Source organism: Aurantibacter aestuarii (assembly GCF_003008425.1).
GTDB classification, from domain to species: domain Bacteria; phylum Bacteroidota; class Bacteroidia; order Flavobacteriales; family Flavobacteriaceae; genus Aurantibacter; species Aurantibacter aestuarii.
On sequence record NZ_PXOQ01000007.1, the window covers coordinates 115,343 to 230,685 of the forward strand.

Genomic DNA, 115,343 nt, shown 5'->3' on the forward strand with positions numbered 1-115,343 from the left:
AATGTAAGTATCCAGCAGACCAACCTTCGTAATTTAATAAAGCTTCAAGAGCACCGAAACTATCAAATTTCACTTGCATTTCTAAAGTAAATTCTGATATATCTGATGGAAAACCAGACGCTAATCGTAAACGATCGTTCACCCCATCAAAATGTAAAGAAGTAGAAGTATCGCCACCTAAATTTACTGTTGGTGCAGTTAGGTTTACTGGTGTAGCACAGTCAAAATTGTCTAACTCTTGAGTTACATCGCCACCACAAGCTATAGAAATTGGCACAAAACCATTTACGGTAACAGTTGCAGTACAAGTAGCTGTATTTCCTTCGGCATCGCTAACGGTTAAGATTACCGTATTATCGCCAATATTTGCAGTTGTAAAAGTGTCATTATCTAATGTTAAACTATCTACTCCACAATCGTCGGTTGAACCATTATTAATATCAGATGCAGTAATAGTAGCTGTACCTGTTGCATCTAAATCGATGCTTATGTTTTGGCATTGCGCCACAGGATTTACCGTATCAGTTCCTAAAACGACTTGGTAATCTCCTAAATCTATAGGACAATCATCATTACCCCAACGTACCCAAAGTGGATAGGTCCCTATGGCTAGATCTGTAAAAGTGTAAGATCCTGAATTATCACCAACTTGGGTATAATTTACACCATCATTAATACTAAACTCAATACCAGTACGTGCTGGGTTATCTGGAAAAGTAAATGTAATAGCTCCTAGAGAAGCACAACCCGCATCGGTAACGGTTACTGTGACATCTGGGTTTTCATAAACGGTTAAGGTAGCCTCGTTTGAGGTACTGCTTGTTGGGCAAGTATTACTTACTTGACAACGGTATTTATTAGTGTTTAAGGCAAAGTTTGCATTAGTAATGGTTAAAGTATTTGTAGTTGCGCCAGAATAGGTAGCATTATTAGCAATGTTTACCCAAGCACCTGCACCACCAATTTGCTCTTGCCATTGGAAACCTGTAGCATCTGTAGCGGTAACGCTAAAAGTAGTGTTAGAACCTTCGCATATAATTCTGTTTCCTGGTTGTGCTGTGATACTCGGTCCAGAAGTTATGTTTAAAGTTGCTGAACTTGAATTTGCCTCATTTGCACAATCATCACTAACCACGCATCTAAATTCAGCATTAGTTGCGCCTGTAACATTTACAGTTAAAGTAGCTGTGTTTACACCACTATACGTAGTATTATTAGATAGATTGGTATAGGTACCACTATTGTTGATTTGCCATTGGTAGTTGGTTGCTCCTGTAGCTGTAACAGAGAATGTATGGTTACCAGTATTACAGCTCGTTACGTTGCTAGGTTGGCTTGTAATCACTACAGATTCTGTTCTTGAAATACCAACTAAACCACAACCTGGTGAGCTTTCAAAATAATCCATTAAATAATTAGCGCCATTTTCATCTTGAGTAGATAAGGCATAATTATTTACACCAGCACCTATACCATAATGCATTACTTTATTAGCGTCTATTACGTGCCCAAGTTGGTGTGCATGACCAAGTTCATGAAGTATCACACTTTTCATATCGTGCTGTATAGCACTAGGGTTACCTGTGCCTTTATACCAATTGGTACCAGAATCCCAAGTAATGTCTAACTCATTAACTGCTGCATAAGCTGTACCACAAGTTCCAAATGCTCGTGTAGTAACTTGTCCTAAAACACCTGCTCCTAAAGGATCGGTTGCATTGTCGTAACGCACGATATTTATACCATCGCTTGAACTTGTATTTGCAGTTGTTGTTCCTCCCCAAACAAAATTTAATCCTGAAGCACAATTCCATAAATCATAAGATTCTTCAAAACGTGCTTTCGCAGAAGCATCGTTATTAAAAGTATTTTCATACAAAAATGTATAACCTCCTGCTCCATTATCTTGCTGAAGAAAAGATTTTAATTGATTTCCTCCTGCATTAAAATTAATATGAGAATAATTTACTGTTAAATTTGCAGCACTCTGCCCTATTTCGTTAGTTGCATTTACTACACGAATACGTCCATTTCCTGCTAAACTTGGTACTCGAGTAACAATTTGTGTATTTGTCCAAGTTATAATCTCGTTTGCTACAGTTGACGTATAACTGCCTCCACCTGTATTTGCATTAAAAAACTGTACACTTCCTTTAGTAGTACCAAAGTTGGTACCATTAATAGTTAATGTTTCGTAGGTTCCCGCATTTACTGCTGCTGGAGTAAATGTAATATTTGTAGGCGTAGCCATTACAAAATTATTAGTACTTGCAGCCAATTTCTGGTTAGCATTTACCGTTGTTTTTGTTTGGTTAGTTACACGTTCAACTGCTTTATATAAATCGGTTATACTATTGAATTTACTAAATGGTGCGTAAGCTGTTTTATCGAAGATATCGTATTTATAAACTCCTTGTACTACACCATAAATTTGGTAACGTCCTGTATTAATATTCTTTTTTAAGAAGAATAACCCTACATCTCCAACGCGTAAATCTGGTTGGTCCGACATGGTATGGGTTTCCTCTCCTACTGTACCTCCTTGAGTTTCTATGGTGACTGTACTAGTATTAAACCCTTTGAACAATTCACTTACTGCCAATTTATGACTCGTGTGAATGTTGGTTCGTTTACTATTCCAAAAGCTTTGGGAAGAAAGTACTTCTGCCTCTACAATAAGATTTGCATTGCTAACCTTTTCTTGTAAACTTAAAGGACTTAATAAATACTCGCATTGTGCTTGTATTTTTCCCAAAACAAGTAAAGCAAAGCAAAAAAGTAAAGTAATTTTTGTTTTCATATTTATTTTATTGTTTGTGTTATTCATAATTAATTTGTTGCTATCCAATTTACTGTTACGCTATCTACTGGATCTCCCGGAGAATCTGCTCTAAACACATGTATCTCGAAAGATGTGGTGGATTTAAATTTTACGTTAGCTATGTAAAACTCACCATAGTTACCCGATTCTACAGTTATATGTACTTGAGGTGCCGTGGTGTAAGCTCCTGTAAAATTTATTATTTCTATTGCTGTACCAGTTGGACTATTGGTAATGTTAACACTACCTTTTTCTAAAATCTCGCTAGTTGGTGTTTGCCATGTTGCGGTACCACTCGCATCACTAGTTAGCACTTTTCCTGTAGCTTGATTGCCGTCTACCATACGTAGATTGCCATTAATGTGAAGTTTTTCTTGAGGATTAGTTTCTGATACACCTATGTTTCCGCTAGGCATGATGCGAAAAGCTTCAGTTGCATTTGGCTCAAATAAAATCGCATTATTTTGATTGGTTCTAATTCTTAACTCGGCATTTCCTGGGTAATAACCTATGGCAGAAGAAAAATTATTTGCAAATTTTCTGAATTCTAATCGAGATTCGTTAGAAGTAGATTTTGCATTTAATAATAATTTTGCATCGCCAGAAGAACGTTCTATATGCAGTGCAGTTTCTGGAGTATTTGTTCCTATACCTATATCACCAACACTATTAATGAGCATTTTTTGATTACCAGCTGTATCGAAACGGATGATATCTTCATCTATGGTTTCTTCAACTTGAATCTTAGTATCATTATCTCCATCTGAAAGTAATACATCTGTTGTAGGAGTTTCCCATAATGCTGATCCAGAACCATTCGAAGTTAATATTTGTCCAGAACTACCATCGGAAACTGGTAAGCTATATGCATTACTAATTTTTACAACACCTCCATTTATTGAGAACTTTTCTTGGTCGTTTTCTTCTATTGTAAAATTTCCAGAACCGTCTAAACCTACATCGTAAAAATCTGAACCTGTATTATAAAAACGCGTTTGAGGATTTGCAGCATCACCTATATGCACTTGTGTTATTATTTTTCCACCTCCGGCAGACCAATTTGGAAAATAAGATGTAGCATTACTCATTTTTACATATAATCTTCCATTATTAGAAACACCACCTATACTTACATTACCAAAGGAATTTATACGCATTCTCTCAGATAATGTCTGATTATTTGTTGTAAAAAATCTTAAATCGCCATCGTTAACCGATCCATCATTATGAGAACGGATACTTGCACCAGTATAAATGGTACCTTGGTCGTTATTTCTTAAATCTATTTTTGCATAAGGATAGTTTGGTCCTGGATATTGACCTTGTATAGAAATAATTTGAGAACTGTTACTTGTGCCATCTGGCACTAAAGCTAAACCTGTATTTTGTAAAGTAAATTGTGCGTTAGATTGTGTATAACCTCCTACAATATCTAAATTTGTAGTTGCCTCTTCTAACACAATACGTTCTGTACCAGAAACGTCAAAACGAATTTTGTCTTCGTCTGTGTTTTCTTCTACTTGTATTTTAGTGTCTTTATCGGTATCCTCTATTAAAGTTTTTACAGAACTATTACTAGTTTCTAGTTGTACCCAAGTTGTAGAAGCATTATCCCAAAAATAGAATCCAGGAGTATTTGTACCTACTGTTGTGGTTAAATAAACCAACATACTATTTTGATCTGCTGTTGGATTTGTTGCCGGAAATGCATTTACTCGAGGTATTAAAATACCATCGGTTACGTTAGGTGTAGTAGCATTACTTGCAACGATATCTAATTGTGCATTTGGTGTGGTAGTGTTTATACCTACTTGCGCATTTAAATTTTGACTTAGGAAGAAAAACAGCGTAAGCTTAAAAAGTAAATTATTATTAAAAACTTTTAATTGGTATAATTTCATAAGTTATAACTATTTATTTTTTTATTACTCGTAGTAGTTGTTTTAAATTGCTTTCAATCTCATTTAGACTATTTAAATACTCTTTATCATTTTCTTGCTCTTTTGTAACAGATATAGATTTAGAATACTTATTCTTGATAGAATTAAAAAGAATAGACAATTTTAACATTATTTTAGTTTTTATTTAACAATGCAAACTTAAATATGATTTTGAATAATTTTTATAAAATTGACGGGACAAAAAAGGGTAAGACAGGGAACAAAACAGGGAACAAAACCTATAAACATCAGTTATACAAAGGTTTAAAGCTTAGATATAAAATCATCTAAACTATCTTCTTTCTTTAAATTAAATTTAGATTTTAGCCTCCTACGTGACATTTTAACAGCATCTATAGATGTGTTTCTAAGATTAGAAATTTCACTTCTTGATAATCCAGACTTTATTAAAATAGCAATTTCTAATTCTGTTTTTGTTAGATTAGAATAATGTGTTACTAGTTTATTTTTAAAATTTTCATTTAATTTTACTAAACTTTGTTTAATGACTAAGTTTTTAGAATCATCTGCACTACCTAACTTAATTTCTTTTAAAAGTTTTTCGAGATTTTCAACTTTTTCTTCTTTACTAATTGACTGAAGTGTTTCGGTAAGTTTTGCTTTATCTTTTAAATGATTAATAGATTCATTCATTAATTTCACAATCTCTTTTTGCTTTGCAATAATAGATTCATTTTTAGACAAGTTGTCGCTCTCTAATTTTAATTTTTCACTTTGTAATAAATTATAACGATGGGCTAAAGCAAACGACAGCAATAAACATTCTAATACAGAACCTAGCATATAAGCATTTGCAGTTACTGCATTAATTGGAATAATATTTAATAAAGTAAATACATATAATACAATAGTTATACTGTATAAACTCCATGCCGCTATAAAGTAAATGGCATATTTATTCCCTTTCAAGTAAGTAATAATTCCAGATGATAATGCTATAAACCCAAAAAGCAAAGCCCCTACAGCAACAGTAATATTAGTAGTTTTAATACCAAATATATAATAGGATATAATTTGATAAGCAATAGATATTATTTGATAAAAGATTAAAAACTTAAGCAAATTATAGGCTAGTTTACTATAAGATTTTGTGTTTAAAAACTTTATACAGAAATTTGCTAAAACGATTACACCTGAACCAATAATTATAACAGGTAACCATTGATGAAGGAAAAAATGTTCATCATTTATTATAAATAATTTAGCAAAACCTCTGACTAAAAGTTGAGTTAATAGAGACAAAACAACACCTATACTATACCAGACGTAAAGTGTGTCCTTCAAGCCAAAAGCAAGAAAAAGATTATAAATGGCAATTATAAGAAGTGCACCTATTAAAAGACTTATGGTTATAATCTCTTTTAACTCAACATTAGCTTTATTTTTATTATCTATAACGTCAATATCAAACGAAATACCATATTTACTGCTGGCTTTAAAATAAAGTGTTTGAAATTCATTTTTATTAAGTTTAATAGGAAAATAAATTGAAGACCCTTTTATTACTTTATCTGATTCTTTTACCATAAACCCAGATTCCAGAACTGAGTTTTCGGTATACAGTATAATAGAGTCTTGTAAAGACTTTTTTATTCTAAAAAACTTTTCAACTTCTTTATTACTATTATTTCTTACATTTAATTTTAACCAAATAGGAAAGTTTTTAAATCCAAAGTTTAAAATGTTTTCTTCAGATTTTTTAAACGGTATATTTCTTGCATATCTTATATTGTATTCATGCTCTTCATCCTCATAATAACTAAAATATTTTCCAATTTCCTTAGATAAAGATGAACTATCAATATTTAAGGTGTCATTTGAAGCCTTTTGTGAAAAAATAACAATAGGAAATAGCAGGAGAATTTGAAAAATATTTAATTTACGTGTTAACATAAATTAAATATTAAACAATTTATGAAGTCGCTAAAATATTTATTGTTTTTTCTTTGGGACAAAAACGGGACATTATTTTTAGCTATTGGTTTTTAAACTTTTATATGTTTCTAAGACAAAGTCTTTTAAGTTTGCCGTCTTGTTTAAATTTAATTTTTTAGAAATTCTATATCTAGATTTTCTTACTGATTCTGGTGTCGTATTTCTTAATTGAGCTATTTCTTTATCTTTTAAATCTTGAGCTAAATAAATTAAAATTTCAACATCTGTTACAGTTAAATCATTGTACTTATTCCTTAAAAATTTTGAAAAATCTGAATAAATTTTAAAATTGTCGCTTTTAATATTTTGATAAGTTTTGCTTTGTTTATCTTCAGCTTTAAGGTTAGTTATTAAAGATTTAACATTCTTATTGCTAGATAACTCATCTGTGTTTTTTATAGTTTCTATCAAAGTTTCTTTCTGCGTAATTTGTGAAAGTGTTTCTGCTAATAACTCACTCACTTTAATAGTTTTATTATTAAGATCCTCCTTTAACTTACTGTTTTCAATTATTTTTTTTTGTGCTATATTTTTAGATTTCAACTCTTTTTGTCTAAAAATGAAGTAAGATAAAATTAATAAGAAGAAGGAAATAAGTATTGTAAGCCACGTATATAGTCTTGTCTTTGATTTGGAGTCTAAAATTTCCAAGTTTAAATCGTTTTCTAACCGAATTTTTTCTTGTGCTAACTTATTTTCAAACTCTAATCTTGCAGACAAGTCCGCCATATTTTGATAATTTTCTTTAGCAACAATATCGTCGTTAAGTCTTTTATATTTTATGTAATATTCATAGGCATTTTTATAATTTTTTTGAGCTTCTGCTAAATGAACTTGAGACAGATAACGCATTTTTAACTTTGTGCTATCACCTAAAAGCTTTACAAAGTTTATACTTTCATCTAAAAAGATTTTAGATTGTTTATATTGCCCAAGTTTTCTATACAGTTTAGAATATGCATATTGAACTTTTTCTAAACCAATCAAATTAGAATCTAAAGCATAATATTGTTTTGCTTTTTTAAGATAGCTCTCAGATTGTTTAAGATTTTTAAAATATCTATAAACTCTAGCCAACTCATCATAAGCTGAAGCTGCGATAGAATATAATTTATGGTTTAAAGCTTCTTCTACTACATCTTCATATATTGAAATAGATACTTTGTTAATAGAATCTATTTTGGTCTCATCCTTTAATTTTAATATTCTGTTACTTTCTTGATACATTTTAAAAGATTTTAACTTTAAAAGTTCTTCTATATTTTTTTGTGAATTAGCATTTTCCGCAGCCAATTTGAAAAAAAAATCTGCCTTATCAAAAGCATCTTGACTAAACCAAATTCCTGATATACTCCTGTAAGTTCTACTTAACCAAAATTCATCACTTATTTCTTGTTGAATCTTGATAGATTCGTTTAATTTCTCGAGTGACTCTTGATAATTTATCGATTTTCTATTTAGGTATGCGGAAAAATCTAATAATTCAGGCTTAGATTTTTTTAATCTAGAATTTGGACTAAATTTTAAGCTATCGTTTACTAAATTTAGAACACTATCTACAGTATTTTTAAAATATAATGGGTTTGTGTGGTATTTTCTTAAAGCCTTAGTATATGCCTCAACATTATTATATCTATCCTGTGAATAAGAAATTTTAAAGAAAAATAAAAAAATAAAAAATAAGTATCTAAAAATCATTATTATTCGATTATTTCACGACCTGTATTCTTTAAAAGATTGAACACAAAATTCTATTAGTAAATTACTTTAAAAAACAACAATGTTAATATTTCAACATAATTAATACATCTTACAGTTCTTTATAAAAAATAAATCTGAAACATTAGCGTAAAATCAAGTTATCCAAATGTAGCAAATTTGAAAGATAAAGAAAGTAATCTGCCTTAATTTTACACTATTTAATTGATCTGTTAGTTGCAACGTTGGTTGCAATGTTGGCAGTATTGGTTTTAAAGTGATTTGTTGTGAATTTTCTGGTTTAATTGGTTGTTCTACTGGTTGCAACGTTGGTTGTTCTGGTTGCTGTGTTGGTTGCAATGTTGGTTGTTCTGGTTGCATCGTTGTTTGCGGTGTAAATTTTTGGTGTTGAAAATTCTTTCTTCAAAGTTAAATCGTATGCACTTTTGTATGCATTTGTGTATGTAGTCTGTATTAAAGCTATAAAATTAAGCATAAAAAAACGGTTTGACAACATCAAACCGTTTATATACAATACTTTGCACTTAGTAGCGAGAACTGGACTCAAACCAGTAACCTTCGGGATATGAGACCACTTATTAATTCTTTTATTTCTCTTTAAACTTAAAATATCATATTGCTAGACTTTAATATTATATATAGAATTAAGATGAAGGTAAAGAGAAATAAAATTGACAAAATCTGGTCTGTTTACACTAATAAAACTGAAATTTTCATAATGATTACAATATTTGCTACTATATTATTTTTATTTGGTTTATTTTGAACGATTATAAAATCGTTCTAAAATAATCAATTCATGCAAACATTATCTAGTTTATAATTAAAAGAAAAATTCAAACTTAAATTTTAATTTTCGGGATATACTCGGGATTACTCACTAAACAAATAATATATTACCTTGTTTTTTAGCATATTATAGCTTTTTAATGTATTCCCGCCTTGAGTACAACAAAAAACCTCAACTATTTTTGAATAGATTGAGGTTTTTTTATGCTGGTTAAACGTAATTACATTCTTAAGGTGCTTCAAAACGCATGTCATCTATATAATAAATATCCATAGCAGTTCCGTTTACTTGTCCTGCATTAAAAAACAATACTAATTTATCATTTCCTGCTCCCATAGCTGATGCAAAATTAAAGCTTAGCTCAACCCAATCTCCCGCTACAGTAATGTCTGCAAAAACTTCTGCTGGTGTTCCTCCTTCTAGTTTTGCTAATACCGGAGCAACATTTGCTGCTAAAACTTTCATTCTAAACGTACTGTTTACACTTAAATCGATAGGTGTGTTTAAATTAATAAATAGATTGTCGAAAGGCATCGTCCCGTCATCTACATATCTTCCTACGTTTGAACTGCGATTTTGACAGCTTACGTTAGGGTTTTGCACCGTTGGTGCATCGTTTATCGTTGGATCGTTACCAAGATTATAGTTTTGTTGACAATCAAAATCATTTACAATACTTAAATCTGGAGTGACTCCTGTGCAATCTTCAATTATGGCAGAGCAGTCATCTGATTCGAAACGAATATCATCTAAATAATAAATATCGGCATTAGTTCCATCGGTCTCTCCTGCATTAAAAAACAGAACCAACCTATCGTTTCCGCTATTTGCTGCTAGTGAAAAATCAAACGTATAGTCTACCCATTGATTAAGAACTGTAATATTAGCAAACACTTCTATTGGTGTTCCGCCTTCTAGTTTTGCTAATAAAGGACCCGATGTTGTTGCATATACTTTTAATTTTAATAAACTATTGTCTGTTAAGTCTATTGGCGCATCAAACACTACTTGGAAATTATCGAAAGGAGCTGTTCCGTCGTCTTCATATCTTCCCACATGAGCACTTTGATTAATACCTTGAATAAACGGATTATCAATTCTTGGCACATCTGTTTGTGCCGGGTTATCGCCTAAAAAATAGTTTTGCTGACAATCGAAATCGTTAATTACCGATAAATCTTCAACAACACCTTCACATGGATCTACAGCGACATCAAACTTTAAATCGTCTATTAAATACACGTCCTCTCCATTTGTTGTAATTCCGCTATTAAAAATTAAATCAATTTGAATAAAATCTTCATTTTGAACTTCTGTTAAATCAAAATCATATTGTGTCCAAATATCATTTCCTGTAACTACAATAGTATAAGACATTATTTGACCTAAAGTATTTGTCAACTGAATTTCTAATGTGCCTGTTGTTCTAGTTTTTACTTTTAAATTAAATACGGCATTGGTAGATAAATCGATTGCACTATCAAAATTAATGCTTAATCCATCTGTTGCGCTTGTTCCATCAATATATTCACCTACAAAGCTTGACAGATTAATGCCTGTCTCACTTGGATTTCTAATAACAGAAACACCACTAATTTCGACATTAGACTGACATTCAAAATCTGTAATTATAAACGGATTTACAACCACATTATCTGAAACACATCTCTCTGTTCTAATAAAGTCGTATTCCTGTAATTCTCTTTCACATGAATGAAAAAGGCTACAAACAATTAGTAAAATAGATACTCTATATAGAAGTGTTTTCATTATTAAAATATTTAATTATTAGTGTTTTACAAACTTAATTACTTGACTTGAAGTGCTTGTATTAAGTTTTAAAAAGTAAATACCTGACTTTAAATAATCTATAAAAATGGTATTTGTTATTGTTTTAGAAGAAGTTTTTACAGTTTTACCTAAGACATTATATATCTCGTAGTTTTCAATGCCTTTAATACTTGATAGGTTAAGTTCATGACTAGCTGGGTTTGGATAAACTTTTATAGGTGAATCTTTAGAGAAATCTGCTATTGAAAGTGTTGAATTATCGAATCTTAAATCGTCTATAAGATAGGTGTCTGTTCCTGTTCCTCCTGTAAAACCTGGATTAAAAAACAACACAACTCTTGTATTACCATCTGTAGCTTCTGCTGTAAAATCGAACGTAAATTCTTGCCATGTATTAACCGCACTAAATGGTGAATATTTATCTGGAGTATTTGTACCACCTTCTAATTTTGCTAAAATTTGCACAGATATTGGCGAGTAGAATTTAATTTTTAAAAGGCTGTTTGTAGATAAATCTATTGCAGTTGGATATTGTACGGTTAAAGCATCAAACCCGTCAGTGTTATTGTCTGTATATTGTCCAACATTTAAACTGGTGTTTATACCAGTTTGCGCAGGGTTTGGAATAGTTACTAACGCACCTGTTATAGGATGAGATGGCGCACTACATTCAAAATTTGTAATTACTGGATCTACACAAGGAGCTGGTGGTGCATCAAAACGCAAATCGTCTATATAAAATATATCTGTTCCTGTTCCTGCATTGAAACCCGGATTAAAAAACAAAACCACTCTTGTGTTACCATCTGCAGCTTCTGCACTAAAGTCGAAAGTGAATTCCTGCCAAGTATTTACAGCACTAAATGGTGAATATTTATCTGGAGTATTTGTGCCACCTTCTAATTTTGCTAAAATTTGAACCGAGATTGGTGAATAGAATTTAATTTTTAATAAATAATTAGTCGATAAGTCTATAGCCGTACCATATTCTACCGTTAAATTATCAAATCCCATCATGTTATTGTCTGTATATTCTCCCACGTTACTACTTGGGTTTATACCTCCTGGCACTGGATTTGCAATGCTAACTAGAGCACCAGTTATTGGATGAGATGGTGTACCACACTCAAAATTTGTAATAATTGGATCTGCACACTGCGCTTGTCCAAAATAAGTTATTAAACCAAATGTAAAAAGTAATAATTTTTTCATGTCTTTATTTTTTAAGGTTAATTAATTTTTAAATGTAAAACTGTTTGTAAAATCGCTACCCGAACTTCCAGCAACAAATAAATCGTAATCGCCAGCTTCGTTTGTAAACAGTAAACTTTGGTTATAAAACTTTAGAGTTTCAGCTGTAATTTTAAATTCAACTTGTTTAGATTCTCCTTTTTTCAGTTTAATTTTTTGAAATCCTTTTAATTCTTTAACAGGACGGGTAACACTTCCGAACCGATCTCTGATATAAAGCTGTACAACTTCTTCACCCTCAAATTGACCTGTATTAGTAACTTTCACGTTTACGCTTATAGAGCTGTTTTTGGTTAAATTTGTTGAAGACAATACTGGTTTATCGTATTTAAAAGTGGTGTAACTTAATCCATAACCAAAAGGAAATAAAGGCGAGTTTGCGACATCTATATATTTAGATACATATCGAGAATGTGCACCAACAGCATCTTCTGGTCTTCCAGTATTTTTCATGTTATAAAAAATAGGTACCTGACCTACGTTTCTAGGAAAAGTCACAGTTAATTTACCTGCGGGATTATACCTTCCATAAAGTACATCGGTAACAGCATGACCACCACTAGTTCCTGGAAACCAAGCTTCTACAATAGCATCTACGGTTTCATTCTCGTAAGTTAAATTTAAAGGTCTCCCGTTATAAAGCACTAAAACTATAGGTGTGCCTGTTTTTTTTATTTCTGAAATTAGTTGTTGTTGTATGCCTGGTAATTTTAAATGAGTTCTACTTGCAGCTTCACCACTCATTCTTTCTGATTCTCCCATTACCATAACAACAACATCCGATGCTTTTGCAATAGCGATAGCGTTTTCAAAATCTGACCTATTATCACTTTCAATATCACAACCTTTGGTATAGGTAAAGGTCTTGTTCTGTGCTTCAAATCCTTCTTTTACACTTACTGCAATACCGTCTCTATCACCTTTAGCTGCCCAGTTTCCTATAATATGAAATTGATCGTCTGCTAAGGGTCCAATTAAAGCGACTTTTTTAGAATTATTTAAAGGTAAAATATAGTTTTCATTTTTTAATAAAACCATAGACTTTCGAGCAGCATCTCTGGCTAACTCTAAATGGTCTTTATGTAAAATTATTTTAGCTTCATCTGCTTCATTACAATATTTATAAGGATTGTCGAAAAGACCTAATTTAAATTTTAGTCTTAAAATATCTCTTACCGCTTTATCTAAACGAGTCATTTTAATTTTTTTCTGGTCTATGGAGGTTTTCATATGATTTTTATAAACCCCACCTTGCATGTCCATATCTACGCCTGCATTCATGGCAAGTTCTCCTGCATGCTGTAAGTTTTCTGCAAAACCATGCGGAACCATTTCGTTTATAGAAGTATAATCGGTTACTACAAAACCATTAAATTTCCATTCGTCTCTTAAAATATCTTTTAAAAGAAAGCTATTTCCTGTTGCTGGTACGCCATTCAACTCGTTAAAAGAGGTCATAAAAGTCGCCACATCTGCCTCAATAGCGGCTTTAAAAGGTGGCAAGTAGACTTCCCTTAGCGTATTTATAGACATGTCTACAGTATGATAATCCCTACCAGCCTGAGCAGCACCATAAGCTGCATAGTGTTTTGCACACGCCAAAACGGTACTTTTATCGGCAAGACTTTTTCCTTGAAACCCATTTATTCTAGCTTTAGCAATAAGACTTCCTAAATAGGTATCTTCTCCTGCTCCTTCTGCAATACGTCCCCATCTTGGATCTCTAGCAATATCTACCATTGGTGCAAACGTCCAATGTAAACCTTCTGCAGCAGCTTCTTTAGCAGCAATTTGTGCACTTTTTTCCATAAGATCCAAATCCCAGCTTGATGCTTCTCCCATAGGAATTGGAAATATAGTTTTGTACCCATGAATAACATCGTAACCAAAAATTAATGGAATACCAAGTCGAGTTTCTTCTACTGCAATTTTTTGTAGTTTTCTGGTAAACGCAGAGCCTGTAGCATTAAAAATGGCACCAATTTGGCCATTTTTAAGATAGGTTGTGTAATTTGTATCTAAAGTTGGACCTGTAATATCTTCAATACTAGTATATAATACTGTTTGTCCAATCTTTTCTTCAACCGTCATAAGAGCTAACAGAGAGTCTATTTTACGCTCTATAATGTCATCTTCTTTATTTTCGGTTGATTTGTAGTCTATTGTTTTCCACCCCATAGCAATGGTACCAAAAAGAATACATAGGATGTAGATATAACTTTTTTTCATGATATTAATAAGTAAATTCTAAAAGATTTAAGCCGTTTATAACATCTTGATCCTGCATGAATAAATTCCATAGCATCTGGCTTCTGTAATTTTCTATCATGGCAACAATTGGACCTTGGTCTATCGCCAAATACCCATCATCAAACCAATTAAATTCTTCCGAAAAGGCATCGTAAAAACCATATTCTCCCCATAACCTATCGTTTAAGTTATAGTAGAAGTATTCTAAAGCTTTTCTAGATTCTTCAGGTGTGTAAGGAAAAGATGATAGTGCTGCTGTTGGAGTTATTACCCCAATATCGTTTAAAGGATCATGAACAGCGTAACCATTATAATCATTACTTGCTGTAAGACCCCAACTATCTCCGCCATAGCCGATATAATTATTAGGATTGTTTTTACAATATTCATAATTAATTAAAGAATGAGCCACATTTTGGTTAAAATAATTAGCGTATTGGTCGCTTAAGTTTGTAGGGTCTAAACCAATAAATGAATAGTGGGAATAAAATAATGGGCCACCAAAGTCCACACCTAAAGGTAATACGGTGCCAACATATGTGTTATTATTTATAATCTGTCCGTTTCTTGCCCAACCATTATCGTAAGTTAATTTTGTAATGGGAAATGTTGGAGAGCCTGCCGCTAAGACATACACCATTAAAGATTCGTTCCATCCTTGAATTTTTAAATCTATAGCAAAACCATTGTCTGGAGACCAATGCCAAGTCATTTCATTTTGACCTCTTTCAAACCAAGACCATTCTACATTTTCGTAAATAGTTGAAATTCTATTAATTATAACAGCTTCTTCCGGAACTGTATTAGATAAATATTGTCTATTTATTAAAAGACCTTGCAGTAAAAAAGCGGTTTCTACTAAATCTGCACCATTATCTAACGGGCTAAAATCTCTTGTCTGACCTGTATCTCCTATATACCAATGTGAGAAAACACCATGGTAAGTTTCACAACTTTCTAAGAAATTTAAAATTTTGTTTAAACGCTCTATCGCTTCTGCTCTAGTAATCCAGCCACGTTCTACAGCCGCAGGAAAACAAGCAATTCCAAAACCAGATCCACCAGTAGTTACTACTCTATCACCATCACCTCCAAGTGCATCGTCTTGAGAAGTCTCTCTTGCCAGACCACTGACAGGTTCTGCAAAATCCCAGAAGTAATTAAAGGTACGTTGTTGTACTAAATCTAATAATTCTTCAAAAGGAATAACTTCTACTGTGGGCTGATCCACAAAACCGACGTCTGCTGGTGGAGGATCTATTTCTTTGTTTGTACAATTAGAACCTAAAAGAAGGGCAACGCCTACTAAAGTAAATTTTACTAAACTCATCATATTTGAATTATTAATCATCTTTAAGTTTCTTTATCAATTAGTAATTAGGGTTTTGCACAAGTGCTCCTGCACTAATATCAATCTGCTCTTGTGGTATTGGAAAAACTTCATGCTTACCCTCCATAAAAGGAATTCCTTTAGAATTAAGAACCATAGATGCTCTTCCTTGTCTTACAAGATCGAAATAACGATCATGCTCAAATGCTAGTTCTAAGCGTCTTTCCTCCCATATAGCCAGTGTGCTTAAGTCTGTTGCTGCAGTTAATCCTGCTCTAAGTCTTACTTTATTAAGTGGCGTTGCAACATCTCCACCAATTATAGATTTTGCTTCTGCATTCATTAACAACACTTCGGCAAATCGAAAAAGTCTTACGTTTTTTCCTGTTTGTTCCGACTCGGTAAGAATACTTGAATAAGCCTTTTGGTTATATCGTGGATTAGGAGCATTTATATTGATAACTCGCCCATCAAATAAGGTCTCTCCAGCATACATTATAGTAGCTTCTCTTCTAAGATCGTTAGCAGTGTAAGCATCATTTAAATCTTGTGAAGGCGTATTAAAACCCCAACCCCAGCCTCCTTCGCCACGAGCTCCTTGGATGGTACTATACTTATCTACTCCTGCGGCTGGTTCATTACCTCTAGCCTGAATTTCAAAAATAGATTCTATATTGTTTTCGGAAGTTTCTTTCCAGATGTCTTCATAGTTTGGAGTTAAATCATATTCTAAAGAAAGTATGACAGCATCTGTATAAGCTACTACTTCCGGCCATTTGGATTGATACATACTCACTTTAGCCATTAGGGTTTGTGCTGCCCCTTTGGTTGCTCTTCCTAATTCTGAAGCTGGATATTCACTTTTAAGAGGCAAAGCGTCAATTGCAAATAATAAATCCTGCTCTATGAAAGCAAAACACTCTTCTTTTGATTTTTTTGCTAAAATCCCTGAATTAATATCATCAACAGAAGTAATATTTGAAATTAACGGTACGCCTCCAAAAGATTGGACTAATCTAAAATAAAATAAAGCTCTCAAAAATCTGGCTTCGCCTAGTAATCTGGTTTGTAAAGCAACATCCATATCGAATTCTGAAATTCTAGAGATGGCTTGATTTGCCCTTTGGATTCCATTATAATGTCCCTGCCATACCTCACTAACAGAAATAATTGTTGGCGTAATTTGTAATCCATCTAACAGATTTTTATCTGCTCCTGTATCACTTGGAATACTACCTTTATCTGCATCATCGGACGCAATACTGGTTAAACCAGTCCACCCAAACGAACTCATTTCCCATTTTAAAAGACTATTATAGACTGCATTAACAAGTTCTGGAGCACGGTCTGGAGTTAGGGCATCTTCGGTTTCTTGGTTTGCATCTACGTCTATAAAATCTTCTGAACATGATTGTACCAAAACAAATGCCAGCAGGGTTACTAAAGCGTAAGTTTTAAAAAAATTAATTTCAGTTTTCATAATTTTTAATATTAAAATGAAGTGTTTAGGCCTACATAAAATGATTTTAAGGTTGGATAAGCGTCCAGCTCTATTCCTGCATTGCCTAAAGGAGCACCTGGTAATTCTGGAGTAAATCCTGTAAACTTTTGAAATATAAATGGGTTTTTAGCAGTTGCATAAACTCGAATGGAGTTAAAAAAACTTTTTTCTGTACTTGGAATAGTATATCCAACTGTAATATTATTAACTCTAAAAAAATCTCCGTCTTCTAGATAATATGTTGACGATAATGGAACATCATTAAAAGCTCTCGGAGTAGTATTACTTGGTCGACCAGTGGTATAACGGCTATTAAATTCTACTAATTCTATATTTTCATTACCAAAGCGTTGTGCTTTTTTCCCGTTATAGACTTTATTTCCAAAATTAGCGAAGGTATCTACGCTAAAATCAAACTTTCTGTATTGAACTCCTAAGTTAATACCTCCATATACTTTGGGAAGATATGATCCAAAAAATGCTCTATCACTTTCATCTACAACGCCATCTTCGTTTAAATCTTTATATACCAAATCTCCATTATCGTCTATTCCTTCTACATCATATAAGTAAAAACTGCCCAATGGTTGACCAACAGCTATTTTTTTTGTGTATTGTCCGTTATTAATAAAACCACCAATTTGTTCATTGAAAAAAGGATTTGTGACTTTAGCAATCTCATTTTTATTATAAGACACATTGAAGCCGATGTTGTATTTTAAATGATCATTAATATTATCTTTCCAGTTTAATGCTAGCTCTATACCTTTATTTTCAATTTCACCTACATGAGAATTAAATGGATCAAAACCAATAATATCTGGCAACTCCAGTTGTAAAGTTGCGTTTCTATTTAATCTCCTATAGGCATCTATTTCTCCTGAGAGTCTGTAATCTAAGAGTGTAAACTCCAAACCAACATTAAATTCTTCTGTAGTTTCCCATGTAAGATCTTCTTCTATTGTACTGGTAATAGTGATACCTTGCTGAAGATTTTGATTTTGTCCAAATGCATAAAACCCACCACTTCCCGTTGTTGCTGCTAAAACATTTAATGGTACATTTTGATTTCCTAATTCTCCATAACTGGCTCTTAACTTTAAAATATCAAAAACACTGTTTTCCATAAAGGTTTCTTCGGTAAGAACCCAACCTGTACTTAAAGCAAAAAAATTTCCAAATTGTTGGCCTTTTTTGAACTTACTAGAACCATCTCTTCTAAACGAAGCACCAAATAAATATTTGTCTTTATAGTCATAATTTATTCTTGCTATGTAAGAATATAATCTATCAACTACGCCTAAGGCACCTGAATTTAATTGAGTTTCATCTTCATCTCCTGTACTTAAATTAAAATTAAGATTTGAGTCTAAGGGCACATTATTTCGTGTTGCCGACAAAAACTCACCTCTATTTTCTTCTGCAGTTATTCCTAATGTTGCATTAAAGGTATGCGCATCGTTATAGGTTTTTTTATACGTGAAATAATTATCTAAAAACCACCTGTAAGTATTAGTATGGGTAACTGTAAGTCTCGTATTAGCAGGGTTTTCTGAATCTCCTTCAAAACTACTCTCTGTGTTAAAAGGGTTTTGAGCTAAAAAATTCCCTAATCTGTTTCTAAATGCGTAAAATCTACCATACTCTGTTTCTATTGAAAAGCGAGAGGTAAAGGTTAAATCTTGTAAGATTTCATAATCCAATTTAAAAGCGCTCTGAATTTTAAAAAATTTATTTTTATCTCTTTTAAAATCGTTACTTGCATCTATAGCTGGATTTGCAACATTATTAATATTTACAGATGAGCCATAGGCGTCATTTTCGTCTCTAACAGGTATTATTGGCGCTTGTTTATACGCTGCTGTAAAAAGTCCATAGTTTTGAGGTGTTCCTGATGCAAGTTGCACACCTACATTGTGTGAAAAATTTAGTTTTTTACTAATTTCATAATCGACATTACTTCTTAGGGTTAGTCTGTTAAATTCATCGTTTAATAAAACCCCACGCTCCCTATTAAAGCCTGCACTAAAAAAAGCCTTTATCCTTTCTGAACCACCAGAAACGGACATATTATAATTAGAAACTAAACCCGTTTGTGTTATAACATCCAACCAATTAGTGTCGTAAGGTTGATTTGTAGGAATAAAACCAATAGTGCTATCGTCGTTTGTAGGATTATTGTCTGTTAAATAATCACGTCTAGCAGCTTCATTACTATAAGTAACATACTGCGAGGCATTTGCCAATTCTACGCGAGTTAAAATATCTCTAACACCAGTGTAGGTATCAAAGTTTATAATCATTTTTCCCGCCTTTCCTTTTTTTGTAGTTACTATAATTACTCCATTTGCGCCTCGGTTTCCATAAATGGCTAAAGAGGCAGCGTCTTTTAATACATTTATAGATTCTATATCGGAAGAATTTATATTATTGATATTGTCGGTTAGTATACCGTCAACCACATAAAGTGGATCTCTTCCTCCTTGAACTGTTCCCAGTCCTCTAATTATAACTGTAGAGGCTTGACCAGGAGCATCCGAAGCTACAACTTGTACTCCAGAAGCTTTTCCTTGAAGAGCTTGAGTGGCATTTAAAACAGGCTCTTTAGATAATTCTTCGCCTTTAATTTGAGCAACAGAACTGGTTAAAATAGCTTTTTTTTGAGTTCCATAGCCCACAATAAGTACTTCATCTAAAGCACTAACATCCTCTTTAAGTATGATATTATAGGACTTATTGCTGGCAACTGTAATATTTTGTTCAATAAAACCCAAATAGCTAAATGTAATGATATCTCCATTCGATGCCTCTATACTAAAATTTCCATCAAAGTCTGTTTGAGTTCCTTTTTGTTTTGCCTTTATAATAACATTTGCTCCTGGAAGTGGTACATTATTTTGATCAACAATGGTTCCCGTAATAATATTTTGAGTATATCCAAACGAAACACTTAGTACCAATAGAAGTAAAACAAGAATTTTAATTTTAGATTTCATGTAAACTATTATAATTTAAAAAGGTTTAAATCTCACCTCTTACAAATTTAAAGGAATCATTAATGTCTACTCTCAATGAGTAAAGATGTATAGGCCTATTTTCAAATAGGTCTTGTAAATCAAACAGTTACATCATTTAATAAACTTAATTTTAACAAAGCGATGTGGTAATGATGAGGTAAAATAAGAGCTGTATTGAGAAATACGCATTAAAACTGGTCTAAAAATTCGATAAAAGTAATTTGAGCATCTAGATTTAGCTTTTTTCTTAATCGATAACGTTGTAGCTCTACACTTCTTGTAGTAATACCCAATAATGGGGCTATTTCTTTAGAGGTTAAACCAACTTTTATATAAGCACAAAGCTTACGATCTTTAGTAGTAAGTTTTGGAAATGCCATAGAAAGGCTTTTAAAAAAATCTTCATTTAATTCATTAAACTTTGTCTCGAAAAGAGTCCAATCATTTTTACTATCTAATTGCTCACCCGACCTATGCAAAATATTTTTTGTTCTAGTCAAGTTTGGAGATGACTTTTCTAAACGTTTTAACTCATTTCTCAACAATATAATTGTTTCGTTTTTTTGAACAATTGAAGCCGTCCTATTTGTTAGTTCTTTTTTTCTTGTCTTTATCTCATTAATAAGATTATTTTTTTCAACCTGCTCAAGTTTTTTCCTTGCTTCCTCCTTTAGATGCATCTGGACTTTTAAATGATCTTTTTTAGCTTGATGTTTTTGGTATCTAGCAACAAAATAAATTACAAAAAGGAGTAATATAACATAAACTATCTTCATTAAGAGACTTAAATACCAAGGCGGTAGCACCTTAATTTGAAGAGTAGTTTTTAAAAAAGGACTTCCTTTATCGTAAACTTCTAAATTATAATTTCCTGCAGGTAAATTTTGAAACGTAAATCGTCCATTTTGTATATCTTCATTTAAATTAACTTCTCCATTTAAATTATAAGCTAATATATTTTCATAAGCACCAGGCGTAAACACTTCTAAAGTTAACAATCGAGCATCTTTATGCTTAAGCTCTAAATTATTAGGCAAAGAATTATCTATTAATTCACGATTAACGAAAACCTTATGGATTATCGGTTTAGATTTAAGTGTGATTGCTTTGTTGTTCAGACTCAAAACTGAGAAACCATCTTTAAGATTAAATACTACAGTAGAGTCATTTTTATATATAAGCTTTTCGTAACCTCTTACAAATCTTGAAAAAAGAAATTTGTTAGAAAAATCATCTTCAAGTTCTAATTTGTAATTAAAACATGAGATAATTGACTTAGTATTATCAAACAACCAAAACTTTGATGATTTTTTACCTAATAACTTTTTACCATAAAATTTACCAACCGGCTGAAATCTATCATTTATTTTTGAATATGTATACCAATTTCCATTTACCAAAAAATAAGGTTTACCATTTAGCTCTTCTAATTCAACTTTATGGTCTTTAATCATAGGATGCCCTGAAAAGCGGTTTATTTTATTTACTATTGAATTTCTCTTATCATAAAGCACCTTGTATAGACCTTTATAATTATCGGTTGCCCAAAGCGTGGAATCATTTTCAAAAACAAGTTTGTCTATTGGAACATCTAGTCCGTCCAATTTAGAAATAACATATTCATTTTGAATAGTTTTCAAAACACCTATTCCAGAATAGGTCGACAAAAACAAATCGTTGGAATCCGATCTTGAAAAATAGTTATAAACACCACTAAAAGATCCTTTTATAGGTACTAGTTTTTTATCACGAATAATAAACGCTCCATTATTATGCGCACAAAACAATTTGTTTTCAAACTTAAATAAGTTCCAGGAATGACCCTCAGAATCATTTATAAGCTTAAGCAGATTGTCTTCAAATGTATAAACACCTGTATTACTTGCTAAATAATACTTATTTTGAAAAAATGCAACGTCATAAACAGTCCCTAAAACCCCTGTTAAATCTGTAAAATACAAGAAGTTACTTTTTATATCAATTTTACTAATTCCATTATCTAAAGCCAGCCATAAATAATTGTTATCTATTTTAAGGTCTAAAATGGTGTTATTTCTTAATCCGGACTGTTTGTTTAAAATTTTAAATGTTTGGTTTTGTATATTATAAATTATAATTCCGTTTTTAACCGTGCCAAATACAATCTGATTTTTATTACCAAAGGAGATCTTATTTAATGTAAAATTCTTAAGCGCTTTATTTAAATTAACAGGTAATTTCTGAATTACTATTCCGTTATACAAAAACGCTCCTAATTGTCTAGTGTTGAGAAATATAAGGTCATCAAATGAAACAACATGTGTTACCTCATTAAAAGATGCTATTTTTTCATTTCCTTCATAAGGAACTACAAGTGTATTATTAATTTCATTTAAACCAGTATCTAAGCTACTAAATAGTAATTTATCTTTATAAACACACAATCCAGATATATTAGAACTGGTTGCAATTCTATTAATTTTAGACCCGTTAAAAGCATATATTGCGCCAAAAGACCTAAAAAAAATAGTGTCATTAAACTTTACGATTTGCCAAAACTCTTCGCCTTGTAAAGGCTTATCTTTTCCGAAATTTTCTTTTAATGAAAAATATACATGTTCACCTAATAAATTTTCTTCCCAATACCCAAACTCCTCATAAGACCCTGTAAAAATTCGATTACCATCAGAAAATACAGAACGCACAATCATTTTATTTGGTAATTCGTATAAAGTCCAGAATTGACCATTGTAAATTGATAGCCCAGAATTATTAGCCACAGCAACTCTTCCATCTGAAGTAATATCTACACCCCAATTTTGACTACTACCAAATGCATAATTAGTTATTTCTGGACTTAAAGATTGTGCTTGTAATGAAGAGGCTAAACATAAATAAACCATAATGATATGACCTATTATGAAACATCGATATTGTAGAATATAGTTCTTAAGCAATTCCAAAAATATTTCCTTATAAAGATTAGTACAACATTCAATTGTGTCATAGTTAAGTCTTCTATTTCATATTGAATGCTATAAATTTAATGGTTTTAAAATTAAGCCTGACAAGAAAAAGAAAAGTTCATAAATAAAAGAAAACCAAAAACTATCTTTCAAAAGAACAAATCTCATTTTGTTAATTAAATTTAAACAATGCTTTATTACGAGGTGTAATTATTAATTTTACAAAAGAAAAAAATAAAATGCAGAACAAGAAAAAGCCTGACAATGTCGTTTTTAATACAGAAACACAACAATACGATGCTGCATTAAAACCCTATGCCACTAATGTTGGTGCTCCAGCCATTTCCGTGACAGATAATATCTCTTGGAAAAATAAAAACATAAGTATTGCAAATAAAACACTTAAAGCAAAATATTTAGAATTAAAAGCGGAGTACGATAAAATGCTAGAAGAACTAGATTACAACAATCTTATTTACAATGCAAAATTCAACTTCCAACCTATAGTTGGTGAAACTTATCACTTATATAATGATAAAAATGGTAATCCGTTTTTATCTATTATACATCCAGAAGAATGTAACTTCGAGTTTTTAGATAGCTTTTATCTAAACTCAGAACAATTATGGGTTAAATCGACTGAAAAATCTTAAACCTTTAAGTAATTGTCTCCTCTTGTATTTTCTTATATTTGGAAAAAAAATTAAATCCGTTATTTTATGTTTGACACGTTTTGGATGAATGTTAAGTTTGGTATTAACCACGTACTAGACATTAATGCGTATGATCACGTATTGTTTCTGATTGTATTAACTGTGCCCTATTTGTTTAAAGACTGGAAACGTGTCTTTTTGTTAGTAACCATGTTTACTTTGGGCCATACAGTATCTTTATTATTAGCTGTTTATGGCGCTATAAATATAAAAGCCTCAATTATAGAGTTTTTAATACCTATAACTATTTTAATTATCGCAATATTTAATGTATTTACTGCTGGAAAGGGTGCTCAAAAGGAAAAAGTAGGCATTCTGTTTTTTTCTACCTTATTTTTTGGACTCGTGCATGGTTTAGGTTTTGCCAGAGAGTTTAAAATGTACGTTGGTAAAGCTTCCTCGAAATTAATACCTCTTTTAGAATTTGCTTTAGGTATTGAAATTGCACAAATTATTGTAGTCTTTATTGTTTTGTTGTTAGGTTATATTTTCCAAACCATTTTTAGATTTTCTAAAAGAGATTGGGTAATGGTTATTTCTGCAGTTGTAGTAGGGCTAGTTATTCCAATGTTAATTAACAACTATCCATTTTAAAAACTCTTAAACTTCTAATACTTACATCCATTAATAGCCGTTAACTCTATAGATTTACATCGTGCTTAGCTCTTATGACCATGCCTAAAAAAAAACAATTAAAATACGATAAAGCTTATTTAAGAATGGCTCAGGAATGGGGTAAACTTTCTTATTGTAAACGTAAGCAGGTGGGCGCAATTATTGTAAAAGATAAGATGATTATTTCAGATGGCTATAATGGTACTCCTTCCGGTTTTGAAAACTATTGTGAAGATGATGAAGGCTACACCAAGTGGTATGTATTACACGCAGAAGCCAATGCTATTTTAAAGGTTGCAGCTTCTACGCAATCTTGTAAAGATGCGACTTTGTATATCACATTGTCCCCATGCAAAGAATGTAGTAAGCTTATTCATCAGGCTGGCATTATTCGTGTAGTATATAATCAGGCTTATAAAGATGATTCAGGCTTAAAATTTTTAGAAAAAGCCGGTATTGAACTAGAACATATAGAAGACGTTACAAACAAATGAAAAACTCCACAAAATATATTCCTTTACTTCTTGGTATTGCTGCTGCAATTGGAATTTTTATTGGTGGAAAATTAAATTTTACAGACAACTCAGATCGTATTTTTTCAACAAATAGTAAAAAAGATAAACTTAACCGTCTCATCGACTATATTGATTATGAATATGTGGAAGACGTTAATACCGATAGTATTGTAGACGTAACTGTTAACGGCATTTTAAGTAACCTAGACCCGCATTCCGTTTATATTCCTAAAGAGAATGCTCAGAAAGTTAGAGAAAACATGAAAGGTGACTTTGTTGGTGTTGGAATTAGCTTTTATACCTATCGAGACACCGTAACGGTTATACGAAGTTTAAAAAATGGACCTAGTGCAAAAGCAGGAATAAAAGGTGGAGATCGAATTATTACAGTAAATAGTGATACAATAATTAACAAAGGTTTAAATAACGATGCCTTAGTTAATAAAATTAAAGGTCCAATAGATTCTTATGTAACACTTGGTGTATTTAGAAAATCGACTAATCAGTTTCTTAACTTTAAGCTAAAGAGAAGTACAATTCCTTTAAAAAGCGTTGACGCTAGTTATATGTTATCTCAAGATTTGGGCTATATCAAACTAAATCGGTTTGCAGAATCTTCTTATAAAGAATTTATTACCGCTTTAAGAAGCTTAAAATCAAGTGGTGCACAAAAACTTGTTTTAGATTTAAGAGACAACCCAGGTGGTTTTGTTGGTATTGCCAATGAAATTGTAGATGAATTTCTTGAAGAAGACAAGCTTATTTTATACACAAAAAATAAAAAAAACAATATCGAGAAAAGCTTTGCAACCGACAAAGGGATTTTTGAGAACGGACATGTTTACGTTCTAATTAATGAAAACTCGGCATCTGCAAGCGAGATTTTAGCAGGAGCTCTACAAGATAACGATAAAGGTACAATTGTAGGAAGACGATCTTACGGTAAAGGTTTAGTGCAACGCGAAATGCAATTAGGAGACGGCAGCGCTGTAAGACTAACCGTATCAAAATATTATACACCTACCGGTCGCTCTATTCAGCGTGCTTACGAGAAAGGTAACACCGATTATTTTGACGATTATTATAACCGTCGAAATAGTGGGGAACTTACCGACGAAACAAAAATTGAAGTTGCCGATTCTCTAAAATTTACCACACCTAAAGGAAAAGTAGTTTATGGTGGTGGCGGTATTATTCCCGATGTGTTTGTTCCTATAGATAAAGGTATGAATAATCAAACACTTGAGTTTATAGAAAAGCGAGGACTTACCAGTAATTTCGTATTCGAACTTTTAGAAGAAAATCGTGAAGCTTTCTCTAACTACACTCAGAAAGATTTTGTTTTAAATTATAGTGTTGAAGATAATATCGTTAAAAAATTTGAACGTTTTCTTCAGGAAAAAACACAATCTAATATTGTTTTTGTGGCCTATAGAGAAGAAGTCAAGCATTATATAAAAGCAAATATTGCAGAACAGCTTTTTGGAGATGAAGCTTACAATAAGGTCTTATCAAAATATGATAATATGATTGAAAAAGTCCTTTTAATTGAAAATCCTCCAGAAATTATTGAAGAACAAGAATAGGATTAAACCTTATCGTGTACTTTGGTATGCTTACCATTATTCCATAGAGTCAAAATATCGGTTGCTACTTGTGCTCCGCTACCTGAAGCAATTGCAAACTGACTTCTCCAACCTGCCAAAGTTCCTGCTACATAAAGGTTTTCGTCAACTAAATGATTTTCATTTCTTAACCAAATTCGGTCTTTTTCAATTGCTGCGCGCGGGTGCGGCTCCACATAATGCTCCAAACCTTTAATAGTTAATAAACTGGTATAACCCACTGCAATAACCACAGATTTAGAACTATAAATCCCTTTATTCGTTTTTACTTCAAATAAGGATTCATTTAGCATTATAGAGCTTACTTTTTCCTTTTCATAAATACCTACTTCAGGATATTGTGTTCTTAATTGGTTAAGTCCTTGGACCAAAATATCACTTCCCAGTGTACCTTGCTGCAAGCCCAATACATTATTAAACAATGCATTTTGTAGGTGAGATGTTTTTTGATGCGCTATAATAGCAACCTTTTTATCTTTTGCAAAATCCTTAGACAATCCAGAACCCAATACCAAAGCACAAGACATTCCTGCTGCTCCACCACCAATAATTAAAGTATCTAACACAGGCATTTAAGATCTTGTTTTATCTTCAATTTTTTTACTTATCCTAAGTGTTTGTAATAATACTAATGCACAAAGTGAAGCTAAAATAGTTATTAAAGCCACCGTGCTTTCACCTTCAAATAAATTATTAAAATTAAGTAAGGTAACATTATAAGCTATTAATGCTATGGCAATTATGGAGAAAATTAAAATGATGTATTTCATATAACTTTTATTTTAATGGGAAATTAGGCAAAAAGTATTTTAATATTATCTGCAAACAGTTTTACAGCAATTGCTAATAAAATAACCCCAAATACCTTACGTATAATACTTATACCGTTAACGCCTAAAAAACGCTCTATACGTTTAGAAGTTTTAAGTACAATATAAATAACCACGACGTTCATAATAACTGCAACAATTATATTTTCTAAGCTAAACTCCGCTCTTAAAGATAATAAGGTTGTTAAACTACCTGGACCTGCAATTAGCGGGAAAGCTAAAGGAAATACCGATGCTGTTAGCGGATTGGTATCTTCCTCCTTATATAAGGTTACCCCTAAAATCATTTCTAAAGCTATAAAAAATAAAATAAAAGATCCTGCAACCGCAAAAGAGTTTACATCTAAACCAATTAAACTTAAAATACTTTGCCCTAGAAATAAAAACACTGTTAAAATTACCCCAGCAATTATTGAGGCTTTCTCACTTTGGATATGACCAACTTTTTTTCGTAGATCAATAATGATAGGAATATTACCTATAATATCAATAACTGCAAATAATACCATAAATGCAGTAAAAATTTCTTTAAAGTTAAAATCAAAATTCATCGCTCTAAGTTTTTAAATTTTCGGCAAAAGTAGTCTATTTATAGACCTAATCTGTTAAACAAATGTAAAGATTCTTTATTTTTGCCGCCAAACAGTAATTAATTATGTTTCAATTAGGTAAAACCATTATTTCTGAAGAAATTATTAATAAAGACTTTGTCTGTAATTTATCTGCATGTAAAGGTGCTTGTTGCATAGATGGTGACGCTGGTGCTCCACTTACTGTTGAAGAGGCTGATACTTTAAACGATATATATCCAAAAATTAAACCTTATTTAAGACCGGAAGGCATTGCTGCTATTGAAAAGCAAGGAACGTCTGTTGTAAATTTTGGAGAATTAGAAACACCTCTTATTAATGATGCCGATTGTGCTTATGTTATTTTTGACGAAAAAAACACAGCTCTTTGTGCCATAGAAGAAGCTTACAATCAGGGAGATATTAAGTGGAAAAAACCTGTTTCTTGTCACCTTTACCCAATTCGTGTTAAGGATTACACAGAATTTTCTGCTGTAAATTATGACAAATGGGATATTTGCGATGACGCATGTTCGTTAGGTAAAGAGTTACAGGTTCCTGTTTACAAATTTGTAAAAGAAGCACTCATTAGAAAATTTGGTAAAGAATGGTATACAGAACTTGAGCTTATGGCTGCTAAAATAAATACAAAAAAATAAGGTCTGCCAGAAGACTTAAAATGCTTCACTTTTATCTACACAAATTTAAAAATCGTGTTTTTTAAAAATCCTATATTTAATCGCTAGCGAGCGCATTTTTAATCTTATAAACATCTAATTTTCAGCAAAATAGACTAATTTATAAAATCGTCTATTTGTAGGAAAAATACGACTTCTTGTTAAAAAGTCATAAGCTTTGTTAATTAAAATAGCTTTCATAAATGAACAGATTTTTAAATCTTTGTTAAGCCGAAAATGACTAACGTTTCGGTATAACAAATACCCTTAAAATTATGTCGCAAGCAGTAGAGCCTATTTTACAAGAAAACAAAGATCGATTTGTCATTTTTCCAATTCAACATCATGATATTTGGGAATGGTATAAAAAGTCTGAGGCTAGTTTCTGGACTGCTGAAGAAATTGATCTACATCAAGATATTACCGATTGGAATACAAAGCTTACGGCAGACGAGAAATATTTTATTAAACACATATTAGCATTCTTTGCTGCTAGTGATGGTATTGTTAATGAAAATCTTGCAGAGAATTTTGTAAGTGAAGTACAATATAGTGAAGCTAAGTTTTTCTATGGGTTCCAAATTATGATGGAAAACATTCATAGTGAAACCTATTCGTTATTAATTGACACTTACGTTAAAGACGAAAAAGAAAAACACCAGCTATTTAACGCGATTGAAACCTTTCCTGCTATTAAGAAAAAAGCAGATTGGGCTTTAAAATGGATAGAATCGCCAAGCTTTGCAGAGCGTCTTATTGCTTTTGCTGCTGTAGAAGGTATTTTCTTTTCAGGTGCATTTTGTTCTATTTTCTGGTTAAAAAAACGTGGTTTAATGCCAGGATTAACCTTCTCAAACGAGTTAATCTCTAGAGATGAAGGTGTACATTGTGACTTTGCAGTACACTTACACGAAAAACACTTAATTAATAAAGTTCCTAAAGAGCGTATTCGTGAAATTTTAATTGACGCTTTAAATATAGAGCGTGAATTTATTACAGAATCCCTTCCGGCAAGTTTAATTGGTATGAATGCTAATTTAATGTCGCAATACTTAGAATTTGTTACCGACAGATTATTAGGTGAATTAGGTTGTGAAAAAGAATACAACACAGCCAATCCTTTCGATTTCATGGACATGATTTCACTTCAAGGAAAAACAAATTTCTTTGAAAAACGTGTTTCTGAATACCAAAAAGCTGGTGTGATGAATAAAGAGGAAGAAAGCGATAAGTTTAGCTTCGACGCAGACTTTTAGTCAGTAAATTTTCAAATAAAACCCAAATTTCTGCGTTTATTTTTTAAACGCACTTAACCTAAAATTTAAATGGTTTATCTAAAAGTATATTCACTTTTAGATACTGTAATAACCAACTAACCCTTATTCTGAAACTATGGTGTGTTCAGAACAACTAAAAAAAGTGTAAAATATGTTTGTATTAAAAAGAGACGGAAGAAAAGAGCCTATCATGTTCGACAAGATTACGGCTAGAGTTCGTAAATTATGTTACGGATTAAACGAATTGGTAGATCCTGTAAAAGTAGCCATGAGAGTTATTGAAGGTTTGTATGATGGTGTAACCACTAGCGAATTGGACAACTTAGCAGCAGAACAAGCCGCTACAATGACTACTGCTCATCCAGATTATGCGCGTTTAGCAGCACGTATTTCGGTTTCAAACTTACATAAAAACACTAAAAAATCTTTTAGTGAGGTTATGCACGACTTATACACGTATGTAAATCCGCGTACAGGTAAAAAAGCACCATTATTAAGTGATGAGGTGTATAACGTTATCATAGAAAACAAAGAGAAATTAGACTCTTCAATTATTTATAATCGTGATTTTGGTTATGATTATTTCGGTTTTAAAACTTTAGAGCGTTCTTATTTATTAAAATTGAATGGTGAAATAGCTGAAAGACCTCAACACATGTTAATGCGTGTTTCTATTGGAATTCATTTAAATGACCTAGATGCGGCATTAGAAACTTACGAGTTAATGTCTAAAAAATATTTTACACACGCCACACCAACACTTTTTAATTCTGGAACACCAAAACCACAAATGTCATCTTGTTTCTTATTAACTATGAAGGAAGATAGTATTGATGGTATTTACGATACACTTAAACAAACCGCTAAAATTTCACAGTCTGCTGGTGGAATTGGTCTAGCTATGCACAATATACGTGCAACAGGAAGTTACATTGCAGGAACTAATGGTACCTCTAACGGTATTGTACCTATGTTAAAAGTATTTAACGATACAGCACGTTATGTAGATCAAGGTGGCGGGAAACGTAAAGGTAGTTTCGCTATGTATCTTGAAACGTGGCATGCCGATATTTTTGACTTCCTAGATCTTAAAAAGAATCATGGTAAAGAAGAAATGCGTGCAAGAGATTTATTCTATGCGATGTGGATTTCAGATTTATTTATGAAACGTGTACAGGAAGATGGTGTTTGGACTTTAATGTGTCCTAACGAATGTCCTGGTTTACCAGAAACACATAGTGAAGAGTTTGAAGCATTATATTTAAAATATGAAGCGGAAGGAAAAGGTCGCAAAACCATAAAGGCTCGTGAACTTTGGGAGAAAATTTTAGAATCTCAAATCGAGACTGGAACCCCTTACATGCTTTATAAAGATGCTGCAAACCGTAAATCGAATCAGCAAAATTTAGGAACTATACGTAGCTCTAATTTATGTACAGAAATTATGGAGTATACTTCTCCAGATGAAGTTGCTGTATGTAATTTAGCGTCAATAGCTTTACCAATGTTTATAAAGAATGGTGAGTTTGACCATAAAGAGTTATTTAAAATCACCAAGCGCGTTACTAAAAACTTAAATAAAGTTATAGACCGTAATTATTACCCGGTAAAAGAGGCAGAAAACTCTAATTTTAGACACAGACCAATTGGTTTAGGTGTTCAAGGTTTAGCAGATACGTTTATCCAGTTACGTTTACCTTTTACAAGTGATGAAGCTAAAGCTTTAAACCAAGATATATTTGAAACCCTTTACTATGCAGCAGTTACCGCTAGTATGGAAATGGCAAAAGAAGAAGGTCCATACCAAACTTATGAAGGTTCTCCAATTAGTAAAGGACAGTTCCAACATAACTTATGGAATATCCAAGAAGACACCTTGTCTGGTCGTTGGGACTGGGAAGCATTACGTAAAAAAGTACTTAAAAACGGTGTACGTAACTCACTTTTAGTTGCACCAATGCCAACTGCAAGTACGTCTCAAATTTTAGGTAATAATGAGTGTTTTGAGCCTTACACGTCTAATATTTATACCAGAAGAGTACTATCTGGAGAGTTTATTGTAGTGAACAAACACTTATTAGAAGATTTAGTAGAGTTAGGTCTTTGGAATGATAGTTTAAAGCAAGATATTATGAGAGCTAATGGTTCTATCCAGCATATAGACATTATCCCTCAAAATATTAAAGACTTATATAAAACAGTTTGGGAACTTTCTATGAAAGATATTATAGATATGTCTCGCCAACGTGGTTACTTTATAGATCAGTCACAATCACTTAACTTATTTTTAGAAGGTGCAACTATGGCTAAATTAACCTCTATGCACTTTTACGCATGGAAGAGCGGTTTAAAAACAGGAATGTACTATTTACGAACTAAGAGTGCAGTAGACGCTATTAAATTTACTTTAGATACTAAGAAAAAAGAAGCACCAATTGCTGAAGTTGTAGAAATAGATGATGCTTTAGTGGCTAAGCAACAAAAGGCAGCACAAACAGCTCAAAAATTTTCTGCTCAGACTGAAGAATCTCAGCCTATAGCTGCAGATGAATATAAAAAAATGATTGAATTAGCAAAAGCAGCAAATGGTAATGCACCAGATGATTGCGAAATGTGTGGTTCTTAAAATAAACCCAACCGTGTTAATCCAGAAAAGCTTCAATAGACTATTGAAGCTTTTTTTGTGCTGTAAATTGCCAACGTAGAATTTAAGTTTTGTAGTCGCTCTAAAATTTTATAGCTTATAAAAATCTACAGTCAAAATATAAATATTAAATTTGCACTTCAAAATTACCAATATGTACAGAAGTCACAGTTGTGGTGAATTAAGAGCATCACATATCAATACAGAAGTTACCCTTTCAGGTTGGGTTCAAAAATCAAGAGATAAAGGTTTTATGATTTGGGTCGATTTAAGAGATCGATACGGCATTACACAACTTATTTTTGATGAAGAACGTACGCCTAAAACTATGATGGAGCAGGCTCAAAAATTAGGGCGTGAATTCGTAATTCAGGTTAAAGGAACTGTAATTGAACGTGAATCTAAAAACAAAAATATTCCAACAGGAGAGGTTGAGGTTTTGGTTAAGGAATTAACCATTTTAAATAACGCCAAATTACCGCCATTTACTATTGAAGATGATACTGATGGTGGTGAAGAATTACGTATGAAATACCGTTATTTGGATATTCGTCGTAATCCTGTAAAAAACAATTTAATCTTTCGTTCTAAAGTTACTCAAGAAGTACGTAACTTTTTATCGGGAGAAGGGTTTATAGAAGTAGAAACACCATATTTAATTAAGTCTACGCCAGAAGGTGCACGTGATTTTGTCGTGCCAAGTAGAATGAACGAAGGTGAATTTTATGCCTTACCACAAAGTCCACAAACCTTTAAGCAATTACTTATGGTTGGTGGAATGGATAAATATTTCCAAATAGTAAAATGCTTTAGAGATGAAGATTTGCGTGCCGACAGACAGCCAGAATTTACACAAATAGACTGTGAAATGGCGTTTGTAGAGCAAGAAGATATTTTAAATGTATTCGAAAATTTAACGCGTCACTTACTTAAAGAAGTTAATGGTGTAGAGATTGAAAAGTTTCCACGCATGTTATATGACGACGCTATGCGTTTATATGGAAATGATAAACCAGATATTCGTTTTGGAATGCAGTTTGGCGAATTAAATGAGGTAGCCCAACATAAAGATTTTAAAGTATTTAACGATGCCGAGCTTGTGGTAGGTATTGCTGTTCCAGGTGGAAATGAATATACTAGAAAAGAAATAGATAAACTTATAGACTGGGTGAAGCGTCCACAAATTGGTGCTTTAGGAATGGTTTATGTAAAATGTAATGACGACGGAACTTATAAGTCTTCTGTAGATAAATTTTACGACCAAGACGATTTAGCTAAATGGGCAGAAAAAACCGGTGCTAAAGCAGGCGATTTAATTGCAATTCTTTCTGGAGACACTAATAAAGTCCGTGCACAATTAAGCGCATTACGTATGGAATTAGCAGAGCGTTTAGGCTTAAGAAACCCTAAAGTATTTGCACCTTTATGGGTTATAGATTTCCCGTTATTGGAGTTAGATGAAGAAACTGGACATTATCACGCGATGCACCATCCATTTACATCGCCAAAACCAGGACAAATAGAGTTGTTAGACTCTAAACCTGGAGAGGTTAAAGCCAATGCTTACGATTTGGTTTTAAATGGAAATGAAATAGGCGGCGGTTCTATTCGTATTCACGATAAAGCCACTCAAGCTATTATGTTAAAACATTTAGGTTTTAGTGATGAAGAAGCTAAGGCGCAGTTTGGATTTTTAATGGATGCGTTTGAATATGGCGCGCCACCACATGGTGGACTAGCATTTGGTTTAGACCGATTAGTCTCTATTTTAGGCGGACAGGAAACCATTAGAGATTTTATTGCATTTCCAAAAAATAATTCTGGACGTGATGTGATGATAGATGCACCAGCAAAATTAGATAATGAACAATTAAAAGAATTAAGCTTAAAATTAGATTTACAAGAATCATAAGATAACTTAACAAAGTTCAAGTAAAAAATCCTGCGCAAGCGGGATTTTTTGGATACATTTATAATATGCCAAAAACACAAACACGGCTTAAACAGTTTTTAATATGGAGATATAAACATGTCTCTCAAAAAAACTTTACTTTTATTTTAAGTGCTTTGGTTGGTTTTTTAGCTGGTTTAGCTGCTGTAACGCTAAGAAATATTACGTTTTATATTGAGGCTGTACTCGAAAATTTAAGAGCATTAACCTCTAACCAATGGTATTTTGTATTGCCCTTTATAGGATTAATGTTGGTGTACTGGTTTGTAAAATATGTAACTAAAAAACCTATTTCCCACGCCATACCTTCAATCTTGCATAAATTATCCAGACGAAGTGGTATTATAGAACGTTCAAAAATATACATACCTTTAATTGCTGCACCACTAACTGTTGGTTTTGGAGGTTCGGTTGGACTCTTAGGTCCAGCAATTGCTTCAGGTTCTGCAATAAGCTCCAATATTGGGCGGCTGTTTCATGTTAACCAAAAAACAAGAACTCTACTTATTGGTTGTGCAGCTGCAGGAGCAATTTCATCCATATTCAAATCGCCTATTGCAGCCATTATTTTTGCTATAGAAGTGTTTAGTTTAGATTTAACCTTTGCATCCTTATTACCTTTATTGATAGCATCAGTTTCTTCAGTACTAACCTCTTACTTTTTTTTGGGGGACGATTTACTATTCAATTTTAAATCTTCAGACAAATTTATTATTAACGACACGTTATTTTATGTAGCGTTAGGGATTGGTACAGGAATCGCTTCCATTTATTTCACCAAAATGTATTTTTTCATTTTAAAAGGTTTTGAAATATTTAAAACTGCCTTCCAAAAACTTTTAGTGGGCGGGCTAGCTATTGGAGTTATGCTCTATTTTATTCCGCCACTATATGGTGAAGGTTTTGGTTTTATAAACAACTTACTCGCAGGAAATCATTTAAAAGCATTAGGCACCACACCATTTGATGCCTATACAGACCAAATCTGGGTAGTTATTGCCTTACTCATAGGAATTACGGTATTTAAAGCAATCGCCATGACCACTACATTTGCAGCTGGTGGTGTTGGTGGTATTTTCATCCCAACTATGGTTATGGGGAGCGCATTAGGTAATGTGGTCGCCAAAATTATAAATCAGCTAGGATTTAATGTATCCGAAACCAACTTCACCTTAATTGGTATGGCTGGATTAATTGCTGGCGTACTGCATGCACCATTAACAGCCATGTTTTTAATTGCCGAAATTTCTGGTGGTTATGAACTCTTTATTCCGCTAATGATAAGTGTTGGTATTTCTTTCGCTATTAAAAAAAATGCAATTGACTTTACCATTTACACCAAAGAGCTGGCTCAAAAAGGACAACTTCTTACCCACGATAAAGACCAAAGCGTCCTGACTTTAATGAGTTTAGGAAGCATTATAGAAACTAATTTTGTCACATTACATCCAGAAATGACTTTAGGCGAAATGCTCCATAAAGGCGTTTCTAAATCTACCCGAAATATTTTCCCTGTGGTAAACACAAACGAAGAGTTTGCTGGCGTCATTTTACTAGACGATGTAAGAAGTATAATGTTCGACCGAAGCTTGTACGACACCACACTTGTTAAACATCTTATGCATAATCCTCCAGATATTATTAACTTTGATGCGGACAATATGAAAGTAGTTATGGAAAAGTTTCAAAATTCTAGTGCATGGAATTTACCCGTAATTAAAAATGGAAAATATGCAGGTTTCGTATCGAAATCTAAACTTCTTACCGCTTACAGACGTCAATTAATAAACTTTACAAAATAATAATGAAATATATACTTTGGATTGTATTTTTAGCCGTGTTAACCAGTATTCTCTCAGGTTTCTTTTTAGAGGTATCATATTCCGAAAAACTTATTGGTTTCGGGACTTGCGGTTTATTTTTTATATGGATTCCACTTTTTATTTATCACCATTGGAAAGGCAAAAACCCAAAAGATTATATGTTAACTAACGAGAATCTGGATAAAATGCGAAACTCTCAAAAAAGAAAATAATTTGGGCGTTACCTTGCAGGTCGCGCTTTTCGCAGTCGCTTTTATTTTTTTTTCTAAAAAATAAAGAGCTCCAACAATGCTTCAATCGCTAACGCAAAATCAAACTTTAATTCAAATTCCGTTTTTCAATAAAAAAACGCTTCATTAAATCGGCAGATTCTTCAGCTAAAACACCACCAACTATTTTAGTTTTTGGGTGTAGTTTGGTTCCCAAAGCGCCGCAACCACGCTCAACATCTGTAGCACCAAATACAATTTTAGAAATCTGACTCCAATACAATGCACCAGCGCACATCTGGCACGGCTCTAACGTAACATAAAGCGTACAATCCAATAAATATTTACCACCAATAAAAGAGGCTGCCGCAGTTATAGCTTGCATCTCGGCATGAGCCGTAACATCTGCTAACTGCTCGGTTAAATTATGAGCACGAGCAATAATTTGATTATTTGCCACTATTATAGCACCTACAGGTATTTCACCTTTACTAAAAGCTGTTTCAGCTTCTTGTAAAGCCTTTTTCATAAAATAGGCATCATCAAAAACTTGTATCATATCATTTAACTCTTAAAATTAAAAATACTTAAAATTTTAAATACAAAGTTTAATTATTGCTTCTTTTGTATTTTTGATTAAAATTTAAGTAATGCATTATACATTTCTTCAGCATATAAATACTCCGGCAGACTTAAAACAGTTATCGGAAAAAGACTTAGAAGTACTTGCTGCAGAAATTCGTCATTTCATCATTAATATCGTCTCTGTAAAAGCCGGTCATTTAGGGGCAAATTTAGGCGTTGTAGAATTAACTATTGCTATACATCGTATTTTTGATTGTGCTGTTAATCCCTTAATTTGGGATGTCGGGCATCAAGCCTATACCCATAAAATACTAACAGGACGACGAGATCAATTTTCTACCAACAGACAATTAGGTGGTATAAGTGGTTTTCCAAAGCGCGAAGAATCTCTATACGATCATTTTGGAGTAGGGCACTCTTCCACTTCAATATCTGCCATTTTAGGAATGGCAATTGCTTCAAAATTAAAAAAAGAAGACTCAAAACAACACATTGCAGTTATTGGAGATGCCTCCATAGCTAGCGGGATGGCTTTTGAAGGTTTAAACCATGCAGGCGTAACCAAAGCCAACCTATTAATTATTTTAAATGATAATGCTATTGGCATAGACCCGAGTATTGGTGCATTAAAAAATTATTTTACCAATGTAAAAAAGGGGAAAAAGCAGCAAGACAATATTTTTGAAGCCTTAGATTTTAAATATTTTGGCCCCATAGATGGACACGATTTACCATTACTTTTAAAGACTTTAGAAGAGCTTAAATCTATTAAAGGCCCAAAGTTATTACATATTATTACCACGAAAGGAAAAGGCTTAAAACAAGCCGAAGAGAACCAAGTAACATACCATGCTCCAGGGAAATTTGATGCGCTTACAGGAGAATTAGTCCCAAAAGATACCAAAGATGTATTTAGCAAGTTTCAGGATGTCTTTGGATTAACCCTACTTGAATTAGCTAAGCTAAATCCTAAAATAGTCGGTATTACTCCTGCTATGCCAACAGGAAGCTCTTTAAAATATATGATGGACGTATTACCCGATCGTGCTTTTGATGTGGGCATTGCCGAACAGCATGCGGTTACTTTTGCTGCTGGATTAGCCACTCAAGGTTTTATCCCTTATTGCACCATATACTCTACCTTTTTACAAAGGGCATACGACCAAATTATACATGATGTGGCTTTACAAAATCTACCCGTTATTTTTTGTGTAGATCGCGCAGGTTTGGTTGGAGAAGACGGTGCAACACATCACGGTGCTTTTGATATAAGTTATTTAAGCTGTATCCCGAACCTTATTATTTTCTCACCTAGGAATGAGATTGAATTAAGAAATATGCTCTACACAGCTCAACTTAATTTAAAACAACCACTTGCTATAAGATACCCTAGAGGTAAAGGTGAAATTATAGATTGGAAACAACCTTTTGAAGCTATAACAATAGGTAAAAATATAGAGTTAAAAAAAGGAACTGAAATTGCTATAATAACAACTGGAACAGCTGCAACAGACGTTTCAAAAGTAATTTTAGAATTACAAGAGAATGACCGTATTGGACATTACGATTTTAGGTTTATTAAGCCTTTAGATGAACATTTACTTTTTGAAATTTCACGTAACTATAATCAAATAATAGTTGTTGAAAACAATAGTCAGATTGGTGGATTAGCTTCTTTAATTTCGAGTTTTTTACATGAGCATAATTTTTCTATAAAATTAGAGTCTTTAGGTATACCAGATCGATTTATAGAACACGGAACTGTGGAAGAACTTCATAGTATTGTTGGTATTTCTGCAAATAAAATTAAATCTTTATTAATAGAATTACTAAACTAATTTTTAAAAAAAATGTAATTAAAAAAGCCGCAAATAAATTTGCGGCTTTTGCTTTATAATTAATTAGTTATTTATTTTTTAATAACCTTCTTAACAGTACTAAAATCGTTGCTATCTAAAGTAATAAAGTAAGTACCAGAAGACAATTTACTCATATCAATCTTAACCTCTTTATTTGAAGTTGTAATATCAACTTGATTTAATAAAACTCTTCCAGTAATATCAATAATACCAACTTTTAAGTCATTAGTAGATTTCATTCCTTTAATCGTTATACTATTTTTAGTAGGGTTAGGGAATAAAACTAATTCTTCTAAATTAAATTCATTAGTACTTAATAATGGATCTATATTTACAGTAAAGTTCATATTTTGAGGTGCCAATGGTGCCGCACAGTCATTAGTAAACGAAACATCTAATGTCCAGTTACCCTCTACAGAGTTATTACCATCTACTACATTTGTAAAACTTACTGTATTTGTAGTATAAGTAGTACCATTAGGACTAGTCCATAATAAAGTTCCATTAAATGCTGAAGCTGGAAGACGTAAGTCTAAATCAACGCCAGGAGCAATATTTATGGTCTGATTATTAGAAAAAGATGTATATGTTGAATTGTCTGTAGAAAATTCAGTATCACCATCTAATACATTTGGATTTGTAGGATTTATAATTAAATCTACACTTCTTGCTTTTGAAGCATCTCCTCCTGGAACAACTGTTATAGGAAAACTCCCAGAAGTTCCTGCTGGAATTCCAGTAACAGTCATGGTAAATAAGCCTGTATCTTGCATAGTTGCAGGAGAAAATGTAGCCGAAGCACCTGCTGGTAAACCATTAGCAACAAATCCTGTTGGCGTATCATAGGCATTTTGCTCGTAAAATACAAAATCAAAACTCGCAGAAGATTGTGTTCCCTGACAAAATTCTTCAATTTCATCATCTCCATTATCAATTAAAAAATCTGGTGTACAACCTAGAGCTGGAGGCAAATCGTACGCATGTGCTCCGTCTGAGGTAGAGTTATTACTTCCTTGATTTGCACTAAAACCTACACCTCTACGTGCAAAAGCACTCCATATTATACATTGGTTAGGCCCTGTTTGAGAACCTGCAACTCCATTACCATATAAAACATCATCTGCTCTTAAAATAGCGTCTCTTCCATCTACAAATCCAGGATCACAAGCTGTTAGTTTCATTGCCTCAACTACAAGACTAAGTGCAATAGTATTTCCAAAAGTTCCATTAGAATCATAAATATCATCAGTAAATCCATGTACAACAATTAAATCCCATGCTAAATCCATTAAAATTCCTGCCCAAACAGACCCAACACCATGTGGTATTGTAAATGTAGCATTTGTGGTATCTTGACGTAATAACTCATAAGTCATTGGGTTATTAGCTATATCACCAGAATAAGGAGCCGGACGAATACCTTGTCCGTCTGGAGCTTGTCCAACTACAAAAGTTCCTGTCCCATTTAGTTGAATTCCATTATCTAAGTTTCTAAGTTGTATGATTTTACCAATAAAATCTGCCCAACCTTCACCCATAGACTCTACAGCATTAACACATCCAGAATTAAAACGACCACCAACTAATCGAATATTAATACCATGTCCATACTCATGGCCAACAACACCATTATCGTAATCTCCATCCAATTCCACAAAAGGTGGAGGTGATGGATTAAAAGTAGCATTTACAGTTGAAGATGACATTTGGGCAATTAACGCATCTCCATCAGCTTGATTTAAAGAATATGCAGGTATTGTAATTGTACCATCTCCACCACCCATGATAATATTTCCTGCAACGTTATTGATAATTAATATAGCAACAGCTCCAGCGTTCTGAGCCTCTGTTGCTTTTAAAGTAAAGTTACAAGCACCACGTCTAGCTACGGCAATTTTTCCATTCAAAGCAGCAGCATTTGTAATCGCTCCACAACCATCATTTATGTCTGTTGAATTTGTCCCTCCTGTATTATTATCTTCAACTAATACTAAATCTGCAGTAATAGGTGCAGTTACTGGAACATTTCCTGGATTAAAATTATTATCTAACGCTGCGTAATCGCCAGCCAAAGGTGTGTTATTTATGGTTAATAACTCATTAGGGTTATAGGCTCCTTGGTTCCATAAAAACATTTGCATTCTTCCATTATTTCCGTCTGTTGGAGTTGAAAAGTTTGCATTATTTACACCACTCCCATCTTGTGCATCTGCATCTACAGGATCACCTGCCGTTCCTCCATTACCAAGATTATTTTCTTGGAAATTCCCAGAGGCTTCGTCAAAACCATATCTGTAATAAATATCGTGTGTTACGTTACTCATATAAAACAATTGAGTTCTAGATGAATTTATATAAGTATCTGCAGCAACACTAGTACCTCCATAAGGATAATCAAATACTAATCCAGGTCCACTTTGATTTGTAACAGGATTTGCATTACTATTATTTCCGTTGGAATCATATCTAGAAATTACATTGTTTCCTCTAGTTGACGTAAAAGCATTTCCATTATTATGCCAACCTAGCGCAGAAGCAGTTGGGTCGTCAGGATTTGAAACTAACTCAAAAACTCCATGATTTGGACTTTCCACATAGTATGGCAACACTCTATAAGCCCCTGCCATTAAAGCTGACTCAGAATTATTTTTTGAATAAACCGAATTGATAAAATCAATCTGTTTTTTTTCTTTTAAATTATTACTTTTAGCTGTATGCTTGTGTGCAACATGATTTTTAACATCTCCCCAAGAACAAGAAGTTACCCAGTCATTAACACTTACGAAAGATCCGTTTGAGGCATCAATTCTTGTATTCCACCAATGTGATCCTTTTTTGTAATCTAAGTTTACATTCCAAGTTAGTACAATTTCATTTTCAGAAACAACTTCATAAACTAGATTCACTTTAATATCAGAATACAAATCTTCTGTTTTCTCAAAAACATAGATTTTCTTTTCCTTGTCAAAATCAATTTGTTTAACGTTTTGAACTTTTAAGTCATGATACGCTAAGGCTTTTTTTACAGCTTCCGAAGCTGAAATAGATGGAGACTGTATATTTATTTTAGATTCTAGATTCTTTACAAAACGAGAATTTACCACAGTAGCTACATTATTATTTACATAAATGTTTGCCACCGTATTTCTAACAACAATATCATTATGAGTTTGAACGACATAATAATACCAAGAATTCTGGTTTCTAGATGAAGCATCACTTTGAATAAGCCAACTATCTATATCTGTAGTAGTGTAACCCGTTCTTTTTTCATTGTCTAATGCTTGCTGAAGTATAGATAAATCTATAGGTTCTATTGATTTATCGTAGTATTGGGCTTGAGATATAAAACCAACACATAACATAAAAATCAAAAAGTAATTTCTTTTCATAGTTAAATAATTCGTTAAAAAAAAGTTAATATCGGGCAACAAGATATTGTATATAATAGATATTTCCAAAAAAAACCGAATTATTATTCGGAATTTAACTTTTTTAACCTTTTAACTTATTAAATTGCAGTTTTGCATTGGAGTCAGACATAAGTGAAATGTAATGGCAAACAGACAACAATCTATCATACGTAGTTACTGAATTTTCAATTAAGTCTTTTGGAAAATCGTTTAAAATCAAATCGTCTAAAAATGTTGATGTATTATTAGCTTTACTAATTACTGCCTTAGTATATACCTCAAGAAGTTTGGTTAAAATTGCAAAACCTGCTATTTCCTTATCAATAACCTCTTTAGAACGATATACTTTTTCCACACTTAATTTTATAATATCATTAACTTGAGCCTGATATTTACATTTATCTAGCAAAGCGTGATTGTAGGTTCCGTTTAAAATTTCAGTTTCATTTTCTATAAAAATCGAAGCTGCCTCTTTAATTAAGTTGTTAATAGCTAAAGCTCTTAAATAACTTAATCTGTCTTCTGTATTATTTAATAAATTGTATTTATTTGTATTTATCGAGTCCCTGACTAAATTTAAAAGGTATTCTAACGCAAATTCCTCAGGGATTAAACCCAGGTTAATACCATCTTCAAAGTCAATAATTGTGTAACAAATATCATCTGCTGCCTCAACCAAAAACGCCAAAGGATGTCTTGAAAAACTCATAGATTCCTGACTACCTCGTTTTAAAAGACCTAGTTCTTCAGCAACTTCTGTAAACTGATTTTTATTTTCTTGAAATACGCCATACTTTTTATCGGCAATATGAGACGTTGGTTTAACTGGTAAAACTTCTTTAGGATATTTCATAAACGCTCCTAAAGTCGCATAACTTAACCTTAAGCCTCCTTCACGCCCAGGTCTGTTTTGAGTAAGAATTTTAAAACCATTAGCATTGCCTTCAAACAAACATAAATCTTTATATTCTTGCTCACTTAAATCGCCGCGAAATTGCTTTCCTAATCCTGTCTTAAAAAATTCACCAATAGCTTTTTCACCACTATGCCCAAAAGGCGGATTACCAATATCGTGAGCCAAAGCTGCAGAAGCAACAATAGCTCCAAAATCGTTTGCTTGGTAACCTAAGCTTGTATTTAAATGAGGATGTTTCTTCAACAATTGTTTGCCTACAATACGTCCTAAAGATCTTCCTACTACACTAACCTCTAAACTATGCGTAAGTCTAGTGTGAACAAAATCGGTTTGAGACATAGGGATTACCTGGGTTTTGTCTTGTAAACTTCTAAATTCTGAAGAAAAAATAATGCGATCATAATCCACCTCAAAACCTAGACGTGTATCGTCTTGTTCTTTACGTAAGCGTTTGTTTGTATCGCCAAATCGTTTTAAAGACAGTAATTTTTCCCATTTCATCATAATAACTAAACTATTTCCAGGTGATGGTTTCTATTATTTTTTTTATATCCTTTTTTAAGTAATGCGCTGCTGGCAAAATAGAATCGTAATTGGGCTTAGCATAAAAATACAATGATCCTGTTAGAAAGTGGTTTGTACTATCTGTAACATAAAATTGTGATTGCGATGCAGCATTACCGCCTACCTCATAAAACATTCCATAAACCCTACGTTCTTTATTATCATATAACTGTTCTGCAATCTCATCTGCCTTTCGGGTATGCTCCTGAGTGAAATTTTGAGCATCTATAAAGTAACGTTTTAAAATTGAGTCGTTGCCTACAGGTTTGTAGGTTAAGTAAATAGTTCCTTTTAATTTGGGATAAACAATATTAATACCATAACTGGTTGAGTCATTACGCAGTGTTGTTATTTCTAATGAGTCGCTAAACGTATTCATCTCGAACTGAAAAGGCAGATTACTTTTTGTAGTTTTGTAAACCGCTTCAGGATAGCTTAACCTTAAATGAGCTTTAGGTTTTGGCACTGCATCTTCCTGACAAGACATAAAAAAAAGAATAACTAATAGAATTGATATCTTAGGTAACTTAAACATTAAGGTAAGGTAATTTTTAGTCGTTTAATTCGTTTTTTATCTAAAGCTTCAATAGTAAACATATAGTCTTCGAATTTTATTTTACTGTTTCTTTTTGGAAACTTTCCTGAAATTTCTAAAACAAAACCCGCTAATGTTTCTGCTTCCCCTTTTTGGTCTTCAAACAAAGACTGATCTTCTAACTTAATTACTTTATAAAAATCTTTTAAAGCTGTTTTAGCTTCAAAAACAAAGTTTTTATCGTCCAGTTTTGAATACACCAAATCTTCGTCATCAAACTCATCGCTTATGTCTCCAACAATTTCTTCAATAACATCTTCTAAAGAGATTAATCCAGAGGTACCACCATACTCATCTACAACAACTGCTAAGTGAACTTTTCTTTCTTGAAACTCGGACATTAAATCGTCCAACTTTTTGTTTTCTGGCACAAAAAACGGCTCTCTTAAAAGTTCTAACCAATTAAAGGTAGATTTATTAGTATATGGTAATAAGTCCTTAACGTATAAGATACCTTGAATATTATCTATGTTTTCGTTAAATACAGGTATTCTAGAATAACCCTTTTCTATTATTTTAGGTATAATTTCTTCGAATGTATCTTGAGTAGATAGTGCAAAAATGTCTATTCTAGGCTTCATGACCTGTTTAGTATCTGTATTACCAAACGATACAATCCCTTGGAGTATTTTTTGCTCCTCTGCTGATGTATCCTGATGACTCGTTAATTCTAAAGCTTGAGATAATTGGTCTACACTTATACTACTTTTTTGTTTTCCTAACTTGTTATGAATCCCTAAGGTGATTGCTCTCATAGGCAAACTTAATGGAGAAAATACGACATCTAAAAATTTTATGGGATAAGCCATTAGTTTAGCAAATTTTACCCGATTTCTACTAGCATAGATTTTAGGTAGAATCTCCCCAAATAATAAGATTAAAAAAGTGATAACAACTACTTCTAATACAAATTTAACTAGTTGAGATGCAATTCCACCAAATAAAACATCACCTAAATAAGCAAACAGTATTACAACAGCTATATTTATAAAGTTATTAGCTACTAAAATGGTTGCTAATAATTTTTTTGGCCGCTCTAATAAAATAGAAACAACTTCTATACGCTTATCAGCAGCTTCATCTTCAATATCTAATTTAGTTAGTGAGAAAATAGCTACTTCTGCTCCTGAAATTAAAGCAGAGCAAAACAATAAAATAAAAAGCAATAAAAAACTTAATATGGTTGAGATATTAATAGCAGATAAAAAGATTAGCTGTAAACTCTTGAGTTCGGGATCCAATGTTATGATTTTTAGTGTTTAAAAAGGTAAATCGTCTGATTCGTTACTTGAATTATGATTTGTTTCTGGCGCTGATTTTGAATTGTTTTCAGTATCACCATCTTTTTTTGTGGTTAAAAATGTAAAGTCATTAACTTGAATTTCGGTAGAATAACGGTCATTTCCTGCATCATCTTGCCACTTACGAGACTTAATGCGACCTTCAACATAAATTTTATCGCCTTTAGACAAATATTTTTCACAAATTTCGGCAGCTTTATTTCTTAATACAATATTATGCCACTCCGTATTTGTTATGCGTTCATTGGTTTGCTTACTCACATAACTTTCGTTAGTTGCTAATGGAAAACGGGCTATACAGCCTCCACCTTCAAAATAGTGCATTTTCACATCGTCCCCTAAGTGACCAATTAACATAACTTTATTTAAAGTTCCAGACATATATGTTTAATTTAAATAGGCTAATCTACCAATTCATTTTAATAAAATTACAAAAAAAAAGATGAAGCTTAAATTAAAAATTAAAGTCATTAATAAAATTCTGAATTAGAACTGGTACTGGGTAATTGTTAAGGTCTTTAATCTTTGTTGTATTTGCAGTTAAATTTGAAGTTGAAACTACCCAAAATTTAGTTTTTAAGTGTTGATGAGACAATTTATGTGTTATAACATCTTTATTAAACAAACGTATTTCTAATTGACTAAGCTCAAATTGCACTTTCACTCTTTTTGTTATCTCCATAAGGGTTAATTCCTTTTTAGATTCAATTAAAGGAAACTGATATAGATTTTGCCAAATACCTTTTTTTGTCCTCTTTTCTATAAGTGTTAAATCTCCATCAACTAAAAACACAATAAAATTAAAATACTTTTCAGTTATTTTAGTCTTGTTAAGCTTAACCGGTAAAGCAGATACTTTGTTTAAGTTAAAGGCTAAACAAGTAGAATTAAATATACAGGTTTCACAGAGTGGTTGTTTTGGTTTACAAACTTGAGATCCAAAATCCATTATAGCCTGATTAAATGTAGCCGGCTGTTTTACATCTACAAGTTTTTGAGCTAGAGTTTTAAACTCTTTTATACCTAAAGTAGAGTTAATAGGTGTTTCAATTCCAAATACGCGAGACAGTACTCTATAAACGTTACCATCTACTACGGCAGTTGGCTCATTAAAACATATACTTGCAATGGCACTTGCTGTATAATCTCCAACGCCTTTTAATTTTTTAATCTCTTTATAAGTATTAGGAAAAATACCATCAAGTTCGTTGACTATATATTTGGCAGATGCATGTAAATTTCTTGCTCTAGAATAATAACCTAAACCTTGCCATAAGTTTAAAACATCTTCTTCTTTAGCTGCTGCTAAGTCAAAAACCGTAGGGTAATTTGCTGTAAATTTACTGTAATATGGCCAGCCTTGTTTAACTTGTGTTTGTTGTAATATGATTTCGGATAACCAGATAAAATACGGATTTTGTGTTTTCCGCCAAGGCAAATCCCTCTTATTTACTGAATACCAATTAATTAACTTTTTTGAGAAGTTCATTTTAATTTTTAGAAATAGATTACAAAACTAAAGCTTTATCATATTAAATTTTAATTAATTAGGTTTGAAATATTGAATATTAAATGCCTATATTTGCAAGCCTTATAATTTTAGTAACCCAAATAATATAAAAGTAAAATGACTAAAGCAGATTTAGTATCTATAATTTCTGAAAAACTTGGAATTGAAAAAGGAGATGTACAAGCTACGGTTGAAACATTTATGGAAGAAGTAAAAACTTCTTTAGAATCTGGTGATAATGTTTACCTTAGAGGTTTTGGAAGTTTTATTATTAAAACAAGAGCGGAGAAGACAGGACGTAACATTTCAAAAAATACTACGATTAAAATACCTGCTCACAATATTCCTGCATTTAAGCCTGCAAAAGTATTTGTAGAAGGCGTAAAAACAAATGTAGACGTAAAATAAAAACGAATTATTAATCTTAAAAACTTATTGATCTATGCCAAGTGGTAAAAAACGTAAAAGACACAAGGTTGCAACGCACAAGCGTAAGAAAAGAAGACGCGCTAACCGTCACAAAAAGAAGAAATAATTCAAAAAAGTAGTTTCCATAACTACTTTTTTGGTTTTATTAAAAAAATGTTCTTTGAAATAGAGTTCTACACCTTATACAACCTTATAGGACTGTAGAAACTTATCGGATTTAACTATAAATCCTGTGAAAGAAATAATGTATAATCCATCTATACATAATTGTATGGATATAAATTAACACTATGGAAAAAGAATTGATTATTCGATCTAATCCTGAACATGTTGATTTTGCCTTATTAAAAGATGGAAAACTTATTGAATTGCACAAAGATGAAGACGATAATAACTTTGCGGTTGGCGATATTTTTATTGCCAAAGTACGTAAGGCTATTCCCGGTTTAAATGCTGCTTTTGTAAATGTAGGCTATGAAAAAGATGGCTTTTTACATTATCATGATTTAGGCCCAAAAATCGCTTCGCTTATCAAATTCACTAAGGCTGTAAGCACAGGTAAACTTAAAGATTTTTCTTTAAAAAATTTCCCATTTGATGAAGACATTACTAAAGACGGAAAAATTAGTGATGTTGTAAAATCTAACCAATCTATATTGGTACAGGTTGTAAAAGAACCTATCTCTACAAAAGGTCCAAGAATAAGCTCTGAACTTTCTATTGCTGGAAGATATATTGTTTTAGTCCCTTTTTCTAATCGAATTTCAATTTCTCAAAAAATTGAAGACAAAGAAGAAAAAGACCGCTTAAAACGTTTAGTCAAAAGCATCACACCACAAGGATTTGGTGTTATTGTAAGAACAGTTGCTGAAGGAAAAAAAGTAGCAGATATCGATCAAGACCTACAAAATCTTTTAGGAAGATGGAATGCGATGTGTAAGAAATTACACAAAGCTAATCATCCATCAAAAGTATTAGGAGAGCTTAGCAAAGCATCGTCTATACTTAGAGATATATTTAACGATTCCTTTACAGGAGTTCATATTGATGACGAATCCCTTGCGATTCAAATTAAAGAATATGTCCAAAAAATTGCGCCAAAAAAAGAGTCTATAGTAAAACACTATAATTCTAACGTTCCTATTTTTGAAAAGTATGGGATTGAGCGACAAATTAAAACTGCTTTTGGAAGAACTGTATCTATGTCCAGAGGAGCTTATCTTGTTATTGAACACACAGAAGCACTTCACGTTATAGATGTAAATAGTGGTAACCGATCTAATAAATCGAATTCGCAAGAAGACACCGCATTAGAGGTTAATCTTATCTCTGCAACAGAAGTTGCCAGACAATTAAGGTTACGAGATATGGGTGGCATAATTGTAATAGACTTTATAGACTTACACACTGCAGAACACAGAAAGCAGCTGTATGATCATTTAAGAGATGAGATGAAAGATGACAGAGCAAAACACAAAATATTACCGCCAAGTAAATTTGGCTTAGTACAAATTACTAGACAACGTGTAAGACCAGAAATGAATATTAAAACTCGAGAAGCCAACCCTAATGGCGATATTGAGGGAGAAGTAGAAGCTCCAATTATTCTGGTACAAAAAATAACACATGAGCTAGAACAACTCTTTAAAAAAGGACATAAGAAGATTACGTTAAATACGCATCCTTTTATTGCTGCTTTTTTAACAAAAGGATTTCCGTCTATCCGTTCAAAGTGGTTTATTGAACACAAAAAATGGGTAAAAATTTTACCAAGAGATGCTTACACCTATCTGGAATATCATTTTCATGATAAAAATGGCAAGCTCATTAAATAACAAAAACGCCTTACTATGTATTTAGTAAGGCGTTTTTTTTAGGATTAAATTTTAAATTTATTTAAACTGTGTAGGGATTGTTCCCTTTTTATTAGTTTTTTCGTAAGTTTTAGTTTCAATTTTAATTGGGTTAAAAATTCCTTTTTCTTTTGGTTGTTTCCAAGCATCATAATCTAAGTACTTGCCACGCTCATCATCAGTTTTAATAACTTCTGTTTCTCTTTGCTCAGGAAATGTTTGTAAATACATATCATTCCTCTCTGCATAAACAGTCCATGATACTTTTTTATTAGCTTTTCCTCCAGAGACCGAAAACGAATTTCCGCTAACCTCTTTACTGACATATAAATCACTCATACTAGCTCCAATAGGAGTTAATTGATAAGAAAAATTAATATTTATTGCTTCAAAATAAGCTGGTAATTCTATTTGAGCTTCTCCATTAGCATCTAACTCTATTGTTCCTCTGTATACATTTAAAACCTCATCAGATTCAATTGAAAAATGCTTCAACTTTTTATTTTCAGGATCTAATGGATGATCAATAATAAAGGTTTTAACACCAGTAGCGCCAGAATTTCCAATTGCAAATACTGCTGATGTGCCAGTTGCATTAGTTCTACCAATTAGACCATAGCCTCCTGCCGTATCATTGAAACCAACAGCACCAATAAAATTACCTGAAATTACAGCACCTTCATCTCCTCCAAAAGAAACCAAACCAGAGCCATTAACTTGAGCTAAGATTCCAACTCCTCTAGCAATAGTACTCTCTATAAATGCACCAGTACCTGCCCCACTAAAAGAACCCCCAGAACCTAGTACAAATGATGGAATCCCTCCACTTGCACTACCAACAACACCAACACCTGTATTTGAAGCAACGCCTTCTACACCAAAACCATTTGATGCATCCGAGCCATAAACACCAACACCACTATCTGAATATCCGTTAACAGCATGATCATCTACAAAATAAGCATAAGATTGAAAAGTGTCAATGGTATTAAAAAATGGCGTGCGGTTTCCTATAGAAACTAAGTTGTCATTACCGTCTACAAAAAATACATCATCAAAATCGTCGCTTTCAATTCTAAAATCTAAATCTAATTGTTGTTCGTTTAAAACCGATTCTCCGTTACCATGAAATCTATGATTAACCCCATTATTTTGGTAAATATCTATTACTCCATCATCTGCAGAATCGTAAATTCTAACTAAAACATCACCACTATCTGTACTTCCATCTCTTGTTTGAATTTCATCGGTAAATGTTGTGGTGCTATTTTCTAGTCTTACGCGACGGTTACCATTACGCTGTAAAGAAACATCAGTGTTATCTGTTGTACCTAAAAAATTAGTGCCGTAAGTTGTACCCGTGTTTCCGTTTAAAGACCAATCATTATTAGTGCCATTTGCTGGAACTCTTATCCATTGAGCGCCAGACCAATAATAAACTCCAGGAGATACACCATTGACGCCTCCAGTTGTATTGGTGTTATATACCATTGTACCATCTGGTATCACTCCAGTTTGTGGATTTATTGCGGTTTGTACGTTTGTCGCAGTTAAGCTTAACGTTGGCAATATCAATCCTGATGTTGTAGATGCAATATCTAAAGCACCTCGTGGCGTTACAGTACCAACACCAACTTGAGCTATTAAAAAAACAGGAATTACAAATCCTAAAACAAAAAGTACTTTTCTTACCATAATATTAAGTATTTGGGTTATATTCAATATTAATAATACTTTTTTAATAAAAAAAATACGTTTATCGCAATTTTGCTTTTTTCGCTCGATTTTTGATTAATTTGATTACTTAATTCTATTAACTCCTTATTTTTTCGTTTAAATCCATAAAAAAAACCTTTAACAAATGTTAAAGGTTTTTATAAATTTTTAATACTCTATTTCCTTATTTTATTATAACTAGGATTTTCATATTTTATTGGTTCAGGTCCAACAGGAAGTCTAACACCAACATTTTTAGATTCTAAAACTCCATCTTTATAAACATCAGCTCTACTTGCAACAATTTGCCATGAAAATGGTGTATTTGATTTTCCATTCTGCAATTCTTTAACTTTAAAACCATTTTTAGTTTTTTCCGTTACAAAAACACCATTACAATCACCTTCCAATTGAATAAAAACTTTCAGTGGATGAGACTCATCTACATGAATATTTTCTTTTAAAACCTCATCAATATTTATATACACTTCTCCATTAACTAATTTACCAACACCATAATCTTGAAATAAAATTTCTGGTGCTTCAGGAGAGAATAATACTCTTCTTTCATTTTTATAATTAACCATTGTTGAGTTTGTACCACCACCAATAATTTTATAATCTGTACCTCCAAATCTAACACCTACAAAAGCAAAATCACCTGTAGATTGATTTCCATCAAAAAAACCGCCATAATATGCTCCTCCACCACCATTTTCACGACCTGCAATACTAGCGATAGATTGAACTGTGTTAGCAGTATTTGTAACACTAAAGTAACCTCCTTGTCGACCTGTATTATTAGATGGAGGATTTGTTGATGAACCTAAAATTCCAGCTTGAATTCCAGTCCCAACAACTCCTGTATTCCATCCTGGTTGAGTTGTAAAGCCAGCTCCAGAACCATCAAATGCACCTGCAGCATTCATATTTGTACCAGTAGCTATTGTAGTATGTTGGCCATAAATCGCTGCATTACTTTGACCATTAGCGTAACCATTAATAGGATAATCGTTTACAGCTCCGACAGAAGTAAACATGTCTATAGTAGGAAATGGAGACGCCGCTCTAATATGTACGTGATTAGTACTAGCATCTACAAAAAACATTTCTTGCTCTCCAGTACCTTCAACTCTAAAATCATAATTCTGAGCATCTTCGTTAATAACTGTTTCTGCCGTTCCCATTCTAATACGCTCAGTATTATTTACTTTAATTACTAAAGGTTCAGGATCTGTTGTTCCTAAAAAGTCAGTACCATTATTTGTACCACTGTTTCCTTTTAAAGACCAGTCAAATCCTCCTGGAGACCCAGCAAACGCAACCCATCTAACCCCATTCCAATAATATAAACCAGGCGCTACATTATTAGGAGATACTCCTGCAGTAGCAGTATTCCATACAAATGTTCCTGCAACTATAGCTCCACCTGCAGGATTTGTTACTGGAGCAGCAACATTAACTGCTGTTAAAGCGACTCTTGGAGGCACAATTCCTTGTGATGCAGAGTTAACATCTAAAGCTCCTCTTGGGGCAGTTATACCAATACCTACAGCTCCAGAATTTTTAACACGCATACGCTCTGTACCATTTGTACGGGTTACAAAATCCACATTATCCGTAGTTCCAATAAAATTTAACGCTGGAGTTGTTGTAGCATTTCCTAAAATGCTCCAATCTACGCCTGTTGCTGCAGTACCAGTCGCTAATCTAACCCACATCGTACCATTCCAATAATAATACCCAGGGGTTACTTGGGTAGCACCTATACCAGAAGTAGCTGTATTATATACCAACTCCGAAACTGTCGGTGTGACTACAGTTGCTATATTTGTTGCCACAAGTGCAATTCGAGGAATTAATAATCCGTTATTTGTAGACGTAACATCTAGAGCCCCATTAGGAGCTGTATTTCCAATTCCAACCTGTGCTGAAACTGAAATTGTCGTAAACAAAATTGTTAGACAAAATATTTTCTTTAACATAACATTAGTATTTTAACTGCACAAAAATAATCCTTATTTTAGTATATAAAAAACATATTTTTCAAAAAAATTGTAGTTGTATTCGGTTTTTAAACAAAAAAAAACATTTTACCGATTAATTACCTATATTATCGCTTAAAAGTTTGATGAATTGTTAATTTTAACATGACACAATAAAGTTTTTATTATGAATACAGTAAAAAATCTGACAAAAATTAGACTATTAAAAAATAATCTCTTAAAAAACACCGAATTATTTATAAAAAGAGAAGATTTACTACATAAATATATATCCGGAAACAAGTTTAGAAAACTAAAATATAATTTTGAATATGTAAAAAACAACAGGTTTAAAGAAGTCATAACTTTTGGAGGTGCTTATTCTAACCATATTAGCGCAACTGCTTACGCTGGTAAATTACAGAATATTCAAACCTTTGGTATTATAAGAGGCGAAGAGTTAGAAAATCAAACAACACTTAACTATACTTTAAATTTTGCAAAAGATTGTGGAATGAATCTTATTTTTGTTTCTCGAGAAGATTATAAGAAAAAAGATGCATCTAATAAAGTAAGACAACTTATAAACACTTTACAACGCCCCTATATTATTCCTGAAGGTGGCACAAATAATTTAGCAATTAAAGGTTGTGAAGAAATCTTAGGTAATGATACTAAACCATTCGATTACATTTGTACTAGTGTAGGTACTGGCGGCACAATTAGTGGTTTAATAAATGCTAGCGAGTCTCATCAAGAAATATTAGGTTTTTCTGCTCTAAAAGGTGATTTTTTGTCTGAAGATATTAGTAAATTTGTAAGCAAAACCAATTGGAAATTAAATACTGATTATCATTTTGGTGGTTATGGTAAGATTTCAGAAGAACTTATTCATTTTATGAATGATTTTAAAAAAACATACGATATACCACTTGATCCTATTTATACAGGAAAAATGATGTTTGGCATAATAGATTTAATAAAAAAAGGTTATTTTAAACAGAATGCCAAAATATTAGCCATCCATACAGGTGGCTTACAAGGTATAGAAGGCATGAATGAAACACTTAAATTAAAAAAGCTCCCACTAATTCAATGAAAAAATTAATTCTAATCCTGATACTTATAACAGCTTTTAGCTGCGGAAGCAATAAAAAAGTAATTACAAAAAAAAGACAAAAAACAACGGTTCGAACAAAACCACCAGTAATTTCCACACCTAAACCGGTACCAACTACTCAGCCTAAACCTGAGACACCTACAACAAACACAACGCCATCACGAAATCCAGACAAAGTTGAAGCTTATATAGAAGATTATAGCGCTATTGCTATGGATGAAATGAAAAACTATGGTGTTCCAGCAAGTATTACTTTGGCACAAGGTATTTTAGAGTCTGGCTCTGGTAAAGGGCGATTATCTGTTGAAGCAAATAATCACTTTGGTATTAAATGTCATGGCTGGACTGGTGATAAAATATATCATGATGATGATGCTTCTCAAGAATGCTTTAGAAAATATAAAGATGCTAAATATTCTTTTAGAGACCATTCCTTATTCTTAAAAGATAGAAAGCGTTATTATAAATTATTTCAGCTAGACCCAGATGATTATGAAGGTTGGGCCAAAGAGCTTAGACAAGCAGGATACGCAACAGACAGAAAATATCCTGAAAAATTAATAAGCCTAATAGAGCGTTACGAATTATTTAAGTATGATAAAATGGTTTTAGGAGCAACTTACAGCCCAAAACCTAAACCTACAAATATTAATAATACAACTGTAGATACACACATTGTTGTTAAAGGAGATACATTATACTCATTATCTAAAAAATACAACACTACAGTAGAATTATTAAAAGAAATGAATAAATTGACTAACAATGAACTTAAAATTGGACAGTCATTAATTGTAAAATTATAATATGTTATACCAAAGAAGTAGCGCTTTATTTAAAGAAGCAGAAAAAGTAATTCCCGGAGGTGTAAATTCTCCCGTAAGAGCATTTAATGCTGTTGGTGGCACTCCAGTTTTTGTAAAAGAAGCTAAAGGCGCTTATTTATTTGATGAAGACCAAAACAAGTTAATAGATTATATCGCTTCATGGGGTCCAATGATTTTAGGCCACGCGTTTGATCCTGTGGTGGAAGCTATAATAAATAAAGCAAAACAAGGCACTTCTTTTGGAATGCCAACAGAAATTGAAACGAAAATTGCCGAGTTAACCATTAAAATGGTGCCAAATATTGACAAAATTAGGTTTGTTAATTCGGGCACTGAAGCCTGTATGAGTGCTGTAAGACTTGCTCGTGGCTATACAAAAAAAGAAAAAATTATAAAGTTTGCAGGTTGTTATCATGGACATAGTGATTCATTTTTAATTCAAGCCGGAAGTGGTGCTGTTACATTTGGTACGCCTAATAGTCCTGGAGTAACTCAAGGTACTGCCAAAGACACTTTACTTGCTAAATTTAATGACCTTGAAAGTGTAAAAGCTTTAATTAATGCAAATAAAGATGAAATAGCTTGTATTATTATTGAACCTGTGGCGGGAAATATGGGTTGTATTTTACCGCAAAACAACTTTCTCCATGAGTTAAGAACTCTTTGTGATGCCAACAATATTTTACTGGTTTTTGATGAAGTAATGACGGGTTTTAGGTTAGCAAAAGGTGGTGTACAAGAACTTTATAACATTAAGGCTGATATTGTTTGCTTTGGAAAAGTTATTGGTGGTGGATTACCTGTTGGCGCTTTTGCTGCTAAAAATGAAATTATGAATTACCTAGCTCCTAATGGCCCAGTATATCAAGCAGGAACTTTAAGCGGTAACCCATTAGCTATGGCTGCAGGATATGCAATGCTTTCAGAATTAGATGCCAATCCAGAAATTTATACTGAGTTAGAGCAAAAAACAGAGTATTTACATAAAGGTTTAAGTAAAGTTTTAAATAAACATAACGTCGAACATACTATAAATAGAATTGGAAGTATGATTTCTGTTCACTTTGCAAAAGATTCAGTTATTGATTTTGATACTGCTGCCAAAGGAAACAATCAAACTTTTAAAGACTTCTTTCACGGTATGTTAGATCAAGGCATCTATATTGCTCCAAGTGCATTTGAAAGCTGGTTTCTTAATAACGCGCTTTCATATAAGGATTTAGACGAAACCATTTCGGCTTGTGACCATCATTTTAGTAAAAAATAAAAAAAAGGGTTTTGAAGTTTCAAAACCCTTTTTTTTTATTTAGTGATATAAATTAGTTTAATTTTTCTTTCTTTAAAAACACTTTAAACTCTTCAGCGTTTAAAACTGGCTCCATATCGTTTTTAAATTTCTCGTCTAATTTAGCTTTAGCTTCCATGTAAGCCATAGTTGTTTTATCGATATGCTTATCGATAGATTCTAACTTACGGTTATAGGCAACATAGGCTTCATAAACAGGCTTAAATTTATCCATTTCAAATTTAGCCATTTCTTGTAGTTCTTTAGTTTGTACCATTGCATCTTCTTTTGCGGTACTTTGAGCTGTACTAACCGTTGTAAACAAAGCAAACGTTACTGTTAATAAAGCTATTTTAAGAATATTTTTCATATAAATATATTTTTATGATTTAAATGTAAGAAAAAAATTAAACTTTTTCGACTTTATTACAACATGCTGCTTTACAATCCTCAGAACATTTTTTTGTAGTATCTTCTTTTTTAGCAGAACAACAAGACTCTAATTGATTTCCTTCTAATGTTTTATTGGCTTTATCTTTAGTAAAAACATCTACCTTATTAATATCACCAACTTTATAAGTTTCCGACACAGAATTCACTGTAGTTACAAAGTCTGAATTTGATATTTTTTTATCATCAAATTCTACCATAGCTAATTCATTCTTAAAATCTACATATACAAAGTGAACACCGTCAATTTTAGATATTTTTTTCTCAATTGCCTTAGCACAACCCATAGCACATGTCATCCCTTTAATCTCAAACTCTGCTTTTGCATAATCCTTGTATGGGTTTTCAATTATCTTAGTATCTCCTCCAACCGTTTTTAATTCTGGCTCATTTTTTTTACATGCTATAAGAAGTAAAAGCGATAGCATGACATACATTAATTTGAAAAGTTTCATAGTTATATTTTTTTACAAAATTAAAGATTATTGTGTTTTAATCAACTTATTATATCGAATTTAGCCACAAATTTTTAAAACCAATGACTAACGATACAAAAAAGTGGTTATTTCTAGTAATACTTTCTCTTATTTGGGGGACATCTTTTATCTTAATTAAAAAAAGTCTTATAGGTTTAACACCATACCAGTTAGGAGCGCTTAGAACCATAGTTACAGGGTTTATTTTATTTTGTTTTGGTTTTAAAAGTCTAAAACACATTGAAACAAAACATTGGAAATGGATAGGCTTATCTGGACTATTAGGATCATTCTTTCCTTCCTTTTTATTTAGTATCGCAGAAACCGAAATAGATAGTGCAGTTGCCAGCATATTAAATTCATTAGTTCCATTAAATACGATACTTGTTGGCTTAGCATTATTTAAAATTACCACTAATTTAAGGCAAATAATTGGTGTAATTATTGGTTTTCTTGGCACTGCCTTTTTAATTTTAGAAGGTGCAGATTTAAACCCTAAACAAAATTATTTATTTGCAGGCTATGTTATTATCGCTACTTTAATGTATGCAACTAATGTTAACATCATAAAAAAGTATTTACAGGATGTAAAGGCATTAAGTATAGCTACTGGAAATTACGTTTGTATATACATTCCTGCACTAATAGTATTATTGTTTACCAATTTTTTTTCTGAAGAAACTTTTACGCACCCAAAATTTAATGAATCTATTTTTTATGTAGTGTTTCTATCCTTGTTTGGTACTGCAATAGCAAAAGTGCTTTTTAACCGATTAGTTCAAATTTCTACACCAATTTTTGCCTCTTCTGTTACTTATATAATGCCTATTGTAGCATTGTTATGGGGTTTGGGAGATGGTGAATCTTTTAGCTTAACACAAGGCATTGCCACGTGTGTAATTTTATTTGGCGTGTATATTGCCAATAGAAAGCCAAAGAAAGTTATTTCATAAAAAAACCAGAGATATTAAATCTCTGGTTTTTAAATTCTATAATCGTTAAACGATTTATAGTATTAATTAAAGTCTGCATCAATAACGTCTTCGTTTACTTTTACAGTGGTAGAATTTATTACCAAATTTTGAGGACCAACTTTAATTTTAGTCACAAATGGTAATTTTACTCCATTAACTTCTTGATAATTAGAATAGGTCACTACATTAGTAACTTCTTGACCCTGCATATCTTCTTTAGATTCAGTTTGAGTTAACAATCCTGTTTCTGTACTGTAAAAATTATAAACTGCATCATCACCTTTCATCGTCTTCACTTTATAATGATCTACTCCATCTATACTCACAACACTTTCAAGTGAACTATTTTCTTGCGTAAAATCTAATTCTGGAAAAATAGAGCGTTCTGCTTTTTTATCTGCAATTTCTTCAGCAGTTAAATCTTTACGCATTCCTTGTTGCTCACTGTAACCTGTTGTCCCATTAAATTTCTGAGCCATTAATTTACCCATTCCCGGAGCTGTCATTTCCATAGATTCTTTATTTGGAACCATTGTTTTTATAGAAGCGCTTAAAGGAAAAGGAACACCATCTACAGTAACATTAGCTGTAGCACTAACCGTTTTAACGGTTTTAGCTTTATCCTTACCTCCAATAGCTTTAAAATAATCATCTATAACAGTAGTTACAGTTACTCCATTTGGAATTGGCTTTGAAAATACTGGCTTTTCCACAGGGTTTGCATACTCATCATAATACTTAATAGGAATTCCTGTTTTTTCTAAATTAGGAATTACTTCACTTCCTTTTCCTACAATTACAATTCTACCTTGATCTGCTTTAAAATATTTATTAGCAACACGCATAATATCATCTGCAGTTACTGCATTTATTTTATTTAAGTAGTTTTTGTAGAAATCTGCAGGTAAATCATTTATTTCAACGTTTAGAGCATATCTAGCAATGGTTTCTGGACTTTCTAATGCTAACACGAAGCTTCCAACATATTTTGCTTTTGCATCTCTTAATCGCTCTGCTGTAACTTTTTCAGTTCTTATTCTTTTTATTTCGCTTAACATTGCCACAACAGAACTATCTGTAACGGCATTTCTAACAGATGCTGTAGCTGAAAAATTTCCAACATATTTATTAGGTGAAATACTTGAGTAAGATCCATACGTATAGCCTTTATCTTCACGAAGGTTTAAAAATAAATAACCTTCTCCGCCACCACCTAAAATGTAATTAGCTAGTAATACCGCGTGATAGTCTGCATCACTCATTTTTAAATTTACATTATTTGTAAATTCAATACTTGATTGAACAGCATTTGGCATATCCACAAAGTTAATTTGTGTGGTTGGTAGATTTGGTGTAGAAGCCGTAATATTGGTAGTAAGATCTAATCCTTTTTCCCAATTTTTAAAATACTTATTTACGGTTTTTTTAACTTCAGAAATACTCACATCACCAACAACAACTAAATAAGCGTTAGTTGGGTTGAAATACTTTTGATAATAAGATCTTACATTATCTAAAGTAATGTTATTTAAAGTTTCTTCAGTTGTAAATTCTCCATAAGGATGTTTTTTACCGTAAGATAATGCATTACTTACGCGAGACGCCACAGCATCTACACTTTTTTTATTTGACTTTAAACCTTCTAATGCCTTTTCCTTTTCCTTTTGAAACTCTTCTTCAACAAACAAAGGATTAATTGCCGCATCTGCCATCAATTCCAATATGCGCTCAGAATATTTGGTTAAAGAACTTGCAAATGCACTATTAGAACCAAAATTCATTTGAGCACCTAAAAAGTCCACTTCTTCATTAAAGGCATCTTTAGAAATTGTAGTTGTTCCATTTCCAAGCATAGCTGCTAGTATTCCTGAAATCCCTGCTTTATCACCATCATAAATTGGAGCATTATCTATACGTAAAGAATAACTTACTTTAGGTAACTTATGATTTTCAACCACTAATACTTTCATGCCATTTTTAAGCTGAAATGTATAAGGTACTTCTAAGCTAATAGTTGGCGAAGGACCTGGTTTAGGTTGTTGTGTTCTGTCAATCTGTGCTTGTAATGTAATTACAAATAAAAACAAACTAGCAAATACTATATATTTTAATTTCATGTGATTTGTTTTAATAAATTATTTATCGTCTTTTTTAGGTAAATACTCTAAAATTAAACGTTGATTTGGATTTAAGTACTTATTTGCAACCGCTTTAATATCTTCTCGAGTTATAGATCTAATAATATCTATTTCTGTATTAATTAAATTAGTATTACCATATAACATATAATATCTCGCTAGAGAGTTTGCAACACCTGAAATACTAGAATTAGAGCTAACAAAATTATTTTCGGCAATATTTTGTAGTTTTTGGTAATCTTTCTCTGAAATTAAATCACTCTTAAGTTTTACAATCTCTTCGTCCATCTCAGCTACTAAAGTTTCTAAAGACACTTCTCCTAATGGTAATGCAAAAAGTGCATAAATACCGTAATCTTCTTGACTAATATTAACTGCTTGAACAGCTAATGCTTGTTTTTGTTCATCGACTAATTTTTTGTAAAGCACTGAAGATTTTCCACCACTTAAGTAGGTAGAAATCATATCTAACACATAAGCATCTCTACTTTTAAATGAAGGTGTTCTATAGGCTGCAATCACAGCAGGAATTTGAATGTTACTATCATAAGCTGTTCCTGTTAATGGTTGAGTAATAGGATCTTCTTGAGGTAAGTTTCTAACAATTGGTTCTCCTTTTTGAATAGGCCCAAAATAGTCCTTAATCATTTTTTTAGTTGAAGCAATATCAATATCACCAGCAACTACTAATACAGCATTGTTTGGAATGTAGTATTTTTTATTGAAAGCCTTAAACTCTTCTAAAGTTGCTGCATCTAAATGTTCTAATTTTCCAATAGTAGTTCCTTTGTATGGGTGTTTAATAAATAGACGCTCTTTTACTTCTGCTAATAAATTACCATAAGGCTGATTATCTACTCTTAAACGTTTTTCTTCTTTAACTACCTCGTTTTGAGTATCTACACCTATTTGGTTAATTACAGGATGCATTAAACGCTCTGACTCTAACCATAATCCTAGCTCTAAATTATTTGAAGGAAATACTTCGTAATAATACGTTCTATCGTCGGTTGTGTTTGCATTATTTTGACCACCATTTGCAGCTACAATTTTAAACCAATCACCTCTTTGAATATTTTTTGTTCCTTCAAATAATAAATGCTCAAAAAAGTGAGCAAAACCTGTACGCTCAGGGTTTTCATCTTTAGCACCTACATGGTACATCACAGAAGTCGTGACAACTGGAGCAGAATTATCTTTGTGCAAGATTACATGCATACCGTTGTCTAATTTGTACTCTTCAAACTTAACCTCTTGAGCTGTTGATGTTAAAACACCAAAAGTCAAACTGGCTAATACGAATAATTGTTTTTTCATTCTTAAAAATATTAGTTTAATGTATTTGTATTCTTTTTTCTGCTTTTGTTACAGTTTGGAGCCATAAATTTACAATATATAATTAAGGCTAAGTATTAATACCAAATTTAAATTAACAAGAATTTAAAATATTTTTAATTTATAATGTAGAACTTTATATATCTAACTGTAAAACTTTATTCCATGAAAAATATATCATTACCAATTAGATTTGGCCTAGTCACAACCGCATGTTTAATAGCCTATTTTTTAATTTTAGGCATATTCAATCTGCACACCAATCCGTTATTTAGCATTTTCAATGGTGTAATCACTGGATTTGGTATTTATGAAACCATTAACTACACCAAGTTAAGAGACGATGAACATTTCAATTATACCATTGGTTTTCAAAATGGACTTATAACAGGGTTTATTGCAAGTATACTTTTTACTCTATTTTTTGTAATATATGCTACAGAAATTGATCCTAAATTTATAAGTAAATTACTAACAGTTTTTAGCTCAGATTATAATGTTCACATAGGATTAGTAGCTTTTGTAGTGGCCATTATGGGTGTAACAACTACCATAGTTATGACACTAACCTGTATGCAATTCTTAAAAAAGTCAAATAACATCACACAAAAAGCTTAAAACATTTGTGTTTTAAACAATTAGACGTATATTTGCACACATTTTTTAATAAACTAATTAATAAAACGTTACGCTATGTACGCAATTGTAGAAATAGCAGGGCATCAATTTAAAGTTGAAAAAGACCAAAAAGTTTTTGTTAATCGTTTAGCAACAGAAGAAGGTAAATCAGTGTCTTTTGACAATGTACTTTTAATTGCAGACGGTGACAATATCACAGTAGGCGCCCCAGCTATAGACGGAGCACAAGTAAGTGCTAAAGTCTCAAAACACCTTAAAGGTGACAAAGTTATTGTTTTCAAAAAGAAAAGACGTAAAGGTTACCGTGTAAAAAACGGTCACAGACAGTATTTAACTGAAATCGTTATTGGAGACATTTTAACTTCAGGTGCTAAAAAAACTGAGAAATCAGAAAAGGCAGCACCAAAAAAAGAAACTAAAGCAGCAGCACCAAAAGCCAAAACAACTAAAAAAGCATCTTCTAAAGGAGACGACTTAAAAAAAGTTGAAGGTATTGGACCAAAAATTGCTGAAACTTTAGCTGAAGCAGGAATTACAACATTTGCTCAATTAGCAAAAACTGATGCTGCTAAAATCGCTGAAATTATCTCTGATGTTCGTGGAAATCACGTAACAGATACTTGGCCAGCTCAAGCTCAATTAGCTGCAGATGGTAAGTGGGATGAGTTAAAGAAATGGCAAGACGAATTAGATGGTGGTAAAGCTTAATTGCTTTAGTACTTTTGTATAACAATATAAAACCTTAAGAAAATGGCTCACAAAAAAGGAGTTGGTAGTTCTAAGAATGGTAGAGAATCAGAATCGAAACGTTTAGGTGTTAAGATTTTTGGTGGTCAAGCTGCTATTGCTGGAAACATTATCATAAGACAAAGAGGTAATACACACCATCCAGGTGAAAATGTATACCAAGGAAAAGATCATACTTTACACGCTAAAGTTGACGGTCTTGTAAAATTCACTAAGAAAAGAGATAATAAATCTTACGTTTCTATTGAGCCTTTTGAAGCTTAATTAAAACATCTTATAGAATTAAAAAATCCCTTTCATTTAATTGAAAGGGATTTTTGTTTTAATTATCGCTTTCCCACTGTAAGCAATTCATCCCATTGTGTTGTAAACCTTGGACTTCTATGCGCTTTTACCAAAGCCCACTCCTTCTCTCTATTACCAACAGTAGCTAGTTTTACTTTATTTTTACCATATTTACTATTCAATACATCAACAACCTTACTTAATGATGCATTTTCTATTTTAGATGGTATATCAAATAACCCTAACTGAATTTGACTTTCTGGAATAATACCCAAAAGATTCACGCCTACTTTTTTATAGCGGTAACCAGGCTTATAAATTTTTCTTAAACCTATTAAAGCTTCTTGTGTTAACTTAAAGGTGTTATTGGTAGGTTGATTTAATGTTATTATAATTTTTTGACGATATTGCTTATCTAGCTCACTAAAAAAATTAGTAGTTAAGTAGATTTCTAACTGCGATGCAGCACTGCTTTGCTGACGCAATAAATCGGCCACCTCAGAAACGTAGTAACTACAAGCTTCTTCTATTAAGCCATAATCTGTTAATTTAGCTCCAAAAGATTTTGCGGTACCTATGCCTTTTTTTATTTCTGGAGTGGTTACCATTGTTAAGCAAGGTTTATTATTTAATTCCCGCCACAAGCGCTCTCCTATTACCGTCATTTCCTTTCTTACCCATGCCACTTCCATATTAGCAAAATCTAATGCGGTTTTTTGTCCTGTGTTTTCAATTCGTTCAGCGTGTTTTTTTCCAACACCCCAAATGTCTTTCACCTTACATCTACTTAATAAGTATTGGCGTTTTTCTTCAGAATCCACAATGTACACATTGTTATTTGCTATATGTTTTTTTGCAAATTTATTAGCTACTTTGGCTAAAGATTTGGTTTTTGCGACACCTATACCTACAGGGATCCCTGTGTTTTTAAGAATAGTCTCTTTTATATTTTCTACAATTTTGGGTAAATCGTTTATATTATAACCCGATAAGTCTATAAAGCTTTCATCTATACTATACTCTTCTACTACGGGAGAAAAAGATTTTAAGGTATCCATAACACGACGTGATATATCGCTGTAAAGCGTGTAATTAGAAGAAAAACAGGTAACGTTATTAGCCTTTAAAAGTTCTTTAATTTTAAAAACAGGCTGAAACATAGGTATGTGTGCCAATGCTTTTGCCTCTTTATTAGCAGCAATAACACAACCATCATTATTACTTAAGACTACAACAGGTTTATTTTGCAAGTCTGGTCTAAAAACCTGCTCGCAAGAGGCATAAAAACTATTACAATCTATAAGTGCAATCATATTAAAATACCGATTTTATTATATATGTAATAACACCCCAAACCTGTAATTCTTCTTCCGAGTGTTCTGGTATTCTAGCCACTGTAAAACTACTCTCCTGAATAACTAGAGCTAACTGTCCGGTTTTTGGAGTTACAGATTTATCTATAATTAGAACATCCTGTTCTATAATATCAAACTCCAGAAAAGAATTATCGACTACACGAACATAAAAGGTGGCCGATGGATTTTTAACTAAAACATCGTTTAGATCTATACGTGGTTCATTATAATGTGTTGCCGGACTTGAAAAACCGGTTTGTGTTGAAGGCTTGACTCTATGACTTTTAGTCGTTTTTTTTATAAGATGTGCCCCGTCCTTTTTCATTGAAATAAAATTAATGAAATTTTTAATGCAGCACTAACATTTTCAAATTAGTAATTAACAGAATTGATTTTTGTAGGAATAAAAAAGCTAATTAGAGTTTTTAAGGCAAACTCATAATAAAGTCATCTATTTTTGGGGGATTAGATAGGAGTGTCCATTTTTTATCTAAAGGATAATGCGTTTTGACAAATTCTTTAGGCTCTGTTTGATACCAGTATAAGTCTGGTTGATTTAAATTACTTTCATTTTGAGACCATGTAATGTCTAAAACATTCCATTTATTATAAAGTTTAACCACATTCCAAGAATGGTTTGGCTTAGTAAAATCTTTTGTAGCATCTGTATAGCCATGTACAGTTTCTGCTTCTACTCCTATTGCAAAACAAAGCCGCTCAAACAAAAAAGCTACACCACCACAAAGTGCTTTTTTTCGCTCTAAAACCTTTTCTACAACATGTTCTTCGCTAATATAAAATGCTTTCTGCAAACTTCTGTTTGACCGCAATTCATAATCGTAAGCTATATGTTTTACCAGCCATAAATAAATAGCTTTTACTTTATGCTCCTTAGTCGATTCTTGAGCCGTTATTTTTAAAGCTAAATGATGAATATCTTTATACAGTTTTTTATGAGAATAATCAAACTCATGTTCGTAGTTTACCCCAGGTCTTGCTTTAATTTGACTAAAGCCATAGATTGTAGTACCCAAAAAAAGTAAAATAACTAAGTGAATTTTCATTAACAAATAATTAACATTTAAAAATTAAACGTGAATTATTTAAAAATATTGTAAAAAAAAAGCCAAGCTTTACGCTTGGCTTTTTAAAGTATGAAAATACAGATTAGTATCTGTAATGTTCTGGTTTGTAAGGACCTTCAACAGTAACTCCAATGTATTCTGCCTGATAGTCTTTTAATTCTGTAAGCTCTACACCTATTTTCTCTAAGTGTAATTTAGCTACTTTTTCATCTAAATGTTTTGGAAGCATGTAAACATCATTTTCATACTTATCACTGTTTTTCCAAAGCTCAATTTGTGCTAAAGTTTGGTTAGTAAAAGAATTACTCATTACAAAACTTGGGTGACCCGTAGCACAACCTAAATTAACTAAACGACCTTCAGCTAAAACAATAATTTCTTTACCGTTAACCGTATATTTATCTACCTGAGGCTTAATAGTATCTTTAGTATCTCCAAAGTTTTTATTTAACCATGCCATTTGTATTTCATTATCGAAGTGACCGATATTACAAACAATTGTTTTATCCTTCATCGCTTCAAAATGTTCTGCACGAACAATATCTTTGTTACCTGTAGTTGTTATTACAATATCAGAATTTCCTACAACAGTTTCTAGCTTTTTCACTTCAAAACCGTCCATTGCTGCTTGTAACGCACAAATAGGATCAATTTCAGTAACAGTAACAATACTTCCTGCTCCTTTAAAAGATGCTGCAGTACCTTTACCTACATCTCCATATCCACAAACAGTAACACGCTTACCTGCCAACATAACATCTGTTGCACGACGTATAGCGTCTACTGCAGATTCTTTACAACCGTATTTATTGTCAAATTTAGATTTAGTAACACTATCGTTAACATTTATAGCAGGCATTGGTAATGTCCCCTTTTTCACTCTTTCATAAAGTCTGTGTACACCAGTAGTGGTTTCTTCAGACAATCCTTTAATTCCAGCTGCTAATTCTGGGTACTTATCTAAAACCATGTTTGTTAAATCTCCACCATCATCTAAGATCATGTTTAATGGTTTACGGTCTTCTCCAAAAAACAAAGTTTGCTCAATACACCAGTCAAACTCCTCATCGGTCATGTTCTTCCATGCATAAACTGCTGTTCCTGCTTCTGCAACTGCTGCTGCTGCTTGGTCTTGTGTAGAAAATATATTACAAGAACTCCAAGTAACCTCTGCTCCTAAAGCTTGTAAAGTTTCAATTAAAACAGCAGTTTGGATAGTCATGTGAAGACATCCTGCAATTCTAGCACCTTTTAAAGGTTGCTCGTTTTTATATTCTTCGCGTAAACTCATTAAGCCTGGCATCTCTGCTTCGGCTAAATTTATTTCTTTTCTTCCCCAGTCGGCTAGCGACATGTCCTTAACCTTATTTGGTACGTAAGCAATCGTTTTTGTACTCATTGTAATATATATTTTTTAATAAATGAAAGCCCTTTGCCAATCTTACTAATTTGGTTAAATTCGCTTAATCCAATTTTAAAATTTGCTAAAAGCGGTACAAAGATAATCAATAAGATTAAGAATACTAAATGCCTCTATATAAAACCATTGCCGTAAACTCACAAACTACTGTTAAAATCTGGAAGATTGAGGAATCATTTCACGATTTAATGGATGGAACATCTTTAAAATCAGAGAGTTTATCACGAGTTAAAGGCATGAAAAGTGAATTGCATCAACGAGGGTTTTTAAGTGTAAGACATTTATTAGCCAGCTTTGGGTATAGTGATTTTGATTTGTATTATGATGAAAATGGAAAACCACACTTAAAAGACGGAAAAGAAATTTCTATTACACACTCATTTACATTTTCTGGAATAATAATTAGCGATAAAAAAGCTGGTATAGATATAGAAAAACAAAGAGATAAGATTGCTAAAATTGCTTCTAAATTTATCTCTTATGAATTTAAATATTTAGACAACACTAAAGCTGATTATGTAAGAAAACTTACTGTAATTTGGGGCATAAAAGAATCTCTATACAAACTATTTGCAACACCAGGTATGCTTTTTAAATCTCACTTTTTGGTTATTCCATTTATGCTGGAAGATTTACAAACCAAAGCATGGATAGATTACAACAAAAGAAGAATTGGTTACAAATGTGAGTTTTTAGAATTTGAAGGTTTTACCTGTGCTTACACCATAGAAGAATGAAGCATATCCTAAAAGACATAGAAGCTGCAAAAGCAAATGGAACTCCACTTTTAGCTGTCTTAATAGACCCCGATAAATTTAAACTTGAACACTTAGAGCTGTTTGTTACTAAAGCACACCAAACTATAATTACTCATTTTTTTGTGGGAGGTAGCACAGTTGAAGCTCAAGTTACTCAAAAATTAGTTAATGCCTTAAAGCGAAAAACTTCTTTACCTATTGTCTTATTTCCTGGCGATGTAACACAAATTTCAGATCAGGCAGATGCTATTCTTTTTTTATCTTTATTATCTGGTAGAAATCCAGACTATTTAATTTCTAAACATATCCAAAGTGTTTCTTTATTAGAAAAAACACGTTTAGAAGTTATTCCAACGGGCTATCTGTTAATTGAAAGTGGTGCGGAAACAGCCGTACAACGCGTTACAAAAACAACACCTATAAGCAGTGAGCTTTTAGTTGCACAAACAGCTAAAGCAGGAGAATATCTAGGTATGAAATTAATATATTTAGAAGCAGGAAGCGGTGCAAATTACCCTGTTAGCACATCTATAATTTCTTTAACTAAAAGCAAGCTAGGCATTCCTATAATTGTTGGCGGAGGTATTAGATCTAAAAAACAACTAGAAAAAGCGTACAAGGCTGGAGCAGATCTGGTTGTTATAGGCACCGCTTTTGAAAAAGACCTTGATTTTTTCGATGAAATTACACATTAAATGTGTAGTTTTAAAATGTATTTTAGACTAAAGTAAACCAACTTATATTTTGAATTTCAGCAAAGAAGATCTTTTATTAATAGAAAAAAAAGGTATTAAAACCTCAGATATTATAAACCAGCTTCAGGTATTTAAAAAAGGCTTACCTTTTATTAATCTTCATGAAGCTGCGACTCTTGACAATGGGATATTACAGATAGAAAATGCAGAAAAAGAAGCTTTAATTTCTTTTTATAACAAGCAAATTGATCAATTAAATGTGGTTAAATTTATTCCTGCTTCTGGTGCCGCCACAAGAATGTTTAAGTTTTTATTTCAATTTTTAGAAAGCTATAATAAAGATCATGAAAGCATTAATGCTTATATAAATAAACATAACGCCTCTCAACTTTCTGTTTTTTTGGTAGGGTTGGAAAAGTTTCCGTTTTATAAAACCTTGTTACAAACTGCTCTTCAGAAAGATAAAAACTTTGAACATAAATCTATAAATGATAAAGTTGTCTTCTTAATTCAGTTAATACTTGCAGAACAAGAATTAAATTATAGCAACTACCCAAAAGGTTTACTACCATTTCACAAATATAAAGACCACATTGCAACTGCTTTTGAAGAGCATTTATTTGAAGCAGCAAAATATGCTGCATCTAATGGCGTTGCAAACTTACATTTTACTATTAGCGAAAAACATAAATATCAGTTTGATAAGGAGTTTGAACATATAAAAACAATTGTAGAACAAAAGACGCATACCAAATTTAATATCTCATTTTCTTACCAAGAAGAAAGCACCGACACTATTGCTGTAAACTCTAAACTACAGCCATTTAGAGACCAAGAAAATAATTTACATTTTAGACCTTCGGGACATGGTGCATTACTGAAAAATTTAAATGCATTAAGTGCAGACTTAATCTTTATAAAAAACATAGACAACGTTGTTATTTTTAAATATGAAGATGAGATTGCAACTTATAAAAAATTATTAGCTGGTCTACTTCTAAAAAAACAGCATAAAATATTTAATTATTTAAAAATATTAGAAAAATCAGAAATTAAGGAACAACTAGTAATCGAAATTAAAGGTTTTTTAAGTACCGAATTAAATGTTGAGATTAATAAAGACTTTAATAAATTTTCTAAAAAATATCAAATTGACTATTTAACAAACAAGTTGAATAGGCCAATACGCGTTTGCGGTATGGTTAAAAATGAAGGAGAACCCGGTGGCGGACCTTTTTGGGTAATAAACACGGATGGCTCTAAAAGCCTACAAATAGTAGAAACTGCACAAGTTGATATATCAAACAAAAAACAATTGGCCATATTAAACAGTGCCACTCATTTTAATCCTGTAGATATTGTTTGTAGTACAAAAGACTATAAAGGAAACTCTTTTGACTTAAATGATTTTATAGATGAAAACGCTGCTTTTATAACTCAAAAAACAAGATTTGGCAAAGTAGTATATGCTTTAGAGTTACCCGGCTTATGGAATGGCAGTATGGCAAAATGGAATACTATTTTTGTCGAAGTCCCACTTATAACATTTAATCCTGTTAAAACAGTAAACGATTTACTGAAACCTGCACATCAAGTTTAATGCTTAACTATAATGACATCTATAACGAATGTGTTTTTAAAGCTGTTAGAAGTTCGGGCTCTGGTGGCCAACATGTAAATAAAGTTGCTACAAAAATAGAGGTTTACTTTAACGTAAAAGACTCTCTTGTTTTAAGCGATAATCAAAAAGAAAAAATTTTAGACAAGCTAGAAAACAAACTCTCAAAACTGTCTGAACTTATAATAACCGCTCAAGACACTAGGAGTCAATTTAAAAACAAACAATTGGCGTTTGCCAAACTTTTAGATCTCCTAAATAGTGCTTTAGCAAAAGTTAAAAAAAGAAAACCAACCCAAGTTCCAATAGCAGTAAAAATAAAGCGTTTAAAATTAAAACGCTCAAAGTCTGATATTAAGAAATCCCGACAGAAGCCCAGATTAGATTCATAAAAAAGGCTTACAATAAATATGCAAGCCTTTTTTTAAAGTTTAAAATACAAATTCTTATTTTTTATTTTCTTTATCTATATACTTCATTAAAGCCATAGACATACTTGGCGTTTCTGGGGTTGGCGCTGCAATATCCACACGCAAACCTTTTTCCTCAACCGCTTTAATTGTAGTATTTCCAAACACAGCAATCTTAGTGTCATTCTGCTTAAAGTCTGGGAAATTATGAAATAAAGACTCTATACCACTTGGACTAAAAAATACTAATATATCGTAAAACACATTTTCTAAATCAGACAAATCACTAATAACGGTTCTATAAAAAGTGGCTTGTTTCCAGTCTATTTTTAAATCATTTAAAATTTCTGGTATCTCATCTTTTACTTTATCTGTAGTTGGCAGTAAAAACTTTTCGTCTTTATACTTTTTAATAAGTGGTACCAATTCAGAAAAAGTACGTTTACCCACATAAATTTTACGCTTTCTGTAAACCACATATTTTTGCAAATAATAAGCAACCGCTTCAGACTGACAAAAATAACGCATGGTATCTGGCACCTTAAACCTCATCTCGTCCGCAACTCTAAAAAAATGATCTACTGCATTTCGACTTGTTAAGATAATGCCCGTAAACTTGGTTAAATCTATTTTTTCCTGTCTAATCTCTTTTGCAGGGACACCTTCTACGTGTATAAAAGGTCTGAAATCTATTTTAACTTTATGCTTTTCACTCAAATCAAAATATGGAGAGTTTTCAACTTTCGGTTCTGGCTGAGAGACTAGTATTGTTTTAACTTTCATAAATGCCTACTTTTTTAAATTTCGTTATTTTTATATAATAAGCTTATACAAAATAACATAAGGTGAAATTTCAAGTGCGCAAAGGTACAAAATAAAATAAAACATATTTTGCTTAATCTTTTCAAAAAAAGGTTTTATTAAAATAATGTAGCTAATCAGGTATAATAAACCTAAGCCATATAATATCCAAAGTGCATAAACTTTAGAAAAACCGTTATGATAACTTAAGTAAGCCAAAAATGGTAAACTAAAAATCCCAAAAAAATGTCTATAACTTATTTTTCTAAAAAAATAGGGTTTAAAGAAAAAATCTAATTGTAAAATCTTAGAAAGCGTCAATTCTAAAACTAATTTCATCCCATAAAACAGAAAAACTGCTAAAAATATAATAGTAAATAGTTTAAAATCTGAATTTGTATTAGAGTCTGCTTTTACAAACTGAAAAATAATTGCAGAAGACACGAGATTAAATACTAAAAATATAAGACTATTAAAATAGTCAAAAATCTTTAAGTCTTTACTATATCTGTTAACATATTGAGAATTAACTAAAATACCAAAGTAAGTATATAATCTTTTTGTGTTGGTGTATTTTGCCAAGGTGATTAGTACTAAACATATTAAAAGCACTATGGTTATTGTGTCGTTAGATAAAGGTGTTCTTAGCATGCTATAAAATTAGCATTTATTAAAAGTAATATTATTGAAATTTTAGACTTTTTTTCAAAAAAAAATGGTTTTAAAAACAGTACATTTGTACAAATTTTTTGATTTTTTTCATGAGTAACAGTATAGTTATAATACCAACTTATAACGAAATAGAAAATATTTCGGCTATAATTCATGCTGTTTTTAATTTGGACAAATCTTTTCACGTTTTAGTGGTAGATGACAATTCTCCAGATTTAACTCACAAAAAAGTAGAAGAATTACAACAAGAATTTCCTAATGAGCTTTTTCTGGAAGTCAGAAAGAAAAAGTCCGGTCTTGGCACTGCTTATATTCATGGTTTTAAATGGAGCTTAGAAAAAAACTACGACTATATATTTCAAATGGATGCCGATTTTTCACACAATCCAAAAGACCTTTTAAAATTATATAACACCTGCGCCAACCACAACGCAGATTTAGCGATAGGTTCTAGATATGTCACTGGAGTAAATGTGGTAAACTGGCCTTTAAGCAGAGTAATATTATCCTATTTCGCATCGGTATATGTTAGGCTTATTACAGGGATGAAAATACACGATACCACTGCTGGTTTTGTATGTTATAAAAGAAAAGTTCTTGAAAGATTAAATTTAGATAAGATTGAATTTATTGGCTATGCATTTCAAATTGAAATGAAATTTAAGACATATTTGCAAAACTTTATCATAACAGAAATTCCGGTTATCTTTACAGATCGTGTTAAAGGTGTCTCAAAATTAAGTTCTGGCATTATTTCTGAAGCTATATTTGGTGTTATTACCATGAAACTAAAAAGTATTTTTAAAACCTCTCAAAATAAAGAAAATGACCTATAAAACTACCTTAATTAAAAACGCAAGAATTGTTACCGATGGACGTGTGTTTGAAGGTGATGTTTTAATTCAAGACGAACGTATTGTAAAAATAGATGATTCAATTAGTGTTAAATCTGCAGACGTATTTGTTTTAGATGCAGAAGGCAAATATTTACTACCTGGACTTATAGATGATCAGGTACATTTTCGTGAGCCAGGATTAACTCATAAAGCAAATATTGCTTCAGAATCTCGAGCTGCAGTTGCTGGAGGAATTACTTCTTTTATAGAAATGCCTAACACTAACCCACAGACAACAACTATTGAAGCTTTTGACCAGAAATTACAAATTGCTTCAGAAAGTGCATTTGCTAATTACGGATTTATGTTTGGGGGAACAAACGATAATCTTGAGGAAATAAAAAAATTAGACAAACGCAAGGTTGCGGGATTAAAATTATTTCTTGGCTCTTCTACAGGTAATATGCTGGTAGATAATCCAGATGTTTTAGAGAAAATTTTTAAAAGTACCGATTTAGTCATTTCAGTACATTGTGAAGATGAAGAAACTATAAAGGCAAACACTTCAAAATACATTGCAGAATATGGTGAAGATATCCCTGTTAAATATCATCCAATCATAAGAAGTGAAGATGCTTGCTATATTTCATCTTCAAAAGCTATAGAACTAGCAAAAAAAACAGGTGCTAGATTACATGTTTTTCACTTGTCTACAGGAAAAGAAACAGAATTATTTTCTAATAAAACACTTCTAAAAGATAAAAAAATCACAGCCGAGGTTTGTATCCATCATTTATGGTTTAATGATAAGGATTATGATACAAAAGGCACCTTAATAAAATGGAACCCTGCGGTTAAGACAGAAAAAGATCAACAACAACTTTTAAAAGCATTATTAGCCGATAAAATTGATGTGATTGCTACAGACCATGCGCCTCATACTTTAGAAGAAAAAAATAACGTTTATACCAAAGCACCTTCTGGTGGGCCATTAGTACAGCACGCTTTACCTGCATTATTAGAAATGCATCATCGAGGATTAATTTCTATCGAGAAAATTGTTGAAAAAGCTTGCCACAATCCTGCTATATTATTTAATGTTAAAGATAGAGGTTATATAAAAGAAGGCTATTATGCCGATTTGGTTTTAGTAGATTTAAATCAACCTTGGACTGTTAAAAAAGACAACTTACTTTATAAATGTGGATGGTCTCCTTTTGAAGGCACTACATTTAAATCTAGAATTTCTCATACTTTTGTAAATGGTCACTTAGCTTATAACAACTTTAAAGTTAACGAAAACCGTTTTGCAAAAGCTTTAACTTTTAACCGATAAATTTGAAACTAAACTGCTTGCTCTTAAGTATTACTTTTCTGTTTTTTACATCTTGTTATGATGTACAAAAACCAGAAAAACCTGATCATTTTTTAGATGAAAATGAAATGACTCATGTTCTGGTAGATCTAGCCATAATATCTGCTGCAAAGGGTATTGACAAGCGTAAACTTGAAGAATTAAATATTCTACCTAAAGAATATGTGTTTCAAAAACATCAAATTGACTCAGTAATATTAGCACAGAACAATACTTACTATTCGTATCATTTAGAAAAATATAACTCAATTTATAAAAGAGTGAACGATAGTTTAAATACACTTAAAAAAATAGCTCAGGATAAAACGTTGATTAAATTAGAGAAATCATCTGTTCTTAAACAAAAAAATCTTAAAAGTTTAAAAGACTCTATTCCTAAAAAACCAAGAGCTTTTGGCACTAATTAAAATTACTTAGAAATATATATTTCACAAGTCTGTTCTATTACCTCATTGATGGTTTGAAAACTATAGTTTAAAGTGTTTTTTATTTTATGAGCGCTATAACTGTCTTTTTTTAAGGCTGTCTTAGCCATACTTTTTGTGAATTTTCTTTTACTATTAAACAAAGTATGTTTTAACCAGTCTATTCTCCACGCTATTTCAAGAAGTAACCGAGAAGCCTTTTGCTTTGGTGCAGATTTTTTTAGGCTTTTAGCAATAGCATTAAAAAATTCTTTGTAGCTCCAATTCTCGCTTACTAAAACAAAACGTTCATTAATTATACTACTTTTCATAAGTTTTAACATGGCATCTACAACATCATTTACTCCAACAAAACCAGTTATCCCAGTAGTGAAATAATTTAAACCTTTATCTACTTTTCTAATAAGTGAGCCACTACCTTTATACCAAAACCCAGGCCCAATAATTACTCCTGGGTTGACAATTACAGCATTTAATCCTTCTTGTGTGCCACGCCAAACTTCTAACTCGGCACCATACTTGGAAATTGCATATACCGAATTTTTAGCCTCATTGTTCCAGTGCGTGTCTTCCGTAATCTTGTCATCGTTTAGAGTTGCACCTAAAGTTGCAATACTGCTTACATAACAAAGTTTTGAAACGCCATAGGACAAACACAAGTTTACTATATTGGCAGTACCTTCAATATTAGTTTTTTTTAAGGCATCAAAATCGGATGGAGTAAATGAAATCATTGCTGCACAATGATAAACTTCTTTAACATCTAAAAATGCTTCAGTTAATTGTGGAATATTGGTAATATCTGCCTTAAACCATTCAATTTTAGTAAATATGTCATCGGGATTAGAAACATAAAATGAAAAACACTTTTTAAGCGCTTCAAAACTATTTTCATCTCTATAAATAGCTTTTACTGACGTATTAGTTTTCACTAATTGTAATAATAAATGAGCTCCAACTAAACCTGTTCCACCTGTAACTAATACCATAAAACTAAATTAATTAATTATCGGCTAACTAAGCTATTGTTTTTATATTTGTTGTTTAAATTTTAGTAGATATGACAACAAATCCTTTAGTAGAAGAATTAACTTGGCGTGGTATGGTTCACGATATGATGCCAGAAACCGATATGCAGTTAAATAAAGAAATGACTACAGCTTATATTGGTTTTGATCCTACTTCAGATTCGTTACATATTGGAAGTTTAGTCCCAATTATTTTATTGGTTCATTTAGAGAAAGCCGGACATAAACCTGTCGCTTTAGTAGGTGGAGCAACTGGTATGATTGGTGATCCTTCTGGAAAAAGCGACGAGCGTAACTTGCTGGATGAAGCTACACTTAACCATAATGTCGCAGGTATAAAAAGTGTCTTATCTCGTTTTTTAGATTTTAATTCCACTAAAGACAATGCCCCAGTTTTAGTAAATAATTACGATTGGATGAAGAATTTTAGCTTTATCGATTTTGCTAGAGACGTTGGAAAACGTATTACTGTTAATTATATGATGGCTAAAGATTCTGTTAAAAAACGTTTATCTGGAGACGAAGGAAATGTCGGAATGTCTTTTACAGAATTTACCTACCAGTTAATACAAGGTTACGATTTTTACCATTTACATAAACACCTTAATTGCAAATTACAAATGGGTGGAAGCGACCAGTGGGGAAATATTACTACTGGAACCGAATTGGTAAGACGCATGAATGCTGGAGATGAAAAAGCAAAAGCTTATGCTATGACCTGCCCGTTAATTACTAAAGCAGACGGTTCTAAATTTGGTAAAAGTGAAGGTGGAAACATCTGGCTGGATGCTGAAAAAACTTCAGTATATAAATTTTACCAATTTTGGTTAAACACAACCGATGAGGATGCTGAAAAATACATTAAAATTTTTACGTTTTTAGACAAAACCACCATTAACCAATTAATTGCTTCTCATCAAGCTGAACCTCATCTAAGACAATTACAAAAACGCTTAGCAGAAGAAGTTACCACATTTGTGCACAGTAAAGAAGATTTAGATAACGCCATAAAGGCTTCAGAAATTTTATTTAGTAAAGATTTCAAAACAGATATTAATGCTTTAAATGAATCTTTATTCTTAGACGTTTTTGAAGGTGTAAAAACTTCAGAAGTTTCTAGAGACAAAATTGAGGCAGGTATAGATATGATTGCTGCACTCTCTGCAGAAACTAATTTTTTAGCAAGTAATGGTGAAGCCAGACGTGCCTTAAAAGAAAACTCGGTTGCCGTAAATAAAGAAAAAGTAACTGAAGATTACACTATTAACAACAGTGATTTAATCCATAATAATTATGTTGTAATTAATAGAGGTAAGAAAAAAACTTTTATTATTAAAGTCGTATAAATAGAAAAAAGCGCAGTTTTCTAAAACTGCGCTTTTTAAATAGAAAATTAGTAAACCAACCAAAAACTAATTTTCATATATAATAGACTATTCAAATGCTTTAATAAAAACCTCGACTTAAAGATTAAACCGAGGTTTAAAAAACAAAATTAGTAAACCAACCAAAACTAATTTTTCTCTTTCACTTCTATATACGTAAATAAATAGGTTAAGGTTTTAATTTTTAACGTTTTATAAGACAAAAGCTCTAATTTTTTCAAATCAGAGCTTTTTTTAGAAAAATTAGTAAACCAACCAAAAACTAATTTTCTTTTTCATAATACCTAAGTCGTAGAAATAAGTTTATACTTACACCTACATATATGTTTTTTGTAATAAAATTAGATACAGATTTTTGGTGACCTATGGTGTTATAGAGCCATTAAATTACAACCTCTAATATCACTTGCATCAAAACGACCAACGACTTCAAAACAACCATTAGGATGCACTTTACCTAAATCCTGAGTAGCTATAAAACTACAGGAATTAAAGTTTGCAAGATCAATTATGTTAAGACCACCTGTTTTTCCTTTTTTTTGAATAGATAAAGCATCTTCTGGATCTCTTGTAATTACTTTCATCCAAGAAGGACATTTAAAGATTCCGTTTCCTTTAGAATAGGCTTGACTTAATAATTCAGTCATTCCATACTCACTATGTATGCAATCCACTCCAAAACCTTTTGTTAGCACTTGATGAAGTTCTTCTCTAATTAATTCTTTACGCATCCCTTTCATTCCACCAGTTTCCATTATCGTGGTATGTTGTAATTGAAACTGATAGGTTTCTATTAAAGTTAATAGTGCAAAAGTAACCCCAATAAGTAATGTTTTTTGACCTTTAGCTTCTAGTTGATTAATCTTGGTTTTAAGTTGCTCGTATTGGTTGAGATAAAAACCACTATCAGGCTGTTTTGAGCGTTTAATTAAATCATCTACCATATAGATTAAAGATGATCCTTCACGCTCCAAATAATTTGGCAGAAGCGCTAAAATGACATAATCTTCAATTGGACCATAAAAATGCTTAAATGCATTTATATAACTTTCTTCATAAACTGAACAATCGGTTACCAAATGTTTACTAGTTATACTTCCAGTGGTTCCGCTACTGGTAAAAGTTTCTTGAACTGATTGTTGAGAAGAAATAACTTCATGAGATTTGAAAAACTGAATAGGTAAAAACGGAATATCTTCAACCTTAGAAACAGTGCTTGGATGAATGTACAATAAGTCACAGAAAGACCTATAAACACTATTGTTTTCAAACTGAAACTTAAACACTTTTAAAGCTTGACGCTCAAAGTCGGCTTCCGTTTGTATACTAAAAATATCCCTAGCGTGTATCATTGTTATTTAAGAACTGTAAAAATATGGAAAATATTTTTGAGAAATAGTGTGACTTTCACTGGAAGCTAATAGAATTAATAAACGTATTAAATAAAAAAGGTTGTTTAACAATTACATTAAACAACCTTCTTATTTATAAACTTAATTAAAACTTACTTTGTGTTTGGCGCTCCTGCTAATATTTCATCATTAGCAATATCTTCAAACTTACTAAAGTTATCTTTAAAGGCTTGAGCTAATTTATAAGCTGTTTTATAATAGCCTTCATCGTTATTCCAAGTTTTTCTAGGACTTAACACTTCAGTAGGAACATTTGGACAAACTCTTGGTTGTTTAACACCAAAAACAGAGTGAATGTGGTAGTTGTCTTTATTGGCAGCCTCTAAAGAACCGTCCATTGCAGCAGTTATCATTGCTCTAGTATATTTTAAAGCCATACGCTTTCCTACACCATAAGGACCACCTGTCCAACCGGTATTTACTAGCCAAACCGTAACTCCTGCATCCTGCATTTTTTTGCTTAGCATTTCTGCATACTTTGTAGGATGTAATGGCATAAATGGCGCACCATAACAAGCAGAGAAATTGGTAACTGGCTCTGTAATACCAGCTTCTGTTCCTGCTACTTTAGCTGTATAACCAGAGATAAAATGGTAAGCAGCCTGACCAGGTGTTAATTTTGAAATTGGAGGCAAAACTCCAAATGCATCTGCTGTTAAAAAGAATATGTTTTTTGGATTTTTACCTATAGAAGGCTCTTGTATATCGTTAATATGATAGATAGGATAACTTACTCTCGTATTTTGAGTAATCGAAGTGTCTTCAAAATCTACTTCACCTTTATCATTCATCACCACATTTTCTAATATCGCTCCACGCTTAATAGCATTAAAAATGTCTGGTTCTTTCTCTTCTGTTAGATCTATCACTTTTGCATAACAGCCACCTTCAAAATTAAAAATGGTGTTATCCTTAGTCCACCCATGCTCATCGTCTCCAATTAGCTTACGTTCTGGGTCTGCAGATAAGGTGGTTTTTCCTGTTCCTGATAAACCGAAAAATATAGCTGTATCGCCATCTTTACCAACATTGGCACTACAGTGCATTGGCAAGGTGTTTTTAAATACTGGTAAAATAAAGTTTAACGCAGAAAAAATTCCTTTTTTAATTTCTCCTGTATATCCTGTACCACCAATAAGAGCTATTTTTCTTGTAAAATCTAAAATAGCAAAGTTATGCTGGCGTGTACCGTCTTTTTCTGGGTCTGCCATAAAACCGGGTGCATTTACAATAGTCCATTCTGGTGTAAAATTTTCTAACTCAGCTTCAGTTGGACGTAAAAACATATTATGGGCAAACATATTGCTCCACGGATATTCATTAATAACACGAATATTTAATTTATAATCCTGGTCTGCACAAGCATAAGCATCTCTTACAAAAACTTCTTTTTCAGAAAGGTAATTGGTTACTTTATCGTAAAGTGACTGGAATTGATCCGAATCAAAAGGAATATTTATATTACCCCACCATACTTTATCTTCTGTAATCGCATCTTTTACAATAAAACGATCTTTTGGCGAACGCCCAGTAAATTCTCCTGTTTGTATAGCTATAGCGCCTGTACTAGACTCCTTTCCTTGTCCTTTTTCTAATATGGTGTCATGAAGTTGGTCTGAAGATAATTGATAATGAACCTTAGCATTTTTTATCCCGTATTGGTCTAACGCAATCGATTTCGTAATTTTTGTATGGTTTACCATAATTTAGTTATGTTGTTAATAAGGTACAAAGCTAATAATTATATAAAACAAAAAAGTTTATTTTTCGAATAAAATATTTTTTTCCTTTAAAATTGCGAATAATAACAGAAGCCATGCTAAAATTAACATTAAACCACCTATTGGTGTTAAAAAGCCAATAGCCTTAAAATTAATTCCAGTTAAAACTGAGGTAGTTAATAGGTAAATTGATAAGGAAAATAAAATAATTCCTAAAACCGTAAGAATTAAAATGGTCTTTTTATTGTTGCTTGATAAAAATGAAAATTGACTTATGACTAACAAAAAGAAAGCATGATACATTTGGTATTTTACACCTATCTCAAAACTTCTTAAACTAGCTTCAGAAATAGCGTTTTTTAGACCGTGCGACGCAAAAGCACCTAGTATAACACCAATTATTCCTAGTAATGTACCTGTAATTAATATCTTTTTATTCATAGTCATTTTTTTTAATCCCTATTACTATTTTGTACATTCGTGCTTACAAATTTACAGATTACTTATCATTATGCGAAACATATTAATTATTGGTTCAGGAAAATCGACCTCTTACTTAATAAAATATTTACTTGACAAATCGGAAACCGAGCAGTTACAAATTACCATTGGAGATTTAAATCTTGAAGCTGCAAAAAAAATGACTCAAAATCATAAAAATGCTACAGCTATAACTTTAGATGTTTTTGATGCCGTGTCCAGAACTGCTGCTGTTAAAAATGCAGATATAGTAGTATCCATGTTGCCTGCACGTTTTCATATTGAAGTTGCTAAAGACTGTATTGCTTACAAAAAACATATGGTGACTGCTTCTTATGTAAGCCCAGAAATGGAAGCTTTAAACGATGATGCTATTGCCAATAATCTTGTTTTTATGAACGAAATTGGTGTCGATCCTGGAATTGACCATATGAGTGCCATGAAAGTGATTGATGAGATTAGAGAAAAAGGCGGTAAAGTCATTTTATTTGAAAGTTTTACAGGAGGACTTGTAGCTCCAGAAAGCGATAATAATCGTTGGAATTATAAGTTTACTTGGAATCCAAGAAATGTGGTGGTTGCTGGTCAAGGTGGAGCTGCAAAATTTTTACAAGAAGGCCAGTTTAAATACATACCATACCAACGCTTGTTTAGAAGAACCGAGTTTTTAGATGTAGAAGGCTACGGACGTTTTGAGGCTTTAGCCAACAGAGACTCTTTGAAATACCAAGACGTTTATAAATTAGATCATGTTAAAACCCTATATCGAGGTACTATGCGTCGTGTTGGTTTTTCCAGAGCGTGGAATGCATTTGTTCAATTAGGGATGACGGATGATACCTACACTATAGATGATAGTGAAAATATGACTTATCGTGATTTTGTCAATGCTTTTTTAGCTTATAGTCCAACAGACTCTGTAGAACTTAAATTTCGTCATGCTTTAAAAATAGATCAGGACGATGAAGTTTGGGATAAATTTTTAGAACTGGATATTTTTAGCGATACCAAACCTGTAGGTCTAAAAAAAGCTACACCTGCCCAAATATTGCAGAAAATATTAATGGATAGCTGGACTTTAGCCCAAGAAGATAAAGATATGATTGTAATGTACCACAAGTTTGGTTACGAAATAAACGGAGAAAAACATCAGATCGATTCTACAATGGTTACTCTAGGAGAAGATCAAACCTATACGGCTATGGCAAAAACTGTTGGTCTTCCGGTTGCAATAGCAACTATAGCTATTTTAAATAAAAAAATAACCACACCAGGTGTTCAAATTCCAATTTCTAAAGAGGTTTACCAACCAATTTTAAAAGAATTAGAAGATTATGACATTAATTTTAAAGAGACTAAAGTGCCTTATTTAGGTTACAATCCTTTAAATTTATAATAATGACGTTACCCTTAGTTTAAAAAAACTAAGAGTCGCGTTTTACATTGTATCTTTTTCTCGTGCTGAATTTATTTCAGCATCTCAAAAAAGGATACCATTTCAACCGCTAACGCAACAATTATCTTATGAAAACCAACAACCAGACTATTATAATTGACGGAATAGATAAAAAAATTTTAAGGGCGCTTATGGAAGATGCCAGAACACCAATTTTAGAAATTGCCCGACAAGTCGGCATTTCAGGTGCAGCTATACACCAAAGGTTACGCAAACTTGAAAAATCTAAACTTTTAAATGGCTCTAAGTTTATTATAAACCCTAAAGCGTTAGGCTATACTACTATGGCTTTTATAGGTGTTTATTTAGATAAAGCAGTTAGTAACCCAGAGGCCGTAAGAGAATTAAAAAAAATTCCAGAAGTTATCGAGTGTCATTACACCACAGGAAACTGGAGTATATTTATAAAGATACTGTGTAAGGATAATGAGCATTTAATGCATTTACTTAACAACGATATTCAATCTATAACAGGTGTATCTAGAACAGAGACTTTTATCTCATTAAACCAGCAAATAGACCGACAAATCAAAATATAAAAAAAAAGAGCTTCATCACTGAAGCTCTTTTTCATTATAGAATAGATTGCAATTAGTTAACAATCATTTTTTTAACAATTGAAGAACCTTCAGTAGAAATTGTAATAAAATACAATCCAGTAGTTAGCTTATTACTTAAGTTTAGAGTCTTATCTGTTTTTACATTATTTAACTTTTCAGTATAAACAATACGACCATTCGCATCTGCTACAGAAATCTTTGTTAAACTATTTCCAGAATTTTTTATAGTAAAAGTTCCTTGTGATGGGTTTGGAAAAAGTGCAACGTTACTGTCTAATACTGTAAAACTAGCAGTAGATAAAGTAGCCATAAAGCTACAAGGTGCTGGCTGGTCAAAAGGAGTTGCATCACTCACGTTCCAATTTGCAGGGTTATGTATCGCGGCTCTTAAAGTAACTGCTGTTCCTGAAGTTACACTGCAATTGTATATAGCATTATCAACTTCTGGAGCTATAGCTATTGAAGAGTTAGCTAAAGTATCGAAAATTGAAGGTTTAGCAGATTCACTTGAACTTGTAGCATCTGCATCCCAGTCGCCATTCATCTGAATAGCCGCAACAAAACCAGATTGGTTGGCATTACTATTTGGTATGTTAGCTGGATTGTAAGCTAAAATTTGGTCTCCACCAACAGCTAGATTGAGTCCTGAGCCAGTTAAACTTCCTGCGATGTTACCCGAATTGTCTCTAGCTTCAAATGGAATTCTTGATATAGAAATTTGTACACCTGCACTATAATTACTTGTAAAAGTTAGTACAACAGTACTTTCACCTGTTCTAAAGCCTCCAGCAGCTAACCATCCATTTTCTGTAAAAGCGATTTGTTCTCCTGCAACCACATTTATTAGTAGTAAGAAAGAAAACTGGTCGTCTTCTCCCGACGGGTTTCCGACGCCATCAGACTGATAACCTGTAAAAACAATATCACCAAGCGCAAACTGTGCAAAGCTGGTTTGAAAAGATATTGTCATTAATATAGTAACATAAAGTAGTTTTGTTTTCATAAGATGAATTTTTAAAAAATCACGCAAATGTAAACCAAAAGCACTATCAATTGTACACTGTAAATATGTTAAAATTTCATAATTTTTTTAATCTAACAAACTGGTTATAAAAGGCTTAATAAAATTTTAAAAAAGCGAATAAAGGTCTATCTTTTAAATAGGTCAAGCAGCTTTCATTTGTGTAAGCTTCTTGTTCAAAACTTATAGTTCTATATGCTTTATTCCAGTTTTTATACTTTACAACCCTTACCAAAAACTCTATGACGTACCATAAGTAAAATCCAATTACTAAAAGCTCCAATTGCTGTTTTAGATGAATCCGTTCATGATTTAATAAAACGGGATTGTTCTTTAATTCCTTTTGCCTTAAAATGATAAAAGGAAATAAAGTAACGGCATTATAGCCTTTCATTAAAAGTGCTTTACAAATGATAACCATAGCAGTTTTTATAAAAAAGCCTCTAAAAAATTTAGAGGCTTTTTTAATATATTTTATTCTTGTTAATCTCTAGACATAAAAATTTGAAGCACATACCAGAATAATAACATTAAGGCTGCAAATAAACCTAAAGCTGCAGGTATGTATTGATCTTGCTGGTATTTATGTATTAAGTTTGAAGTTTGGTACAAAATACTTCCTCCTGCCAATAAGCACATCGCTACAGAAAACCATAAACCTAAGTTAAAGCCAAAAAGGCTTCCGGCAATAATTAAGCCTATTGCAATAAAAAATCCAACAGTTAAACCTGTTCTTAAAAAAGAAAAATCTTTTTTAGTGATAAAAACTACTGCACTTAATCCTGTAAATAAGGATAAAGTCACTATGCCTGCTTGTTGCAAAATTTCTGGACCACTTGCGGTAAATGTTGCTGCAATATATATTAAAGGAACAAAAATTACAGCTTCTGCAAATATATAAGCAGCATAAGCTAAATATTGTAAATTTTTATTCTGAGACTTTAATGCTGTACTTTCCGCATAATGGGTAATAAACATAAATCCTCCTAAAAGCAATAACCACTTGTAACCATTTGTCATAGACAACATAAAGTTAACCACAGTATCACTTTGTAATAACAGGTATTCAAATAAAATAAAAACTAAAACGCCGCCTGCAACATGTGCATAAGTTTGCTTGTAAAATGCTACTTGAGCTGCATCATCGGTTTGTGATACCAAAAGTCCTTGGTTGGTTTGGTTTTGAAATTCTTCCATCTAATTTAAATTTAAAAGCTAAATATAAATAATTTTTAATCGCGACCTCCAAAAACTTGTAAAGCCCAATACAATAATGAAGCAATAGAACCAATTGCTGCTACTAAATAAGTTCGTGCTGCCCATTTTAACGCATCTTCAGAGCCTTTATATTCGTCTGGAGTTACTATGTTTTTAGCCTTTAACCAAGCCAATGCACGATTACTCGCATCGTACTCTACAGGTAATGTTATAATACTAAATAATGTTGCAAAAGCCATCATTGCCAAACCTGCAACCGCAACCCACCAACCTAAACCTAAGCCTGCTGCTGCACCTAAAGCTAAACCACCAAACACTAACCATTGACTCATACTAGACGTCACGCTTACAATTGGAACTAATTTAGAACGCATGGTTAAATATTGATATGCTGTGGCGTGTTGCACCGCATGCCCGCACTCGTGTGCTGCAACAGCTGCAGCTGCTGCATTGCGTTGGTTAAACACTGCCTCACTTAAATTAACCGTTTTATTTGCAGGATTATAATGATCTGTTAGACGACCAGGAGTAGATATTACCTGTACATCATAAATTCCATTATCTGCCAACATTTTTTTTGCAATTTCTTCGCCGCTCATTCCATTTCTTAAATGAACTTTAGAATATTTTTCGAATTTACGCTTAAGCTGGTTGCTAACCAGCCAACTTACCAGTGCAATTGTACCAATAAGTATATAATAGCCCATCATTCCATTCATGATATTTGATTTTTAAAATTTAATTAAAGATAACAAAAAGTAAGCCAATTAATGGCTAAGAAATTTTGTCAGTTGTTATGAAAAAATTTATTTACCTTAATAAGGTTTCGACTGCGCTCAACCAGAAATTTAACAATTAATACTCCGCTTTTTCTGTAAAAAACGCCTTTAATGCAGCAACGTCATAAGGCTTCGCTAAAATTTCTTTAGATTTATTTAAAATAAAAAAGGTTGGTGTCGCTTTAACATTGTAAGCGTCCCCAATTGTATTTTCCCATTTACCTTCACCATAAACATGTGTAAAGGTTTTAAATTCCTTAATCTTTTTTGTCCAGAATTCTGGCTCGCTTTCTAAACCAATTGCAATAACTTCTATTTTATTTTTAGGTTGCTGTTTTACAAAATCTTGAAGTATTGGCATTTCGGTTAAACAATGTCCGCAAGTACTACTCCAAAACGCCACGATATAATAGTCGGAGGATTCTAATTGATATAAAGAGGTGTTGTCAAAATCAAAATTTGGTGCTTTAGTTCCAATTGAGGTTTGTTGTAAAACATTAAGTTCGGCCAATAAAGCATCGTTACTAGTTTCTTTAACAATTTCCAATAAATACTGGTTCGCAATATAATTGGCTATTTCTTCCTTAGTTGAAGAAAATTGTCGCCACAACAACTCTAGAATTAAATTTTTAAACCCGTTTTGAGCACCAATTTGAGCAACCAAAGTATCTATATTTTCTTTTAAAGACGCGTTAACATTATTTGCATCTACAAACGTATAAACATAATCAAACGAGGCTTCCACCAATACACTGGAATTGAGTAACTGGATGTTTTTAAAGTCTAAATAATCAAAATAATGAGTCTTTTTTTCTTTAATAAACGTGGCTTCATTTTTATAAGTCGTCGGGAAATAAGGTCTCTTTGCAACTATAAAATTTGATACTAATTTATTACTCGCCGCTTTTTCATACTCGGTTTGCGTCTGTTTTAGAACCTTTATAAGTTTTAAAAAATTGCTTTCAGATTGATTTTTAGAGTTAAAAAAGTTTTTTAAACTCTCGTTAACCAAGCGCATACTTTTGTTGTACGATTGCCACAATTTATTTTCTTCGGAAGTTATAAACGTGCTGCCTTTATCGGTTTGAAAATTTACAACAACATCTTCGTTATTATAAATAACATCAAAATTATACTCTTCTTGTGGCATGGCATACACCACCTTATACATGCCTTTTTCTGCTTGGTCTTTTATAGTAAGGTGAAACTGACCCAAACTATCTACCGCACTATGGTTTTCATAAACCAATTGCGTAGGAGTTACTTTGTATAAAATGGCAATTTTATAATCTTTTGCAGGAGAAAAAACGCCTGAAACCGAATGCTGTGACCACACAAGCATAGGTAAACTGAATACTAAAAAAAATAGTTTTTTCATGATTTTGTAATATCTTATTTTATAAACAAATACAATGCCTGTTTTAGTTTTCAATAGGTTTTAAAACCGCCAATGCTTGTTTTACTGTTCTAATATTTTCAAAAGTTAATAATAATCGTAAACCTGCTCTGGTTTGCTTTTCCTTCATTTTACATTTATTTGCATTTTGCTGAACGTATTGTAACACTTTAGTAAAATTAGCACTTTGGTAAAATGCACTTTGCTGGTCATTTAGGAAGTATCCTATTAACTTATTTTGTTTCATAATGACTTTCTCAATCCCCATTTTAGTGGCTACCCATTTTAATCTTACCGAATTTAATAAATCTTCGGCTTGCGTTGGTAAATCGCCAAAACGGTCGATTAAGTCTTTTTCAAACTGAAGTAATTCGTCTTCAGTTTTTAGTTCGTTTAATTTGGTATAAAGTTTTAAACGCTCTGTAATATTATTAATGTAATCGTCTGGAAACAATAGCTCAAAATCACTATCGATAGTAACCTCTTTGACATAGACTTTATCTTCAAGATTGGTATCGTATAAATCGGCAAACTCGTTTTCTTTCAATTCTTCAATTGCTTCGGCTAAAATTTTCTGATAGGTATCAAAACCAATTTCATTTATAAAACCACTTTGCTCGCCACCTAATAAATCTCCCGCACCACGAATTTCTAAATCTTTCATGGCAATGTTAAAACCGCTACCAAGCTCGGTAAATTGTTCTAAAGCCGAAATTCGTTTACGAGCATCATCGGTCATTGCAGAATATTCTGGCGTAATAAAGTAACAAAATGCCTTTTTATTGCTTCGTCCTACTCGACCTCGCATTTGGTGTAAATCACTTAAACCAAAATTATTGGCATTATTTATAAAAATGGTGTTGGCATTGGGAACATCCAAACCACTTTCAATAATGGTAGTACTTACCAAAACATCGAAAGCACCATCCATAAATTTTAGCATAAGCTCTTCCAGTTTTTTCCCTTCCATTTGTCCGTGACCAATACCTACTTTGGCATCTGGCACCAAGCGCTGTATTAAACCAGCAACTTCCTTAATGTTTTCTATACGGTTGTGGATAAAGAAAATTTGTCCGCCACGTTCTATCTCATAACTTACAGCATCTCGTATAGCTTCTTCGCTAAAACGAATAACATGGCTTTCTATAGGATAGCGGTTTGGTGGCGGTGTGGTAATAACCGATAAATCTCGCGCTGCCATTAAACTAAACTGAAGTGTTCTAGGAATTGGCGTTGCGGTTAGGGTTAACACATCGACATTATCTTTTAAAGTTTTTAGTTTCTCTTTAACGGCTACTCCAAACTTTTGTTCTTCATCTACAATTAAAAGTCCTAAATCATTAAACTTAACGTTTTTATTAACCAATTGATGGGTTCCAATGATAATATCTACGTGACCTTTTTCAAGTTTTTCTAAGGTTTCTTTTTTTTGTTTTGCAGTTCTAAATCGGTTAACATAATCTACAGTAACCGGAAAATCCTTTAAACGCTCACTAAAGGTTTTATGGTGTTGAAATGCCAGGATAGTAGTTGGCACTAAAACCGCAACTTGCTTACCATTATCTACTGCTTTAAACGCCGCACGAATAGCAACTTCCGTTTTACCAAAACCAACATCGCCACAAACCAAACGATCCATTGGTCGCTCGCTCTCCATATCATTTTTTATATCCTGAGTTGCTGTAACCTGATCTGGCGTGTCTTCATAAATAAAAGACGCTTCCAGTTCATGCTGATAATGACTATCTGGATTGTACTGGTAGCCTTTTTCTAACTTACGTTTAGCGTAAAGTTTTATTAAATTGAAGGCAACGTGTTTAACTCTGGATTTGGTTTTTTCTTTAAGTGTTTTCCAGGCTTTACTACCTAATTTATAGACTTTTGGCGGTTTGCCATCTTTGCCATTAAACTTGGTTATTTTGTGTAAGGAATGAATACTTAAATATAAGACATCACGCTCGCCATAAATTAATTTAATGGCTTCTTGTTTACTGCCTTCTACATCTATTTTTTGCAATCCACCAAAACGACCAATACCGTGGTCAATATGCGTTACATAATCGCCAATATCCAAATTGGTTAATTCCTTTAACGTAATAGCCTGCTTTTTAGCATAACCATTTTTTATTTTGAATTTGTGGTAACGCTCAAAAATTTGGTGGTCGGTATAAACCGCAACTTTAATATCCTCATTTACAAAACCTTGATGTAAAGACAACTGAATGGTTTGGTAATGCACCTTAGCTTCCGCATCGTCAAAAATATCTTTGAAACGCTTGGCTTGTTGCTCGCTTACACAAGTAATATAATTGGTATAGCCTTTATTATGGTTGCTATTTAAATTATCTATTAGTAAATTGAATTGTTTATTAAATGCCGGTTGTGGCGACGTATTAAATTGAATAGTTCCTTCGGTAAGCTGAAAATAGTAGTTAGAACCAAATTCGACCAAACTGAAGGTTTCTAGTTGCGAACGTAGTAAGGCAGAATTACAAAATAAATCTTTAGGCTCGTTATGTTTTATAGCTTCACTTAAGGTTTTAAACGTTTCTTCGGCTTTACTAAAAAAATCGTCTATTCGAGAACATAATATCTCTGCATTTTTACTAAAAACAACCGTTTTTGAAGATATATAACTTAGGAAACTCTGGCGTGTTTCGTCAAACACTTTTGTAGCTACATTTGGTATAATGGTAATTTTCTTGATAGTTTGATTGGACAACTGCGTTTCGACATCAAAAGATCGAATGCTGTCTATTTCATCTCCAAAAAACTCAATCCGGTAAGGCTCATCGTTAGAAAATGAAAATACATCTACAATACCACCACGAACTGAAAACTCTCCAGGTTCGGTAACAAAATCTACCCGTTTAAATTTATACTCAAATAAAACTTCATTTAAAAAATCGATACTTAACTTATCATTAACCGAAACTTTTAAGGTATGACTATTTAGCTCTTTTCTAGTCACCACTTTTTCAAATAACGCATCTGGATAAGTTACAATTATAGCTGGTTTTTTTCGCGAATTTATTCGGTTTAAAACCTCTGCACGTAATAGTACATTGGCATTATCGGTTTCTTCAATCTGGTAAGGTCTTCTATAACTTCCGGGATAGAAAAAGACATCTTTCGTATTAATAAGCTGCTCCAAATCGTTTAAATAAAATGCAGCTTCTTCTTTATCATTAAATATTAATAAGAAAGGTTGCTCCTGTCTCTTAAATACTTCTGAAATAACAAAAGATAGCGACGAGCCTACTAAACCTTTTAAATGTGTTTTAGATTGATTTATGGCAATAGCCGATTGCAGATTTTCGGTTTGCGACATCTGTAAAAAGGCTTGCGAGAGATTAGATTTACTCACGAGATGTGTTTCTTTTTTTACAAATATAAGTCTTACAGTTTTTAGTTGGCTTTAAGAATATCTTAAAAATAAAAACAAGCACGATGAAATGTGAAAAAACAGGTTTTGTTCAGGAAAATTAGACTTATAAAAAATAGATTGTTTTAGGTATTCGTAATTTTTATTATTTATATATTTGCACGATAATTAAAAAATAAAGTAAAGTATGTCTTTTTCAGATTTATTTGATAGTGGTTTTAAAAAACGAAATGAAGATCATTTTGCTGCAATTGTTAGAGTTGCAATGAGTGATGGAGTAATTAGTGATGTTGAAAAAACGTTTTTAGATCGTTTAGCTCGTAATTTAGACATTAGCGAAAAAGACTACGAAATTATTTTAAAAGACTACAAAACACATCCAATTAATCCACCAAGTGATTACGATAGACGACTAGAGCGTTTATTTGATTTAGCACGTATGGTTTGGGTTGACCATATTAACTATGAAGAAAAAATGGTTATTTTAGAGCGTTTATGTGTTGGCTTAGGATTTAAATCTAGTAATGCTAAATATGTATCAGACAAGGCTATGGAACTTGTAAAACAAGGCGTTGATATTGACACCTTTTCTGATGAAATTAAAAATATGAATCGTTAATACTACGATACCATTATAAAAAAAAGCGACCAAATTGGTCGCTTTTTTTATTTTACTGTTGTCTCATAAATTCCTCTGCTTTTTCCACCATGTTTTTGCTACCGCAAATAAATGGTACACGCTGGTGTAATTCGGTTGGCTCGATATCCATAATTCTATTAAAGCCATCACTTGCTTTACCATTAGCCTGCTCTGCTATAAAAGCCATAGGATTACATTCGTATAATAATCTAAGTTTTCCATTTGGATCTTTAGCGGTTTGTGGATAAATATAAATACCGCCTTTTATCATATTTCTATGGAAATCTGACACTAATGAACCAATGTATCTTGATGTGTAAGGTCGGTTACCTTCTTCCATCTGGCAGTATTTTATATAATTTTTAATGCCTTGTGGAAAATGCACATAATTACCTTCGTTTACAGAATAAATTTGTCCATCTTCAGAAAACTGCATATCGGGATGTGACAAATAAAAGGTTCCAATAGCTGGGTTTAATGTAAACCCATTTACGCCATGACCTGTGGTATATACAATCATTGTGGACGTTCCATAAATAACATAACCGGCAGCTACTTGTGCTTCACCTTTTTGTAAAAAATCTTCAATAGTTACTGGTGTACCTACTGGAGTTACACGTCTATAAATTGAAAATATAGTACCTACAGACACATTAACATCTATATTACTAGAACCATCTAATGGGTCAATTAACACCACATATTTATTCTGGTTATTTTCATCTTGGCTATTTATAGAAATAAAATCATCTTCCTCTTCACTGGCAATTCCACAAACAATATTTCTATTTTTTAAGGTTTGTATAAAAATATCGTTCGCATAAACATCTAATTTTTGCTGGTCTTCACCTTGAATATTTTTATCGCCATGCGCACCAATAATGTCTACTAAACCCGCTTTATTCACATCGTGATTTACCACTTTAGCTGCCAGCCTGATGGAGTTTATTAAACGTGATAATTCTCCGGAAGTATATTTAAAAGCCGATTGGTTTTCAATAATAAATTCGCCTAAAGTTTTTGCTTTACCTAACATTTATATCGTTTTTACCTTACAAATATCGTATAAAATTTAAGGACTACATCGTTTTCGTAACATAAAAAAGACTTGTACTATTAAACTTAAAATTTATCTTTGGTAGAAATACCACAATTATGGATTTTAATATACGTTTAGCTACTAAAAGTGATATGTCTTCAGTTTTAGATCATATAAATGCTTTGGCTATTTATGAAAAAGAACCAGATGCTGTTTTAGTTACCGTAGAAGAGTTACAAGAAAATGGCTTTGGAGAAAATCCATTATTTACGTGTTTTGTTGCTGAACATGAAAACAACATTATTGGTATTGCTTTATGTTATTTACGATTTTCTACCTGGAAAGGTAAAACATTACATTTAGAAGATTTAATTGTGAGCGAATCTTACCGAGGTTCTGGAGCAGGCGGCAAATTATTAGATGAAGTTATTAAGCTTGGACATTCTTTAAAGGTTCGAAGAATTTGCTGGGAAGTTTTAGACTGGAACACTAATGCTATAGCGTTTTATGAGAAAAAAGGTGCTGCTATTTTAAAAGAATGGTATCTAGCTCAAATGGATGAAAAAGCAATTTCTAATTATATTAAATCGATATAATGCAAATATTTAAATTTGGTGGTGCATCGGTTAAAGATGCTAATGGTGTAAAAAATTTAGCGCATGTTTTAGAAACTGTTGGGTATAACAATACTCTTATAGTAGTTTCTGCAATGGGTAAAACCACAAATGCTTTGGAAGTCATTATAGATCATTATTTTAATGATCCAGAGCAATTACAAGCAGCATTAAATGATTTATTTACATATCATAATGATATTTTAAAAGATTTGTTTGAAAATGAAAATCATTCCGCTTTTAACCAATTAAAATCGTGGATTAATGATCTTCAATTGTTTTTGAAACAAAACAAATCGCCAAATTATAATTTTGTTTATGATCAGGTGGTTTGCTTTGGTGAGCTTATTTCTACGTCTATTATAAGTGCTTATCTTAACGAGAAAAATTTTACAAACCAATGGGTAGATGTAAGAACACTCTTAAAAACAGATGATTTTTACCGAAGAGCAAATATCGATTGGGATGTGACGCAACAACAAATTTCAGCGACACTTAAAAAAAACACCTTATATATCACTCAAGGTTTTTTAGCGAGCGATAAAAATAATTTCACCACGACACTAGGTCGTGAAGGAAGCGATTATACTGCAGCCATATTAGCTTATGCTTTAAATGCGACAAGTGTAACTATTTGGAAAGATGTTTCTGGTGTCTTAAACGCAGACCCAAGATATTTTACAGATGCGCAATTATTAGAACATATTTCTTATACAGAAGCTATTGAACTAGCATTTTATGGCGCATCCGTTATTCACCCTAAAACATTACAGCCTCTCCAACAAAAGGAAATTCCTTTACATGTAAAATCGTTTTTAAACCCAGAAGCTAGTGGCACTTTAGTTAATAAAACTGAAGGTATAACACCTCAATTGCCGTGTTTTATTTTAAAAAAACATCAGGTTCTGGTATCTATTTCTACTTTAGATTTTTCTTATATTGTAGAAGAAAACATAAGTGAAATTTTTAATTTATTAGCCTTACATAAAATGAAGGTAGATGTTATCCAAAATTCTGCGATAAGTTTTTCGGTGTGTTTTGACAATACTTTTAATAACCTAGAGGCGTTATTATTACAATTAAAAGCTAAATTTAAAGTAACTTGCCACGAAAACGTAAACCTGTTTACCGTTAGGCATTTTAACACTCAGGTTATAAACGAATTAGAAAAAAATAAAACAGTATTATTAAAACAACAGTTTCAGGAAACTGTTCAAATTGTTTGTCAATAACTATAAATTATGGGATTAGTATCTGCTAAGGAAGTCGCAAATGCTATAAATCTGGGGAAATATGGATTTATAGGCACTTTTATAGGATGGATATTAATGAAGGTATTAAAAATATCTACGTTAAATGCCATTTACAATCGTAACAAACATTTAAAAGATCTTACCTTTTTAAATAGTCTATTGGAAGAATTTGATATTAAATTCGAAATTCCTGAAGAAGATTTAAAACGTTTACCAAAAGATGGTGCATACATTACTATTTCCAATCATCCGCTTGGTGGTATAGATGGTATTTTACTTTTAAAGTTAATGCTTGAACAACGCGAAGATTTTAAAATTATAGCCAACTTTTTATTACACAGAATAGAGCCTTTAAAGCCTTATGTAATGCCTGTAAATCCTTTTGAAGATCATAAGGATGCTAAATCAAGTATTGCTGGCTTTAAAAATGCCATTACTCATTTAAGAAATGGTCACCCACTTGGTATTTTCCCTGCCGGAGAAGTTTCTACTTACAGAGATGGAAAATTAGTGGTCGACAAACCTTGGGAAGAAGCTGCTATGAAACTGGTACAAAAAGCTAACGTACCCGTGGTTCCTATTTATTTTCATGCGAAAAACAGTCCGCTTTTTTACAAATTATCTAAAATTAGTGACATTTTTAGGACTGCTAAATTACCTTCAGAATTACTTACCCAAAAGCGTCGCGTGATAAAGGTTAGAATTGGTAAGCCTATCTCTGTTGCCGACCAGAATGAGCACACTAATTTAAATAGTTTTACAGATTTTATACGTAAAAAAACGTATATGTTGGCTAACTCGTTTGCGCCTAAAGAGAAAATAATAGATACAATTTCACAAAGTTTAAAAACCATAAAACCTCCAAAAAAAATAGTTACGCCTATAGCAAAGGAAACAATGATTAGTGAGGTTAATGCTTTAAGAGAGAGCGATGGTAAACTTTTAACTAGCAAAAATTATGAAGTCTATTTAGGTACTGCTGCTCAAATTCCAAATATTTTACAGGAAATTGGACGACTAAGAGAGATTACGTTCCGTGAAGTAGGTGAAGGTACTAACGAGGCTACCGATTTGGATAAATTTGATATGTATTACCACCATATGTTTTTATGGGATAGTGATACAGAACAAATTGCAGGAGCTTACAGAATGGGACTTGGCGCACAAATTTTTAAACGCTTTGGAATAGACGGGTTTTATCTTCAAGATTTATTCCGTTTTGAGCCGGAGCTTTATAAAATGATGAGCGAGTCTATAGAAATGGGACGTGCGTTCATTATAAAAGAGTATCAGCAAAAACCAATGCCTTTATTTTTACTATGGAAAGGTATTGTAAATATTACCTTACGTTATCCAGAACATAAATTTTTAATTGGCGGGGTAAGTATTAGTAATCAGTTTTCAAATTTCTCGAAATCTCTTATGATTGAGTTTATGAAATCACATTACTACGATCCATATTTGGCGCAATATGTTCATCCTAAAAAAGAATTTAAAGTCAAGCTAAACGATGCTGATAAAGACTTTGTATTTGATGCTACAGAAGCCGATTTAAATAAATTTGATAAGATCATTGACGAAATAGAGCCTGGTGCATTACGCCTACCTGTTTTACTTAAAAAATACATTAAGCAAAATGCACGTCTGGTTGCTTTTAATGTTGACCCTTTATTTAACAATGCAGTAGACGGTTTAATGTATATTAAAATTGCAGATCTTCCAGAAAGTACGGTAAGACCTGTTATGGAGGAATTTCAAGCTGAGCTAGAGGAAAAACTATCGGGTTCTAACGACAATTAAAACTAGTCTGTTTATTGTAAATCTATTTTAAGTTTTATAAGATATTGTCTATAGGCTCCCAAAGTTCTATTTTACGACCTTCATTATCTAAAATCCAACCGAATTTTCCGTAGCTGTATTCTTCCATTTTACCTACAATGGTAACACCTTCATTTTTTAAAGTCTCAAGAAGCTCTACCAGATTTTCTACGCGGTAATTAAACATAAAATCTTCTTTTGAAGGCTCAAAATAGGTAGTATCGTCTTTAAAAGGACTCCATTGTGTTGTTGCTTCATCACCATTATCCTTCTTCCATCTAAAAGTTGCTCCATAATCATCGGTATGAAAACCTAAATGTTTTTGATACCAGTCTTTTGAAGCTTTTGGGTCTTTAGATTTAAAAAATACGCCACCTATTCCTGTAACTCGATTTTTCATGTTGTTATAATTTTAAATAAATATATTAAAACTTATATTGAACTTCCTATTATTGAAGCTGAAATGACACCTATTGTAAATTCTACAGACATCCATAAACTTATTGCGTTAGATCCTGTTTTTAAATCTATTTATGAAACCCATGGAACTCCTGAAAATTACGAAAGAGCTGAAGGTTTTGAAACACTTTGCCGAATTATTTTAGAACAACAAGTCAGTTTAGCATCTGCTAAAGCACACTATTTAAAACTAAAAAATCATATAAGCATTTATACGCCAGAACAGCTTTTAAAATTAAGTGATGTCGAATTTAAAAACTGTTTTATAAGCAAGCAAAAAGCCACTTATTTAAGAGCATTATCTAATGCTATACTAACAAATCAAATAGATTTAAGTTTATTAAGCAGTCTAAGCGAAGCTGAAATTAGATTACAATTAACGGCAATAAAAGGAATTGGAAGCTGGACTGCAGATGTTTATTTAATGTTCTGTTTACAACACAAAAATATATTTCCTATTGGTGATATTGCTATACGACAAAGTATAAAAACCTTATATCAAATTGAAGATAGAGAAGTTATGATACAACGTGCTGAAACGTGGAAACCCTACCAATCTCTTGCTTGTTATTTTTTGTGGCATTTTTATTTAAAATCCCGTAATAGACCCGTTATTACATAATTTATTTCTTAATGGCTTTCTCATAAATTTCTATCCACTCATTTACGGTTAATTTTTTACACAACTCGCCAATAAGTTCTAAAGGAATGTCATCCATTTTTTTAAAACGTACACAACTTTTACCCATATCTAATTTGCGTTTACTGTGTTTTGGAAATTCTGCCACAAACCAATCATGAATTTCCGGAACTGCGTAGATGCCTGAATGGTATAAATTCACAGAGTTTTTTTGAGACGCAAAACTCATAAATGGCAAAGGTTCTTTAGTGTTACAATGGTAACCATCTGGATATATGGAATGAGGCACATAATAACCAATCATACCATACTGCATACCTTCCTCAAACCCTTCTGGTAAATTTGTATTGATTACTTGTCTAAGCTGATTTAAATAAGCTTGCCTTTCTTCGGGTGCTTCTGCTATATATTGTTCTGGAGTTGTTGCTTTTGATGTCATTTTATTTTCAATTTAAGATGAACAAAATTCCGCTTTAATTTTATCTACTATGGTTTGAGCCAGTTTTTCTTTACTTTCTATAGTCCAACCTGCTACGTGTGGTGTTAACAAAACATTTTCAGCTTCAATAAGATATTGAAAGGCGTCTGGTAAGTTCTTGTCTGTAAACATGTTTTCAAACGAAGATTTTTCGTACTCTAAGACATCTAAACCTGCGCCTAAAACTTTTCCATTTTTTAAAGCTGAAACTAGATCTTTAGTCATTACACTTTTACCTCTTGCCGTATTTATAAGCCAAAATGGTTTTTTAAAGGCGTTTATAAATTCAGCATTTATCATGTTTATAGTTAATGATGTTTCTGGCGTGTGAAGACTTAACACATCTGCTTTGTCTTGTAATTCTTCCAAGCTTACTTGTTTTGCGTTTTGGTCTCCAACATTTGGTTTTAAGTCGTAGCACAAGACCTCAACATCAAAACCACGTAGTTTTTTTGCAAACGCTTTACCCATATTTCCATAACCAATTAAACCAACCGTTTTTCCGTCTAATTCTAAACCACGACTATCTTCTCTTAACCATTTGCCTTGACGCACTTCTTTATCTGCTTTATTAAGTTTATTAAATAAGCTTAATAACATTGCTAAACTATGCTCGCCTACTGCATTACGATTGCCTTCTGGTGATGCAATTAGAGCAATGCCTTTTTCTTGCGCATAATTACCATCTATATTTTCTAATCCTGCGCCAACGCGACCAATAAATTTAAGATTAACTGCTGCATCTAAAAAAGTTTTATCGATACTAAAACGGCTACGTATAATAATACCATCATAGTCTTTAATTATTTTTAAGATAGCTTCTTTAGGTGATGTATAATCGGTATGATTCTCGAAGCCTAATGCATTTAATTGCTGTAGCATAAGCTCATGATTGGAATCGATATGAAGAATTTTCATTACTTATTTCTAATTTTATTGGTTTAAAGTTAATGAAATTAAGGTGTTTTTTAGGTAAGGGTTTATAATTTTAAAAAATTCTAGATACATTTTGCTCCTACCTCAAAAAACGCTCGAACTGACAGTAAAACTCTTGTTGTTGCGTTAGCGATTGGAATGGCATCCTTTTTTTGCTTTGAGAAATGGCAAAAAAAGATAGAATGGAAAGCGCGACCTGAAAGGTAACGCCCTAATTATTTAAAAGCCTAAAATACATTTAGCAATTAGAAAGTAGATTAATATCCCAAATACATCGTTGCTAGTTGTTATGAATGGTCCTGTTGCTACTGCGGGATCGATGCCTCTTTTATCTAAAAATATTGGGATAAAGGTTCCTATTAAAGCTGCCATTACGATAACACTTATTAAAGCGATACCTATAGTGATAGACACAATATATGGGGTTCCAAATACAAAATGTGTAACCAATAAAGCTATACATGCTATGGCAACACCATTTACCAAGCCTAATAAAAATTCTTTAAATAACTGATTTAAAATATTACCGTCAATGGTTCCGTTTGCTAATCCTTGCACCATAATGGCAGACGACTGTACACCAACATTTCCTGCGGTTGCTTGAATTAATGGCACGAAACTTAATAAGACAATAAAGTCTCCCATACTACCATTAAACTGCTCTATGATACTGGCTGCACCCAAACCACCAAACATTCCTATTAATAACCATGGAAGTCGGGCTTTGGTAAGTTTTAAGATACTATCATCTGCCTCGACATCTTGCGAGATACCTGCTGCCATTTGGTAATCTTTATCGGCTTCTTCACGAATGACATCGACAATATCATCAATAGTAATACGTCCTAAAAGGATTTTATTATGGTCTATTACAGGTATAGCTTCCAAATCGTATTTTGCCATAACTTTGGCAACGTCTTCAGAATCTTCGTTAACGTACACACTGTCTACGTTAGATATATATATTTCGGTTATTTTTTGTTTGCTTTTTGCTGTAACCAAATCTTTTAAAGACAAGCGACCAATAAGTTGGTCCTGATTATTTACCACATAAATAGAATGTACTCTTTTTACGTCTTCTGCCTGTGTTCTAATTTCTGTAATACATTGCTCTACGGTCCAATCTTCATAAACGCGCACCAGCTCTTTTGCCATTAAACCACCTGCAGTATCCTCGTCATACGCTAAAAGCTCCTGAATTTCTGCTTTGTGCTCTAAATCTTCTATTTGGCTAATAACTTGCTCTTGGCGTTCTTCGGAAAGTTCGGCTAATATATCGGCTGCATCATCGGTATCCAGCTCGCCAATTTCTTCGGCAATTTCTTTAGCCGATAATTGTTTTAATATTTTCTCACGAACGTCCTCATCAACTTCCATAAGGATTTCTGATGTGGTTTCAGAATCCAAAAGTTTTATGACATAAATAGCCTGCTCTAAGTCGACCTCATCTAAAATTTCGGCAATATCGGCATAGTGAAATTCCTGTAGTAACTCCTGTAAGGCAACATCATTTTGGTTTTCGATATAAGCAATAACCTCTTGAGTTAACTCTTTGGTTAACTGAAACGATGTATTTTGGTTTTCTGTGCTCAAATCTTTTAGAAATTTTAGAGATTTAGATCTTTTTGAATGTTTACGGTTAAATCGATAAACATTTGAACCGATAGCTGTTCTGGTCTTTGCCCAAATATAGCATCTTCTCTTAAATTATCGCTTAATTCCATTGTTTTTAAACTATTTCTTAACGTTTTACGACGTTGTTGAAATGCTAGTTTAACCACTCTAAAAAACAACTTTTCGTCGCAAGGTAAGCTATAATCTGTTTTACGTGTTAAACGCAACACGCCAGAATCTACTTTTGGTGGCGGATTAAACACATTAGGTGGCACCGTAAACAAGTATTCTGCAGTATAAAATGCCTGAGCTAAAACCGATAATATTCCGTAAACTTTTGAACCTTCTTTACTACAAATACGCTCTGCAACTTCTTTTTGGAACATTCCTGTAAATTCCGGAATCTGGTCTCTAAGTTCTAAGGTTTTAAATACAATTTGTGTTGAAATATTATAAGGAAAATTTCCTGTTATGGCAAATGGCTCTTCTGCAAACACCTCACTAACGTCGTATTTTAAAAAGTCTTTTTCAATAATACGAGGCGCTAAGCTTAAGTAGTTACTTTTTAAATAGTCTACCGATTCTGTGTCGATCTCTACCACATAAGTTTCAAAATCTTTATTTTGAAGTAAGTATTTGGTTAAAACGCCCATTCCTGGACCTATTTCCAACACTTTTTTATAACCCTTACCGGTAAGTGTCTCTGCAATACGTTGTGCTACGGTTTCATCTTCCAAAAAGTGCTGCCCTAAAAACTTTTTAGCTTTAACCAAATTTGGATCTTGTGGTTTTTTTGCGTTCGATTTCTCGTAGCTTTTTCCCGATGCTTTTTTAAAGTTTTTCTTAGCCATTTTTGTGATGTTTAAATATAAGTATGCTTATTTAAAGTCTACTTTATACGTGTCTATTACTTCCAACTCGGTTCTAAACGCCAGCATTTTATCGCCAAAACGTTTTAATCCATCTGTTTTTAAATTCTCTGCATCGTCTCGATAATAGGCGTCTAATGCTTCTCTGGAATAAGATTTATATTGAATGGAATAGGTTTGTCCGCCCATTTCTTCTTCTACCAAAACTTTTGTCATTAGCGCACTTTCAAATTTCCCTGTAGAAAGTACTTGTGGAATATGTTCTTTAATCCAAATTAACCATTCGTCATGAACTTCATTAGCTATATTTACTGTAACGTTATATATAATTTGCATGCTATAATATTTTACTGCTGCAAAGGTAGTATTTATGTTTGGGTTATAAGAGTTTTAAAAAGCTTAGATAAGCTCAAAGACAAATTTATATTTAAACACTAATTTCTTGTTTAAGTAATTAAGGATAGATTATTTTTGCACTTATCAGAATATAAAATAATTGAATTAAGTATTTATTCCTGTCCTTATCACAAATTATAATGCTATGAAGCGTATATTATTATTGTTACTATTAACTACTTTTTTGACAAAACCTTGTTGGTCCCAAACAGAAGAAGATAAAAAAATTACATTTTTTAATATTACAAAAGTTTCTTATTCATCTTTACATAAAGCGAGAGCTGATCGATTTGTAGAAGGTGAAGGTAATTTCATTACAGATGTTAACGACTCTGGTTCTATTTGGGGTCTTAACACGGTAACTGGTGTGTTTTTATTTAAAAAGTTAAGTTTAGGCGTTGGTTTAGGTTTGGATGGTTATAGCGACCCAAATTTAAATACCATGCCTGCTTATTTTGATTTGCGTTACTATTTAAAAGAACAAAAACGAGGCTTAAATACTTATATAAATATTGGTCCAGCAATAAATCCTTTTGGAGAAAACTCTAGATTAAGAAAAGGAACCATTCTAAATTTGGGAGCTGGTTATGTTATTGAAGCTGGAGAATCTACCAATTTAATAGTAGATATATTTTACAACCATAAAACACTAAGCTTAACACCAGAAAAATTAAAAGATACCGACACTACAATCGTATTAGACGCGTTTGGTTTTGGAATAGGTATTGTTTTTTAAATAATATTATCATAATTTAAGGTCTCGCTTAAAGGTGAGACCTTTTTTATTGCAAGTTATCGCCCCTTAACGTTCTGTATTTTTTTCTTGCTTCAGTAAAGTAAATACTATCGTCGTGTTCAAAAATGATGGTTTCAAAGCCTTTTTTAGCTTCATCTGGATTATTTAATTGGTTTAATTGAAGCATAGCCAAAGCAAAAATGGCATCGTCTGCCAAAATACTGTCTTTATAGTTTGTTATTAAAGTGATATAATTTTCTTTCGCTTTTTCAAAATTTAATTGCTTTTCATAAAGCTGTGCTTGTTTTAAAAGAACTTGAGCGATAATGCTTTTAGTCTTATGCTCTTGCTTTATAGTTTCCAAAAGTGAAATTGCTCCTTCGGTTTTATTTTGAAACGCCATTAAATCGGCTTTTGCGTATTGAGTTAATGCCACTTGCAAGCTGTCTTCTTGTCTGTTGTCGCTTATTAACAATTTTAAATCTAAAGCGTCGTTTGCGGTTAATTGCGATACAGAGGATTTTAAGATTTTTAACTGACTTTCCGCCCAATCGAAATCGCCTTTATAATAACTAGCTTTGGCAACTTTAAAACGTGCCACCTGAGAAAGTGTACTGTTTTTTAAAGTTTTTTGAACCTGAGAATAATAAATTAAAGCTTCGTTAAAACGTTCTTCAAACACTAGAATATCGCCTAATTCAATCTTAATCTCTGCCTTTTTGGGCTCTGAAACTCTTAAGTCTAATGATTCTTTTAAAACTGAAATGGCTTTGTTGGTATCTTTTAAATAGAATGCTAAAAAGTGAGCGTAACTCACAGTTAAGTCTATACTTTCCGAGGTTTTACCATAAGTTTTTAACAAAGATTCATAAATGTTATTAATCTCATCATAATCTTTTACCGTAGCTGTTTGTGTTTTTATTTCTAATATGCGCTGATTGGCAAATAACAACAATGCAGGATTTTGTGCATTTTCTATTACATAATTAAAAATCTCTAGAGCCTTGCTATAGACCTCATCGATTTTAGCAGTTTCTGCCAAATCGACCAATCGTGTCAAATCCTGTTGCGGATCTCTTTTAAACAAAGCCTTCTCTTGCGCAAATGCTTTATCGTACTGTTTTTGTTGCACAAATAACCAGCTCAACATATCACTCCAATATAAGTCTGGTTGACTTTGTATACGCTTTAACAACACTTTACGCAGTAAAGTATTATTAACATCATCTGGGTTTTCGCTTATAAATTCCCCAATAAATCGCTTTATGGCATCTCGACTACCTTCATTAGTTAATCCAAAGTTTAAATAACTATTAAACATTTGGTCAATCTGACCTTTTTCGCCATAAATTGCGGCTAATTGCATATTAAACTCTATAGCAGGTTCAATTTGCATGGCCAGCTCATAAGTTGCAATAGCTTCATCTAACAACGAGTATTCCTGAAATTTCCGACCAACACCATAAGCATAGTTGGCGCGCTCGTTAATGGAGATTATTGCCAAATCATAATTTTTTTGAGCGTTTAAAGTATCCTTTTGGAGTTGATAATTATACCCCAACTCAACGTAATTCACGGGATACTGAGAAATTTTAAGTCGTTCTTTTAGTACAGTTTCTGCAGTAGTATAGTCTTCCAATTGCTGGTAACAGGTAACTAACTGGGATACATAATAAGAGTTGGTTGGTTTTTCTTCATGAAGTTTTTTGTAAATCACCAAAGCCTTTTCAAAAGCGCCATTATTTATGTATTCTCTTGCCAGTAAGTCATCCTGTGCCTGCACATAAAAGGAACAACTAAATAAAAGAATTAAAAACCAACGCATAACAATCTGTTTTGATGTAAATATAACAACTCTATTGCAAAAAAAATGCCCGATTGTAATCGGGCATTTATAATTTATGAATATCGCTTTAATTTATCATCTCAAAACCACAATAAGGCACCAACACTTTTGGTACTTTAATCCCTTCTGGTGTTTGGTAATTTTCTAAAATACTTGCTAAAATACGTGGTAATGCTAAAGAACTTCCGTTTAAAGTATGTGCTAGTTCATTTTTACCATCGCTATTTTTAAAACGTAGTTTTAAACGGTTGGCTTGAAAGGTTTCAAAATTAGACACACTAGACACTTCTAACCATTTCTCTTGTGCTGTAGAAAACACCTCAAAATCGTAAGTTAATGCCGATGCAAAAGTTACATCGCCACCACAAAGCGTTAAAATACGGTAAGGTAATTCTAATTCTTTTAAAATACCTTGTATGTGTGCGACCATACCATCTAAAGCTTTGTAAGAATTTTCCGGATGCTCTACACGAATAATTTCTACTTTGTCAAACTGATGTAAACGATTTAAACCACGCACATGTGCTCCATAACTTCCCGCTTCACGTCTAAAACAAGGCGTGTAACCTGTAATGGTAATTGGCAAATCGCTTTCATTTAATAAGGTGTCTCTAAAAAGATTAGTTCCAGGCACCTCAGCTGTTGGGATAAGGTACAAGTTATCTTCAGTCACGTGGTACATTTGACCTTCTTTGTCTGGTAATTGTCCTGTACCAATTCCAGAAGCTTCGTTAATTAAGTGAGGTAATTGGTACTCGGTATATCCTGCTTTGGTATTTTTATCTAAAAAATAAGCAATTAAAGCACGTTGTAAACGCGCCCCTTTACCAATATATACAGGAAATCCAGCTCCGGTAATTTTATTACCCAACTCAAAATCTATAATATTATAATCTTTAACCAGTTCCCAATGTGGTTTTGCATTTTCGTGTAGTATAGGGAAATCGCCTTCTCTAAATGTCTCTACATTATCCGCATCACTATTTCCTGCTGGCACCTTTTCATTTGGAACATTAGGTATTTTGTATAAAAGTTGTGTTAACGCATCTGCCGTTTCATTTAAGAGATCTCCTAACGTCTTAGACTGCTCTTTTAATTCGCCTGTTTTAGTTTTTAATGCATTAGCTTCATCTGCTTTACCAGACTTATATAACGCTCCAATGTCTTTAGAAATTTTATTAGATTCTGCTAAAACACCATCTAACTCTGCCTGAATAGATCGGCGTTTTTCATCTAACACTAAAACCTCTTCAATTAAAGGTTTTGCGTCTAAATTTCTTATGGCAAGACGTGCCACAACAGCATCTTTATTTTCTCTAATAAATGGAACTTGTAACATAGTATATATTTTGGCGTTACCTTTCAGGTCAGGCTTTCGCAACTCGCTTTTTAGTTATAATTTCTTTAAAAGAATAACTAAAAGAGCTCAAACATATTGCTCAATCCTTAACGCTTTAAGGTTTCATATAATTTGCTGTAAAAATAGAAAGATTTATCGTGTTTTGGCTATAAAAATTTAATTAGATGGTAAGAGCCATGTAGTATGTGAGAAATAGCTCCAGTCTTGGGCAGCCAAATCGACCTCCGGATTTATAAGTTGCTTATAAGGTTTCCCATTTACGCTTACAAGACAGTTTACATAAACCGATATATCCTGTCCTTTTTCTTTGTAAATACGCTTTAAGCGTTGCGAAAACTGCCAGATCACATCTGGTTTTGTACTCGCTAAACGCTGTTGTTTTTTTGTAAGATACTCATCTAAATTTACGTTAAACGATTCTTTTGTGGTATGATTTACAATTTTGTAAGACGTACTTCCACTTTTAGAACGCAACATCATACGCCATGACAAGCGATGCCCTTCTTCAGTCCATAATACATCATCTGGTATAACATGGTGTCGCAATGGTAACAGTATTTGAACCACAAAGTAAACAGCACTCACACCAACAAGTAAAGGCTTGTAGGATGGGATAATTACATCGTTGCCTGTATATAATGGCTTGCGCTTTAAAAACCAGCGGTTAATTTTTTCAGCTTCAAAAAAGAACAAACTAAACGCTAAAGCTAAATATGGAAATATCCCTACCTGAAACACAATAGAGTTAAACATATGGAAAAAAATAGAAGCAAAAAATGCTATTTTTCGCGTACGTTTCCATAGTAATAATGGTATAATTAATCCATCGTACAAAATACCACCATAGGCTACTAAATAAGGAATAAAATCATTTTGTAAAAACGACCCAATTACTGGGTAATTCCTTTTACTTTCCATAAGTAATTTTGGAGTACTTAAATCTAACCAATCTGGATAGATTTTAGCAACCGATGCGTAAGTGTAAACAATAAATAACTGAAGCACAAAAATCCACTTACACCATGCAGGCATTTGTATAGATTTTATACTCGGGTTAAGTTTTGCATCTAGAGAAGCAAACCTATGTGCTGGTAAAATGGCCATAATAGCACAAAGCAAAATAAGTAAGTAGTAGTGGTTATTGTAAGAAGATTTCTGCATAAAGTAAACACCACACCACATTAATGTAAAACTAATAATACTTACCCGATATTTATAGCCTAGCATTATGCCCAAACCAAAAATACCCATTACAAAATAATAGTAGTACATAAGGTCGCCAGGTAAAGGCTGTAAAAAATCGAAACCAATAAAATTAAAAGTAAAGTCGGGATCAATTAATGTGCGTTTAACCCAGCCAGTAAATATTGCCCCTACAGATTCCAAGAAACACAACAGCCCAAAAATAATTCGAAAAACTACAAGTGCAGAATTGTCTATTTGTTTAAAAAGAAATCTATTTAACATTATTAATAAAATCTAGAGTAAACTTCTGGTCTATTGCTATTTGAGCTTTAAGATCGGATAAGGTATTAAATTTAATTTCATTTCTAATCCGCTTTATAAGCTCTACTTGAAGTGATTTATTATAAAGGTCGTCCTTAAAGTTTAAAAAATGAACCTCAATAGTTTTGTGCTGTCCATTAACGGTAGGATTAAAACCTATATTCATCATACCATAAACTTCGTTGTTATTAATTGTAGATTTTACAATATACACTCCATTTTTTGGAATAAGCTTATAATCTTCTTCAATCTGTAAGTTAGCGGTAGGATAGTTTATAGTTTTCCCTATTCCTTTTCCTTTTACCACTATACCGCTAAGCATAAATTTATAATTTAAAAACGTATTAGCGGTTTCTATATCTCCTTCTTGTAAAGCAGTTCTAATTTTTGTAGAACTTACAGCAACATCATCTACATCTTGCGCAGAGATTTCTTCTACAGTAAAATTATAGACTTCTCCAAACTTTTTTAAATCGTCTATATTGGCATTTCGGTTTCTACCGAAATGATGGTCATAGCCAATAATAACATGTTTGGCTTGTAATTGTTGTACTAAAATTTGTTCTACAAATTCTTCAGCAGTTAATCTGGAAAAAGCTTTGGTAAATGGATTAACAACCAATTTTGATAAGCCAAAAGATTTTAAAATTGCTTCTTTCTCTTCAATAGTGTTAATTAATTTAATATTAGCATCTTTTTGAAGTACCATTCTTGGGTGCGGAAAAAAAGTAAGAACTACAGATTCTAACTGTCTGGATTTAGCTTCTGCAACCAACCTTTTAATTATTTTTTGATGTCCAAGGTGGACTCCATCAAATGTGCCAATAGTAACAACAGTTGGTCCCAATATATTAGTTTTTGTTTACAGAATTTAATTGAAGTGCTTCACACAAAAGTAAAAAAAATGTTGCGGTATTTGGTTTTTAATCCTAATTATTAAACACACGGATAATATTTCCACTAACCTCTACAGAATAACGTTTTAAAGGAAATTGAGAATTTGTTCCATTTAAAGCCAAACCGGTTACAATACTAAAGCTCTTTTCATCATCACAATTGCACGTTGCTGCACCTTGACTAACACTAAGGTTTGAGCAATCTGATAAAGGGTGACTAGGATCACTAAGTTCAAAAGCACTATAGTTGATGCCACCTGCATAATACACCACCACGCCATTTATACCATAAGTATTACCTAAAACCACAGAGTTCCCTGCAAATTGCATTTGATTATACTGTGGTAAGTTGGTATTTATTAATCCTCCAGTATCGAATGCCACATTTGGTATGTTTTGATTTTGAAGATCATCGTTATTATCATCATCCTTTTTACATGATGTTGCTAATCCAACAAATAAAACGACCATTAAAAAATGTTTAAGACTCATAGTTCTTTTTTCTTTGCAATTTAACACAAAAAGTGATTTCATGTAATTATTTTATATATTTGTAATCAATCTCGTTTGCGCGAGATTTTTTGCGTTTAACCTTAAATTATTATTTATTTGGGTAGGACGCTAATATTTAAACGAAAAAAATATGAGTAACGTATCTTATTATACACCAGAAGGTTTAAAAAAACTTAGAGATGAGCTTAGGCATCTTAAAGATGTTGAGCGTGTAAAAGCATCTGACGCTATAGCTGAAGCAAGAGATAAAGGTGATTTAAGTGAAAATGCAGAGTATGATGCTGCAAAAGAAGCACAAGGCATGCTGGAAATGCGTATCTCTAAATTAGAAGAAGCTCTAGCTGGTGCTAGAATTATAGACGAATCTAAACTAGACACCTCAAAAGTCTTAGTGCTTTCTAAGGTTAAGATTAAAAACCAAACTAACGGAGCAGAGATGCTTTATACTTTAGTTGCAGATGGTGAAGCCGATTTAGCATCTGGAAAAATATCGGTAAACTCTCCTATAGGCAAAGGTTTATTAGGTAAAAGTGTTGGTGATGTAGCCGAGATTAGTGTTCCAAGTGGTGTTATGAAATTTGATATTATTGAAATCTCACGTTAATTATGTCTAGTATTTTCACAAAAATTATTTCTGGTGAAATCCCTTCTTACAAAGTCGCAGAAACAGAAGATTTTTTAGCGTTTTTGGATATTAATCCTAATGCTAAAGGACATACACTTTGTATCCCTAAAAAAGAAGTTGATAAATTATTCGATTTAGATGAAGCTTCCTATACAAAATTACTTCAGTTTTCTAGAAAAGTAGCTATAGCTATAGAAAAAGCTATAGAATGTAAACGTGTTGGCATGACAGTTATTGGTTTAGAAGTCCCACATGCACATGTTCATCTTATTCCATTAAACACTATGGATAATGCTCGCTTTATCGAGAAAGTTAAACTAAGCCCTGAAGAATTTGAGGCTATTGCAAAAGCAATAAACAGCTATTTATAGACTTTTGTAAGAGATTTTAAATGTTGTACCTTTATTAATCTCAGAATGTTCTACTTTGATTTTCCCATCATGAAAATCTTCCACAATACGCTTGGTTAAAGATAAGCCCAAACCCCAACCTCTTTTTTTGGTAGTGTAACCAGGCTCGAAAATTTTAGTAAATTTATTTTTCTCAATACCTTTTCCAGTGTCGGATATAGTGATATATACATGATGCTCTAGCTGCCATAGTTTTAAATGAAGTTTTCCTTTACCTTTCATAGCATCAACGCCATTTTTTACGAGATTCTCTATAGTCCAGCTGTGTAATTGTTCGTTAAGATTAACTATAATGGGATGTTCTGGAACTTCAATAGTAAACTCTACCAATTTAGATAATCTTGAAGTTAAATAAATAAACGTTTGTTCTGTTTGCTGTACAATATCTAAACCTTCTAAAGTTGGTAAAGAACCTATTTTACTAAAGCGCTCTGTTATGGTTTGTAATCGGCTGATATCCTTCTCCATTTCTTCTACATAAGACTGGTCAATCTGTTCTGTTTTTAAAATTTCCATCCAACCAATTAGAGAGGATAATGGTGTCCCAATCTGGTGCGCGGTTTCTTTTGCCATTCCAGACCACAATTTATTTTGCTCTGCGGTTTTAGAACTTTTATAAAAGAAATAGGCTACCGCTGCAAACAAGAAAATAATTAAAAGTAGTGCTAACGGATAGTATTTAAGTTTGTTTAATGTGTCTGAATTTCCGTAGTAAATAGTACCATAAAAATTATCTCCATATTTAACTTCTATAGGAGAATTTTCAGATGTAAATTGGTTCTGAAGTTTCTCAAGATACTTATCGACATCACTTACCATGGTGGTGTCTATATTTTTTAAATTAATTAAGTCTTTATTTTCTCCAATCATAATCATTGGAGTTGTAGAAGTCGTATCCAGCAATATCATAGAAGTTACTGGATTAACATCACTATCCAAATCGTTAAGACTTTTTATAAAATCGCTTTGAGCAGCAGACCAGCTTTGCATTTTAACCCGTTCGTCTACTTTAAATTTTTGGAAAAAGGCATAGGTATTCCACAAAATAAGTGAAATAACTAAAAAAGAACTTATAATAATAATCCACCTAAAAAATGTTCTATTCATAGAAATTAAATAAACTTTCTGTGTTCAATATAATGCAAATCTGTTAATAATATTGTGTTTAACTCTTCGTAATTCATTTTTAAGACCAAGACATAATAACTACCTTTGTAAAAATACCATTTTATGAAATCTTTTGCACCAAAAGACCTAACAACTCCTCAGTTACACAGCTATTTACTAAGTGCAGTTGCACCTAGACCAATTGCTTTTGCAAGCACTATAGATGCAGAAGGTAAACCTAACCTTTCGCCATTTAGTTTTTTTAATGTGTTTAGTGCAAATCCGCCTATATTAATATTCTCTCCAGCCAGACGTGTAAGAGATAATACCACTAAACATACACTAGAAAATGTGGAGGCCGTAAAAGAAGTGGTCATTAATGTGGTAAATCATGACATTGTACAGCAAATGTCTTTAAGCAGTACAGAATATGCTTTAGGTGTTAACGAGTTTACTAAGGCTGGTTTAACTATGCTTAAAAGTGATGTGGTTAAACCCTTTAGAGTAGCCGAAAGTCCTGTACAAATGGAATGTAAGGTAAATGAAATTGTAAAATTAGGAACCGAAGGTGGCGCAGGAAACTTAATTATTTGTGAAGTGGTTAAAATGCATATTAACGAGGCTGTTTTAGATGATAATGGCGCCATAGACCAAGTTAAATTAGATTTGGTATCTCGTGCAGGCGGCAGTTTTTACAGCAGAGCAAAATCTGGTTTTTTTGAAATTCCAAAACCACTAAGCACTTTAGGTATTGGGGTAGATGCATTGCCAGAAGACATTAGAAACAGTACCATTTTATCTGGAAACGATTTAGGATTGTTAGCAAATGTTGAAAAATTACCTTCTAAAAACGAAATAAAAGCCTTTAATTGCGGCTTTAAAAATCAAACTGAAAAGCATCAAGAAGCCAAAAGACTTCTGGAATCTGAAATGGTTACCGAAGCCTGGTTAACACTGCTTTCAGAATAAATAAGACGAATACTAATAATAGATATAATGGAAGTACAAGGAAAAATTAAAATGATTGGAGAAACTGAAACTGTTGGTAACAATGGTTTTAGAAAAAGAGATGTTGTTGTAACTACAGAAGAGCAATACCCACAACACATATCTGTACAATTTGTACAGGATAAAACAGATCTTTTAAACAACTATCAAGTTGGTCAAGATGTTAAGGTAAGTATTAATTTAAGAGGAAGAGAATGGACAAGCCCTCAAGGCGAAACCAAATATTTTAACACCATACAAGGTTGGAGAATTGAAAGCGTGCAAGCTAATGCACCACAAGGTCAAACACCTCCACCACAAGCTTTCGAGCCAGCAACCGATTTAAATGAAGAAGATCACGACGATTTACCGTTTTAATCTTTACAATGTTATAAATTACACAAGCCTCAATAGTTTTCTATTGAGGTTTTTTTATCTTTAAAAATGATTTATTTACGTCCAGAAGATGACTTTCCAGAACTTTCTCAAGCCACAAAAGATGGTTTGTTGGCTATTGGCGGCAATTTAACTTCTAGCAGATTAATTAGTGCTTACCAAAAAGGTATTTTCCCTTGGTTTGAAGATGATGAGCAACTATTGTGGTGGTCTCCAGACCCACGATTTGTACTTTTTCCTGAAGAATTGAAAGTCTCTAAAAGCATGAAACAGTTTTTAAAAAACTGCAATCTTGAAGTCACCATAAATAAAGATTTCAATGCAGTAATTACAGCTTGTTCTAAAATAAACCGACCAGGTCAAGAAGGCACTTGGATTACAATAGGCATGATTAAAGCTTATACAGAATTGCATGAGCTAGGTTTTGCTACCTCGGTAGAAGTTTGGCAAGAAGACAGTCTAGTCGCTGGTTTGTATGGTGTCGACTTAAATAATGGTGTGTTTTGTGGCGAAAGTATGTTTAGCACCATAAGTAATGGCAGTAAAGCTGGCTTTATAACGTTTATACAAAACACCAATTACAAATTAATAGATTGCCAAGTCTACACCAACCATTTAGAAAGTCTTGGCGCTAGAGATATTTCTAGAGAGGCGTTTTTGAAGTTCTTAATTAAGGATTAGTATATAAATTAAGTTTTTTATTACTTATATTCTGGTGTTGGGTAACGTTTTTATTCTTTCAAGTTCTTCGGTAAATAGAAAGCCCGATTCAAACGAACCTTCCGTAATTATTTTTTTCTGTTTCGGACAATATGTGAAAAACGTATATTCAAAATCTAAATCTTTACACCAATAGCCAACCATTATTACATATTCACTATTTTTATGTCTAATATGAACATTAATTGGAATACTAATAACTTGAACTAAAACTTGGTCAGATTTATTAGACATCGAATATTTTTTACCCAAAGAATCATCAAAAAATCTAAATTTATAATCGCTCACAACTTGTTCTACATTGTAAATGTCAATTATAAAAGAAACTTTGTCAGCAGGAATAACTGACTCATTTCGGATTCTAACTTCAATTTCATCAGAAGTTCTGTCTTTATCAGAAATACTTATGTCAGCTATTAATTTGGGCTTTCTACGTTTATCAAATAATGCCTGAACTATTCCGTGAGGTGCTGGTTTAGCTTCTCTTTCAAGTCGTATGTAATATTTTCCATCTGCAGAGCTTTGATGTGGTGGAATTGAACTTTGTGAAACATCAATTAAGAAAATTCCTCCTTCCTCTGTTATAAATTCTACTATTTTTAAATCAGTTGGTATTGGTGTAATGTTTGATGCTATTTTTTGATAAATCCAATCTTTATTTCTGAAATTTGAATAAGTTAAATCTCCTTCGCATATTGTGATTTCATTTTTATTTCGTTTTTCTCTTCGTTCTCGAGGTGAACCAATAATTAATAGACCACCTTCAGTATTTAAAAAAAAGCTGTAATCTCTTTGTATACATCTATAATCTCTACATTACCACTTTTAAATTCTAATACAGAGGTTTCCTCTTGAGGGGTAGAAAAAAAACTTTTAATATCTTCCAAAGTAATTTCTTCTCTGTCTTTATTGAAAATATTAAGTATGTAGTTTGAATTATTCATTGTTCTTTCTAAATGTTACCCAACGTTCTCGTATAAGAATAGTTGCGGTTTTGTATGCGAGGATTTTCCCCAGGAAAATCGGACGTAACAAAATTGCAACTACCTTTGGTTAAGCACTAATGTAGCAATTATTTTTATACATTGTTGGCAACTGGCTTTTTACATAAATGTCAATAACATTCTAATTTGAGAATTTACTAAATCACGTATATAAATTGCAAGCCATCTTTGTGTTTCTTCTCCGAAATGAGCTTCACTAAATTGATTTCTCGTTCTGTCAACAGTGTGAGTTATATTACTTAATAAGGATAAAGCTTCGTCGGGATAATTTTTAATATTTTGTCGTAAGTAAGTTCTAATAATTCTTGCTAATCTAATAATTTCATTTACGCTACTTTGGTCAGGTATATTTGCGTTAACAAAAGATTTAAAAAAACCTTCAAGACAAGTATAACTTAAGGTCGTTGCTCTTTCATAATTTCCTTGTGAAATCGAATTATCAATTTCACTTAAATATCTTGTCAACCTTTCAGCGTTCCATAATTCTTCTGCTATTACGGCATTAGGTACAACGTTGGCTCCATTTAGTAATTCTCTTATTCTTTGAATATTATCATTTTCTTTATTTTCTAAATCCTCTATTATAGAATTTATTATTCCGATTTGAATATCAGGACTAAAGCTTTCTAAAATTTCTAAATAATAATCCTTCCGACTTTTTAATTCGTTTTTTGACCTCATTATGTCAATATATTGAGGATAAGTTGGATGACTTTCATCGAATTCTCTAACCTTTTCTATAAATCTTTTACCAGAAAAATAATCAGGATTTTCTTGAATATTAATTAATGGAAAAAGTAGGTTGTAAATTCTAATTAAGTTCATTGATGATTATGTTTTCAGCTTGTTGTACAACTCGTTATATCACAACTTTTATTACCGATATCGCGTTAAATTTTAGGGCTATCGAAATGTTATGATTACTGTTATCTTGTAAATATAGTTTTTTAAAACAGTTCCCAAAAGACTATTTTTTAACTTATTTACATAAAAAATTAAACCTCGTGGTATCTAAAACAATCAACTTCGTGGTCGTTAACCATACCGGTAGCTTGCATGTGTGCATAAATAACAGTTGAGCCTACAAATTTAAATCCGCGTTTTTTTAAGTCTTTACTTATAGCATCGCTAATTGGTGTATTAGCTGGTGCTTCTTTATAATTTTCAACCTTATTTTTAATAGGTTTTCCGTTTACAAACGCCCAGATATAGTTTGAAAATGAACCAAACTCTTCTTGTATTTTTATAAAGTTTTGCGCGTTTGTAACTGCCGATTTTATCTTCAACTTATTTCTAATAATACTGGCGTTGTTTTGTAGTTCGTTAAGTTTATCTTCTGTGTAATGAGCTATTTTTTTATAGTCAAATCCATCAAACGCAGCTCTAAAATTTTCGCGTTTACGCAAAATAGTAATCCAACTTAAACCAG

Annotated in this window: 102 protein-coding genes and 1 pseudogene (2 of these 103 running past the window's edge); 41 read left to right on the plus strand and 62 right to left on the minus strand. The window is 32.4% G+C overall.

Annotated elements, in window-relative coordinates:
* The 12 genes from C7H52_RS01740 to C7H52_RS01795 form a co-directional block, all read right to left on the minus strand.
* Window positions 1–2,800: the 5' portion of a BspA family leucine-rich repeat surface protein gene (locus C7H52_RS01740; RefSeq protein ID WP_181256198.1), read on the minus strand. 6,185 nt of this gene lie to the left of the window's left edge; only the first 2,800 of its 8,985 coding nucleotides appear in the window; the start codon lies at window positions 2,798–2,800; its stop codon lies off the left edge, out of view.
* A 29-nt stretch (window positions 2,801–2,829) separates the two neighbouring features.
* Window positions 2,830–4,722 carry a hypothetical protein gene (locus C7H52_RS01745; RefSeq protein ID WP_106462163.1) on the minus strand — a complete coding sequence of 631 codons (1,893 nt, stop codon included), beginning with the start codon at window positions 4,720–4,722 and terminating at the stop codon, window positions 2,830–2,832.
* A 303-nt stretch (window positions 4,723–5,025) separates the two neighbouring features.
* Window positions 5,026–6,675, minus strand: a complete 1,650-nt coding sequence (locus C7H52_RS01750) for a 7TM diverse intracellular signaling domain-containing protein (RefSeq protein ID WP_106462164.1) — start codon at window positions 6,673–6,675, stop codon at window positions 5,026–5,028.
* A 78-nt stretch (window positions 6,676–6,753) separates the two neighbouring features.
* Entirely contained in the window at window positions 6,754–8,415 is a 1,662-nt protein-coding gene (locus tag C7H52_RS01755) for a helix-turn-helix transcriptional regulator (protein ID WP_106462165.1), read from the minus strand.
* 301 nt (window positions 8,416–8,716) lie between these two features.
* Window positions 8,717–8,911 (minus strand): hypothetical protein, encoded by a 195-nt coding sequence (locus C7H52_RS01760; protein WP_106462166.1) that lies wholly within the window; start codon window positions 8,909–8,911, stop codon window positions 8,717–8,719.
* 543 nt (window positions 8,912–9,454) lie between these two features.
* On the minus strand, window positions 9,455–10,996 hold the full coding sequence (locus tag C7H52_RS01765) for a hypothetical protein (RefSeq protein WP_106462167.1): 1,542 nt from the start codon (window positions 10,994–10,996) through the stop codon (window positions 9,455–9,457).
* A gap of 18 nt (window positions 10,997–11,014) precedes the next feature.
* A complete protein-coding gene (locus C7H52_RS01770; protein WP_106462168.1) occupies window positions 11,015–12,229 on the minus strand; it encodes a T9SS type A sorting domain-containing protein in 1,215 nt (404 codons plus the stop codon).
* Between the two features lie 21 nt (window positions 12,230–12,250).
* Window positions 12,251–14,497 (minus strand): beta-glucosidase BglX, encoded by a 2,247-nt coding sequence (gene bglX / locus C7H52_RS01775; protein ID WP_106462169.1) that lies wholly within the window; start codon window positions 14,495–14,497, stop codon window positions 12,251–12,253.
* A 4-nt stretch (window positions 14,498–14,501) separates the two neighbouring features.
* Window positions 14,502–15,869, minus strand: coding sequence for a glucoamylase family protein (locus tag C7H52_RS01780; RefSeq protein WP_106462170.1), 1,368 nt, complete (start codon window positions 15,867–15,869; stop codon window positions 14,502–14,504).
* Between the two features lie 19 nt (window positions 15,870–15,888).
* Window positions 15,889–17,328, minus strand: coding sequence for a RagB/SusD family nutrient uptake outer membrane protein (locus C7H52_RS01785; RefSeq protein WP_106462171.1), 1,440 nt, complete (start codon window positions 17,326–17,328; stop codon window positions 15,889–15,891).
* 11 nt (window positions 17,329–17,339) lie between these two features.
* Entirely contained in the window at window positions 17,340–20,345 is a 3,006-nt protein-coding gene (locus C7H52_RS01790; RefSeq protein WP_106462172.1) for a SusC/RagA family TonB-linked outer membrane protein, read from the minus strand.
* A gap of 209 nt (window positions 20,346–20,554) precedes the next feature.
* Window positions 20,555–23,248: a helix-turn-helix and ligand-binding sensor domain-containing protein gene (locus C7H52_RS01795; RefSeq protein ID WP_106462173.1), complete on the minus strand. Its 2,694-nt coding sequence runs from the start codon at window positions 23,246–23,248 to the stop codon at window positions 20,555–20,557.
* Window positions 23,249–23,550: 302 nt separating this feature from the next.
* Here C7H52_RS01795 and C7H52_RS01800 point away from each other — a divergent pair, with 302 nt between their 5' ends.
* The 4 genes from C7H52_RS01800 to C7H52_RS01815 all read left to right on the plus strand — a co-directional run bounded on the left by C7H52_RS01800 (window position 23,551) and on the right by C7H52_RS01815 (window position 26,740).
* A complete protein-coding gene (locus C7H52_RS01800) occupies window positions 23,551–23,964 on the plus strand; it encodes a DUF2452 domain-containing protein (RefSeq protein WP_106462174.1) in 414 nt (137 codons plus the stop codon).
* 66 nt (window positions 23,965–24,030) lie between these two features.
* Window positions 24,031–24,618: a HupE/UreJ family protein gene (locus C7H52_RS01805; protein WP_106462175.1), complete on the plus strand. Its 588-nt coding sequence runs from the start codon at window positions 24,031–24,033 to the stop codon at window positions 24,616–24,618.
* 80 nt (window positions 24,619–24,698) lie between these two features.
* The gene (locus tag C7H52_RS01810) at window positions 24,699–25,133 is read left to right on the plus strand and encodes a deoxycytidylate deaminase (RefSeq protein WP_106463055.1); all 435 of its coding nucleotides are present in this window, start codon (window positions 24,699–24,701) and stop codon (window positions 25,131–25,133) included.
* On the plus strand, window positions 25,130–26,740 hold the full coding sequence (locus C7H52_RS01815; protein ID WP_106462176.1) for a S41 family peptidase: 1,611 nt from the start codon (window positions 25,130–25,132) through the stop codon (window positions 26,738–26,740). Before C7H52_RS01810 ends, C7H52_RS01815 begins: the two co-directional genes overlap by 4 nt.
* 2 nt (window positions 26,741–26,742) lie before the next feature.
* Here C7H52_RS01815 and C7H52_RS01820 read toward each other — a convergent pair whose 3' ends face one another.
* The 3 genes from C7H52_RS01820 to C7H52_RS01830 are packed head-to-tail and all read right to left on the minus strand — an operon-like array spanning window position 26,743 to window position 28,160.
* Window positions 26,743–27,345 (minus strand): FAD-dependent oxidoreductase, encoded by a 603-nt coding sequence (locus tag C7H52_RS01820; protein WP_181256214.1) that lies wholly within the window; start codon window positions 27,343–27,345, stop codon window positions 26,743–26,745.
* A gap of 6 nt (window positions 27,346–27,351) precedes the next feature.
* Window positions 27,352–27,549 (minus strand): hypothetical protein, encoded by a 198-nt coding sequence (locus C7H52_RS01825; protein ID WP_106462178.1) that lies wholly within the window; start codon window positions 27,547–27,549, stop codon window positions 27,352–27,354.
* A 23-nt stretch (window positions 27,550–27,572) separates the two neighbouring features.
* A complete protein-coding gene (locus tag C7H52_RS01830; RefSeq protein WP_106462179.1) occupies window positions 27,573–28,160 on the minus strand; it encodes a MarC family protein in 588 nt (195 codons plus the stop codon).
* A gap of 104 nt (window positions 28,161–28,264) precedes the next feature.
* Between C7H52_RS01830 and C7H52_RS01835 the strand changes: the two genes are divergently transcribed.
* The 6 genes from C7H52_RS01835 (at window position 28,265) to C7H52_RS01860 (ending at window position 36,762) form a co-directional block, all read left to right on the plus strand.
* Entirely contained in the window at window positions 28,265–28,837 is a 573-nt protein-coding gene (locus tag C7H52_RS01835) for a DUF3109 family protein (protein ID WP_106462180.1), read from the plus strand.
* A gap of 293 nt (window positions 28,838–29,130) precedes the next feature.
* Window positions 29,131–30,111 carry a ribonucleotide-diphosphate reductase subunit beta gene (locus C7H52_RS01840; protein ID WP_106462181.1) on the plus strand — a complete coding sequence of 327 codons (981 nt, stop codon included), beginning with the start codon at window positions 29,131–29,133 and terminating at the stop codon, window positions 30,109–30,111.
* Between the two features lie 172 nt (window positions 30,112–30,283).
* Window positions 30,284–32,758 carry a ribonucleoside-diphosphate reductase subunit alpha gene (locus C7H52_RS01845; protein ID WP_106462182.1) on the plus strand — a complete coding sequence of 825 codons (2,475 nt, stop codon included), beginning with the start codon at window positions 30,284–30,286 and terminating at the stop codon, window positions 32,756–32,758.
* Window positions 32,759–32,930: 172 nt separating this feature from the next.
* The gene (aspS, locus tag C7H52_RS01850) at window positions 32,931–34,688 is read left to right on the plus strand and encodes an aspartate--tRNA ligase (RefSeq protein ID WP_106462183.1); all 1,758 of its coding nucleotides are present in this window, start codon (window positions 32,931–32,933) and stop codon (window positions 34,686–34,688) included.
* A gap of 65 nt (window positions 34,689–34,753) precedes the next feature.
* A complete protein-coding gene (locus tag C7H52_RS01855; RefSeq protein ID WP_106462184.1) occupies window positions 34,754–36,529 on the plus strand; it encodes a chloride channel protein in 1,776 nt (591 codons plus the stop codon).
* A gap of 2 nt (window positions 36,530–36,531) precedes the next feature.
* The gene (locus C7H52_RS01860) at window positions 36,532–36,762 is read left to right on the plus strand and encodes a hypothetical protein (protein ID WP_106462185.1); all 231 of its coding nucleotides are present in this window, start codon (window positions 36,532–36,534) and stop codon (window positions 36,760–36,762) included.
* A 106-nt stretch (window positions 36,763–36,868) separates the two neighbouring features.
* On the opposite strand, the gene C7H52_RS01865 is transcribed toward C7H52_RS01860, so the two are convergent.
* Window positions 36,869–37,318, minus strand: coding sequence for a nucleoside deaminase (locus C7H52_RS01865; RefSeq protein WP_106462186.1), 450 nt, complete (start codon window positions 37,316–37,318; stop codon window positions 36,869–36,871).
* 91 nt (window positions 37,319–37,409) lie between these two features.
* On the opposite strand from C7H52_RS01865, the gene C7H52_RS01870 reads away from it, so the two are divergent.
* Window positions 37,410–39,182, plus strand: coding sequence for a 1-deoxy-D-xylulose-5-phosphate synthase (locus C7H52_RS01870; RefSeq protein ID WP_106462187.1), 1,773 nt, complete (start codon window positions 37,410–37,412; stop codon window positions 39,180–39,182).
* Between the two features lie 71 nt (window positions 39,183–39,253).
* Here C7H52_RS01870 and C7H52_RS01875 read toward each other — a convergent pair whose 3' ends face one another.
* From C7H52_RS01875 to mutY, 6 genes are all read right to left on the minus strand, one after another.
* Window positions 39,254–42,595 carry a M36 family metallopeptidase gene (locus C7H52_RS01875; protein ID WP_106462188.1) on the minus strand — a complete coding sequence of 1,114 codons (3,342 nt, stop codon included), beginning with the start codon at window positions 42,593–42,595 and terminating at the stop codon, window positions 39,254–39,256.
* A gap of 103 nt (window positions 42,596–42,698) precedes the next feature.
* Window positions 42,699–44,033: a dGTP triphosphohydrolase gene (gene dgt / locus C7H52_RS01880; RefSeq protein ID WP_106462189.1), complete on the minus strand. Its 1,335-nt coding sequence runs from the start codon at window positions 44,031–44,033 to the stop codon at window positions 42,699–42,701.
* Window positions 44,034–44,046: 13 nt separating this feature from the next.
* A complete protein-coding gene (gene gldD, locus C7H52_RS01885) occupies window positions 44,047–44,631 on the minus strand; it encodes a gliding motility lipoprotein GldD (RefSeq protein WP_106462190.1) in 585 nt (194 codons plus the stop codon).
* A complete protein-coding gene (locus C7H52_RS01890; RefSeq protein ID WP_106462191.1) occupies window positions 44,631–45,932 on the minus strand; it encodes a gliding motility-associated protein GldE in 1,302 nt (433 codons plus the stop codon). The genes gldD and C7H52_RS01890 overlap by 1 nt, the downstream gene beginning before the upstream one ends.
* Before the next feature lie 18 nt (window positions 45,933–45,950).
* Complete coding sequence (locus C7H52_RS01895) at window positions 45,951–46,373, minus strand: single-stranded DNA-binding protein (protein WP_106462192.1); 423 nt, start codon at window positions 46,371–46,373, stop codon at window positions 45,951–45,953.
* Between the two features lie 73 nt (window positions 46,374–46,446).
* Window positions 46,447–47,481: an A/G-specific adenine glycosylase gene (gene mutY / locus C7H52_RS01900; RefSeq protein ID WP_106462193.1), complete on the minus strand. Its 1,035-nt coding sequence runs from the start codon at window positions 47,479–47,481 to the stop codon at window positions 46,447–46,449.
* Between the two features lie 138 nt (window positions 47,482–47,619).
* On the opposite strand from mutY, the gene C7H52_RS01905 reads away from it, so the two are divergent.
* Window positions 47,620–47,910 (plus strand): HU family DNA-binding protein, encoded by a 291-nt coding sequence (locus C7H52_RS01905; protein WP_106462194.1) that lies wholly within the window; start codon window positions 47,620–47,622, stop codon window positions 47,908–47,910.
* Window positions 47,911–48,221: 311 nt separating this feature from the next.
* Window positions 48,222–49,766, plus strand: coding sequence for an Rne/Rng family ribonuclease (locus C7H52_RS01910; RefSeq protein WP_106462195.1), 1,545 nt, complete (start codon window positions 48,222–48,224; stop codon window positions 49,764–49,766).
* A 57-nt stretch (window positions 49,767–49,823) separates the two neighbouring features.
* Here C7H52_RS01910 and C7H52_RS01915 read toward each other — a convergent pair whose 3' ends face one another.
* Window positions 49,824–51,479: a hypothetical protein gene (locus C7H52_RS01915; RefSeq protein WP_106462196.1), complete on the minus strand. Its 1,656-nt coding sequence runs from the start codon at window positions 51,477–51,479 to the stop codon at window positions 49,824–49,826.
* 197 nt (window positions 51,480–51,676) lie between these two features.
* On the minus strand, window positions 51,677–53,485 hold the full coding sequence (locus tag C7H52_RS01920) for an autotransporter outer membrane beta-barrel domain-containing protein (protein ID WP_106462197.1): 1,809 nt from the start codon (window positions 53,483–53,485) through the stop codon (window positions 51,677–51,679).
* Window positions 53,486–53,672: 187 nt separating this feature from the next.
* On the opposite strand from C7H52_RS01920, the gene C7H52_RS01925 reads away from it, so the two are divergent.
* Genes C7H52_RS01925 through hemL form a run of 3 tightly spaced genes read left to right on the plus strand, consistent with a single transcriptional unit; the run spans window position 53,673 to window position 56,699 of the window.
* On the plus strand, window positions 53,673–54,584 hold the full coding sequence (locus tag C7H52_RS01925; RefSeq protein WP_106462198.1) for a 1-aminocyclopropane-1-carboxylate deaminase/D-cysteine desulfhydrase: 912 nt from the start codon (window positions 53,673–53,675) through the stop codon (window positions 54,582–54,584).
* Window positions 54,581–55,411: a glucosaminidase domain-containing protein gene (locus C7H52_RS01930; protein ID WP_106462199.1), complete on the plus strand. Its 831-nt coding sequence runs from the start codon at window positions 54,581–54,583 to the stop codon at window positions 55,409–55,411. Before C7H52_RS01925 ends, C7H52_RS01930 begins: the two co-directional genes overlap by 4 nt.
* Before the next feature lies 1 nt (window position 55,412).
* Window positions 55,413–56,699, plus strand: coding sequence for a glutamate-1-semialdehyde 2,1-aminomutase (gene hemL, locus C7H52_RS01935; protein WP_106462200.1), 1,287 nt, complete (start codon window positions 55,413–55,415; stop codon window positions 56,697–56,699).
* Window positions 56,700–56,751: 52 nt separating this feature from the next.
* On the opposite strand, the gene C7H52_RS01940 is transcribed toward hemL, so the two are convergent.
* Together C7H52_RS01940 and C7H52_RS01945 are read right to left on the minus strand one after the other, a co-directional pair.
* Window positions 56,752–57,087, minus strand: a complete 336-nt coding sequence (locus tag C7H52_RS01940) for a hypothetical protein (protein ID WP_106462201.1) — start codon at window positions 57,085–57,087, stop codon at window positions 56,752–56,754.
* A 37-nt stretch (window positions 57,088–57,124) separates the two neighbouring features.
* Window positions 57,125–57,622: a heavy-metal-associated domain-containing protein gene (locus C7H52_RS01945; protein WP_106462202.1), complete on the minus strand. Its 498-nt coding sequence runs from the start codon at window positions 57,620–57,622 to the stop codon at window positions 57,125–57,127.
* A gap of 83 nt (window positions 57,623–57,705) precedes the next feature.
* Between C7H52_RS01945 and C7H52_RS01950 the strand changes: the two genes are divergently transcribed.
* Entirely contained in the window at window positions 57,706–58,596 is an 891-nt protein-coding gene (locus C7H52_RS01950; RefSeq protein ID WP_106462203.1) for a DMT family transporter, read from the plus strand.
* A 62-nt stretch (window positions 58,597–58,658) separates the two neighbouring features.
* Here the strand turns inward: C7H52_RS01950 and C7H52_RS01955 are convergent, their stop codons facing one another.
* Together C7H52_RS01955 and C7H52_RS01960 are read right to left on the minus strand one after the other, a co-directional pair.
* Complete coding sequence (locus C7H52_RS01955) at window positions 58,659–60,734, minus strand: M16 family metallopeptidase (RefSeq protein ID WP_106462204.1); 2,076 nt, start codon at window positions 60,732–60,734, stop codon at window positions 58,659–58,661.
* Between the two features lie 18 nt (window positions 60,735–60,752).
* Complete coding sequence (locus tag C7H52_RS01960; protein ID WP_106462205.1) at window positions 60,753–62,072, minus strand: M16 family metallopeptidase; 1,320 nt, start codon at window positions 62,070–62,072, stop codon at window positions 60,753–60,755.
* A gap of 183 nt (window positions 62,073–62,255) precedes the next feature.
* Between C7H52_RS01960 and C7H52_RS01965 the strand changes: the two genes are divergently transcribed.
* The 3 genes from C7H52_RS01965 to rpmA all read left to right on the plus strand — a co-directional run bounded on the left by C7H52_RS01965 (window position 62,256) and on the right by rpmA (window position 63,740).
* Window positions 62,256–62,708: a DUF4199 domain-containing protein gene (locus tag C7H52_RS01965; RefSeq protein ID WP_106462206.1), complete on the plus strand. Its 453-nt coding sequence runs from the start codon at window positions 62,256–62,258 to the stop codon at window positions 62,706–62,708.
* Window positions 62,709–62,783: 75 nt separating this feature from the next.
* The gene (rplU, locus tag C7H52_RS01970; RefSeq protein ID WP_106462207.1) at window positions 62,784–63,437 is read left to right on the plus strand and encodes a 50S ribosomal protein L21; all 654 of its coding nucleotides are present in this window, start codon (window positions 62,784–62,786) and stop codon (window positions 63,435–63,437) included.
* Between the two features lie 42 nt (window positions 63,438–63,479).
* Window positions 63,480–63,740 (plus strand): 50S ribosomal protein L27, encoded by a 261-nt coding sequence (gene rpmA / locus C7H52_RS01975; RefSeq protein WP_106462208.1) that lies wholly within the window; start codon window positions 63,480–63,482, stop codon window positions 63,738–63,740.
* A 62-nt stretch (window positions 63,741–63,802) separates the two neighbouring features.
* Here the strand turns inward: rpmA and C7H52_RS01980 are convergent, their stop codons facing one another.
* From C7H52_RS01980 to ahcY, 4 genes are all read right to left on the minus strand, one after another.
* Window positions 63,803–65,074, minus strand: a complete 1,272-nt coding sequence (locus C7H52_RS01980) for a Y-family DNA polymerase (RefSeq protein ID WP_106462209.1) — start codon at window positions 65,072–65,074, stop codon at window positions 63,803–63,805.
* Window position 65,075: 1 nt separating this feature from the next.
* Window positions 65,076–65,441, minus strand: coding sequence for a S24 family peptidase (locus C7H52_RS01985; RefSeq protein ID WP_106462210.1), 366 nt, complete (start codon window positions 65,439–65,441; stop codon window positions 65,076–65,078).
* Between the two features lie 100 nt (window positions 65,442–65,541).
* Window positions 65,542–66,180 (minus strand): transglutaminase domain-containing protein, encoded by a 639-nt coding sequence (locus tag C7H52_RS01990; RefSeq protein WP_106462211.1) that lies wholly within the window; start codon window positions 66,178–66,180, stop codon window positions 65,542–65,544.
* A gap of 103 nt (window positions 66,181–66,283) precedes the next feature.
* A complete protein-coding gene (gene ahcY, locus C7H52_RS01995) occupies window positions 66,284–67,600 on the minus strand; it encodes an adenosylhomocysteinase (protein ID WP_106462212.1) in 1,317 nt (438 codons plus the stop codon).
* Between the two features lie 128 nt (window positions 67,601–67,728).
* Here ahcY and C7H52_RS02000 point away from each other — a divergent pair, with 128 nt between their 5' ends.
* From C7H52_RS02000 to arfB, 4 genes are read left to right on the plus strand one after another with little or no spacing between them, the layout of a single operon-like run.
* On the plus strand, window positions 67,729–68,358 hold the full coding sequence (locus C7H52_RS02000; RefSeq protein ID WP_106462213.1) for a 4'-phosphopantetheinyl transferase family protein: 630 nt from the start codon (window positions 67,729–67,731) through the stop codon (window positions 68,356–68,358).
* Window positions 68,355–69,074, plus strand: coding sequence for a geranylgeranylglyceryl/heptaprenylglyceryl phosphate synthase (locus C7H52_RS02005; protein ID WP_106462214.1), 720 nt, complete (start codon window positions 68,355–68,357; stop codon window positions 69,072–69,074). The genes C7H52_RS02000 and C7H52_RS02005 overlap by 4 nt, the downstream gene beginning before the upstream one ends.
* A 49-nt stretch (window positions 69,075–69,123) precedes the next feature.
* Window positions 69,124–70,674: a DUF4301 family protein gene (locus tag C7H52_RS02010; RefSeq protein WP_106462215.1), complete on the plus strand. Its 1,551-nt coding sequence runs from the start codon at window positions 69,124–69,126 to the stop codon at window positions 70,672–70,674.
* On the plus strand, window positions 70,674–71,084 hold the full coding sequence (gene arfB, locus C7H52_RS02015; RefSeq protein ID WP_106462216.1) for an alternative ribosome rescue aminoacyl-tRNA hydrolase ArfB: 411 nt from the start codon (window positions 70,674–70,676) through the stop codon (window positions 71,082–71,084). Before C7H52_RS02010 ends, arfB begins: the two co-directional genes overlap by 1 nt.
* A gap of 54 nt (window positions 71,085–71,138) precedes the next feature.
* On the opposite strand, the gene C7H52_RS02020 is transcribed toward arfB, so the two are convergent.
* Together C7H52_RS02020 and C7H52_RS02025 are read right to left on the minus strand one after the other, a co-directional pair.
* On the minus strand, window positions 71,139–71,885 hold the full coding sequence (locus C7H52_RS02020; RefSeq protein WP_106462217.1) for a uroporphyrinogen-III synthase: 747 nt from the start codon (window positions 71,883–71,885) through the stop codon (window positions 71,139–71,141).
* 30 nt (window positions 71,886–71,915) lie between these two features.
* On the minus strand, window positions 71,916–72,554 hold the full coding sequence (locus C7H52_RS02025) for a DUF4271 domain-containing protein (RefSeq protein ID WP_106462218.1): 639 nt from the start codon (window positions 72,552–72,554) through the stop codon (window positions 71,916–71,918).
* A 110-nt stretch (window positions 72,555–72,664) separates the two neighbouring features.
* Here C7H52_RS02025 and C7H52_RS02030 point away from each other — a divergent pair, with 110 nt between their 5' ends.
* From C7H52_RS02030 to C7H52_RS02040, 3 genes are read left to right on the plus strand one after another with little or no spacing between them, the layout of a single operon-like run.
* Window positions 72,665–73,411 carry a polyprenol monophosphomannose synthase gene (locus C7H52_RS02030; RefSeq protein WP_106462219.1) on the plus strand — a complete coding sequence of 249 codons (747 nt, stop codon included), beginning with the start codon at window positions 72,665–72,667 and terminating at the stop codon, window positions 73,409–73,411.
* A complete protein-coding gene (locus C7H52_RS02035; RefSeq protein WP_106462220.1) occupies window positions 73,401–74,747 on the plus strand; it encodes a dihydroorotase in 1,347 nt (448 codons plus the stop codon). Before C7H52_RS02030 ends, C7H52_RS02035 begins: the two co-directional genes overlap by 11 nt.
* 2 nt (window positions 74,748–74,749) lie before the next feature.
* A complete protein-coding gene (locus tag C7H52_RS02040; protein WP_106462221.1) occupies window positions 74,750–75,193 on the plus strand; it encodes a DUF4296 domain-containing protein in 444 nt (147 codons plus the stop codon).
* 2 nt (window positions 75,194–75,195) lie between these two features.
* On the opposite strand, the gene C7H52_RS02045 is transcribed toward C7H52_RS02040, so the two are convergent.
* The gene (locus C7H52_RS02045) at window positions 75,196–76,200 is read right to left on the minus strand and encodes an NAD-dependent epimerase/dehydratase family protein (RefSeq protein WP_106462222.1); all 1,005 of its coding nucleotides are present in this window, start codon (window positions 76,198–76,200) and stop codon (window positions 75,196–75,198) included.
* A gap of 71 nt (window positions 76,201–76,271) precedes the next feature.
* Between C7H52_RS02045 and tyrS the strand changes: the two genes are divergently transcribed.
* On the plus strand, window positions 76,272–77,585 hold the full coding sequence (tyrS, locus tag C7H52_RS02050) for a tyrosine--tRNA ligase (RefSeq protein WP_106462223.1): 1,314 nt from the start codon (window positions 76,272–76,274) through the stop codon (window positions 77,583–77,585).
* A gap of 410 nt (window positions 77,586–77,995) precedes the next feature.
* Here the strand turns inward: tyrS and C7H52_RS02055 are convergent, their stop codons facing one another.
* From C7H52_RS02055 to C7H52_RS02065, 3 genes are all read right to left on the minus strand, one after another.
* Window positions 77,996–78,976 (minus strand): LuxE/PaaK family acyltransferase, encoded by a 981-nt coding sequence (locus C7H52_RS02055; RefSeq protein ID WP_106462224.1) that lies wholly within the window; start codon window positions 78,974–78,976, stop codon window positions 77,996–77,998.
* A gap of 152 nt (window positions 78,977–79,128) precedes the next feature.
* Entirely contained in the window at window positions 79,129–80,739 is a 1,611-nt protein-coding gene (gene pckA, locus C7H52_RS02060) for a phosphoenolpyruvate carboxykinase (ATP) (RefSeq protein WP_106462225.1), read from the minus strand.
* A gap of 57 nt (window positions 80,740–80,796) precedes the next feature.
* Window positions 80,797–81,198 carry a DUF423 domain-containing protein gene (locus tag C7H52_RS02065; RefSeq protein ID WP_106463056.1) on the minus strand — a complete coding sequence of 134 codons (402 nt, stop codon included), beginning with the start codon at window positions 81,196–81,198 and terminating at the stop codon, window positions 80,797–80,799.
* 70 nt (window positions 81,199–81,268) lie between these two features.
* Between C7H52_RS02065 and C7H52_RS02070 the strand changes: the two genes are divergently transcribed.
* Together C7H52_RS02070 and C7H52_RS02075 are read left to right on the plus strand one after the other, a co-directional pair.
* Window positions 81,269–82,633 (plus strand): saccharopine dehydrogenase family protein, encoded by a 1,365-nt coding sequence (locus tag C7H52_RS02070; RefSeq protein WP_106462226.1) that lies wholly within the window; start codon window positions 81,269–81,271, stop codon window positions 82,631–82,633.
* A 128-nt stretch (window positions 82,634–82,761) separates the two neighbouring features.
* The gene (locus tag C7H52_RS02075; protein ID WP_106462227.1) at window positions 82,762–83,232 is read left to right on the plus strand and encodes an Lrp/AsnC ligand binding domain-containing protein; all 471 of its coding nucleotides are present in this window, start codon (window positions 82,762–82,764) and stop codon (window positions 83,230–83,232) included.
* A 52-nt stretch (window positions 83,233–83,284) separates the two neighbouring features.
* Here the strand turns inward: C7H52_RS02075 and C7H52_RS02080 are convergent, their stop codons facing one another.
* From C7H52_RS02080 to mfd, 6 genes are all read right to left on the minus strand, one after another.
* Window positions 83,285–84,256: a T9SS type A sorting domain-containing protein gene (locus tag C7H52_RS02080; protein ID WP_106462228.1), complete on the minus strand. Its 972-nt coding sequence runs from the start codon at window positions 84,254–84,256 to the stop codon at window positions 83,285–83,287.
* Between the two features lie 115 nt (window positions 84,257–84,371).
* Complete coding sequence (locus C7H52_RS02085) at window positions 84,372–84,695, minus strand: hypothetical protein (protein WP_106462229.1); 324 nt, start codon at window positions 84,693–84,695, stop codon at window positions 84,372–84,374.
* Between the two features lie 62 nt (window positions 84,696–84,757).
* Window positions 84,758–85,471 carry a Bax inhibitor-1/YccA family protein gene (locus C7H52_RS02090; protein WP_106462230.1) on the minus strand — a complete coding sequence of 238 codons (714 nt, stop codon included), beginning with the start codon at window positions 85,469–85,471 and terminating at the stop codon, window positions 84,758–84,760.
* Between the two features lie 35 nt (window positions 85,472–85,506).
* A complete protein-coding gene (locus tag C7H52_RS02095; RefSeq protein WP_106463057.1) occupies window positions 85,507–86,202 on the minus strand; it encodes a zinc metallopeptidase in 696 nt (231 codons plus the stop codon).
* Window positions 86,203–86,347: 145 nt separating this feature from the next.
* Window positions 86,348–87,649 carry a TlpA family protein disulfide reductase gene (locus tag C7H52_RS02100; protein ID WP_106462231.1) on the minus strand — a complete coding sequence of 434 codons (1,302 nt, stop codon included), beginning with the start codon at window positions 87,647–87,649 and terminating at the stop codon, window positions 86,348–86,350.
* 43 nt (window positions 87,650–87,692) lie between these two features.
* Entirely contained in the window at window positions 87,693–90,998 is a 3,306-nt protein-coding gene (gene mfd, locus C7H52_RS02105) for a transcription-repair coupling factor (RefSeq protein ID WP_394336009.1), read from the minus strand.
* Window positions 90,999–91,239: 241 nt separating this feature from the next.
* Here mfd and C7H52_RS02110 point away from each other — a divergent pair, with 241 nt between their 5' ends.
* Window positions 91,240–91,671, plus strand: coding sequence for a tellurite resistance TerB family protein (locus C7H52_RS02110; RefSeq protein ID WP_106462233.1), 432 nt, complete (start codon window positions 91,240–91,242; stop codon window positions 91,669–91,671).
* Window positions 91,672–91,723: 52 nt separating this feature from the next.
* On the opposite strand, the gene fbp is transcribed toward C7H52_RS02110, so the two are convergent.
* Window positions 91,724–92,728, minus strand: coding sequence for a class 1 fructose-bisphosphatase (gene fbp, locus C7H52_RS02115; protein WP_106462234.1), 1,005 nt, complete (start codon window positions 92,726–92,728; stop codon window positions 91,724–91,726).
* 119 nt (window positions 92,729–92,847) lie between these two features.
* On the opposite strand from fbp, the gene C7H52_RS02120 reads away from it, so the two are divergent.
* From C7H52_RS02120 to C7H52_RS02130, 3 genes are read left to right on the plus strand one after another with little or no spacing between them, the layout of a single operon-like run.
* Window positions 92,848–93,327 (plus strand): GNAT family N-acetyltransferase, encoded by a 480-nt coding sequence (locus C7H52_RS02120; RefSeq protein ID WP_106462235.1) that lies wholly within the window; start codon window positions 92,848–92,850, stop codon window positions 93,325–93,327.
* Window positions 93,327–94,577, plus strand: a complete 1,251-nt coding sequence (locus C7H52_RS02125; RefSeq protein WP_106462236.1) for an aspartate kinase — start codon at window positions 93,327–93,329, stop codon at window positions 94,575–94,577. Before C7H52_RS02120 ends, C7H52_RS02125 begins: the two co-directional genes overlap by 1 nt.
* Before the next feature lie 9 nt (window positions 94,578–94,586).
* A complete protein-coding gene (locus C7H52_RS02130) occupies window positions 94,587–96,398 on the plus strand; it encodes a GNAT family N-acyltransferase (protein ID WP_106462237.1) in 1,812 nt (603 codons plus the stop codon).
* 34 nt (window positions 96,399–96,432) lie between these two features.
* Here the strand turns inward: C7H52_RS02130 and C7H52_RS02135 are convergent, their stop codons facing one another.
* A complete protein-coding gene (locus C7H52_RS02135) occupies window positions 96,433–96,816 on the minus strand; it encodes a VOC family protein (protein ID WP_106462238.1) in 384 nt (127 codons plus the stop codon).
* 63 nt (window positions 96,817–96,879) lie between these two features.
* Here C7H52_RS02135 and C7H52_RS02140 point away from each other — a divergent pair, with 63 nt between their 5' ends.
* A complete protein-coding gene (locus tag C7H52_RS02140) occupies window positions 96,880–97,497 on the plus strand; it encodes a DNA-3-methyladenine glycosylase family protein (RefSeq protein WP_106462239.1) in 618 nt (205 codons plus the stop codon).
* 1 nt (window position 97,498) lies between these two features.
* On the opposite strand, the gene C7H52_RS02145 is transcribed toward C7H52_RS02140, so the two are convergent.
* The 5 genes from C7H52_RS02145 to C7H52_RS02165 form a co-directional block, all read right to left on the minus strand.
* Window positions 97,499–97,954: a DUF1801 domain-containing protein gene (locus tag C7H52_RS02145; protein WP_106462240.1), complete on the minus strand. Its 456-nt coding sequence runs from the start codon at window positions 97,952–97,954 to the stop codon at window positions 97,499–97,501.
* A 12-nt stretch (window positions 97,955–97,966) separates the two neighbouring features.
* Window positions 97,967–98,911, minus strand: coding sequence for a 2-hydroxyacid dehydrogenase (locus tag C7H52_RS02150; protein ID WP_106462241.1), 945 nt, complete (start codon window positions 98,909–98,911; stop codon window positions 97,967–97,969).
* Between the two features lie 237 nt (window positions 98,912–99,148).
* Complete coding sequence (gene mgtE / locus C7H52_RS02155; RefSeq protein WP_106462242.1) at window positions 99,149–100,522, minus strand: magnesium transporter; 1,374 nt, start codon at window positions 100,520–100,522, stop codon at window positions 99,149–99,151.
* 14 nt (window positions 100,523–100,536) lie between these two features.
* Window positions 100,537–101,394: a 16S rRNA (adenine(1518)-N(6)/adenine(1519)-N(6))-dimethyltransferase RsmA gene (gene rsmA / locus C7H52_RS02160; RefSeq protein ID WP_106462243.1), complete on the minus strand. Its 858-nt coding sequence runs from the start codon at window positions 101,392–101,394 to the stop codon at window positions 100,537–100,539.
* A gap of 27 nt (window positions 101,395–101,421) precedes the next feature.
* Window positions 101,422–101,748 carry a DUF4286 family protein gene (locus C7H52_RS02165; protein WP_106462244.1) on the minus strand — a complete coding sequence of 109 codons (327 nt, stop codon included), beginning with the start codon at window positions 101,746–101,748 and terminating at the stop codon, window positions 101,422–101,424.
* 205 nt (window positions 101,749–101,953) lie between these two features.
* Here C7H52_RS02165 and C7H52_RS02170 point away from each other — a divergent pair, with 205 nt between their 5' ends.
* Window positions 101,954–102,544, plus strand: a complete 591-nt coding sequence (locus C7H52_RS02170; RefSeq protein ID WP_106462245.1) for a hypothetical protein — start codon at window positions 101,954–101,956, stop codon at window positions 102,542–102,544.
* Window positions 102,545–102,590: 46 nt separating this feature from the next.
* Here C7H52_RS02170 and C7H52_RS02175 read toward each other — a convergent pair whose 3' ends face one another.
* The 5 genes from C7H52_RS02175 to C7H52_RS02195 all read right to left on the minus strand — a co-directional run bounded on the left by C7H52_RS02175 (window position 102,591) and on the right by C7H52_RS02195 (window position 108,686).
* A complete protein-coding gene (locus C7H52_RS02175) occupies window positions 102,591–104,369 on the minus strand; it encodes a tetratricopeptide repeat protein (RefSeq protein WP_106462246.1) in 1,779 nt (592 codons plus the stop codon).
* An 88-nt stretch (window positions 104,370–104,457) separates the two neighbouring features.
* Window positions 104,458–105,729: a serine--tRNA ligase gene (gene serS / locus C7H52_RS02180; RefSeq protein ID WP_106463058.1), complete on the minus strand. Its 1,272-nt coding sequence runs from the start codon at window positions 105,727–105,729 to the stop codon at window positions 104,458–104,460.
* A 177-nt stretch (window positions 105,730–105,906) separates the two neighbouring features.
* Entirely contained in the window at window positions 105,907–107,217 is a 1,311-nt protein-coding gene (locus tag C7H52_RS02185) for an HTTM domain-containing protein (RefSeq protein WP_106462247.1), read from the minus strand.
* Complete coding sequence (locus tag C7H52_RS02190) at window positions 107,207–108,103, minus strand: bifunctional riboflavin kinase/FAD synthetase (RefSeq protein WP_245918520.1); 897 nt, start codon at window positions 108,101–108,103, stop codon at window positions 107,207–107,209. The genes C7H52_RS02185 and C7H52_RS02190 overlap by 11 nt, the downstream gene beginning before the upstream one ends.
* 82 nt (window positions 108,104–108,185) lie before the next feature.
* Entirely contained in the window at window positions 108,186–108,686 is a 501-nt protein-coding gene (locus tag C7H52_RS02195; RefSeq protein WP_245918521.1) for a hypothetical protein, read from the minus strand.
* A gap of 109 nt (window positions 108,687–108,795) precedes the next feature.
* Between C7H52_RS02195 and greA the strand changes: the two genes are divergently transcribed.
* Together greA and C7H52_RS02205 are read left to right on the plus strand one after the other, a co-directional pair.
* Window positions 108,796–109,269, plus strand: a complete 474-nt coding sequence (gene greA, locus C7H52_RS02200; protein ID WP_106462249.1) for a transcription elongation factor GreA — start codon at window positions 108,796–108,798, stop codon at window positions 109,267–109,269.
* 2 nt (window positions 109,270–109,271) lie between these two features.
* A complete protein-coding gene (locus C7H52_RS02205; RefSeq protein ID WP_106462250.1) occupies window positions 109,272–109,661 on the plus strand; it encodes an HIT family protein in 390 nt (129 codons plus the stop codon).
* On the opposite strand, the gene C7H52_RS02210 is transcribed toward C7H52_RS02205, so the two are convergent.
* Complete coding sequence (locus C7H52_RS02210) at window positions 109,656–110,807, minus strand: sensor histidine kinase (RefSeq protein WP_106462251.1); 1,152 nt, start codon at window positions 110,805–110,807, stop codon at window positions 109,656–109,658. The genes C7H52_RS02205 and C7H52_RS02210 overlap by 6 nt on opposite strands.
* A gap of 123 nt (window positions 110,808–110,930) precedes the next feature.
* Here C7H52_RS02210 and C7H52_RS02215 point away from each other — a divergent pair, with 123 nt between their 5' ends.
* The 3 genes from C7H52_RS02215 to aat all read left to right on the plus strand — a co-directional run bounded on the left by C7H52_RS02215 (window position 110,931) and on the right by aat (window position 112,871).
* Window positions 110,931–111,776: a flavin reductase family protein gene (locus tag C7H52_RS02215; RefSeq protein WP_106462252.1), complete on the plus strand. Its 846-nt coding sequence runs from the start codon at window positions 110,931–110,933 to the stop codon at window positions 111,774–111,776.
* A gap of 27 nt (window positions 111,777–111,803) precedes the next feature.
* Window positions 111,804–112,172 carry a DUF3127 domain-containing protein gene (locus tag C7H52_RS02220; RefSeq protein ID WP_106462253.1) on the plus strand — a complete coding sequence of 123 codons (369 nt, stop codon included), beginning with the start codon at window positions 111,804–111,806 and terminating at the stop codon, window positions 112,170–112,172.
* A 66-nt stretch (window positions 112,173–112,238) separates the two neighbouring features.
* On the plus strand, window positions 112,239–112,871 hold the full coding sequence (gene aat, locus C7H52_RS02225; RefSeq protein WP_106462254.1) for a leucyl/phenylalanyl-tRNA--protein transferase: 633 nt from the start codon (window positions 112,239–112,241) through the stop codon (window positions 112,869–112,871).
* Between the two features lie 24 nt (window positions 112,872–112,895).
* On the opposite strand, the gene C7H52_RS13520 is transcribed toward aat, so the two are convergent.
* From C7H52_RS13520 to C7H52_RS02240, 5 genes and pseudogenes are all read right to left on the minus strand, one after another.
* Window positions 112,896–113,144, minus strand: coding sequence for a hypothetical protein (locus tag C7H52_RS13520; RefSeq protein ID WP_221405027.1), 249 nt, complete (start codon window positions 113,142–113,144; stop codon window positions 112,896–112,898).
* Window positions 113,145–113,438: 294 nt separating this feature from the next.
* Window positions 113,439–113,708, minus strand: a pseudogene (locus C7H52_RS13580) (hypothetical protein); the annotation flags it as partial.
* Complete coding sequence (locus C7H52_RS13395) at window positions 113,681–113,854, minus strand: hypothetical protein (RefSeq protein WP_181256199.1); 174 nt, start codon at window positions 113,852–113,854, stop codon at window positions 113,681–113,683. The pseudogene C7H52_RS13580 and the gene C7H52_RS13395, both read right to left, overlap by 28 nt.
* A 159-nt stretch (window positions 113,855–114,013) precedes the next feature.
* A complete protein-coding gene (locus C7H52_RS02235; protein ID WP_106462256.1) occupies window positions 114,014–114,739 on the minus strand; it encodes a hypothetical protein in 726 nt (241 codons plus the stop codon).
* Window positions 114,740–114,909: 170 nt separating this feature from the next.
* On the minus strand, window positions 114,910–115,343 hold the 3' portion of the coding sequence (locus tag C7H52_RS02240) for a DNA-3-methyladenine glycosylase I (RefSeq protein WP_106462257.1). The gene runs 130 nt beyond the window's last position; only the last 434 of its 564 coding nucleotides appear in the window; its start codon lies beyond the right edge, outside the window; the stop codon is at window positions 114,910–114,912.

What these genes read in the sequence shown, in the direction of transcription:
- C7H52_RS01745 (WP_106462163.1), bottom strand. Translation starts at nt 4,722, where the DNA reads ATGAAATTATACCAATTAAAAGTTTTTAATAATAATTTACTTTTTAAG.
- C7H52_RS01750 (WP_106462164.1), bottom strand. Translation starts at nt 6,675, where the DNA reads ATGTTAACACGTAAATTAAATATTTTTCAAATTCTCCTGCTATTTCCT.
- C7H52_RS01755 (WP_106462165.1), bottom strand. Translation starts at nt 8,415, where the DNA reads ATGATTTTTAGATACTTATTTTTTATTTTTTTATTTTTCTTTAAAATT.
- C7H52_RS01760 (WP_106462166.1), bottom strand. Translation starts at nt 8,911, where the DNA reads ATGCTTAATTTTATAGCTTTAATACAGACTACATACACAAATGCATAC.
- C7H52_RS01765 (WP_106462167.1), bottom strand. Translation starts at nt 10,996, where the DNA reads ATGAAAACACTTCTATATAGAGTATCTATTTTACTAATTGTTTGTAGC.
- C7H52_RS01770 (WP_106462168.1), bottom strand. Translation starts at nt 12,229, where the DNA reads ATGAAAAAATTATTACTTTTTACATTTGGTTTAATAACTTATTTTGGA.
- bglX (WP_106462169.1), bottom strand. Translation starts at nt 14,497, where the DNA reads ATGAAAAAAAGTTATATCTACATCCTATGTATTCTTTTTGGTACCATT.
- C7H52_RS01780 (WP_106462170.1), bottom strand. Translation starts at nt 15,869, where the DNA reads ATGATTAATAATTCAAATATGATGAGTTTAGTAAAATTTACTTTAGTA.
- C7H52_RS01785 (WP_106462171.1), bottom strand. Translation starts at nt 17,328, where the DNA reads ATGAAAACTGAAATTAATTTTTTTAAAACTTACGCTTTAGTAACCCTG.
- C7H52_RS01790 (WP_106462172.1), bottom strand. Translation starts at nt 20,345, where the DNA reads ATGAAATCTAAAATTAAAATTCTTGTTTTACTTCTATTGGTACTAAGT.
- C7H52_RS01795 (WP_106462173.1), bottom strand. Translation starts at nt 23,248, where the DNA reads ATGGTTTATTTATGTTTAGCCTCTTCATTACAAGCACAATCTTTAAGT.
- C7H52_RS01800 (WP_106462174.1), top strand. Translation starts at nt 23,551, where the DNA reads ATGCAGAACAAGAAAAAGCCTGACAATGTCGTTTTTAATACAGAAACA.
- C7H52_RS01805 (WP_106462175.1), top strand. Translation starts at nt 24,031, where the DNA reads ATGTTTGACACGTTTTGGATGAATGTTAAGTTTGGTATTAACCACGTA.
- C7H52_RS01810 (WP_106463055.1), top strand. Translation starts at nt 24,699, where the DNA reads ATGCCTAAAAAAAAACAATTAAAATACGATAAAGCTTATTTAAGAATG.
- C7H52_RS01815 (WP_106462176.1), top strand. Translation starts at nt 25,130, where the DNA reads ATGAAAAACTCCACAAAATATATTCCTTTACTTCTTGGTATTGCTGCT.
- C7H52_RS01825 (WP_106462178.1), bottom strand. Translation starts at nt 27,549, where the DNA reads ATGAAATACATCATTTTAATTTTCTCCATAATTGCCATAGCATTAATA.
- C7H52_RS01830 (WP_106462179.1), bottom strand. Translation starts at nt 28,160, where the DNA reads ATGAATTTTGATTTTAACTTTAAAGAAATTTTTACTGCATTTATGGTA.
- C7H52_RS01835 (WP_106462180.1), top strand. Translation starts at nt 28,265, where the DNA reads ATGTTTCAATTAGGTAAAACCATTATTTCTGAAGAAATTATTAATAAA.
- C7H52_RS01840 (WP_106462181.1), top strand. Translation starts at nt 29,131, where the DNA reads ATGTCGCAAGCAGTAGAGCCTATTTTACAAGAAAACAAAGATCGATTT.
- C7H52_RS01845 (WP_106462182.1), top strand. Translation starts at nt 30,284, where the DNA reads ATGTTTGTATTAAAAAGAGACGGAAGAAAAGAGCCTATCATGTTCGAC.
- aspS (WP_106462183.1), top strand. Translation starts at nt 32,931, where the DNA reads ATGTACAGAAGTCACAGTTGTGGTGAATTAAGAGCATCACATATCAAT.
- C7H52_RS01855 (WP_106462184.1), top strand. Translation starts at nt 34,754, where the DNA reads ATGCCAAAAACACAAACACGGCTTAAACAGTTTTTAATATGGAGATAT.
- C7H52_RS01860 (WP_106462185.1), top strand. Translation starts at nt 36,532, where the DNA reads ATGAAATATATACTTTGGATTGTATTTTTAGCCGTGTTAACCAGTATT.
- C7H52_RS01865 (WP_106462186.1), bottom strand. Translation starts at nt 37,318, where the DNA reads ATGATACAAGTTTTTGATGATGCCTATTTTATGAAAAAGGCTTTACAA.
- C7H52_RS01870 (WP_106462187.1), top strand. Translation starts at nt 37,410, where the DNA reads ATGCATTATACATTTCTTCAGCATATAAATACTCCGGCAGACTTAAAA.
- C7H52_RS01875 (WP_106462188.1), bottom strand. Translation starts at nt 42,595, where the DNA reads ATGAAAAGAAATTACTTTTTGATTTTTATGTTATGTGTTGGTTTTATA.
- dgt (WP_106462189.1), bottom strand. Translation starts at nt 44,033, where the DNA reads ATGAAATGGGAAAAATTACTGTCTTTAAAACGATTTGGCGATACAAAC.
- gldD (WP_106462190.1), bottom strand. Translation starts at nt 44,631, where the DNA reads ATGTTTAAGTTACCTAAGATATCAATTCTATTAGTTATTCTTTTTTTT.
- C7H52_RS01895 (WP_106462192.1), bottom strand. Translation starts at nt 46,373, where the DNA reads ATGTCTGGAACTTTAAATAAAGTTATGTTAATTGGTCACTTAGGGGAC.
- mutY (WP_106462193.1), bottom strand. Translation starts at nt 47,481, where the DNA reads ATGAACTTCTCAAAAAAGTTAATTAATTGGTATTCAGTAAATAAGAGG.
- C7H52_RS01905 (WP_106462194.1), top strand. Translation starts at nt 47,620, where the DNA reads ATGACTAAAGCAGATTTAGTATCTATAATTTCTGAAAAACTTGGAATT.
- C7H52_RS01910 (WP_106462195.1), top strand. Translation starts at nt 48,222, where the DNA reads ATGGAAAAAGAATTGATTATTCGATCTAATCCTGAACATGTTGATTTT.
- C7H52_RS01915 (WP_106462196.1), bottom strand. Translation starts at nt 51,479, where the DNA reads ATGGTAAGAAAAGTACTTTTTGTTTTAGGATTTGTAATTCCTGTTTTT.
- C7H52_RS01920 (WP_106462197.1), bottom strand. Translation starts at nt 53,485, where the DNA reads ATGTTAAAGAAAATATTTTGTCTAACAATTTTGTTTACGACAATTTCA.
- C7H52_RS01925 (WP_106462198.1), top strand. Translation starts at nt 53,673, where the DNA reads ATGAATACAGTAAAAAATCTGACAAAAATTAGACTATTAAAAAATAAT.
- C7H52_RS01930 (WP_106462199.1), top strand. Translation starts at nt 54,581, where the DNA reads ATGAAAAAATTAATTCTAATCCTGATACTTATAACAGCTTTTAGCTGC.
- hemL (WP_106462200.1), top strand. Translation starts at nt 55,413, where the DNA reads ATGTTATACCAAAGAAGTAGCGCTTTATTTAAAGAAGCAGAAAAAGTA.
- C7H52_RS01940 (WP_106462201.1), bottom strand. Translation starts at nt 57,087, where the DNA reads ATGAAAAATATTCTTAAAATAGCTTTATTAACAGTAACGTTTGCTTTG.
- C7H52_RS01945 (WP_106462202.1), bottom strand. Translation starts at nt 57,622, where the DNA reads ATGAAACTTTTCAAATTAATGTATGTCATGCTATCGCTTTTACTTCTT.
- C7H52_RS01950 (WP_106462203.1), top strand. Translation starts at nt 57,706, where the DNA reads ATGACTAACGATACAAAAAAGTGGTTATTTCTAGTAATACTTTCTCTT.
- C7H52_RS01955 (WP_106462204.1), bottom strand. Translation starts at nt 60,734, where the DNA reads ATGAAATTAAAATATATAGTATTTGCTAGTTTGTTTTTATTTGTAATT.
- C7H52_RS01960 (WP_106462205.1), bottom strand. Translation starts at nt 62,072, where the DNA reads ATGAAAAAACAATTATTCGTATTAGCCAGTTTGACTTTTGGTGTTTTA.
- C7H52_RS01965 (WP_106462206.1), top strand. Translation starts at nt 62,256, where the DNA reads ATGAAAAATATATCATTACCAATTAGATTTGGCCTAGTCACAACCGCA.
- rplU (WP_106462207.1), top strand. Translation starts at nt 62,784, where the DNA reads ATGTACGCAATTGTAGAAATAGCAGGGCATCAATTTAAAGTTGAAAAA.
- rpmA (WP_106462208.1), top strand. Translation starts at nt 63,480, where the DNA reads ATGGCTCACAAAAAAGGAGTTGGTAGTTCTAAGAATGGTAGAGAATCA.
- C7H52_RS01980 (WP_106462209.1), bottom strand. Translation starts at nt 65,074, where the DNA reads ATGATTGCACTTATAGATTGTAATAGTTTTTATGCCTCTTGCGAGCAG.
- C7H52_RS01985 (WP_106462210.1), bottom strand. Translation starts at nt 65,441, where the DNA reads ATGAAAAAGGACGGGGCACATCTTATAAAAAAAACGACTAAAAGTCAT.
- C7H52_RS01990 (WP_106462211.1), bottom strand. Translation starts at nt 66,180, where the DNA reads ATGAAAATTCACTTAGTTATTTTACTTTTTTTGGGTACTACAATCTAT.
- ahcY (WP_106462212.1), bottom strand. Translation starts at nt 67,600, where the DNA reads ATGAGTACAAAAACGATTGCTTACGTACCAAATAAGGTTAAGGACATG.
- C7H52_RS02000 (WP_106462213.1), top strand. Translation starts at nt 67,729, where the DNA reads ATGCCTCTATATAAAACCATTGCCGTAAACTCACAAACTACTGTTAAA.
- C7H52_RS02005 (WP_106462214.1), top strand. Translation starts at nt 68,355, where the DNA reads ATGAAGCATATCCTAAAAGACATAGAAGCTGCAAAAGCAAATGGAACT.
- arfB (WP_106462216.1), top strand. Translation starts at nt 70,674, where the DNA reads ATGCTTAACTATAATGACATCTATAACGAATGTGTTTTTAAAGCTGTT.
- C7H52_RS02020 (WP_106462217.1), bottom strand. Translation starts at nt 71,885, where the DNA reads ATGAAAGTTAAAACAATACTAGTCTCTCAGCCAGAACCGAAAGTTGAA.
- C7H52_RS02025 (WP_106462218.1), bottom strand. Translation starts at nt 72,554, where the DNA reads ATGCTAAGAACACCTTTATCTAACGACACAATAACCATAGTGCTTTTA.
- C7H52_RS02030 (WP_106462219.1), top strand. Translation starts at nt 72,665, where the DNA reads ATGAGTAACAGTATAGTTATAATACCAACTTATAACGAAATAGAAAAT.
- C7H52_RS02035 (WP_106462220.1), top strand. Translation starts at nt 73,401, where the DNA reads ATGACCTATAAAACTACCTTAATTAAAAACGCAAGAATTGTTACCGAT.
- C7H52_RS02045 (WP_106462222.1), bottom strand. Translation starts at nt 76,200, where the DNA reads ATGGTATTAGTTACAGGTGGAACAGGTTTAGTTGGAGCTCATTTATTA.
- tyrS (WP_106462223.1), top strand. Translation starts at nt 76,272, where the DNA reads ATGACAACAAATCCTTTAGTAGAAGAATTAACTTGGCGTGGTATGGTT.
- C7H52_RS02055 (WP_106462224.1), bottom strand. Translation starts at nt 78,976, where the DNA reads ATGATACACGCTAGGGATATTTTTAGTATACAAACGGAAGCCGACTTT.
- pckA (WP_106462225.1), bottom strand. Translation starts at nt 80,739, where the DNA reads ATGGTAAACCATACAAAAATTACGAAATCGATTGCGTTAGACCAATAC.
- C7H52_RS02065 (WP_106463056.1), bottom strand. Translation starts at nt 81,198, where the DNA reads ATGAATAAAAAGATATTAATTACAGGTACATTACTAGGAATAATTGGT.
- C7H52_RS02070 (WP_106462226.1), top strand. Translation starts at nt 81,269, where the DNA reads ATGCGAAACATATTAATTATTGGTTCAGGAAAATCGACCTCTTACTTA.
- C7H52_RS02075 (WP_106462227.1), top strand. Translation starts at nt 82,762, where the DNA reads ATGAAAACCAACAACCAGACTATTATAATTGACGGAATAGATAAAAAA.
- C7H52_RS02080 (WP_106462228.1), bottom strand. Translation starts at nt 84,256, where the DNA reads ATGAAAACAAAACTACTTTATGTTACTATATTAATGACAATATCTTTT.
- C7H52_RS02085 (WP_106462229.1), bottom strand. Translation starts at nt 84,695, where the DNA reads ATGGTTATCATTTGTAAAGCACTTTTAATGAAAGGCTATAATGCCGTT.
- C7H52_RS02090 (WP_106462230.1), bottom strand. Translation starts at nt 85,471, where the DNA reads ATGGAAGAATTTCAAAACCAAACCAACCAAGGACTTTTGGTATCACAA.
- C7H52_RS02095 (WP_106463057.1), bottom strand. Translation starts at nt 86,202, where the DNA reads ATGATGGGCTATTATATACTTATTGGTACAATTGCACTGGTAAGTTGG.
- C7H52_RS02100 (WP_106462231.1), bottom strand. Translation starts at nt 87,649, where the DNA reads ATGAAAAAACTATTTTTTTTAGTATTCAGTTTACCTATGCTTGTGTGG.
- mfd (WP_394336009.1), bottom strand. Translation starts at nt 90,998, where the DNA reads ATGTCGCAAACCGAAAATCTGCAATCGGCTATTGCCATAAATCAATCT.
- C7H52_RS02110 (WP_106462233.1), top strand. Translation starts at nt 91,240, where the DNA reads ATGTCTTTTTCAGATTTATTTGATAGTGGTTTTAAAAAACGAAATGAA.
- fbp (WP_106462234.1), bottom strand. Translation starts at nt 92,728, where the DNA reads ATGTTAGGTAAAGCAAAAACTTTAGGCGAATTTATTATTGAAAACCAA.
- C7H52_RS02120 (WP_106462235.1), top strand. Translation starts at nt 92,848, where the DNA reads ATGGATTTTAATATACGTTTAGCTACTAAAAGTGATATGTCTTCAGTT.
- C7H52_RS02125 (WP_106462236.1), top strand. Translation starts at nt 93,327, where the DNA reads ATGCAAATATTTAAATTTGGTGGTGCATCGGTTAAAGATGCTAATGGT.
- C7H52_RS02130 (WP_106462237.1), top strand. Translation starts at nt 94,587, where the DNA reads ATGGGATTAGTATCTGCTAAGGAAGTCGCAAATGCTATAAATCTGGGG.
- C7H52_RS02135 (WP_106462238.1), bottom strand. Translation starts at nt 96,816, where the DNA reads ATGAAAAATCGAGTTACAGGAATAGGTGGCGTATTTTTTAAATCTAAA.
- C7H52_RS02140 (WP_106462239.1), top strand. Translation starts at nt 96,880, where the DNA reads ATGACACCTATTGTAAATTCTACAGACATCCATAAACTTATTGCGTTA.
- C7H52_RS02145 (WP_106462240.1), bottom strand. Translation starts at nt 97,954, where the DNA reads ATGACATCAAAAGCAACAACTCCAGAACAATATATAGCAGAAGCACCC.
- C7H52_RS02150 (WP_106462241.1), bottom strand. Translation starts at nt 98,911, where the DNA reads ATGAAAATTCTTCATATCGATTCCAATCATGAGCTTATGCTACAGCAA.
- rsmA (WP_106462243.1), bottom strand. Translation starts at nt 101,394, where the DNA reads ATGGCTAAGAAAAACTTTAAAAAAGCATCGGGAAAAAGCTACGAGAAA.
- C7H52_RS02165 (WP_106462244.1), bottom strand. Translation starts at nt 101,748, where the DNA reads ATGCAAATTATATATAACGTTACAGTAAATATAGCTAATGAAGTTCAT.
- C7H52_RS02170 (WP_106462245.1), top strand. Translation starts at nt 101,954, where the DNA reads ATGAAGCGTATATTATTATTGTTACTATTAACTACTTTTTTGACAAAA.
- C7H52_RS02175 (WP_106462246.1), bottom strand. Translation starts at nt 104,369, where the DNA reads ATGCGTTGGTTTTTAATTCTTTTATTTAGTTGTTCCTTTTATGTGCAG.
- serS (WP_106463058.1), bottom strand. Translation starts at nt 105,729, where the DNA reads ATGTTACAAGTTCCATTTATTAGAGAAAATAAAGATGCTGTTGTGGCA.
- C7H52_RS02185 (WP_106462247.1), bottom strand. Translation starts at nt 107,217, where the DNA reads ATGTTAAATAGATTTCTTTTTAAACAAATAGACAATTCTGCACTTGTA.
- C7H52_RS02195 (WP_245918521.1), bottom strand. Translation starts at nt 108,686, where the DNA reads ATGAAATCACTTTTTGTGTTAAATTGCAAAGAAAAAAGAACTATGAGT.
- greA (WP_106462249.1), top strand. Translation starts at nt 108,796, where the DNA reads ATGAGTAACGTATCTTATTATACACCAGAAGGTTTAAAAAAACTTAGA.
- C7H52_RS02205 (WP_106462250.1), top strand. Translation starts at nt 109,272, where the DNA reads ATGTCTAGTATTTTCACAAAAATTATTTCTGGTGAAATCCCTTCTTAC.
- C7H52_RS02210 (WP_106462251.1), bottom strand. Translation starts at nt 110,807, where the DNA reads ATGAATAGAACATTTTTTAGGTGGATTATTATTATAAGTTCTTTTTTA.
- C7H52_RS02215 (WP_106462252.1), top strand. Translation starts at nt 110,931, where the DNA reads ATGAAATCTTTTGCACCAAAAGACCTAACAACTCCTCAGTTACACAGC.
- C7H52_RS02220 (WP_106462253.1), top strand. Translation starts at nt 111,804, where the DNA reads ATGGAAGTACAAGGAAAAATTAAAATGATTGGAGAAACTGAAACTGTT.
- aat (WP_106462254.1), top strand. Translation starts at nt 112,239, where the DNA reads ATGATTTATTTACGTCCAGAAGATGACTTTCCAGAACTTTCTCAAGCC.
- C7H52_RS13520 (WP_221405027.1), bottom strand. Translation starts at nt 113,144, where the DNA reads ATGTCTAATAAATCTGACCAAGTTTTAGTTCAAGTTATTAGTATTCCA.
- C7H52_RS13395 (WP_181256199.1), bottom strand. Translation starts at nt 113,854, where the DNA reads ATGAATAATTCAAACTACATACTTAATATTTTCAATAAAGACAGAGAA.
- C7H52_RS02235 (WP_106462256.1), bottom strand. Translation starts at nt 114,739, where the DNA reads ATGAACTTAATTAGAATTTACAACCTACTTTTTCCATTAATTAATATT.